Origin of the sequence: Vibrio sp. M60_M70 (assembly GCF_037162085.1) — a bacterium.
Lineage (GTDB): Bacteria > Pseudomonadota > Gammaproteobacteria > Enterobacterales > Vibrionaceae > Vibrio > Vibrio diabolicus.
The window spans coordinates 1,441,787-1,557,129 of sequence record NZ_JARLUL010000002.1; the positions used below are offsets into that span (position 1 = coordinate 1,441,787).

Below are 115,343 nucleotides of genomic sequence, written 5' to 3' on the forward strand. Positions count from 1 at the left end.
GTTTGAGCTGATTGGTCACGATGCCTCCTTAGCCTGATGCAATGGCTGTGGCTCACTAAGAGAGGTATCGCGCTGATAAGTTGCGCCTAGATAATGGGTAATGCCGCGCTGTGTGACTTCGCCCACTAAGCGGCCATTCTCGTCAACACACGGCATCCAAACAATGTCGTGCGTGAACATCTTCGACGCGACTTTACGCAGATCATCCGTGGTTCGGGCGATTGTTTTCAGGCCGACATAATGTTCGCCGCAGTACCCCTTCATATTGATTGCGGTAGCTTTTGGCACATAACCGATAGGTTGGTGTTGGTCATTCACTAATATCACGGCGTCGCGATACCCATACGCGTCAATTTTGGTTAGAGCGTCGGCAAGCGTATCGTTAGGTTTCACGTACGCAAAAGTGGTCTGCATGACGGACTCAGCCGTCACTAAGCGTAGACGTTTAAGTGCGCGATCATCTCCGACAAAGTTTTTCACGAAATCATCTTTCGGGTGTGCGAGCAAATCGTCAGGCGTATCGTACTGAACCAGGTGACCATCACGGAAAATCGCAATTCTATCGGCCATTTTGACCGCTTCATCAATGTCATGACTGACAAACATGATGGTCTTGTTGAGCTCTTGCTGCATTTTAAGGAACTCATCCTGAATTACTTCACGGTTGATCGGGTCAATCGCACCAAAAGGTTCATCCATCAGCATGACGGGAGGATCCGCCGCCAGCGCTCGGGCAACACCAATTCGTTGCTGCTGTCCGCCAGACAACTCATTTGGATAACGATTAATGAAGACACTAGGATCAAGAGCCACCATCTCCAATAGCTCTTTTGCACGCGTCATGTACCTTGCCTTATCCCACCCTAATAACTTGGGAACCACCGCGATGTTTTCGCCGATCGTCATGTTGGGAAATAAGCCAATTTGCTGAATAACATAGCCAATGTTGCGGCGCAGAGTGACCGTATCCATCCCAGAAGTATCTTCACCACCAAGATAGATCTTGCCCGATGCCGCGAGCAGCCTCTCGGAGTGACGGTTCTACGTTGTGAATGGCGGTATAAGTGTTGCGAATAATAGGCAGCTGAGAATAAAGCAGTACGGTAATCACGGCGGGCACGTAGCCAATCCCATGACCAATGGTCGATAAGAGAGGAATCATCAAACCAAACAGTGCGATTGAAGGAATGGTGATAATGATGGATGCTACGTAAAGCACCACTTTCGCAACGCGCTCATTTTGTGTGATAAGAATGCCGATAGGTACGCCAGTTAGGATGGCAAGCCCAACAGCCAGAGCGACCAAAGAGATGTGCTCCATGGTAAGCGTACCTAGCAGCGCTAAGTTATCTATGGTGAAATTTAGTAAGTCCAAGTAGGTCTCCCCCAACTGTGATTCGCAACCAAGTTAACAGGAGATTAAATTACGCTACTTTTTATTAACAGTGTTGTAAAATAGCGACACGTTAAGATAGAAATACGAAATATTAAGGAGGGAAATAATTGGCTTTCTCATCACCAAAAAAAGCGCTTTATTGGCGATGAGCAGCAGTAGTAAACAAGTTGATTATATCGGAACTGAAAAAAGCCATTGATAGCATGAAGAACCAACTACAATGAGCGGTTAAATTGCTCCACAGCCTCTACGACACGGCTAGCGCCATCTTGTATTTCGTTCATCACATTCCCCGCTTTTTCTGAAAGTTCTAGCGTATCTAGTGCTTCTTTTTGACATTTGGCGATCAGTTGGACAGCATTATCGGTTCGCTCTAAGTTTTCAGTTACCATTGAGACAATTTCATCCGTGGTCGCATTGGTTCTTGTGGCAAGCTGTCTCACCTCGTCAGCCACCACTGCAAAGCCTCTACCATGCTCACCCGCGCGAGCTGCTTCTATCGCCGCATTTAACGCTAGTAAGTTAGTTTGGTCAGCAATACCACTGATGCTATTAACCAGTTCACTAATGCGTGATGAGTGCGCTTTGAGCTCGTCAATGGCCGTATTCGCTTGCTGCATTTGGTCAGACAGTGTTTGCACCTTTTCTAGCGTCGAACCTATCACTTGCTGACCTTGCAGTGTTTGTGTTCCGGTCTCTTGAGAAACTTCATTAGCCAATTGCGCAGCCTGAGCCATTTGCTGCTCTTGCATCACCTGCTGGGTGATGTCGGTCGCGAACTTGACGACCTTGTAGAGCTCTCCTCTATCGTTATGGATAGGGTTATAGGAGGCTTCTAACCATACTTCTTCACCGTAACGGTTAACTCGCTTAAATCGGTCTGAAGCAAACTGCCCTTTTGCCAAACGTTGCCAGAACTCGCGATAAGCTTCAGAACCAGCCTCTTCCTGATCGCAGAACATACGATGATGCTTCCCTTTAATTTGATCCAGTGTATAACCCATCGTACTAAGGAAATTATCATTGGCCTTTAATACATTACCATCTAACGTGAACTCAATAACCGCCATAGAACGGCTCAGCGCATTCAGCATGTCCTCTTGCTCACGCGATGCTTTGATCGTTCGCGTAAGCTCAGAAGCAAACACAAAAAAGCTTTCGGCTTCTTGATGTTCGTTTAAAACAGGCTGGATAACCGTTCGTAACCACGCTTCTTCGCCGTTGCCTTTAAGTACTTGCATCGCGCCATTCCAAAAGACTTTTTCCTGAACGGCTCTCTTCATTCGATGAAAGTGATCTGTATTGCGCGAATTTGATGGCACCAACTCGGTAATCGGTTTCGCTAAAACATCTGCATCAGTGAAAAAGAGTTGTTGGTGAAGTTTTGTATTTACAGAGGTAATGCAACCTTTCTTATCCAGCGTTAAGCGAAGCATTTCTTCATCTAAACTGTGTTGGATTTGCTGCAAGCGTTGCAGATCCTGCTTTAATCGTTGGTTTTCTTGCTGAAGCGACTTATTAAAAAACATAACTTTCTCTCATTTGACTAATCTTCGAACTAGTCAACGGTTTATTATTTATATGCCCAATAGCCTGCAAAGATCCGATTTCGTTTGATCGTTCTTCAAACGCAATTCCTGTCTCCGAGCTGAGACACCTACATGGCATAAGGCTATTTTTCTTTGGTATGACTTAAGCGCAGTATACTGAAATTTCTTCACTGCCCAAGTTGTTTATATATTTATCAATATTAAGGCAATTGGCAGCTATTAGAGATCCGTATTAATGCGGCTAGTTGTATGGAGAAAGGATGTATTGGGATCAAAAAAAGCCCTTTCCATAAAGGAAAGGGCTTTGACTTAGTTCCCAAAATTTTTGCCGTTTTACAGCAGTTCCACCGACTGTTGAGCGATTACCCACTCTTCATTGGTAGGAATAACTAGTGCTTTCGCACCGAGCAACTCAGATGTTGCGATAACACCTGCGTTGCCAAATCTTGCATCTTCGTTGCCTTTCTCATCTTCAACAAAACCTAGCAGTTTTAGGTTTTTCAAGATTTCACGACGAATTGGTAGTGAGTTTTCACCAATACCACCAGTGAAGATGATGCCGTCTAATGAATCCAGAGCAGCTAGGTAAGAAGTAATGTATTTCGCAACACGGTAAGTGAAGATTTCAAATGCCAACTTCGCACGTGTGTTACCCGCTTCCATGGCTTCTAGTACACCACGTGCGTCACTTGTTACACCGGATACACCTAAGAAGCCTGACTTCTTGTTCATCATCTCGAAAACTTCGTCTTTTTCCCAACCTTTACGGAAAAGGAACTCGATAACACTTGGGTCGAGGTCACCACAACGAGTGCCCATCATTAGGCCAGCTAGCGGCGTCAAACCCATACTTGTATCAACACATTCGCCATTTTTAACCGCACTCACTGATGCACCATTACCTAAGTGCACGGTGATAAAGCTGCTTTCTTCAACCGGTTTATCTAGCATTTTCGCTGCTTCACGGCTTACGTAGTAGTGGCTTGTGCCGTGAGCACCGTAACGACGCACTTTATGCTCTTCGTAAAGCTCGTAAGGAAGCGCGTACATAAACGCTTTTGCAGGCATTGTTTGGTGGAAAGCAGTATCAAACACAGCGAATTGAGGCAGTGAAGGGAATGCTGCCATTGCTGCTCGCATGCCTTCTGCATTCGCTTTGTTATGAAGTGGCGCTAGCTCAGCAAGACGCTCAACTTCTTGAATAACTTTTTCATCGACTTTTACTGTGCCTTTAAAGGTTTCGCCACCAGCAACAATGCGGTGACCTACTGCTACAAATTTTGAGCTCAAACCCAAAGTCTCGAGTAGTTTTACCACTCGCTCAACAGCGTACTGATGATGGTTACCGCCAGCAGGAATTGCTTCAACGGTTTTTTCTCCCTGATATTTCCAACTGATTTCAGCTTCAGGTAGGCCAAAACACTCACCAATACCTGATACCAAAGCTTCACCGGTTTCAGAATCAATAACAGCAAATTTTAATGAAGAGCTACCAGAGTTGATCACCAGTACAAACGAATTAGACATGAAATAGTTATCCTGTTGTAGAGCAGAGGTTGTAATAGCGCTTGTGCGCTGCGTACTTCTTGTTTGCCCCTCTATTATTCAATAATTTTTTAATCTTTCAACAATCTTTTAGTAAAAGCGATTTGATTGAACAAATTTTGTTGATCTGTAGCAAGTTTTGATTTTATTTGAAGACTAAAAAATATGACTTGTTAAACATAATTTATGAATAGGTCAATTTGTACAAATTCAGAGATATGAGCTACGTTGTTTATTGGGTGAACAAAAATAATAAACCAATCAATAAATCGGGGTAATAATGTGCCCACTATTGCATTTCTATTAGTGATCTTAGGTTTGATTTTGCTCTGCTGGGGATGGCAGATGACAAAAAACATCTGCTCGAGAACTGATGTACCCGGGTGGACTTTCCTATTGTTGTTAATCAGCTGTTTCATTTTTGCGTATGCCGCTTTTTTACACGCTATAATGGAAAAACCTATCGCTTCCCTCTTGGAAACCGGAGTTTCTCTCATTTTATTCGGTGGCAGCATTTTTGTGGTGCTGGTTATCAAATGGAGCAACGACTCCATACTAGAACTTCATACCGTTGCTGAAAAAGAGAAGCGTAATGCCGTTCACGACGCACTTACTGGACTCCCTAACCGTAAATACTGCTTTGAGTTAATCGAAGATAGAATACAGTCTGGAGACCCTTTCTCAGTGATCCTTTTCGATGTCGTTAACTTTAAACAAGTCAACGATGCTATGGGACACTTTTGTGGAGACCAACTACTGATTCAAATTGGGCAACGTCTCCAAGAGAAACTTAAAGGCAGTGACAAAATTTTCCGCGTTGGTGGCGATGAATTTGTCATCCTCACCTCGTCAGCATGCGAGGAAACAGGCAAAAGTCTCATCGAAGAGTTAGATTCGGCACTGTCTAATCGCTTCCATTTAGATGAGTTTCAAGTCTCTTCCCGCGTTGTTTTCGGTGTCAGTACCTACCCTTATGACGCTCTGTCCAATGATCTATTGATAAAGCACGCAGACATTGCCATGTATCACGCCAAACGAAATGGCAATCTCTTTGCATTTTATAATGAGGACATGAACGTCGGGGCCAAGTACCAGCTCGAAATCTCTTCTCGTATTCAATGTGCGCTGGAAAAAGAGGAGTTCCAGCTATACTACCAACCGTTGATTGATGCACATACTAACTTAGCTGTCGGCTTTGAAGCCGTGATCCGTTGGCATGATGAAAATGGTAAAACGATTTCGCCTAACGACTTCATCCCCATCGCGGAGCGAAGTAATCAAGTGCACAACATCACCATGTGGGTCCTCAACCAAGTTGAAAAAGATCTCCAGACCTTTATAGAAAAAGACATCAAGCTTCCTGTCCACGTTAACTTATCTGCAAAAGATCTCTCGTCTAATTTATTGTTCAACCGCTTGGAAACACTGCTCAAAGTAAACCCTCAATTTGCTGACCTTATAAGCTTAGAGATTACTGAAACGATGGCGATTGATAGAGTTGTTGAGCTCAACCCCCTAATTCACCAAATCAAAGGATTGGGTATTAAGATCAGCTTGGACGACTTTGGCACCGGGTATTCATCTCTGTCGCTTTTGAGAGATCTCCCAGTTGATCAAATTAAAATCGACCGATCATTTCTTTGTACCGCAAGCCGGACAGAGGGCACCCGCTCTATCGTTGAGAACACAATAGCGTTAGCGCATGGCCTAGGGTATTCAGTCGTCGCAGAAGGCGTTCAAGACATGGATACACTGCATTTTTTACGCAGTCGTGGCTGCGACATCATTCAGGGCTACTTGTTCTGCCCAGCCCTCCCCTTAAACGAAGTCATTAGCTGGGTAAATGAGCACGACGAAAAGCAAAGCCGTATTCGACGCGCATAAAAAAGCCGAGCATTTCGCTCGGCTTTCAATTCTTGCGGCAATTTAATCAATTGCTCTAATCACTGATTCGTGATTATGCTTCTTGAGTGCGACGACCACGGCCGTGACCACGCTCACCACGGTGGTTACCACGGTGATCACCACCACGGTTACGATCGAAGCGACGTTCGCCACCTTCACGGTTACCATCGCGGTTGCCGTCACGGTTACCACGGAAGCCACCTTCGCGACGACCGCCTTCACGACGATCACCACCACGGTTGCCGCCTTCGCGGTTGCCACGGTAACCGCCGCCATCACGACGACCGCCATCGCGACGACCACCGTCACGGCGACCACCACGAGACTCTCGGAAGTCATCGAAGTCACATACTACAGCACCAACATCTTGTTGACGGATGCGTAGTTTGCTTAGCTTGCCCGCAGCTTCAGAAGTCATTGCTTTTGGTAGCTGAACGAATGTGTGGCCTTGTGCTAGCTTGATCGCACCGATAGAGCCTTTACCCAGGCCTAGTTCGTTCGCTAGAGCACCAACGATGTCTTTAACTTGAACACCTTGCTCGCGACCAACTTGAAGCTGGTAAGTATCCCAATCTTGGTTGTTGAAGTTACGACCGCCGTCACGACCACCTTCACGGCGCTCTTTACGGCGTTGCTTATCACGCTCAATCGCTTCAACCATTGGGTCTTCGCCAATGTAGAATAGAGGACGTTTACCTTGCTGACGCTTAAGAAGCATAGCAGCAAGCGTTGCTGGGTCGATTTCTAGAGAAGTTTGTAGTTTCTCTACTAGCTCAGAAAATTTGTCTAGAGCTTTGTGCTCTTTCTCAGCTTCAAGCTCAGCACCTAGCTTAGCTAGACGAGCTTCAGCAACTTGGTCACGTAGAGGAAGTTGAATCTCTTCCATAGATGACTTAGTTACGCGCTCGATAGTGCGAAGCATACGGATTTGGTTAGTGCGAACAAGAAGGATCGCTTTACCTTTACGTCCAGCACGGCCAGTACGACCGATACGGTGGATGTAAGACTCAACATCGAATGGGATGTCGTAGTTGAATACGTGCGTAATACGTGGGACATCAAGACCACGTGCAACAACGTCAGTTGCAACTAGGATGTCGATAACACCTTGTTTGATGTGATCAACAGTACGCTCACGTAGAGACTGAGGAATGTCACCGTGCAGAGCTGCCGCTTTAAAGCCACGTGCAGATAGCCAATCAGCTAGACGCTCAGTGTCTTGACGAGTACGTACGAAGACGATTGACGCGTCAGTTTCTTCCGTTTCAAGAAGACGAGACATCGCTTCATCTTTCTCTACACCTTTCACTACCCAGAACTGCTGTTGAACTTTGTCTACAGTGTGGTTCTTACCAGCAACGTCAACCATTACAGGCTCACGTAGGAAGCGCTCAACGATTTTCTTAAGCATCGGAGGCATTGTTGCAGAGAATAGAACGCGTTGAGCAGACTCTGGTGCATGTTCCATGATCGCAGTAACGTCATCAACGAAACCCATGTTTAGCATTTCGTCAGCTTCGTCTAGTACAAACGTGTTTACTTCATCTAGGTGTAGACGTTCACGGTTGATAAGGTCTTGTACACGACCTGGAGTACCAACAATAACTTGTGCACCGCTCTTAAGAGCGCGCATCTGATCTACGATAGAAGCACCACCGTAAATCTCTAAAACTTTAAGACCCTTGATGTTCTTACCAAGGTTTTTCATTTCAGCCGCAACCTGAATCGCTAACTCACGCGTTGGCGCAAGAACGATAGCTTGTGGTTTACGTTGGTTGAGATCGATCTTATTTAGAAGAGGCAGAGAGAACGCTGCCGTTTTACCTGTACCTGTTTGAGCTTTACCCAGCGCGTCAGCACCTTCCAACAGGTGTGGGATTGCCGCAGCCTGAATTGGAGTTGGTGACACGAAACCCATTCCGTCTAGAGCAGAAAGGATAGAATCATTCAGAGATAAATCGCTGAATTGAATAACAGAATCTTGCATTGGGATCCTACTTAATTAAACAAAAAAACAGTCCCATATGCTCTTCCAATTCGATACTGATTCATCCAGTTACTGATTCCATTCAGACAGGAACACAGCACAGTACACAACCGCGATAAGCCATTAGGGACGACTAAGGGAGGCGGATTATTCCTTAAAAGCATAAAAAAAGCCAGAAAAAATTGAATTACATCACAATTTATTCTCAATAATGGCATTTTTAGCATATTTTTCCACCAGCCCCACCATTCCCCGTAGATTTGCGCAGCTCGCAGATGAGTTTTTCATCAATATTTAAGCCGATTTCCTGCAATTCGATCAGCAAAATTCACGGCGAAATTGCGCTCCACAGGTAGTAATAATAGCTCGCAATGATTATAGTGTGCCCAACTCCATAGGTAATTTAAGAAAAGATGTTTCAAGATAACCCACTACTCGCTCAGCTTAAGCAGCAAATCCAAGAAAACCTGCCGAAAAAAGAAGGCTCAATAAAAGCCACAGATAAAGGCTTTGGCTTTTTGGAAGTGGACAGCAAGACTAGCTTCTTCATCCCACCTGCGTACATGAAAAAGTGCATGCACGGTGACAAAGTCGTCGCCATTATCCGCACAGAAAATGAACGCGAAGTTGCAGAGCCACAAGAGCTGTTAGAACAAGCCGTGACTCGCTTTATTGGTCGAGTCAAAATGTTCAAAGGCAAGCTAAACGTAGCACCTGATCACCCACAGCTTAAAAAGCTTTCTCTTAAAGCGAAACTAAAGAAAGGTCTAAAACCTGACGAGTTCGCTGAGGGAGATTGGGTTGTCGCACATCTTATTCGCCACCCTCTAAAAGGCGATAACTCTTTCTTCGTGGAAATTTCTGAAAAAATCACAGACGCGAACGACAAAATTGCACCTTGGTGGGTAACGCTTGCTCAAAACGATCTACCAAACTCTGAGCCAGCAGGCATCGAGAACTGGGAACTAAAAGACGACGCCGATCTAGAACGCGTAGACATGACACACGTTCCTTTCGTGACTATCGATGGTGAATCAACCAAAGATATGGACGATGCGCTGTACGCGAAGAAAACCGAATCTGGCGATTTCGAACTGACAATCGCTATCGCAGATCCAACTGCCTACATCACACCAGAAGATGAAATGGATAAAGTAGCACGTGAGCGTGGCTATACTATTTATCTTCCGGGCCGCAATATTCCAATGCTGCCTCGCGATCTAGCAGACAACCTATGCTCTCTGATTGAAGGCGAAATCCGCCCTGCTATTTGCTGTACCGTAACCGTAAATAAAGACGGCGTCATTGGCGACGATATCAAGTTCTTTGCAGCAAACATCAAATCACACGCACGCTTAGCATACGATCACGTGTCTGATTGGCTAGAAAACGGCAGCTCAGAAGCATGGCAACCATCTGAAGAGATCGCGACAATCGTTCGTGACCTTTACGACTTTTCCCTTGCTCGCGCAGAATGGCGTGAGAAAAACGCAGTGGTCTTCCCAGACCGTCCTGACTACCGTTTTGAGCTGAGTGAAGACAACGATGTGGTTGCTATCCATGCAGATATGCGCCGCAGTGCAAATCGCTTGGTTGAAGAGTCAATGATTACCGCAAACATCTGTGCTGGTCGTACACTGCGCGATAAATTTGAAACAGGTGTTTTCAATACTCACGCTGGCATTAAGACTGAGAAGATTGAAGAAGTGGTTCAACTTGTCAATCCAGAAGGTGCACTAGAATTCACAGCGGAGTCAATTACCACTCTAGAAGGCTTTGCTGCATTGCGTCGCTGGTTGGCTGCGCAAGAAACCTCTTACCTTGATAATCGTATTCGTAAGTTCCAAGCCTACAGTGAAGTAGGTAATCAGCCTCTTCCTCATTACGCTATGGGGCTGGATATCTATGCGACTTGGACATCACCAATTCGTAAGTACGGCGATATGATCAACCACCGCATGTTGAAGGCCGTCATCCTAGGCAAAGAGCCAGTGCAAAAACCTGATGATCAAGTCGGTGAAGAACTAGCTCTGCACCGTAAACATCATAAAATTGCTGAGCGAAATGTCTCAGATTGGTTATATGCACGTACGCTTGCTGATGAGCCGAACAAGAAAACTTGTTTCACAGGTGAGATTTTCGATATTAATCGTGCTGGTGCACGTGTCCGACTTCTCGAAAATGGCGCAGCAGCCTTTATTCCTGGTGCACTAATTCTTGATAATAAAGAAAGAATTGAGTGCAATGGCGACAACGGTACCATCTCTATCGATAAAGAGGTCGTATACAAACTTGGTGATACATTGGAAATTGTCCTTGCGGACGTAAACCAAGAGAACCGCAGTTTAGTTGCAAAGCCAACCCAGGTATTTGCTGAACAACCAGCAGCACAAGCAGAACAGACTGTAAGTGAATAATACCGAATGAAGTTAAAAGGCGCTCTATTGAGCGCCTTTTTTATTTGTTATGTAAAAATGATAAGAACGAATATGCCGAACATTGAGATCATTCGCTTTAATCACTTCACTGCGCGCAAAAGTGAGCGTTACACCGCAACACATAATGGCTTATATGTTGTTGAAGAAGGTGCCCTATTAGTTCATCAACCAAATGGTGAACAGTTTGAACTTAAAGCAGGAGATTTTACTCTCTACAACTCTGCTGATTTGAGCAGCGCAGAAGCCATCCCTAGTGAAAATGGCTTTAAAGCACTGGCTCTAGTCTTCAACCCAAATCTATTCTGTGACTTTAAAAAAGCACACCCAATGCTACGCTCCAAGACGGAAGAAAGGCGCTTCTATCCTTTTTCAGCGCAAGCCAGCAGCGAAGTAGCACAACTAAAAGACACATTGGTCAACTTAGCGAGTCGCAATGCTCCAGACTACACACAAGGTCATATCGCAATGGCACTGCTGTCGTTAATGGTGGAGGTAGAGCCAAACATCCTATCAATCATAGATGACGCAAGCAGCCTAAGCGACTCTCAAAAGGCCATCAAGTATATTGAGAACAATATCGAGAAAGATATCACTCTGGAAGGCTTAGCGGCTCATATGAGCATGTCTATCGCGACCTTAAAACGCCGCCTCGCCGCAGAGGATCTTTCATTTTCACAGATATTAAAAGTGAAGCGGATCAACTTCGCCGCAACCCAGCTGCGCATGTCAGAAAAATCTATAACAGAAATAGCGTTTGAATCCGGGTTTAAAAGTGCAGCGCATTTCAGTACCGCATTTAAATCGGTTTACAACATGACACCGAAAGACTTTAGAAACCAAGTCGTTAAATCCAAAGCATAAATTATGGCGACATTGGCAGCTGTTAGAATTGGAGCGTTCCCTATTCCCAAAAACACGCTTGAGGATCGCTTTCCAATTCGGTGAGTAGTTCTTCAAGCGTTTGGCTGTATGGAAGTGGCTTATAAGGTATCCACCTTAATAATTCGTTGCGGTACGTTGGGACGTAGAAATACCAAAGCTGATTGCCCTCATCAAACACGATCTTCGCGACGAGAGAGGTATATTCGCTGTGCTGTGAATCAAGAAGAAAATGCGCTCTATGAAGCTCGACACCATTCTCCACTGGCTCATATAGGCACTTACCCTGCTCGACAGGCAGGTTAGCATTACGCGCAGAGCAGAGCGATTGAACTGATTTGTATAAACGACTTGTCGCCATTTGGGACACTGACATCAACGTTCTCCCGATGGATGATAGTTAGAGCTGTCGATCCTAGTATATAACCTTTACACCACCATCGATGGTGATTATCTGCCTACCTCAAACAAAGGGTGGCTATATTCTCATTTATTCAGATTATCATCTCACTTTGCTTGGAAACGCTACCTACATCACCTCTTGGTTAGAAAGAATTCCCTTGTTTAGACCCGACAATTCACAAAAGTGTAACCTGAACGCAATATCATAAACGCTGCTTTATACCGTATATGGAGTTTAATATGTTACGTTTTACTGTGGCGACGTTATTGGCCATAGCAGTCTCCCTCCCCGCCATTGCAAAAGAAATTAATATCTCTGGGTCAACCTCGGTTGCTCGCGTAATGGATGTACTTGCAGAGGAATACAACAAAACACACCCGGACGATTACATTGCAGTTCAAGGTATTGGTTCTAGTGCGGGTATTACAATGGTTAATAAAGGCGTAGCCGAGATTGGGATGAGCTCTCGCTATCTGACAGAAAGCGAAAAAGGTGAAGATCTCAACGTATATCCTATCGCTTATGATGGCCTAGCTGTTGTTGTAAACCGTACAAACTCTGTAAAAAACCTTTCTCAACAACAACTGTTTGATATCTACAAAGGTAAAATCAAGAATTGGAAAGAGGTTGGTGGTGCAGATCAACCTATCGCTGTTGTCACTAGAGAGGCGTCTTCAGGCTCACGCTACAGTTTTGAAAGTCTGCTAGGACTAACCAAAATCGTAAATGATCGCCTCGTCTCAGATATCAGCCCGAACAACTTGGTTGTAAATAGCAACAGCATGGTAAAAACCATCGTGAACCATAATACTCGTGCAATTGGGTTTATTTCTGTGGGATCAGTAGATCGCTCAATAAAAGCGATTCAATTAGATGGTATTGACCCAACTTCGGCAAACATTAGCAATCACAAGTATAAATTGGCGCGGCCATTCCTAGTACTCTACAAAGTCAATAAGATTAGCGAACCAGGTAAAGGGTTCGTCACCTTCCTTCGCTCAGAACAAGGACAAAAAGCGATTGCTGATTACGGTTACACTCCAGTAAAAAGCTTTAATCAATAAAACCAAAAAGAGAGCATATTAATGCTCTCTTTTTATATGTTTTCTATCTGGCTCTGGAATTAGAAATGCAGTTGAATAACAGAAACGACAACAGCACCAGGTCGACGAATACCTTCGATTTCCACTTTAATTTCACGCTCAATCTCCAAACCTTTTTTGATCGGCGTTACTTTTGTTAACTTGCTGACAGCACGAACGTTGTTTCCTGCTTTAACAGGGTAAGGGAAACGAACTTGGTTTAAGCCTAAGTTAACGACCATTTTGGCTGTTGGGAACATTGGCTTATCAGGGTCCACTGAGTCAGTCAATTTAGGCAACAATGCTAATGTTAAAAAGCCATGAGCGATGGTTGTCTTAAATGGAGATTCAACTGACGCACGTTCTGGATCTGTGTGAATCCACTGCATGTCTTCCGTTACCGCACCAAATTGATTGATACGTTCTTGAGATACATGCACCCAGTCACCAGTGTGAATCACTTCACCAATTTTTTCACTTAACTCGTCATACAGCTTTTGAGCCTCAGGTGCCATTACGATTGGTGCAGGTTGAGGCGCAACCTCTTCGTTAACAGCTGGCTGTTGGTGATCACGAACTTTTGAGAAAAGAAAGCTATTCTGAGCTTTTCCCAAAAAGTCACTCCAATAATCGCGTAACGTTGGAGACATCCAATTCATAAACTCGGATTGATGAGCAGAAATCGCATCAACTTTGTCTTTAAATAGATTTGTGACCTTCATAAACACCCTTAAAAAATTTAAGCACAACTGGCTATACCAGTTAATTTTGAATTAGTTCACAAAGTCTTGCAAATACTTTCGGGCGAACACCTGTACCCTAAAAGCAAGTTATTTCTTAAATATCATAAAGATAACAATAAAACACCATTTTATTGACTTGCGCCAAGATAAAGTAAAAACTCTATAAATTGCTACTATTTGTCTCTTTTTTACCCCATTTTCAAACTGTTTAACATCACATCAGCGACTATAAAACGAGCAAACAGTACTTCTATTATAATTCAGCACTTTACAAGTCGGACTATGCTCCCTATTATACGTTCCGCAACGGAGAGATGGCTGAGTGGTTGAAAGCACCGGTCTTGAAAACCGGCATACGTTAATAGCGTATCTAGGGTTCAAATCCCTATCTCTCCGCCACTTATTTAGAAAGCTCGCATTTATTGCGAGCTTTCGTCGTTTTAGTGCTTGTAAAATGACGGAGGTTCGAACCCCTAGTCGTATACGGCCCCAGAACTTCACCACATTCCAATAAAGAGCCCGCTAATTTTTAGCGGGCTCTTTATTTCTATTTTCTAGTGTTTAAGCAAACTTCTTAATCATTTCGGATAGTTCATTGGTACAACTTTGCACTTTAGAGTTCATCTGATTCGTTTCTGTCATCAGATCATACGATTCACTGTACTTTAAGTTAAGCGACTGGATGTTTTCGTTAATCTCATCCGTTACGTAAACCTGTTCTTCTATCGCTACCGCAATTTGTTGATTTCGCTCGACTACATCCTGAACGAGAGATTGCAGCTGTTGGATGCTCTCTAAAGCCGTGCCTAATAATGTTACCGTTCCGGTCGACATTTCATTGCCTTTCTCTAGCGCAGAAACCGCTGATTTACTGCCCTTTTGAATTCCCTCAATGGCCGCTTTAATTTCTGTTGTCGATTCCTGTGTTCTTTTAGCAAGGGTTCTCACTTCATCCGCAACGACTGCAAACCCTCTCCCTTGTTCGCCTGCCCTCGCCGCTTCAATTGCTGCATTCAACGCTAATAAGTTGGTTTGTTCAGCAATATCATTGATCACTTCAACAACAGTTCCTATTTGCTCGGTTTGTTGGTTCAAACGCATGACCACTTTAGAGATTTCGCCGAGCTCATCCACCAGCTCTAGTACCGAGTGGTTAACATTATCGATAACGCTACGGCTATCTGTCATCGTGTTCTGCGCTTCCAGCGTAGCATCGGCCGTCGCTTGAGCATTATTTGATATCTCAGATGATGAGGCTTGCATCTCGTTGACCGCTGTAGCGACCGAGTCGATCTCTACTTTCTGTGCACTCAAGTTTTCCGTCACTTGCTGACTATTAGTCGCAGCACTGTTGGCACTTGCACGCGTTTCTTCGCAAGAGTCTTTTACAGACACCCCGACTCGCCCTAATAGCGCATCTGCAAATTGCTTACGCATCTTCATACCCAGCTCAATTTCAGCCAGATCGTTAATTTTTCCGCAATAAATATACTCCATTAGTGGATTGTTGAAGTCTTGCCTAGCCTGTCTAGCAAGCTTCTCAACTGGCCTGGTTAATACATAAATTGAGAACACGGAAAGTAATGCAGCAATGCCAAAGGCCACCGCTGGTGATTGGTTCATTTGTAGAGTTAGCAAGCCAAGAAGGTTGGAAATGAAAAGAAAGAAGGCTGATCTCATCCACAAACGCGTACGAGGAAGATACATTTGCAATGGTTTACCGTTATTCCGAAGCTTTGAATACGCTTTTTCCGCTCGTTGAACGTGTATACGCTCAGGTTTAAATCGAACCGATTGGTACTCAACAACTTCACCATTGGATTTGATAGGAGAAGCAAACGCATCAACCCAATAATACCCTCCGTTTTTACGTCGGTTTTTCACCATTCCCATCCAGTGCTTTCCAGTTTTCAGGTGAGTCCATAAATCTTTAAAAGCCTGTTTCGGCATGTCGGGGTGGCGTACAACATTGTGAGGCTTACCGATAAGTTCACCATCATCAAACCCCGCGACTTCATTAAAGTTTTCACTGGCATATTTGATATAGCTGGACGTATCGGTGATAGAAACTAGGCTGTAACTCGAAGGGTAATCATATTCCGTTTCACTCATAAACATGTGTCCTTACATTGATTAATTAAATAAACGGCAAGTATGAGTGTAGCAGCATAACATTTATGCGCATAATGATAAGCTCATTGTAAAATTCAATGAAATTACTGATAGGTCAATTTATTACCTGCAAACATAGTGGCGGTTTCACTCTCAAATAGCACTACCCTTGAGTGCTCACAAGATGCTGCATTGATTAAAATTAATACACAAAAGCGCTTCCTTACTGAGTTCGTAAATTGTTATAAATAAACGATTACAACGAAAACAAGGAAGACAAACATATGACTATTCGTTTTAGTCAGCTTGCCGCTCAAGGAAACACGGCTCACCTATTTATTGACGATTGGAAAATAGACACTCAGCACTCTTGGGGAATATTCAGCGCGGATGGGGATATTGGTTCTCTACTTGGAGACCTTATTTGTGGTGAACTTTTACCAATAAGCGGGAAACTTGAGCTTGATGGGCTGTCCGTTGCTCAAGTGTCGTTATCAGAGCAACAGCGATTACTGGAAAGAGAATTAGAAAAGGACGATACAGACTTTCTTGATCGTATCGATCAAGGCAGTACCGTTTACTCACTCATTCAGGAGCGCAGCCAAGACGCTAATTTAATAGATCAACTGATTACCGACCTCGACCTAACTCACCTTAAACACAGTGGCTTTCGTGTTCTCTCTACAGGGGAAACAAGACGAGTGATGCTAGCTCGCGCTTTAGCAACACAGCCTGATTTGTTACTGCTAGATAACCCATTTACTGGTTTAGATATTGCCCATCGAGCAGCTCTCGCTCACTATTTACACTCGCTTTCTCAAACCGTACAGCTACTGGTCACGTTTTCTCGCGAGTCTGATATACCTGAGTGGATTGATCGAGTTGCGCTTTTCAGTGCAGGAAAGCTGGACAGTACGATGGATAAATCCAGTTGGGATAATCATCCAATCATTGAACAAATTAAATCTCAGTCCGAGCAACAGAGTGAAGAAATGATGAACTTGATACGTCAGCATCAGCACTCGACACACTTCGACAACCCAATATTTAAACTAACAAATGGGTCTGTTGAATACACTGATAAGAAGATCTTTACTGACTTAAACTGGCGAATAGACAAAGGTCAGCATTGGCAGGTCAAAGGCCCAAATGGCTGTGGGAAGAGCACCTTGCTTGGGTTAATCTTTGGTGATCATCCTCAGTGCTACAGCAATGACATTGATATCTTTGGTAAAAAGCGAGGGTCTGGCGAGACAATCTGGGAAATTAAGCAGCACATAGGCATGGTATCTTCAGCGTTACACCTTCAATACCGCGTTAACTGCAGTGCGCTAGACGTGATTTTGTCCGGTTTTTACGACTCCATAGGGTTGTATAACCAACCTACTCGTAAAGAAGTGGACATCGCAAACGAATGGCTCGACATCCTACATATGAGCCAATACCGAAAAACCTCATTCAAGCAATTAGAGTACGGTCAGCAGCGCCTGTTGTTGATTGCAAGAGCCATCGTTAAACAACCAACATTACTGATTTTGGACGAGCCATATCAAGGGTTAGATTTTCTTGGTAGGCGTTTAGTTAAGAATACACTTGAGCTCATCGCCCGAGAGAATTTAAGCCAGCTATTGTATGTATCTCATTACCAAGAAGACCGCTTGGATAGCATCAAGAATGAGCTAGAGTTTGTTTTTGAGGACAATGACCAATGTTACCGGGCTAACGTTTACCAATCATAATGACTTCGCTGAGCAAGTTGATCATAAGGTAAAGGCTTGGAGTAAAAATATCCTTGATGATATCGCACTCCCATCTTTTTCAAATGGTCGGCTTGCGCCGTTGTTTCTACACCTTCAGCGATGAGTTGTACTTTCAGCTCTTCCGCAAAGTGAACAATAGCTTTTAAAACAGAAGCACTAAGGCTAGGTATACCAATAGTTTCGACAAAACATTTATCGATTTTTAGGTAATCAATACGCATGTGCTGCAGAAACGCCAGCGAGGTTTGACCGGTACCAAAATCGTCGATCAACACATCAATGCCATGTACTCGCAGCGCTGCGATACACTTTCTGGCTTCAGCATCAATGAGTTGACGTTCTGTTATCTCTATGCCTAATGAGACGTTATTTCGACTTAACTTCCTGTCAATGAGTTGAATCTTTCTAATCGCGTTTGGCCCAACTAAGTAACCGGGCGGCACATTAATACCAAGGTGAACAGACTGATTAAAATCTAATTTACTAAAGTCTTCTGCCGCTTTATCCAGAACGTAATCCGTAAGCAAAAAGACCAATCCACTTTGCTCCGCCGCTGGCACAAACTCATCAGGAGAAATGAACCCTTTATTCTGATGTTCCCATCGCACTAGGGCTTCAAAACCAAATAGTTGACCAGTATCGACGTTAATCTGGGGCTGGTAATACAGAGTCAACTCGCCTTTCTTTATGGCTTTCTTTAAATCCAGGACCAAGCTTCGATGAGGATCGATAAATTTATTTAACGCATATAAGCAAAGATAGATAACAAAAATGATTGGAATTGAATACAAAAAATAGGAAAGTGTTCTTTGTTTGACGAAAAGGTCGCTGGCTTCACTCAAAGCTTCATATTCAAACATTTGCGACGATTTGATGCCAATAGGATTACTTCCCGTTCTCAACGCTTCTTCAGGTGCAACTTGGTCATGAATAAATAAGGCAGAGCGTTTTAAGCGTAAATCGTTATTAAATCCTATCTTCGCATTAAAGTAGTCATGATCAATAATCGTCACCGCTTGATAACCGTGCTCTCCTTCGGTCACGACGAGCAAAAATTGGTCATATACGCTATCCACGTTTCCAAGTGCTAACGCTTGTCCCTCGGGAAATATAATGTGCTCGGCTAACGGCTTAGAAATTACACCCAGTTTAGAAGAACACGTAATGACCCCATTTTTTACAATCAGCATTTCTTCGATATCTCGTTCAAACATCAAGTTTTGCTGAAGCTCTTCACATCGTCTAGGATGCAACAAAGCCGTGCGGTTTTCGGTCTCTATTTGGAATAAAATTTCGTCTGCGATTTGAACGTTTTTTTCTAATAGATGATTGAGGTTGTTTTGCACGCTTTCACGAGCTAAATACAAGACCTCGCCAACAATCAAAGGAATGGGCAACAAAAAAATGATGGCTTTTTTAAAAAGCGCCTTATTCAGCATATAAAAGTAACCTTTTATAAAACCGATTTACTGAGATGGTATCTGGATTCTGATACCCACTAGCAACTCTCGTTTATAATATTATTTATTTAGATTAACTCAGTATGCGAAACACTTAGTAATACCGCAAACTAAACAATGTCTTAATCCCTCTTGTTCCAATTTAGCATCAAACGACTCAAACCTGAGACGTCAATACGACATCATTTTTGAGCCTATCGGTACCGAGGTAAGCCCTCAGTCGTCAAATTCTCACTCTACGAGAATTACCCATTAAAATTATTTTTCTTTTCTCAGTGATTAAGAATTATATTTGTCGTAATTCATATAACACGTTACAACACTCTCATGACGACAAACAAAGCTAATGCGAACCAGGTAAACGAAAAAGCACTGCAGTTGTTAATGCAAGTTGCAGTTAGTCCATTCCCAGTCTCTGCGAAAACGCTAAGCGAGCAATTGAACGTTCCTTTGAGCAGTCTCTACCGACACTTGAAGCTACTCAAAGAGTGGAACTTGATTGAAGAAAGCGTACACGACAAGACATTTGTCGTTGGCCCGGCAGCATTGCTGCTCATGCATAGCTATGAGACCGCACAGCATGGGTTAGATATGGTCGAAACCATACTGGCTCGGTTGGTACAACAAACAGGGGAAATGGCCGCTTATATGGTACCTGCAGGGTATCGCGCGCTTTGTGTCAGACAAAAAGAAAGTATGCAGGCGCTACGTTGCAGCTTCGTCCAGGGTCAAAGTCAACCTCTGCTACGTGGTGCCTCATCTAAAGTGATGCTCGCTTTTATGCCTCAAAGTCGATGCGAGAAAATCTTGAGATACTTTAATCAAGATCACCGACGAGACGAATGGGAACAAGAGCTCACAACCATCCGTAAACACGGATATGCCGTCAGTACTTCTGAAATTGACCCGGGTGTTTCTGGCATCAGTGCGCCAGTGATGAAAGGAAGCAAACTGATCGGCGCGGTCTCGGTGATGGCTCCGGCCCACCGAGTCGAAAAGGATAAGCAGCGCATTATTTTGCATGTGTTGCAAGCGGCAAGGGCACTACCACCAGAAAGGTAATTCATCATGTTAAGCTTTTTCAAACGCTATAAACTCCACCACACCGTGAAACAGCCGCAGCATTACCCTTTTTCTTTTATGACAGTGTGTGAGTATTTGCCTCCCATGTCTAAGGGTGCGTTTGAATTAGCTGATCAAAGTTTAGAAAATGCTAGCGACTGGCTGTACCAACAGCATGATCATGAAACCGCTGAAAACTTTGGTCACTTCAACCACGACAAGCTGGAAAATGGCGAGTTTCAGGAAGCGTTAAGCCTTTCGCTTTCTCGTCATTCTATTCCCGTTTTAGTGACCAACTGTACCGAGGCAATCTTGTCCATGTTACCTGTGGTTGTGTCCTATCGAGACGAAGTGGGTGTGGTAAATATTGGACATGACATGAACTTGAAGCCAACACTTGAACCACGTTTAGGCTCGGCATTCCATTTTGCTCTTTCTCGCTATCAAAACGTGCGATTATTTTTTGCTGGTGTTAGCGAACAAGATACAAAGCAAGAAACGTGGGAATACGCGGAGGATCAAGGTTGTGACTGGGTAACCGATAAAGAGTTTTCTTTTCGTCATCGCAATAATGTAAAGCAGTTGATCGGCAATTACCTCGACCATTGCGACCAAATAATCCTCAGTATCGACCTTGGCTCCCTAAAAACCAAAAACAGCCTTGATGGTACCTCAGAGATTGATATCCAAATGGTTCTACGCACCATTAGGCAATGTCTGGTTGCAGGTAAAGTCAGAGCCATTCAACTCGTAGGCGATCGCGATCGTCTGGTCTATTCGAGACAAACGAAAGCCATACTAGAAGAGTTATATCAAATGGCCCCACTCATTGTTCACGCAGCCTAGGATTAAGTTCGGTTCAGAATCAGGACGCTCAAGCTACTGATTCTGAATCAACATGGTTAATTATTATCTTTTACCAACAAATAGTTACATGAATAAAGTGACTCATGTCACACTCAGCTATTGAACTAATCTCATACTTACGTTCTAATAACGCCACTATGCTTTGGTATGACATACGAAATAAAAATAGCCAAAGTTCAATAAGTAAGCGGATTAAAAACCAAAAACACCGCCGAAATTTCAACTTCTGTGAGCACTTGCTCACGCTCGCTTGATGCCATCTTGTTCCACTTTTTTAGGACATTTGATGATGCGTCTTTGCAGTATTTTCGCTGCGGTTCTTGTTTTACCGCTAGCCTCACACGCCACCACTTATGACGTCAAAGATCTATCTGAGTTAGGTCAACTTTGCTCACACAAGAGTTTTAGTATCGGAAGTGATGGTACGACTTATCACTGTACAGGGAAACTAGTCCTACCCGCAGGTGACAAAATTGTCTCCTCATTACCGGAAAAAGAGATAACGCTAGAAGCAGCTCATGGCATTGTGTTAGAGGGGAACAATACGATTGGTGAACCCAATAAGCGTATCTCTCTCCACGCACTCGCTACCGGATTAACGGTTAACAATGAGAAAGCATCAAGCATTGACGATTACCAAAACAAGCACACGGTTATCTATGGTGATCTTCTATCGGCTTACCCAACAAAGCTGCATAACGTTCTCATAGATGGGGATATAGAGCTAACAGGTGAGGCCCTTCATATTGATGGTGAGTACAACACCATTATTGGTGACATTTTGACTCACAGTACGACCGATATATTCAACGCTAACGTTTGTGGCACCATTGAATCAAAAGGCCATCAATTGCATCTCAAGACAAAGAACCCTTTCCAACGACATTTCGTCGTCGGTGACATTGTGGCGCACAGTTCTCTGCTTATTGATGACATGGAGATCTACGGCACTACTGAGACTAAAGGAGCATCTGCCGCATTGAACGGTTCGTTCTATGGCTCTACTACAGCAATTAAATACTTCCAAACATTGAACTTCAACAACGCTCCAAATCAGCTAAGTCAAGTTTGTGGTGAAATCCAACAAACGCCAGGAAGTGCACAAACGAAAGTACAAGACAACAAATACACGCAATACTGTGGATTGGGCGACACTGATTGTCACTACTCTTCTCAGCTCTGTCCGATCACCCCTCAAGATGTTCCGAATTGCAGCATGCAACCTCCATCGGAGAACGACTTCGACCTAAGCGTCACACCATCGGACGATATGGCACTGATGTGCGGCGACGATCTTCCGCAATTTACAGCAACAACAACCAATAATGGAGAAGTTGTAAGCGCAGAAGTCAGTGCTGTCCTATCACACCCTGACTTGTTCACTTTAGAGGTGGTCAAAGGTCAGCAGATATTAAAAGCAAACCAATTTATGTCTGACGACAATGGTGAGCTCGTTGTTCGAGTGGTCCCGAACGATATTGATGCCATCGCGTTAGATACTAACTACACGCTGACTTTCACTATGGCAGAAGACACCAGCAAGCATCAAACGGTTAGCTTTATGTTTACGCCATTTATGTTTGAGGCCTACTCAAAGACGAAAAGCGCCACTTTAAATGAAATACGCGTTATTGCAGGTAAACCAGAAAACGTGCATACGCGATTGCTTGCTTGTGCTTCCACCGGCGAACCTGTAGTCGCAAGCAACTACAATGGTACTCCTAAGGTTTTTCATCCATTGGTTCAACCATTAGGAGGAAGTGAAGGAAACTTTAGCTATTCAGCGGAATTTAAAGACGGCTTGTCTGAACATGGTCTTATCACGAACGAGTCCGGCATATTTGAAGTGACATTGTCCGATCATTTTGAATGTGAGGGATTTGAAGAGTGCCCTGAAGAAGGCAAAGTGGAAGTGAAAGGAACATTTAATGTGTACTCGCGACCATGGACACTGGCTATCTGTGACAACCAACGTGCTTTGCCTTCTGGCACCTCTGAACAAGGAGATGGGTTTATTGCCGCCGGAGAACTTTTCTCTCTAACAGTGAAGCCGATCATTTGGCAAACTGACGGCTCTGTAAGTGGTTCTGTTGAATCAGCACGTTATTGTGATGCCTCTATCACCCGTAATTTTATGCTTGATGACGCTCCAGCAGCATCCGTTGTCTTGTCGAGTGAGCAACATACGCCATCAGAGACAGCGAACCAAACCTCGAAATTGCTAAAAAGTAGTGACTCACTGGCTCAGGCGCATAATTCAGCCAAGAATGATCAATTCGTCTTTAATGGATTATATTGGGAAGAAGTCGGGAGCTTGAGAGTAAAAACAAACCTAGAAAGTAAATATCTAGGTATGACTGTTAACGAAGGCTATCGTTACATCGGTCGTTTTTACCCAAAATATTTTCAAGTGCAAGACCAAGAATGGCACTACCCACATGGCCAAACTTTTGCTTACATGAATCAACCTTTTGAAAAAGTCACTTACGATGTTGTCGCACTCAATGCGAATAAAGAAAACGTGAAGAACTACGTCCACTTTTCATCTAACCTTCAACAACATTTCGATTTAGGCGAGCTAAGCTCATACTCCGAACGGTTTTTGCCGCCTAAGCCTAAGAAGGTAGACTGGAAACTACTGGGTAGCGCGAGTGTTGGAACGTTTGTTATCGAGAAGCCCTCAACCAACGCGACTTGTAACAATAGCCCATGTTGGAAAAAGAACACAACCGATAAAAAATACCCTGATGGTCCATTTAATAATGGGACTAACAGTGACAGCAGCAAAATAGGTATAGTCACGACTAAAGCCGTTGATGAGGTAAATTTCTTTGATAACAGCGAAGTGCTCACTCAACAACCGGACATTCGATTCGGTCGTTTGAACTTTCAAGATGTAGGTGGCAACCAAGGCATGGTGATCAAAGTGCCACTTGATGTGGAAATTTGGCAAAACGGTCGATTTACGACTAACTTCGATGACAGCTCAACAACGGCGAATGGTGAATATTACTTCAGCACGCCAATTTGGTCGCATGCGCCAACAAACAACGCCCTGCTTTCTGGCGTTGGAACGATGAGTATTGGCAGGATGACCGATATCGTTGCAAGCCAAATTGACTCAGCGCGCGAGCAAATACAATTCCACCTAGATTTAGACAGCTCAGGCAATCGCATCCCTTGGCTGAAATACGACTGGGATAGCTCTACAAGTGAAGAGGAAAACCCACCCGTCATTGTTACGTTTGGTATTCACCGAGGAAACGATCGCATTATTTATCGTGGTGAACCCAATATGCTTGGCCTAAATTAACACGAAACGGCAAACAAAAAGAGCCCCTCAATTGAGGGGCTCTTTTAACACAAACTGTGTAATTTACTTTGCGCCACGACGCGCTTTCAGGCGCTTCACCATAGCAAGACGACGCTCTGCCGACCCTTGGTCTGTTGCCGACTGGTTCGGATTATTACGACGACCTTGACGATTCTTGAATGCTGGTTTTGAGTGCAGCTTTTCAATGTAAGACTCACGCTGCTTTGGTTCATAGCCTGCAAGCTCAATACGGCGAATGCGTTGCTGGATTAGATTTTCAACCTGAACCACCGTGAGCTCTTCATCTCGGTTTACAAATGAAACAGCATGACCTTGTTTACCTGCACGGCCCGTACGACCAATTCGGTGAACGTAATCTTCCGCTAGGAAAGGCATGTCATAGTTCACAACGTGAGGTAAGTCTTCAATATCTAGACCTCGAGCAGCGACATCGGTAGCCACCATGACACGTGCTTTACCAGACTTGAACTCTTCTAGCGCACGACGACGAGCGCTTTGAGCACGGTCACCATGACAAACCACCGCTTTGATACCATCAAGTTTCAGCTCTTTTACCACTTCGTTTGCGGTCTCTTTATAGTTCACAAATACCAACACTTGTTTCCAGTTTTTGCGACCAATTAGCTCTGAAAGCAGTTCCGTTTTTCGCTCTTGATCAACTGGATATAGCACGTGAGCAACTGTTTGTGCCGTAGTATTTGCACGCTCTACTTCGATACGTTTTGGTTTACGCAGAATGTCTTTCGCTAACAGATTTAGCTGGCTTGAAGTCGTTGCCGAAAACATCATGATTTGTGGGTCTGTATCCACATCCAGCATGATCTTACGAACTGCATGAATAAAGCCCATATCCAAGATACGGTCTGCTTCATCAAACACCAAAAACTCTAAGTGTGCCACCGAGACATTACCTTGTTCGATGTGTTCTTCCAATCGACCAGGTGTAGCCACAAGGATATCAACACCATTTTCCAGTGCCGCAACCTGAGAAGACATTTTACGACCACCGAAAATCGCCGCCACCGACAGATTGGTGTACTTCGTGTAAGCTTTGATGTTGTCAGCAATTTGTTCAGCAAGCTCGCGAGTTGGAGCCAAGATAAGTGCACGAGCAGTCTTACGAGAAGCGCTACGGTTACTGTCTAACAACTGCTGAATCATAGGCAGAGAAAACGCAGCCGTTTTACCAGTACCTGTTTGTGCTGTAGCGAAAATATCATGGCCTTTGCGAGCCATTGGAATCGCCTTCTGTTGAATTGGCGTTAACTTTTCATAACCGCATTCTGCCAGTGCTTTAACCACTTCTGGCGCAAAACCTTGAGATGAAAATGACATTGAGCGTATTCCTTAAACAAACCACTAAAAATAGCTTTAAAAATTTAGCCGTGCACTATACCCGAATTTGAGTGATTTATCTCACTTTTCTCATTGAAACACTACAAAAGCAAAAACGGCGAACGCAGACAGATTGCTGGTTCACCGTTTCCGTTTAACATTTGTTCGATTTAACGCTTGATGCCAGACAACTGAAGGAGAATTTGCTCAAGTTCATCCCATGGCAACAGCTGAGAATCTATCACTTCTAATCGTGATTCAAACCCTTCTAAGCTGATTTCATTCACCGACACGACTCGGTTGGCAACATTAAACGCGTAACACCCCTGATCCGTGTTGACCACCGCTTTAACACGTTCCGCCGTTAAGTCCGAAAGCATTGAGAAGAGTTTATCAAAATCAAACGTGTACTCTGCCCCAAACAACCACCCGCAACTAAAATACCCTTGCCCTTTGTTCTCTTTACGCACAAAGGCTTCACCTGGCGGCAACTGGAATTGAGGCTCTTGGTGAGCATGGTCATGATGATGTGACTCGATATGGGAAGAAGCGCTGCCGTAAACCCGTTCGATATCCAAGACTTCTATCGGTAACTCACCATCATGAATAAGCTTACTGAATACTTTTGAGGGAGATTGGTCCGTCACCCAGTCATTAAACACATCAATGTCGTGACTGGTACAAAGGTCAACCTTACTGCCTATAACCACGTCTGCGCTGTCTAACTGGTCCACGAAATTTTGGTTAGAAAGGTACTTTTCATCACTTAAGTTACGCGGATCAACCAGAGCGATCGTCGCTTTTAGATCAACGTAAGGTTCATACTGTTCTGAGGTAAGCGTCGCGATAACCTGTTTTGGATGACCAAGGCCTGTCGGCTCAATCAATAAACGGTCCGGTTTTTGGCGCAGTAACGCGGTAATACCGACCGACATTGGCACGCCCGCCGTGCAACACATACAGCCACCCGGCACTTCTTTAATCAGCGCACCTTGGTCTGTCATCAATGCACCATCGATGCCAATCTCACCAAATTCATTGACCAAAACCGCCCAGTTTTCGTTTTCCGGTTTGTTCTTCAGTAGATTTAAAATCGTGGTCGTTTTACCGACACCCAAAAATCCGGTCAGTATGTTGGTTGGTACTCGATTTGACATGCTTATCTCCGACACGTTAGTGCATTAATGCTCCAGCAAAGTATACGGAGAATGTGACTCGCTTCAACGCTTTTTATCGCGCTCATCAAGCTCATTGCGTGATGCGTGGGTACACATTTTTTGAGAGTGATCAGAGTGACTTATCAACTCTGAACGCTTCATATCAGAAAGATACATACTGGTGTAAATGACGCAGGTAAAAAACGCGATAATAGCGACTACGATGGGAAGAACTCCGAGTGTGTTTTCGAATTTAAGCGCAGCGATAGCCAATGCGAAAACAACGACAGAGATAAGTGCGATAGACTTACTTTTGTTGCTTTTCATGATAACTCGCCTTTCGTAAGGGTAGCCCCTAATACCTCCTGTATTAGGGGAGTGCCAGTTTGAACAACATCCAACCTGACGATTCAATGCTACTCCTTTCGCTACTTGTGAAATTTGACAAAGCTAACATTTATTACAACATCAAACGATGAACTTATTACTAGCTTTCAGACACTTAATGGACTGTAAAGCACTTACTAGCAAATCGACCCGCCGCTGACCAATATGTCGTTTTCATTGGCAATACAAACTTGAGCCACCAGCCTTAGCCCTTCGACTATCATCTCCAGAGACATAGAAGGCTGACTGCCACCTGCTGCTTGTTCTGGCAATAATGGGATATGAACAAACCCATGACGAATTGGTTTGTCTTTTAGATAATGTTGGATGCCATAAAAAAGGTGGTTACATACAAATGTTCCGGCACTGTTGGAAATCTGGCTAGGTATCCCCTGCTTTTGCAGCGTTTGAACAACACGCTTTATCGGCAGCGTCGAGAAGTAAGCATCTGGGCCATCAGCCACTACGGGTTCATCAATCGGTTGATGACCAGCGTTATCTGGAATACGAAAATCATCCACATTAATTGCGACACGCTCTGGGGTGATCGCGCCACGTCCGGCCGCTTGCCCAACGGTAATCACACAATCTGGCTGGTGCGCTTCTATTGCATCAATAACGGTATTCACTGACTCATGCCGAATCACAGGAACTGGGCAAGTAACGATCATGGCATCTTCTATTGCCGCAGCCTCTAATCGCTTGACCGCTTCTAAGGCGGGGTTAATGGCGTCACCACCAAAAGGTTCAAAACCGGTAATCAGGACTTTCTTCATAATAGCCTTTAGGAAAAGAGTTTCACAAATTATTGCACTCCCCTTCACCCCATCCAATAGCAAAAGTATTGTTGACATAAACCAGGCAACATTATGTGACTCATGTCTAACCAGCGAGGGTTTTCACCTTTATTGAATCTAGACAAGTTCCGGACTATCGAGACTAACCATTGATAATTAATGGCAGGACAAGGCTCTCTCATTACATGACTCACGCAGAAACTTGGTTTCCACGCTTAACTTAGGTAGAGTACGCGACCGCAATGCAATTCGAAGAGATTGAATACAATGAATATTGATAACCATGTAATCGAAACGATTGAAGAGTTAGAGGCATTTCTGCATTTAGTAGAAAGCGGCGCTCTGGGTCTTGAAGGTGTCACTGGCGTTGCGCTAGCCACCTCTAATACCGATGGCCGTCCATTTGTTGCCGTATTAGGAGAAAAGCACCAATTGCTCCTTGGCCGCTGGGTTTCGCAGCACGTATATGACAATGGTAAAGACATCGTTCGTAACGGCCCAACCAGAAAACACTAAGCGCTCAGCACCATCTATAACACCATGCCATCTTATACACCAAGCGTATGCTTTGAAAGCAATGCGCTTGGTGTACTAAAAAATAAAAAAAGAAAAGGCTAGCCTTTATTAATTTTGTCGGTATACTGCACATCAGCTCTTACGGAAAGAGCTATTAATGTAATTAAAGATCAAAGTTTCTCTCAGTTCCACATCGAATTCCTCGTTTACGTTCCTGCGACAAAATAGTTATCTCTAAAATCATATAGTAGCACTTGATATTAGCTAAAAATTCAATATTTAAAACAATCAAATATAGAGGTATCTATGTCTAATAAATTAACTGGTTCAGTAAAATGGTTCAACGAAACTAAAGGTTTTGGTTTTATTTCTCAAGACAATGGCGGTGATGACGTATTCGTTCACTTCCGTTCTATTGTTTCTGAAGGCTTCAAAACTCTTACTGAAGGCCAAAAAGTATCGTTCGTTGTTGAACAAGGTAACAAAGGTTTACAAGCTGCTGAAGTAACTGCACTGTAATTCTTTGTGTGGCATCAACGTTGTTGGTGCCACCATCCCCTTCCACTTATTGCCGCCCTTAATATTCTCTATCTAAGTTTATATACCCAAATCACTTACCTCTCCCACTCCGTCATTAATCACTTTCAATAAAGTCACTTTGGTATACATCTTTAGGTAATCACACTACCTACCTTGCAATTCCAGTTTGGAATTAAATTAATCTGATTCATATCTGAATCACTTCGCCTCATGCTTTGCTCATATAAATAAAGTTTATAAAATAAAAGCGATTGGCGAATATAAGAGAAAAAATGAAATTAAATATATCCGCACAATCAATAAATTCTAATAATTACGAGCACATTATCCCTAGCCGAGACGTTATCCTTAGCCTATTCGATAAAGTTAAAAATCACTTAAGTCACGAGCAAATTTCTCGCTCTACTGGCTTAGATGAGAAACCACAAAAAGACGCTTTAAAAAAACGTTTACGCGCTATGGAGCGCGATGGCCAGTTGATTTTCACGCATCGCCGTGGTTATAAGAAAGTCGATCAAACCGCTTTGGTTTCTGGAAAGGTCAGCATTCACGCAGACGGCTTTGGTTTTGTCACTTACGACAGTAATGAAAAAGACCTTTTCTTACCTAAACACCAACTTACTCATGTGTTTGATGGCGATATCGTACTGGTTCTGAAAGGCAATGCTCAGCATCAAGGACGCTCAAATCATCGTTTCATCAAAATAGTGGAACGAAAAACAACCCACATCGTGGGCTTGTTAAAGAGAAAAGGTTCGAACTTCTATCTAGTGCCAGAAAGCACGAAACTGACTCAAACCATTCATGTCACACCAAATGATCTTATCGCCAAAAATGCCGGTAAACTCGTTCATTGTAAAGTCACGGCCTATCCAGATCACAGACAATCAACAACGGTTGAAGTGGCAGAAGTATTAGGGCGTCCGGGAGAAGCAGGGATCGAAGTTAAATTGGCGTTACGTCGACATGGCATCAATGATCATTGGGATGATGAAGTTCTTCACGCCGCCTCCGCATTTGGCAATCACGTAGAAGAAAAAGACAAAACGTCCCGAGTGGATTATCGAGATTTACCGTTCGTCACTATCGATGGGGACGACGCGAAAGACTTTGATGATGCCGTTTACGCATACCAAATGGACAATGGGCATTGGAAGTTATTCGTTGCGATTGCAGACGTATCTCACTACGTTCAGCCAAACGACCATTTAGATCTTGAGGCGCAATCTCGTGCAACGTCCGTTTACTTCCCCGGATACGTTGTACCAATGCTACCAGAAACATTATCTAACGGTTTGTGCTCGCTTAACCCGAATGAAGACCGATTGGTTATGGTATGTGAGATGACCTTTGACGACGAAGGTAACATGCTAGATTCAGAGTTTTCTGAAGGGATCATTCACTCGCATGCTCGTTTAACTTATAACGAAGCTTACCGCATTGTTTCCCAATCAACGGAAGCAAAAAAATACCAAGGTACGAACCCAAAGCAAAACATTAAACAGCATCTGGTGAATCTCCATCGCTTGTATTTGAACCTATCTGGTCAACGTCAAGTCCGTGGTGCCATTAATTTTGACACGCAAGAGCTTTCATTCACGTTAAACAATAAAAAGAAAATCGCGTCCATCGTTCCTGTAGTTCGAAATGATGCCCACCGAATGATCGAAGAATTCATGCTATGTGCCAACGTTGCCACCGCTCAATTTTTGCAGCAACAAAAAATACCGAGCTTATACCGCGTGCACTCTGGTCCTCAGATGAAAAAACTGTCTTCATTAAGAATGATGCTTGCAGACAAAGGGCTAACGCTTGCGGGCGGTGATAAACCAACTTCTCATGACTACAACGCATTACTGGAACAAGTACGAGATTTAGATGAGTGTGATGTGATTCGTACCCTACTGCTACGTTCTCAGAGTCAAGCCGAGTATTCGCCGAAGAATATGGGTCACTTCGGTTTAGCCTATGACGCATACGCACACTTTACTTCGCCAATTCGTCGTTACCCAGACTTACTCGTTCACCGCGCCATTCGCGCTAAACTTCGAGAGCAAAAAACAGGCAAGCTACGCAGTCTGCTCATGAAACTAAAACCTATTCGTCAATTGACAGGTGCTGCGGACAACTACCCTTACGATGCAAAAGTAATCGAGCAACTGAGTGTGCACTGTTCGCATCAATCTCGTCAGGCAGATGAAGTGAGCCGAGAGGTTGAGTCAGCACTGAAATGTCATTACATGAAGCCATTTATTGGGCAACACTTCACGGGGACAGTGTCTGGGGTCACACACTTCGGAGTATTTGTTGAGTTAGAGGAAAACCGAATCGAAGGTCTCATTCCTTTATCAAGTTTCCAAAATGGTGAGTTCGAATTTGATGCAGTCAAACAAAAAATTTCCAGCCAGAGCACCACGTTTACTTTAGGGACTAAAGTGCACGTGTTGGTTAAAGACGTCGATTCGAAACAAAGAAAGATCATGTTCAATTTAAAAGATGCAGAACACACGGTAGGTTAGTCTGTTGTAGTCTATTTTCTAACCCATTGTTCAAAAATAAAAAATAAGCTTTAGATACCACGATTAACTTGTGACATTTCGCTGACATCAGCTCATTCTAAAACCCTAATATCTGGCAAAGGAAACGAATCTAACTTTTGTTTCCAGACACCATCGCAGAGTGTATTTCCAGCACTCTGTTTGCCTCGAGAGGTTCTTATGACAGCCTAGGATCTCTCGGGGCTTTTTTGCGCCTCTTAAACCCCACCTTATGTTGTATCCAACCCGTTAACAACTACACAAACTGTACTTTTTAACTAGTTCACTAGATCGCGAATTCTGATTTAAGCAACTGATCACACAACCTCTTCCAAATTTTGGGTATAAAAGTATCAATACTTTCGTTAACTAGGATGTAAATAATGAAAAACTCGTTTGATCTCACCATGCCCAATGAAGAAGGATACTTTGGTGAATACGGTGGTAGCTTCGTGCCGCCGGAGCTTGAACAAATCATGCGTGACATCAACGCAGCTTATGAGGAATGCAGCAAAGATCCTGAATTTAAAACGGAGCTTGCTCGCCTGTATAAGCACTTTGTTGGACGACCTAGCCCAATCTTCCATGCAGAAAACTTGTCTAAGAAATACGGAGCAGACATCTACCTAAAGCGCGAAGACTTAAACCATACAGGCGCACATAAAATTAACCACTGCTTAGGAGAAGCCATTCTCGCTAAAAAGATGGGTAAGAAGAAACTGATTGCTGAAACTGGCGCAGGGCAACATGGGGTCGCGCTTGCGACAGCCGCCGCACTGGTCGGCTTAAAGTGCGATATTTACATGGGTGAAGTTGATATTGCCAAAGAGCACCCGAATGTCGTCCGTATGAGAATCCTTGGTGCCAATGTCATCCCTGCCACTCACGGGCGTAAGACTCTCAAAGAAGCGGTTGATTCTGCCTTCGAAGCCTACCTAAAAGATCCTGACACACAACTTTATGCGATAGGCTCTGTCGTTGGCCCTCACCCATTCCCTAAAATGGTACGAGATTTCCAATCAATTATCGGTAACGAAGCACGAGTTCAATTCAAAGAAATGACAGGCAAGTTACCCAATAATCTCGTCGCATGCGTTGGAGGTGGTTCTAACGCGATGGGGCTATTTACTGCTTTCTTAGACGATGAACAAGTCGCCATTCACGGCGTCGAGCCAGCGGGCCGCTCTTTGCAAAAGGTTGGCGAGCATGCTGCAACACTCACACTCGGTGAGCCAGGTATTATGCACGGATTTAAGTCTTACATGCTTAAAGATGAGCAAGGCGAACCACAGGAAGTCTATTCTGTAGCAAGTGGCTTAGATTACCCATCGGTTGGGCCTCAGCATAGTTACTTAAAAGACATTGGCCGTGTCAATTACGGCTCAATCACCGATGACGAAGCGATTGATGTATTCTTTGAACTGTCTCGCGAAGAGGGGATTATTCCAGCGATTGAATCCTCACACGCTGTCGCTTACGCGATTAAACTCGCGAAGCAAGGAGAAACTGGCTCAATTCTGATCAACTTATCCGGTCGCGGTGACAAAGACATTGATTTTGTCGTTGAACACTACGGCGAAAAGTATGGCATTGAATCAATTATTTAGTCACGACTTCGTAGGCTAACTGTCTATACAAAAAGCTATCTATTACTAGGTAGCTTTTTGTTTGCGCCTTACTTTCCCTACATGCGCTTTGAAGGCTTAACTACACAGTCCAAACCTTTTACTTTTGAGAAATAGGCATAGCTTGAGAAAACCCTCTTACTTACCACTCCAACTAGTCCTTTAGAACATAATTCGATTAACCGATCAGAGCAGGAATGCCCGGAAGTTGACCAACGACAGCAAGCGAGCCTGCACAGACGATAAATGCAGTACCAGGAATCAGGTATTTATCTTTTCTCGAGAGTTCGTTGGCACGCTCATGGTCGCCGATAAGTCCAAGGTTATCCAGCAGCATAGTGATTGCCCAGCCAAAGACTGGATTAACGAATGCACAGGCAAAAATACAGATACCTGCACTGAGTGAATCTTTATGCTTGTGGATCATCTGCATACCCGCTTCTAAAAGTGGTAAGAATACACCGACAATCAAAGCAACACGCAGAACAGGCTCCCACATCGCTAGATCCATAGGGTAACCAATTACCGCCGCGGCAATACACATGAACCCCGTTAACAGTGCGCCACCTGGAATAGGACGTTTGGCAATTGCGGCTGGAATCATGTACGTTCCCCAAGAAGAAGCTAGGTTTCCGCCACCTAATAGTGAGCCAACTCCCTGACGAACAGACGCTCCGACCATCGTGTCGTCGACATCCATGAGTACGCCTTTTGCTTCTTTTGGGTAGTTAAGTTCTTGAAACACACGATGGCCGAGATAATCAGGGGACCACATAGCGACTGCCAGTAGCGCAAATGGAGTCACGGCAATAAAGTGCTCTAGGGTTGGCCAGCCTAGCTGCCAGCCTGTATCTTCACCCCACCAGTAGAATGGACTGAAATTAGGCAGGCCCGGCTCTGTGGTAAAAGCAAACTCAGCGCCCATCAAATAAGCAACAATCCCCGCGAGTGCAGAACACAGTGGGATTGCCAACCAACGCTTGTTGATCTTAGCTAGGTAGGCATAAACCATAACGGTTAGGCCTATGACCACAAACGAGATGTAACCTTGATCCGTACTAGCAGCCCACGCTTCCGTCTTATTAATCTGTCCGAGCAACCCAACAGCGCCTAGGTAGATCAATAACCCTCCTCGAACCCCAATGCCAGTCAAGGTCATGAGTTTAGAACCGCCTTTAGTCAAAGCGAGAATTAAGCCAAAAGCACATACCATCAAGCCAAGCGCCAGAGGATGCCCTCCTGCGGCAGCAATCATGGGAATCAGCGGTATCATTGGGCCGTGGGTACCGGCTAAGTTTGCATTCGGGTTTAGGATGGCAGAAAACAGAATAACGAACAGAGCACCCGCGATAAGCAATTCGTAACGCACGTTTTCTGCAACGAACTCCGGAGATAAACCGAACTGAGCAGCAAAGGCAGCAACCATAGCGGTGACCATCACCACTTTACCAATGGTTGCGGCTAATGCAGGCACCCAGTCTTCGATTTCAATACTGTAATCACGTGATGGCAAATGAATACCCCAGCGACGAAAGCTCATGATGGTTAAATCATGGTTTAGAAAGTCTTCACGACTTTCAAATTCATGCGGTTTTTTGCGCACATCCCTGTAAAAGGTCTTACTTGAGTCAGACATTGAGCTATCCTTTGTTATATTTCAACGTTGAACTATGCCAACTAGAGTTTCGCTTGGTATACAGACCAATACGAGACAACACCCACATCAAACATCGAGGCCACACCAAGAAAGTGGTATGGCTAATTTTTGATTTGAACCTATTAAGCATGTGTTTCTATCGGTAGGAATATTAGACATTAGTAAAAGAGCAACAAAAATCTCACTTATTACACAAGGATTTAACATCACATTAGAGTACGCGGATCTTTAGTGAGAGTTTTTGAAAAGCAATTCAACAAGATGAACAGCCGCAACTCCACCTGTGCTTTTCAAGGTAGAAAAACATGTCTGAATTCACACAGGTAATTAGTTAATTTTGCTCATGCAAGTACGCACTAACAACATCAAATCGAGTTGCAATCCAAACCATCGCTGCCTAACTATAGATATCTCTGTAATGCATACTTTGCTAAACTCCACCCTTTGATGAGTAAGGCCCCTAAAATGATGACTGACGAAGAAAGAATCGAACTGCAACGGAACAACCCACTGCACGGGTTAAAGCTAGAAACTATGTTGCAAGAGTTGGTGGATTTTTATGGCTGGGACATTCTAGATACAGCAATGCGCTTTAATTGCTTTAACACTAAGCCTTCGATTGCAAGTAGTGTGAAGTATTTAAAGAAGACCGAATGGGCGAGAGAAAAATTAGAAAACTTTTACCTTTATCGCTTTAAGCGCATGCCACGCGCAAGTGAAGAAGAATATGATTTACCACCGAGAGCTCGTACGTTCCCTCATGGTCTTGAACCTAAAGAGCCAATGCCGCTAACCGTTGACTCTATCCTTAAGTCACAAGCTAAAGCTGCATCCGCATTTAAAAAACGTTCACCTCGTGGACGTCCGACGCGTCGATAGCACATTACCTTGAAAAGCAATAGAGCCCTACTGGGTAGCTCCAGCAAGGCTCTATTGTTCTTTAAAGAAATGGCTAGAAGAGAATACTCAAGCTAGTGCGCCCCCTTCTCCAGCGCCTCCCATAAGTAAACTCACATGTAGTTTACGTTTTCTATTGATTACGCTTTTTCTTCTTTTTCCCTGTACCTGCTGGCTTTGCACGCGGCTTCATCGGTAAAAAGTAGGCTTCACTTTGGTCGTCTTCCACTTCAAAGCCCTCTACCTGCTCACGTTCAAGTTGGAACTTATTTTTCTTTTCTATCACTTTGAAATGGTGATAGTCATCGTAATCGATAAGAGATAACCCTAGACCCACTTCACCAGCACGACCACTACGACCGATTCGATGCATATAGTCAGCAGGACTACGTGGAAGATCGAAGTTAATCACCACTGGCAGCTTTTCAATATCAAGGCCACGCGCTGCGATATCGGTAGCAATAAGAACTTGAATCTCGCCAGACTTAAAACCGTCAAGTACACGAGTACGAGCGCCCTGCCCTTTATCACCATGGAAAACTTCAGCAGTAATACCGCGTTTTGACAGCTTTTGAGCTAAATGGTTGCAGGCATTCTTAGCATTCACAAAAATCAAAGTCTGTCGCCACTGATGCTGTTTGATTAAGTGCGCGAGTACCGCCGTTTTCTCACCTTTATTTACACTAAACACGCGTTGCACCAAAGTGCTGGCTTCTGCGCTCTGCAACTGAACTTCAACAGGGTCGCGGAGCAAGTGCTGAGACAGCGTCGTGACTTTATCAGGGAAAGTAGCAGAAAATAGCAGCGTCTGTTTCTTCTCTGGCAGTAACGCAAGAATCTTATTGAGTTCTTCGGTAAATCCGAGGCTCAACATACGGTCAGCTTCATCGAGCACGAGCGTTTTTACTTGGTCCAACTTAATCGCGTTACTGGATACCAGATCAAGTAATCGACCTGGCGTAGCTACGATAATGTCACAGCCACCGCGAAGCGCCAGCATTTGTGGGTTCACCGACACACCACCAAATACGGCAACCGTTTTGATCTTATCTCTAAGATGGTATGAGTAAGATTTGACGTTATATGCCACCTGTGATGCCAGCTCACGAGTTGGAACTAAAATCAGGTGAGAAACGAAGTTACCACGGCGATGATTTGTTTCGTCTTGCTGAACAATTTTTTGCAGAATTGGCAGCGAAAAAGCAGCGGTTTTACCAGAGCCCGTATTGGCACCGCCAACAATGTCTTTCCCTTCAAGGATATAAGGAATGGTATGAGATTGAATGGGCGTCGGTTGGCTGTATTCTAACGCTTCTAGTCGCTCGACTAAGGTTGGAATCAGGCCAAGATCGGCAAATGTCGCTTGCTGTGTTTTATCTGTCATTACGATGAGTGGCTCAGTGCTAGTAAAGGCCGTGTATCTTATGCTATTTCGCGTCTGGATGTTAGCGATAATGGCCCAAACAGAATATTGGTGAGAGAAGCACTGTAGAGAGCAGGAATCTCCTTTCACTAACATGAGTTAATGGTTTCGATAACCAAGGCTCTGCGACTCACGGTGGTAGCGTTCGCGACGAACAAAGGGAAAAAGAGTCAGGCCTTCTGATTCCTGTAAAGCAAAATACATTGTATTTTGGGGAAAGAGATTGCAAAGGCAGGCCACATCCGAATCAAAGGCTTAACCACACTATTTAGCCCTGCGGTGTTGAGAGCTTAATACAGCTTGAGAAAACTCCAGGTCACTAATGTCCATCGTTGTCTATTTAACTAATGTAGTGGACTCGGTTGTATAGATTACTTTCGCACGATACCACGGTTCTTCTTAGGGCAAGTTTAACTGCTATAGCCACAATCGTTGCTGATGTCGTATATGGAAATACCTGTTGTCAGAAAGGTAACGCGCCAAGATGAGTAATGTTGCATATCATCCTCGTAAGCCCAATTCCTTCACGAGGTAGTAATGGAACAAATTAATTTGCCCCGATATCTGATATGTAGCTTCGCCTTTGTGTTGCTTTATCCTACGGCAATAGATCTCTACTTGGTTGCTTTACCACAAATCGCCACTGACCTGTCTGCGAGCGAATCACAGCTTCATATTGCTTTTTCTATTTACCTTGCTGGTCTAGCATCGACGATGGTTTTTGTTGGGCGAGCTGCTGATTGTTTTGGACGCAAACCTGTTGCCATTTGCGGTGCAGTGATTTTTACCCTTGCATCAATGTTCGCGGGCTCTGCTGAGACCAGTAATAGCTTCCTAATAATGCGCTTCTTTCAAGGTGTAGGTGCCGCATGTTGCTATGTAGTGGCCTTCGCCATTTTGCGCGACACTTTAGGTGACCCAAAGCGAGCTAAGGTTCTATCGATGCTCAATGGAATTATCTGTTCTATCCCAGTACTTGCCCCCGTGATCGGCAATCTGATTATGATCAAGTTTCCGTGGCCCGTGTTATTCACTGCCATGGCGATGATGGGTATTGCGATAGGCTTAATTGCTTGCTTTGTCTTAAAAGAAACCTTGCCTAAAACCAAGCGCACACTTTTAGATATGAATGAAGATTCGAACGAATCACTATATAACCGTTTTTTTATATCGCGCGTTATTTATACATCTTTAGGCGTCACAGCGATTCTCTCTTATGTAAATACGTCACCAATGATAATAATGGATTCGATTGGCTTTACTCGAGGCGATTACTCAACCACGATGGCACTACTAGCAATGGTAGGTATGGCAACATCGTTTTCAGTACTATTTGCTTTGTCTTACTTCAAACAAACCACATTGATGTTCGCTGCACAAATGACCAATTTCCTGTCGGCTATCGTTATTCTCGCGGCTCACTTGAATAGCGATAGTCCGACACTTTATATGGTAGGATTCACTCTGCTCAGCATGAGTTTCCCTATGGGGTTTGGTGTGGCGATGAGTCAAGCGTTAAGCCAATTCTCACACAAAGCTGGACTTGCAAGCTCTATGCTTGGCATAGGTCAGGTTTCTTGGTCTGCACTTTACATTTGGTTGATGGCGACGTTAGGTGTGTCGGCTGTGATGATGTTAATGATAGCGTTGGTTGCTAGTAGCGTTATTGGACTCTCCATAATATTATTATTTCCAAATCAGAACGTTAGTGAGCCTCATGAAGAAATCTCTTGCCCGACTTGATCTTAATTTACTGCTCACTCTGCAATTGCTACTGCAAGAGCAGAGTGTTACTAAAACGGCGAAAAAACTTAATGTAACTCCCTCAACCGTGAGTAAGTCTTTAGGCAAATTGCGCGCTTGGTTTGATGACCCACTTTTTGTGAATACGCCGCAAGGCCTAAAACCAACAAATCTCGCGACAAACGTGCAAGTGCTTTTGTCAGACTGGATGCAGATCGGTAACCAGATTGTTTCACACCGAGGTGATGATGCGCCAAGCGGGGTTAAATTTCATCTTGGAGTAGAGTCGCCATTGTCACTCATCATGGCGGATGAACTGACCAAACGAATCCATGATTTTTACCCAGACTCAACGGTAAAGTTCCATAACTGGGATTACGACTCGTTAGACGCCATTACCAGCGGTGAAGTGGATATTGGTTTTACTGGCCGTGAAAGCCATCCTCGCTCCAAAGAGTCGTTAGAACTGCTCCCGTATTTTATTAATTTCGAAGTGCTGTTCTCGGATTTACCTATGGTGTATGTCCGCAAGGATCATCCTGCACTCAAGCAAGAGTGGAATTTAGATACTTTCTTAAGCTATGCCCACATCAATGTAGCATGGGAGAAAAATGACAGTTGGGCATTGGATGAGATCTTGGCTGAGCAGGGACACACTCGAAACGTTAGCCTAACGATGGCGAGTTTCGAACAAGCTTTATTTGTTGCAGAAAAGCCCTATCATCAAATGTTAACCACAGCACCAAAATATTGTCAGCGATACTGCGAACAGCTTCACCCCAACTTAATAGCGTTGCCTATCCCCATTGCGGAAGAGTATCAGCACAAGCTACTGATTCCATTTACTATGATTTGGCACAAACGCAATAACAAGAACCCTAAAATCGTGTGGTTGAGGGAGACGATAAAGAGCCTGTATGGCACAAGTTGAACGGGTAATTTTGAAGTACATTTAAAGCAAAGGAATGAACATTCTCCCCCTTTATGTTGTCAATAACCGTAGGAGTGTGGTCTTGCCTTCCATTAGATTAAATATTTTAAAATCTTGAAATCTATTATCCACTTCGAAATTGATTTCAGCTCATTTGGAGCAGAAAGAAGCTAGAAGCACTTGCTTATGTTGGGTGAGTAAATGTATGCAAAACCTCAGTCCATAAAAACGAACCTAATTTAGGTAAGCTCTTGGCAACTATATGCCACGACTCGAAAAGTAACGCGTGGGTGAATCACCATAGACCCGACGAAACATAGCGATAAAGTTACTGGGCGTCGAATAACCCAAAGCATGTGCAACCGCTCCTACGGATTCTCCGCGAGCCATCATTTCTAACGAATGTATTAGCAGTGCTTGTTGCCGCCATTCACTAAAACTCATGTTTAACTCACTTCGAATCAATCGTCTTAACGTCCGAGATGAGACTGCCCCAATATTGGCCCAATGCTCTACAGAATGCTTGCTGTTTGGGTCTATTAAAATTGCTTGAGTAACTTTTTGCAGTCTCGGATCTCTGGGCAGTGGGATGTGGAGTGACTCATGAGGGCTATTGACGATTTCATCGGCTATTACGGCAAGAATACGTAAAGACTGTATGGATAGCTCGTCTGTTTTGCTCCATATCGATGCCCTAACCGATAGGGCTTTCAAGACATCGCTCATTTGGAGCACACAAGGTCTCATTGGAAACCGCTCACAACTCTCTGGAGTAAACAGTAATGAACGACCTTTCAGAGAACCACAAAAATAAACACTGTGCATCGCACCCGGGGGATCCAACCAGCTCGGTGAGGTGGTAGTATCCACGTTCCTTCATCGGTTTTGACCTGAATTAGCCCTTCATCTATACACAGTAACTGGCCTCGATGATGGCTGTGCCAATTATGTGGCCGTTGATCCAAATGGTTGAAGTCGCTCCTTTCATGCTGCCACTCCTTAGCGATCAGTGCGGCGCCATTTTTCCATTCGCTGTAATCAGAGTTTGTCATTTTATTTACTCAATTCCATTTTGGCCATTATTCATTATTTTCTGTCCTCTTAACGTTACCATAGCAAGTTAGCGTTCGATTAACATTTTAACAACGACCATGTTTATCGAAGGCAGAACCATCATGAACGAACCTATCTTTATTATCTATTACATTACAGCAGGCTTGGGCATTGGCTTTCTCGCTGGACTCGTTGGTGTGGGTGGTGGTGGAATGGCCGTCCCTATTTTTGCGTTTTTGTTTTCACTACAGAGAATAGCTGATACAGAAGTGGTCCATCTTGCGTTAGGGACATCAATGGCTTCGATGATTATTACAACATTGGGCAGCATGCGCGCTCACTACAAAAAAGAGAATGTAGACTCGACAATGGTAGTAAAAATGTTGAGCGGAGTTCTAGTCGGAACATTTTGCGCCACATTCGTAGCATCGTATCTACAAGGAGTCTATCTGGCAGGCTTTTTCAGCGTATTCATGTTGTATGTTGCTTATAAGATGTTTCTCAACACTGAAAATGAGTACAACCCTAACCCACATGGGGCTATCGGTAACATCACTGTAGGCTCGGTGATTGGCTCTGTATCAGCACTTGTCTCAATAAGCGGTGCGGGGTTGATCATCCCCTATCTTGTCCAGCAAAATTTTGAGGTAAAACGAGCTATTGGCACCTCTGCTGCGATAGGTTTCCCTATCGCGCTATCAGGAAGCCTCGGTTACATGTTAAACGGATGGGAAAATACAGATTGGAACAACTTAGTATTAGGATACATATACCTTCCTGCAATGATCAGCTTCTCCATTAGTAGCTACTTAACTACTAGCCTCGGCGTGCGTTGCGCAGAGTATTTCCCAAATAAAGTTCTTAAGAAAATCGTTGGTATTTTGTGTGTTCTTCTAAGTTTTAAAATGCTGGTACAAGTACTTAATTAGGGCAAGTAATACAGTCATCAGTATGTCTTGCAATATGTTGTGGGGACAAGCCTGAAAAACTTACTTCTCGCTTTGCAGGTCCAGGCACACAATGTGTAAGTAAGCTCCGCATTGTTGCTATTCTTATGACTTTGTTAAGCTAGCCAGAATTATATCCAAAATTTGCTGGTGATTGTCCTTTCTGGAAACCTCGTCACGCTCCTGGCAAAGTGCTTCCTCCCATTCTGATGCGAGAATTTTAATGCCACGCTCAGTACATTCTGCGAACGCACTAAACTGACTCGCACTGGGAATCTCTTGAAATGTCACATTGGGAAGAGCAACGAGTGATTCGGCAGGTGTCAGTGCGGGATGTAGCCGTTCAGAAAGCGTCACCACGGTGATGGTATTTTTCATCAAGGCCAGAGCTTCAGGGACAAAAGTTTTCGTTAGCTCAGGGTTGATAACGACGACCGATTTCAGTTTGTTTTCAGACTGAAATCGGGGGAATTTTTGATCCGGGATGTTGGTAATATCAACGTCATTTTCACGTAACCAATGACAGTCTACATTGGTTACGTTGTGACACGATGTTCGATATTTTTCCGGGCTTATTTGCGCTCCGGAGAGCATCAGCATAGATGTCCCGCCCAGAAAAAAGCCGACACCCTGCACTGCATCTGTATCTACGCCTCCGGACAGTATCCCGACCGAACTTAATTCGTTCAGCCCAAGCACCAAATCACTGGTTCTGAATGTGATTTCATCAACAGCCATTTCTGCATTGATTTCGTTTGGTGCAGGAGGCTTTGGTACAACAACGATATAACCTTGTTTCGCTAGGCCCGAAGCTATCCAACCACTGTGGGAAAATGCTGACCGTGTTCCGCCCTGCGACAAAAGCACAACGGGAAATTTTCCACTTGCTAAAGGGGCATCTAACTGCGTTTCGACTGATTTAAAAATGTTACCCCTACCAAACGTGAAGTTGGTTTTTCCGTTCGTTGTGGGATACCAATAATAGACTTCCACAGGCTTGTCTCTGTCTTCACTGAATGCCGTTTTGACTGTTAGCGCAGAATGGTATTTCGGCTCATTCGTACTGGCGCTGACACTGACACACAATGTAGCGAGTAGAAACGACATTATTATTTTGGTTTTCATTTTTCCCTCAGCCGATCAATACATTACTCTGCACGGCATCTAGAAAAATAACGCGCAGGAGATTCTCCATATATTTTGCGAAACATAGCAATAAAGTTACTCGGAGTCGAGTAACCCAAAGCAAGTGTCTGCTTTGAACTACGCCAGCAAGCTTTTGGACATTTATGAGTTATTCATTTTGCTAAATTAGCAATCCATGAATAAACTCAGCTAATGAAAAGTCGTTTAATTAACTGTCTAGTTTCGGTGGTGCAACCCCTTACTATGAAGGACCAAAATCCCAATCATATGGATTTAGAAGTATTGCTTTATCTTCTTCCGTTAAATTATCATAATTTTGCGATACATATCTTATTAAGTAAGGGAAAAAATAGTCCATGATTACTTCTTCACCTAACCCAAGAATTGAACCATTGCCGCTCCACCTTGAATGATTAAAAACCTCCTCGCTATACAGTTCATTTGGAATGGGAAACTTAATCACAAATTTGCCTTTGTTAGGTAGTTCCACCCATGCATCGATTCCTTTCGCATCAGAATTGTAAAAGTTTTCTCCATCTAGCGCCAATTGACAATAACGGGTGAGAACACGATTAAGGTTTTTCAAAACATATGGAAATGAAATGTCTAATAGCTCTATAGTTTGATCAGCAAGAATGAATTTAAGTGCATTTTTTAAGTTACTTTCACGCCGTTTTTTTATAGATAAAGGTATACTTGATTCACAATCCAAATTCTTCATGTTATCTCCTGTATACAAGCGTATTTCTTAATCTTTTCGTGTGCAGTCATTAAATTGAAATCCTAAAGTATCGAAAGTAGAAATGAGCCTACACTAGCGATACTGCCCGCATGAGGCAGCGCACTTAGCAAAGTTTTGACAACTGCTTTACTCGGTTTGTCTGACTGAATCTGTAGTTCAATTGCATCAACAACTTCCAATGCTTCTTTCTTTTCAGCAGTATCTTGAACAAGCCTATCAATTTCGCTTCGAAGGAGCAGTATATGCTCTACGATTTCAGAGTTCTGATTGACGATATTAGTTGAGTTGTCTACCGAGTTATTGTTAACTCGAGCATTGTCACCATGGAAGTTGTAAGTAATATTTTGAACTGCTTCCTTAGCTTCTGGAATACCTAACTTTTTAGCTTTGATTTGATAATGTGCTGGTATTGAATGAAATTTTTCGTGAAAGCCTGGATCTATTACTTTGTAAGTTTCTTCACCGCCGCTAGACATAAACCTCTGTATTAGATCATTTGTTTCAATCAAAACATTTGATTGCATAAGGTAAATACCTTTATCTTGCACACTAGCCTTTAAATCCGAATACTCATCACCATTAGTTTTAATAACTTTGATTCGATCTGTCATCATTCTTTGAAATGCCATACTTTCTCCTAGGAATTAACAGGTTCAAAAACACAATGTTACTTGTAAGTAGGTCTATCATTGTAAAGTATAAAAATTTACTCATAGATTGAATAGCAACCTACTCACTAGACAGATGCAGAACCACATTATTCAATCAGAGCCATATTGAATCATTAGGAGAAATAGGTCAATTAGTAGCAAGAAAAGTGTGTCCCAAATATTAGGCGAACAACTTCGGGGCAGAGTCGTGTTTGCCGAGATTGGCTTCAGAACGTCCTTGGACAACAACACTGGTTAAGCTTTAGGTCACCACTCCATTCAGAATCTTAAAGGCAAAATGAACTTTACCGATTCGCGGTGCTCAAAAGGTGAAAATTTTAACTTTTATATTAATTTTAAGGGATTGAAATGGGCCTGATTCGGATAATTCTAGTAATACCGCTACTTATTGTTGGCGTCGCCAAAGCGTCTTCTACTATCCATAGTATCGAGCGGCAAGATGGCTCATCGTTAATTTATTACCTCACCAAAGCGGCGGAAAATCCGAGTAATACCTTGTTGGTTATCATGCAAGGCTCTGATTGCAATAGCGTCTCCCACAGCACGACGATTAATGACCTATTTTCTCAAACGGCGCCAGAGGCTGATTTACTCACGGTAGAGAAATACGGGCTAAACCAAGCGATCAGGTGGAATCCCGATGGCGATAGCCCTGATTGCCCGACAGCGTACATTCAAAAGGATTCACCGACACAGCGCACGGCAGACTACCGACAAGTGATCGAAAGACTCGAGAGTAATTATGAGCACATTATTGTACTTGGCGGGAGTGAAGGGGCCGTAGTTGCCGCCATGGTCGCGTCACAAGTTCCATCGGTTGATAGCTTAGTGTCTTTGAACGCTGGTGGGCGCTTCTTCGTTGATGATGTTCTCTATAATATGGAGCAAACTATGCCATCGGAAGCCTTGATAGAAGCAAAAAATGGTTTCTTGGGTTTTCAGCAAGCCGTGGTAAGCGCTGAAACAATGGACATCAATATGAGCTCCCATGGTTTTGCTTGGTGGAAAGAGATGCTGACGTTAGACCAAAGGACGATACTTGAACGGGTCAGTGCCGACATTCTCATTTTGCAGTCGGAGCGAGACATTAACGTTTCACCTGATCAGGCGAAACGACAAGCAGAGCAACTGATGCAGTCGCGTTCGAACGTGTCGTTTGTGTTACTCGCTGGTTTGGATCACGCTTTTCAAAACCAGCGAGGAGAAAGTGAGATACCAGCCGTTATCAAACAGATTCGAGCATGGTTAGAACGAACTTAGTTAGCACAGGAAGAAAAAGAAATGGAAAAGAAATGGGGTAAGGTCTTGCGTTTTGCCACACATTACTTTTGCATATCAAAACTAGCTGACTATCGGAAACGTAATCGAAGTGCAACAAGCTTTGGTGCGAGTTGAACTAGCCAGAGGTAGCTAGCTCGAAGCTGGACCTTAATGAGCTACGCTAACCTCCCTAATAATCGGAATTGACATGAGGAAATGTATGGCAAACCTTAGTTGGAACGCTGAATATTTGTCTAAGGCTGTTGGTGGAACGTTTTCCTCCATCGGTTAGGGGTTACCTCATAACGCTCTTTAAATTTATCTCTGAAAATGAGAACTGAGCTAAACCCTGTTTTTGCAACAATCTGTTCAATAGACAAATCTGTAGATTCAAGTAGATCCTGAGCCAAGTTTAGTCGCTCAGCCGTCAGCCATTCTCCAAATGACATACCTGTAGCTCTATTAAATTTTCTCGTAAAAGTTCGGCGGGACATCATCACTGAATCTGCTAGCTCATCCAGTGAATATTTTTGATTGATATCACGCCTGATATTGTCCATTAATGCATTGATACGTGAATCAGATGTCGTCACAGGTATAGGTTGATCGATAAACTGAGCTTGCCCACCATCTCTGTATGGAGGCACAACCATTCTTCTTGCTACTCGGTTCGCAATCGTACTGCTGTAGTATTTTCGGAAAACATACAGACAGCAATCGATACCTGCGGCAGTACCTGCTGAGGTTATCACCCCGCTATCTTCAACATATAAGGCATTCGTATCGAGCGAAACTTCTGGAAAGCGTTGACTAAAATCCTGTTCTAATTCCCAATGTGTCGCAGCTCGTTTCCCCGCTAATAAGCCAGCATAAGCGAGAACATAACCACCAAGACATAAACCGACAACCAATGCGCCTCGGGCATGAGCACGACAGAGAGCATTGAGCAACTTTTCATTAGGGCGCTCGTCAATTGTTCTCCAATAAGGTACAACGATGATGTCGCAATACTCTAGGAAATCAAGCTGCGCCTCGGTATGAATTTCCATACCGATATCAGATAAAATCGGTCCTTCCTCTCCAGCGACAAATTTAAGCTCGAAAAAAGCTTCATTAAGGGTATCTCTTCCAAACACAATGCTAGGGACAGAAATATGAAACGGGCTAAAGCGATTGAAAACAACAACAGCAACGGAAGGGATTTTATGGTTTTCATTGAGATACATAGTTCGTTTCCAAAGTAAAATGCACAGAGCAATGTCAATGAATCACTCTGTGCCGTTATCAACTCTAACTCTGTAGTTGCTTCATAATATCAACCTCATTGAAGTGCGCTCGTTTTTCGATGATTTTGCCGTCTTTAATCTTTAGCTGCATCATCAATGAAAATCGAACCTTCTTCCCTGTTGGCTTCAAATTATGCATAGGTGCCGAATGAACGCCTTCAAATATCATATAACAAGCTACTTTATCATCATGAGCGAAGATGTCATGTATACGGAAAACAAAGCCAGGAAAACCGTCCATATTTCCCTTTTCCTGAGTAAGGAAACCGTTGATATCTAATGGTGTATCTACTTGTGAGTAGAAAGTGAATTGCTCATGGCACATTGAAGCTACTGCATCATAATCATTGCCCTCTATAGCCCTGTAGAAAGACTTCACTAGCTCAATATTTGTCTCAGATGTCATTACCAGCATACTCCTAACATCAAACTAAAGTGTTACTGTTTCACCATCTTCTGGAACAAACACAAAATCGCTAATCATATTTGCAACTGCGTATTCGCGCATTTCTTGAGTCGTTACCAATACATGGTTAACTGCGCCCATATGAGTCGCAACGATTTTTGCTTTAGGAAGTACTTGGTGTGTTTTTAGTACATCTTCTTTACCCATGATAATAGGTCCAAAGCCCAGTACATGCGCCCAGCCAGTATTGAGAATAACGACACCAGGTTGTTCTTTTTTCATGGTTTCTTCTACACTTGGGATCCAAATCGTATCACCAACCACGTACAATTTTTCTTCATCGGCATGAGAGAAGATAACGCCCGTCACTTCACCCAAAATTTCTGCCATTTGTTCATGCTGGAAAGCAGCTTCTGGGCCATGCTGGCAGACTGTACGTGTAAATGAAATACCGTGATATTCAGTCTCTTCAGAGAAAATTTTAACGTTGGTAAAACCTTGTGATAGAAGAATAGCTTCATCACCTTCGTGTTGTACAAAAATCAATTTATCTTTAGGTATCACATTTACTGCTGTTTCATCCCAGTGGTCTGGGTGAGTATGAGTTAGCAAAACTGCGTCCACATTGATGATGCTTTCAATAGGCAAAGGCAATTCAACTGTTGGATTGCGTAAGTGTGAATTTGCTGTTCCTTCAAATCCAGGGTAAGTGCCTTTTGGCGCTAACATTGGGTCAATAAGAAATGTTTTACCTGCATAATCGATGATTTGTGTTGCATTGCGAATTTGTGTGATTTTCATAATTGTGCTCCAGTATTGCTGTGCTTTGCTGTAATGGAGTCATTTTATGCAATAGGATAGACGCTCAAAAGTGGCTTAAAGGACACATAAGGATACTATTGGGACAAAACTTGTCCTTGGTATTGGTTGTTATTAGATAAATTGAGGGAAACTAATAGAAACCGCTTTAATGATCATTAACTGACTTAACACTGTTTGGGGCAAAGGTGTTGCGATTAAAGTAAGCGCAATACTCCAATATTAATGCCCCAGAGTTCAGCTTAGCTATTCAGTTAAGCTAGGCTTTTTACAACAGCTACTGCTGCTAACAGCAAAAAAACTGTACCACAACATTGATTGAAAACTCGCCCATTGGCTAAAAGCACTGTTTTAACCTTATCAGCCAATCTGGCCACGATATACTCTACGGCGAATTCAATACAAAGAAAGCTGAATGTTATCACCAAAAATTGGGGGATGAACGCCTCGTCGGGGTTGATAAACTGAGCTAAAAAAGCAGTGAAAAATAGTAAGACTTTCGGGTTAGACAAAGCAGCGAAATAACCTTGTTTAAATAGCTCTTTCGGCAGAACAGACACTACAGTTGTTGTTTGCTCAATGCTGATTGAAGATGCGAAAAACAATTTGAAACCTAACCATGCAAGATATAAAGCTCCCAGCCATTGAAGACCAATCATCAATTCAGGTTTTGCTTCTAGTAATGTACCTAAACCTAGCATAGCTACCGTAATCAAGATGAGAAAGCCACTCACGCCACCACATATTGTCCAAATTGTCTTCTTATAGCCATATCGTGCACCGTGGCTGAGTGCTAAAAGCGAGTTAGGACCTGGGACACAAGCAAGACCCAGCGCAGACAAAGCAAAGACACACCAAATTTCAAACGTCATAACCAACCAGCAAATTGAGAACTTAAGGGAGATTAGTATCTCTCAGTTCTCAATTTATCTATGGTATATTCTGGACGTAAAACATGAATATTTAGACTTAAGGTTCAATACAAATGAATGAAAATAATGGTGTCCGATTTTTATTGATACCTCTAAATAACTTTAACATGCTTCCGTTTGGTGGCTTCTTAGATAAACTCCGATTCTCCGCAGATGAAGCGGATCACAGTCAACAACGATATTGCTCATGGAAAGTTGTGTCTCACAGCAAAGGGTTAATCATTTCTAGTAGCGGAATCCCTATCAGAGTTGACCTCGATTTTAGTGACGTTAAGCCTGCGAATTTTGACTATGTGGTTTTCTTTGGTAGCCGCACTGCAACTGAATCTCAGCAGCAAGCCGCTTATTATCGCTCTTTTGTTCGAAATATTGTCGCCAATGGAATACCAATTGTCAGCATTGATAACGCTTGCTTTACTCTAGCTGAGTTAGGGCTACTTAACCGTCATCAAATTGTGGTTCATTGGCGGCACCATAGCGAGTTCAAAGCAACCTACCCTAAAGTAATTGTAAGAGATGAGCAGCTTTATCACTTTGATAAGGAGCTAATCAGTTGCACTGGCGGAAGTGCCACTATCGACCTTGCGGTGGCAATTTTGCAAAAGCATGTCGGTCAAACAAAGGCAGAAAAAGGGTTAGCGGATATGCTGGTTGATGAAAATCGTAGCATGCAACACCGTCTAAAGTCGTCAGAGCAAGGAGTACACAGGAATCGTCATATGGATAGAGCGATTTCTTTGATGCAAGAAAACTTGGAACAGACAATGACCGTAGAACAGGTTGCTACGCTCATCGGGATTAGTCGACGACAGTTAGACCGCTTATTTCAGCAAAAGCTCAGCATTTCAGCGAGTCATTATTGGCAAGAATTACGTTTACAACATGTGTACTGGCGATTGAAACATTCTAGTCATGACCTTGCCCAACTTGCAGATGAAGTGGGTGTTCGGGATATCAGCTATCTATGCAAGATTTTCAAGAAAAGATTTGGCTTAACACCAGGTCGATGCAGACGCGACTCGATAGCGTGATGGCTATGTGTGTCTAGCGAGCGACCTTTCAACATTCAATGGTCTTCAATTTCTGGCTCATTATAGAAATTTGGGGTATGCAAAGTTTTCTGAAAGTGTCATGAGCATTAGCTCTAAATGATTTTGGGGCACAGGCTTTTCAGGAGAAAAGCCTGTATCATGTGATCACCAAGCGATTCTGTCGTACCTTAACTACCAACCGATTTTGTCGGTTGATTAATTACCAAGGGAAAATGACGGATCCGTTTCTATACCTAACCCTTTGAATAGGTCAAATCACCATTCAGGGGTTAGTAAGGATGATCATCATGGACTCTCGCTCCCAGCTTACTGTTGATGTGATCGCTAAAGTCACTCAAGGTAAGATCAGCATTAACAGTGCTTCCAAACTCCTCAATAAATCCCGTCGTACCATAGAGCGTTATCTCCACCGCTATCGCCGTGAAGGCATACGCTTTGTTGTCCATGGCAATAAAGGTCGTGAGCCTGTCAATAAAACCCCTGATTCACTAAAAAGACAGGTTCAGCAACTGATCCAAACTAAGTACTTCGATTTCAATTTGCAGCATCTGGCCGAGTTGCTCACGGTCAACGAAGGCTTGACCATCAAGCGGGAAACTTTGCGAAAGTGGGCGCACGCTATCCACCATGTGAAGCGAGCCAAGCGTCGTCGTAGCCGAGTAAGAAAGTACAGGGAACGAATGGAGCAGCCTGGACTGATGCTGCAAATGGACGGCAGTCCGCATCAATGGTTTGGTGAGCATCGCTCATGCTTGATTGCCATCATCGACGATGCGACCAGTGATATCCATGCCGAGTTCTTCCCTTCCGAAACCACGGAAGGCTGTATGAAAGTCATGAAGGCGTATATCGAAAAGCGAGGTCTGTTTAAGACGCTCTACGTCGATAGAGCGGGTATATTCGGTGGTCCAAAACGCAGTAACTTCTCTCAGATGCAACGCGCTTGTGAAGAGCTAGGGATCGAAATCATCTTTGCGAATTCGCCCCAAGGCAAAGGACGTGTCGAACGGGCATTCGATACGTTCCAAGACAGGCTGGTTCCAGAGCTTCGGCTGCATCATATTACCGATATTCAAAGCGCCAACGAGTATCTTCAAAACCAATTCATTCCACTATACTGGCAACAGAAAATCGCGGTGCAGGCGAAGAACCCGAGGTCGGCGTTCAAGGTTGTACCTGAACACATCAACCTTGATACGGTCTGTGTTCACAAGGAATATCGCAAGGTTCGCCGAGATCATACCTTCAGTTATAACAATAAAATGTATCTCATCGACTCGCCCATAAGGCACTCCATCGTCAATCAGAAACTGGAAATACGCTGTCAGTTCGATGGTGCATTCTCAGCCTATTTTGGCCACCGAAAACTGCATATTACCGAGTTAGAAGAGCCACCAAAAGCGAGTGAGTATGGGATGGAAGTCCAGCGCAAGTTGGATGTCATCGAGCTTGCCGACCTCCTGGGTAATGCGACGGAAGCCGCTCGGCTCACTGGTTGCTCGCGCCGAAGTATCTACAACTATCAAAAGGTATTAGCCGAGGAAGGCATCCTTGGCCTTAAGCGCATTAACAAACCGCTGCACCGCAGCAAAAACAGCATACCTGAAGAAACCGAACATAAAATTATCGAGCTGACCTTAAACAATCCGTATCAAACCTCAGTACAGTTGAGAACCATGCTAAAGAAGGAGTACAACATCACCGTCAGCAGTTGCACGATACGAAATATCTGGAAGCGCGAGGCACTGAATACCAGAGCGCTGAGAATACAACGCTCAGCGGCATTAAATAAAGAAGTCTAGCCTGTGGGCTAGACTTAAAGGTGAACGACAAAGTCGCTTGGGATTTATCCCGTCAGGCTCCCTTGGTAATCACAGTTCTTAAATGGGGAAGTGTTTTTCCTCATACTCCTCAACCAATGCAGCTAGCCTTTCAAGTTTACAAATTAGTCTGATATTTGCTCTATCGAAAGGTATTGAGGTTACTTACCTTGGCGAGATTTTTTAAAGTGCTCAATACCGTGTTGTATGCGACATTCAACACTTGTGCTGTTTCCCTAACTCCAGAGCTATTCATTGACATATCGACAATTTTTTCTTTTACATCTGGCTTGCGGGCTTCGTAAACTTAATCGAGTTGAAAGCCCTTTCGACATTCGATACACCTGAAACGAGGAAAGCCAGAATGCCCTTTTCCATGTTCACGGACGGGCTCTGTTTTATTACAGAAACGACATTGAACTTAGATAGTAGCCATGAGTTAAAAAACATCAGAAACCAGGTGGCTATATTAACATCTATCAACCAAATTGAGTCATGACCAATGAAAGGATAGTTAGGTTTTTATTGCGTAAATTATCGGTAAGAATAGTGCATATAACAGGCAATAAGCCAGGTGTGTAGAATTATTCTATTTTAGGGATTTTGCTCTAAATCTAAATGAATCTTTGCATTTCAATTTCAATAAAGCTTAGTTATTGATCATGTTTCTGAGTATGCGAATTATTATCAATTATGCATATGGTTACTCATTGTCTAGTTTGATTTGTGTAACGTCACTGCAGCACGTATTGAGCGTACTACGCTGATTGTCTGTGTTTTCGTGTTGACAGTTTGGTACTAGGTAAAATCAACAAGACTATGATTTCAAGGAACATTTTATGTTAAAGAAACTACTAAGTTGTTGTATCACCTCCGCGCTCTGTTTTCATTCTTCTCTCGCTTTTTCGCAACCCAATGAGATTGCGGACAGTGCAGAGTTACAACAAGCTCCCGACACATTGCCTGCCACTTTGATGCTTGCACCGGACGACATCGCCATTGCAGATCGCTACATAGTGGTATTTCAACAACCGCAAATGATGGCGAGCAACTCAACAGAATTCGAGCAATTCACGCAACAGTCTGTAGACCGCATGTCTGGTTTGTATTCGATACAAGTGGAGTCGGTTTTTGACCACTCGATAAGTGGATTTGTCGCTAACTTGAGTCCTGAGCAACTGAAAGATCTGCGTTCTGATCCTCGTGTGGACTACATTGAGCAAGACAGAATCCTATCGCTTGACCCAATAGTCTCGGCAGACGCAAATCAGACCAATGCCATTTGGGGACTAGACCGAATCGACCAACGTAACTTGCCACTCGATAACAACTACAGTGCCAACTTTGATGGAACTGGTGTAACGGCTTATGTTATCGATACTGGTGTGAACAATGCACACGTTGAGTTTGGTGGGCGCTCGGTTTCTGGGTATGACTTTGTCGATAATGATGCAGATGCAAGTGACTGTAATGGACACGGTACACACGTTGCGGGCACCATTGGCGGCAGCTTGTATGGTGTTGCAAAAAACGTCAACCTTGTCGGTGTGAGAGTATTGAGCTGTAGCGGTTCGGGTTCTACATCTGGTGTTATCGCCGGTGTGGATTGGGTGACTGCGAATGCTTCCGGACCTTCAGTTGCCAATATGAGTTTAGGTGGCGGTCAATCTGTCGCTCTCGATAGCGCGGTGCAAAGTGCGGTTCAGTCAGGTGTCAGCTTTATGCTAGCAGCAGGTAACTCCAATGCCGATGCGTGTAACTACTCTCCAGCGCGCGTTGCTACTGGTGTAACTGTCGGCTCGACCACCAGCACGGATGCACGTTCGAGTTTTTCAAACTGGGGCAGTTGTGTGGATGTGTTTGCGCCAGGATCACAAATCAAATCTGCGTGGTATGACGGTGGTTACAAAACCATTAGTGGCACTTCGATGGCTACGCCGCATGTGGCGGGTGTAGCAGCATTATATCTTCAAGAAAACAGTTCGCTGTCGCCAAGCCAAGTAGAGGCCTTGATCGTGAGCCGCGCAAGTACCGGAAAGGTGACGGACACAAGAGGCAGCGTGAACAAGCTACTTTATAGCTTAACGGATGCTGATTGTGGCCAAGACTGTGGTGGCCCAGATCCAACACCAGACCCAGAGGGCAAGTTAACCTCGGGTGTGCCAGTGAGCGGTTTAAGTGGCTCAAGCGGTCAAGTAGCGTATTACTATGTTGATGTAGAAGCTGGGCAGCGCTTAACCGTACAAATGTATGGTGGCAGCGGTGATGCGGATTTGTATCTCCGTTTTGGTGCAAAACCGACACTGAATGCATGGGACTGCCGACCTTTCAAATACGGTAACAATGAAACATGTACGGTCAGCGCGACACAAAGTGGACGTTATCACGTCATGATTCAAGGTTACTCAAACTATAGCGGTGTCAGCATTCAAGCTAACTACTAGTTGTTATTCTCGTTACTAAAAGAGAACAAAGCCCGCTTTTCGGTGGGCTTTTCTTTCGGGAATACTAAGTTTAATAGGTGGCGTTCGATGCTATTCAAACGCACCGGCCTTTTTCTTCAAGAACTCAACTCGAAGCGGCATCGAAGCTTTCTATTAGTACACCGCATAAGTCGGGTTCTCCAAGTCGTGTACATCAAATAGGATGCGAACTTAATCTCCTCGAGCTAACTCTTTCTCCATCATAAATCTTGGCATGATGGCAAACCCAAGATGATACAAAACAAATTCTTTACTGTGACCGCGGTTCTCACTTGCACTTTTGGGCTGTGAGACAAACGCGTGACCTGACCTTGGCTGTTGGTCATCGTGAACGATATGGTGGCTAATCCGAGAAGATTGTATCCACTCAAAACTCAGACCCTATACTGCACATGTTGATGGGCTGGCAACGGTAACATTGGGTGAAATTGGCCTTGAACCAAGCAAGATCATTATAAATGGGAACTATTAGGCAAAGAGACGATCAAACGAGCTAAATTGGAATGGGGCAAAGACGTTACAAACCATACAGACACGCCTCTGAATATAGATGTTCTAGTCCTTTTCTATTAAATTATTAATAACTAAGTATATTGTAAAGAGAGTTGTGGACAGTTAGCACGAGCAGTAGGCTTGTGCCAGTCAGAGCACCTGACTTTGGGAGCGCACTAAACATGAGCCTTGGATTCTGCTACCGTAAAGCCCATATTTAATTTGAGAGAGATGAATAATGAACGACAGTTGGGCTAACTTCTTTCCGTACTTTGCTGGCGCTTTTAAGCTTATTGTATTAGGTATTGGAGCTTACTTAGCTATTAAATGGCATTTTGATGAAGAGCGAAGAGTAAGGGAGGCCGAAGGCGTGGTATTCGATAAACCAAGCTTCAAAAAAAGTTCGCAATGATGCTAACTTTCCCATTCCTTCTAGGTCTTCTAGTCCTTCTCGTTATTTATGCAACTAACTGGTTTCTCTACTGACGGACTTTATTGATACGATAAATGTTTAAGCTCTCAACGGGTCTGGAGCAAAAAAGAGTCAGCCTAACGGTCTGGCTCTTTTGATGAAAACACATGGTATCGTGGAATAACTAGGGAAGCTGTGGCAGGTTACACTCACTTACTCCTTAGGCAGGTGACCAGTTTCCTTCGCAAGCTTTTGCATCGCCTCGGCAAACGTTGTTGTCCCGCCTTTAGCTTTAACCTGTATTACCTTATATCCCAACTTTTCCAAGGCTTGGCGCTCTGCCAAAACAGCTTTGTCATCTTGCTGGCTACCTTGGGCTGGCTGATGAATGTAACATCCCTCTAATTTACCATCTTCGACTAATTGGTGGTGTTTCAGTGCATCGATATCAAAATTCATAATAAGTCTTTTCATTAAAAGTGGGAGTTTCTGTGGCTAGTTACATACGCTTCAAAGGCTTCACGACACTATCTAAGCCTTCAATTTTGAGCGCTAAACACAGCTTGAGCAAATCCCCTAGCTCGCCACTTGGCCAGCCCTTTTTATCGAACCACAATAGGTATTCTTCAGGTAGGTCGATTAACACTCGCCCTGCATATTTGCCAAATGGCATTTGCACTCTAGCGAGTTTAATGAGGTTTTCTTTTTCTAACATAAGTGACAAAGATTTGAGGTAACTCGTCCAAGAATATCACTGCCGTCCTCTCCTCACCAGCAAATCGCACTCACGTTTATTTTGGCGGCTTTGACTCGCTTTGTGCTAGAGTACGCGGCATAAAAAATGAGAACGAGAAAGCAATGAAGTCACCTTGTCGAGCTGCATGTAAAAATAACGCCGGAATATGCTCTGGTTGTCACCGAACGATGGATGAAATCATCCAATGGAAAGACAAAACCGATCTCCAACGAGATACGATTATCGAACAAATCGCAGGGAAAGATTCAACGCACAATTGTCCTGAGTGCGGGACTCAAGCCCATTGTGATATCGCCGCAGGCAAAGAAACCTGTTGGTGCTTTACTATTGAAACCCGTGATTTACCCAAGCCAAGCGCCAACCAGTTGTGTTTGTGCCGAAAATGTCTAGAAAAAAAGCCAGTCGCATAATACGACTGGCTTACTGTTCTGCGTTTTCTGACTGGTGTTTATTTAGCGGTTAAAGCGGGTGCTTCAAACTTAATACCATCCCACCCTGTTACCATAAAATTACGAATATTCTGGTGATCGCTATTCTCTGGATGCTGCAATACATCTTCACGATAAAAACGGCCAAAGCAGGCTAGCGTCGCTTCTTTGTCTAGGTTATTTAGCAAGCCGAAAGCGAAGATCTTACACGAACCGTTGTTCTCACCCGCGTTGTTTTGCGTCTCACCATTAACAAAAGCGGTTGGCTCAAACGTATAGTTTTCTTCGATCACCGCCATCGTTGCTTCAAATTCGACCTGCTCTGGTGAAGCTGCCAACAAATCTAAAAACGATTTTAATTCCATTATTCCTCTATCCCTACTTCATCATTTTGATGACACATTAGTTTCATAAAAAGCCAATATAAGAGTCATCAATCATACATATATTCAGAGCCTTACCAAATCACACGTCATTCAGCGTTCCATCATTCCAATTGCGGAAATGGACAGAAGCATAAACCCCATGCTGATTGACAACGTATCGGATTGATAAGGAGATATCATGATCACCCCTTTAAAGGCAATCGGTGCACTCGCATTGTCATCACTTGCCATCGCGTGTTCATCACAACCCGAAGATACCGTGGCTTCATTCGCTACACAATGCAAACCTACCACTGCGCCCGTTGCTGGGGAAACTTCAATTCAAGGGTTAACGTTTATCGGGACATCCGTTGCTGATGCCCCATTCGACACATCGGCAGCTGAAATCGTCAGTTATGACGCCTGTACGGATAAGCTCTATGTGATCAATGCTGAAGCAAAACGTGTCGATGTACTTTCTATGGATGACAACGGCGTACCAACGCAAACCGCATTCATTGATCTCAACAGCGCTGGCGAAGCAGCTGGCGTTGAAATTGGCGCTGCAAACAGTGTCGCTGTATTCAATGGTTTGGTCGCGGTTGCGATTGAAAACAGTAATAAACAAGCGAATGGTATTGTTGGTTTGTACCGCTCCGACGATTTGTCATTAGTCACGACGTTCCCAACAGGCGCATTGCCAGACATGGTGGGCTTCTCGAAAGATGGCCGATACATCGCAACCGCTAATGAAGGCGAACCAAACAGCGATTACAGCGTCGATCCTGAAGGTAGCGCCACTTTGATCGATCTGAACCTTGGCGTTACTCAAGCAGAAGTGACACAAATTGGCTTTAATGAGTTTGATGGTTCACGAAAAGCAGAGCTCCCAATGAATGTGCGTATTTCGGGGCCAAACGCCACTATCGCTCAAGATCTAGAGCCTGAATACCTCACTTTTGCAGATAACGGTAAAATCTATGTCGCGCTACAAGAAAATAACGCCATGGCAATCGTCAATCCAGTGAGCAAATCGGTAGAAAAAATTGTTGGCTTAGGTGAGAAGTCTTGGTCGGACGCTAAACTCGATGCATCTAACAAAGACAAAATTATTGGAAACTTGAAAAGCTACCCACAACTGGTTGGCTTATTTATGCCTGACACCATCGACAGCTACTCAGTGAATGGGAGTACTTACATCGTATCCGCAAATGAAGGCGACGGCCGTGAGTACGGATTCAAAACCACTCAAGAACTGTGCGACAAAGCAGGCTTTATGTGGGATGAAGACGATTTCCTTGGAACAGATGAATATACTTCTGAGCAAGGAACCTGTTTAAGTCATGTTGACGAAGTGCGCGGTAAGAAGCTGAAAGTAGCAGCAGAGCACCCACTGGCAGAAGCACTAAAAGACAACAAACAACTCGCGCGTTTAAAAGTGATTAAGCCGGAAAAAACGCTTTCTGCACAAGGTAATGTTCAAGCATTTGGCACGCGTTCATTCTCGATTTGGGATGAAAACGGCAAGTTGGTCTTCGATAGTGGTGACGATTTCGCGACTATCGCGCTGCTGAATGAAGGTAAAAACTTCAACAGTACCAACGATAACAATCACAGTGGCGATGACCGAAGTGATGATAAAGGCATTGAGCCAGAGGCGATTGAAGTAGCACAAATTAACGGTCGCCATTACGTGTTCATCGGCTTAGAGCGCCAAGGCGGTATTATGATTTATGACATTACCAACCCGAAACAAGCGCAGTTCCTACATTACGTAAACCGTCGTGATTACAATCAGCCAGTGTGTACAGAAGTCGAAGATGGTGAATGCGCGAACGGCACATACAATCCAAAAGCAGGCGATTTAGGCCCAGAATCCATCAATTACTTTACCCGTAGTGGTGGTCATTTTATCGCTGTTGGCAATGAGGTATCGGGCACGACATCCGTCTTCCGAATCAATCTATAAAGTAATGTAAAAGTCATTTAGAACCAAAACGCCCGACGTAAGCCGGGCGTTTTTTGTATGAGGTAATGTCCTACTCTGCCGATGCTAGCGCGTCACATTTTGATGCGCAGATAAAATCGTTCTTATGCAGACCTTTGATCGAGTGACTCCACCAAGTTACGGTGACCTTACCCCACTCCAACAAAATAGAAGGATGGTGGAACTCATCTTCTGCCAGTTCCGCGATTTTGTTACTGAAAGCCCATGCTTGTTTGAAGTTCTTAAATTTATACACCTTTTCTAGTTGAGGTATGTCTTCTCTTTCAATGATCTGCCAATCAGACAATTGCAGCAGCAGAGATTGTTGTTCTTCTTTGCTTAGTGCAATGGCATCGATACTACAAGCTTCGCATTTTTGTTCATTCAACATGAGCAGGTTCCTTTGGTTCAAAAAGTGGAGGAAGCAGTCCAGCTTCAATCGCTAGATCGGCTTGTTTCAATAAATTTAACTGACTGATTTTAAAGAGCTGAGAAAAGTCATCAATCACGTAGTACATCGGTTGCATGATGTCGATACGATAAGGCGTTCTCAGCACAGTTTGTAATTCAAATGGGTCGCGAATTGCTACATCACTCTCTAATGCGTAGAGGGTTTCGCCAGGAGATGAGAGAATACCACCACCGTAAATTTTGGTTTTGTCCCCTTCTTTCACCAAGCCAAATTCTACGGTAAACCAGTAGAGACGAGCGAGATACGCTCTTTGTTTTGGTGTAGCGGCTTGCCCTAGTTGACCATAATGTTCGGTAAATGCAGCAAAATCTGGGTTGGTTAACATCGCACAATGACCAAATATTTCATGGAAGAAATCCGGCTCTTGCAAGTAATCGAACTCTTCTCTGGTACGCAAGAATGTGGCGACGGGAAAGCGCTTATTACCGAGCAGATTAAAAAAACGGTCGAAGTCAATAAGCGCAGGAACGGGCTCCACTTGCCAACCTGTTGTCTCCATCAGGACACGATTAATTTCTGGCAATTGAGGAACGCGGTCTTGAGGTAAATCAAGCAGCGTTAAACCGTGTAAATAAGCCTTACAAGCTCTGTTTTGGATCACACCCATTTGTCGTGTTACCAAATCTCGCCAAATGGCGTCTTCTTCACGGCTCCATTCAACCCTGCCTTCCTGGTTTACGGGTTTAGAACGATACTGAGTCATGGTACATCTCCATTAACAAATCCTTTACATTAAGCCTATCTTCAGTCTTAAGAGCTTCCAATCCCTACACGATTTTCTCAGTATCGACTCGATGTAACATATTGTTTACAACGCATCGTAACTGCATGATTTTTATGACACGATATAATATCTAGCTTGTTTGACTTTATCGTGTATTCCTCTCAAACTAAAATCTGTTACCACTTTGTTATAGAGGGACCTATGCGCGAGAGCAGCAAAGTATGGCAACCGAGCGAAAGTCGTATCGAAGAAGCCAACATCACACAGTTTATTGAACACATTAATCGACAAGGAAATACCATTGAAAACTTCGCCGATCTGCATCAATGGTCGCTCGATCATGTGGAAAAATTTTGGCAAGAAGTCTGGTTATTCTGCGACGTCATTGGTACTCAAGGAGAGACCGTAAAGGAGCAAGCAGAAAGTCGCTGGCAGCAACCCGTCGAAAATAGAGACATAAAATGGTTCCCAAACGCACAAATTAACTACGCAGAAAACTTGCTAACCTACGCGTGTCACCAACCCGATGATCTCGCGATTTGGTTTGAAAATGAACGTGAAGAAAAGCAAACCTACACATGGAAACAATTGTGTGAAGAAGTTTCGAGTGTCCAGCAATGGTTGAAAGAATGTGGAATCAAGCAAGGTGATGTCGTCGCTGGCTATTTGCCTCACTTACCTCAAACGGTGATAGCCATGTTAGCAACCACCAGTTTAGGGGCAACCTGGACTTCTACCTCACCTGATTTTGGCGTTGAAAGCGTTTTGGAGCGCTTTGGTCAAGTGAAACCTAAAATCCTGTTTACTTGTGATGGCTATACATTCAATGGCAAAACTTTCGATATGTCTGAGAAAAACCAGCATATTGCGGATCATCTTGATGGTCTTAAACAGGTTTGCCAAATTAGCTACCTGAAACCACACATTTTTGAATGCGACGTCTGCACTCAAGATTGGCAAAACGTCCTGAATCAATACACACCCGAAGCGCTGACTTTTACTCGTGTTAATTTTAACGATCCGCTATTTGTGCTCTATTCTTCAGGCACGACAGGCAAACCGAAATGCATCGTTCATTCCGTCGGTGGAACAGTGCTTAACCATTTAAAAGAGCACCAACTGCATTGCGACATTCAACCTAACGACAGAGTGTTTTATTACACGACCTGCGGTTGGATGATGTGGAACTGGCACGTTTCTTCACTCGCGAGCGGCGCATGTTTAGTAATTTTTGATGGTAGCCCTGTTTATCCCGCTCATAACGTGCTTTGGGACCTCGCTGAACAAGCCGAAGTGACGCTGTTTGGAACTTCGGCGAAATACCTAGAGGCATTGGAAAAAGTTTCTTTTTCTCCGCCGAAAAGTGATGCATTTCCAAGTCTGAAAACCATTTGTTCAACGGGCTCGGTTCTGTATCCAGAACAGTTTGATTATGTCTATCAGCACATTAAAGAAGATGTACACCTCGCCTCTATTTCAGGCGGGACAGACATTTGTGGCTGCTTTGTGTTAGGCAACCCTATTTCTCCCGTTTATCGAGGAGAGTGCCAATCAGCAGGGTTAGGGGTCGATGTCAGAGTCTTTAACCCGCAAGGTAATAGCGTAATCGGAGAGCGCGGTGAGTTGGTTTGTGCCAATTCATTGCCCAACTTTCCTGCTGGCTTTTGGAACGACACCGGGGAAAGATATCATCGTGCTTATTGGGATAAGTTCGACAATATTTGGCACCACGGCGACGATGTTGAACAGACCAGCGTTGGTGGATACGTGTTTTATGGTCGAAGTGATACCACGTTGAATCCCGGTGGCGTAAGAATCGGCACGGCCGAAATCTATCAGCAAGTGAACAGTATAGACGGTATTCTAGATTCCATCGCAGTAGGAAAAGAAGTCGATCGCAACGAACAAATATGGCTGTTTGTCCAATTAATGAAAGGGATAGAGCTCAACGACGAGATGATCGCCTCCATCAAAGCACAGCTAAAGTCTGCATGTTCTCCAAGGCATGTACCTAGTGCGATTTACGCAATAAGCGATATTCCTAAGACCCGTTCGGGAAAACTGGTTGAGTTAGCCGTTAAGCAAGTCGTTAACAACCGGAGCGTAGAAAATTTAGGTGCAATAGCCAATCCTGAAGTGTTGGAGGAGATACGCAGGATAGTCGCCCCAAAATAACTTCAGAACACTTGGTTGTTAGGGGACCACTTTGCTTACACACGCAGCGACAGGTTGAAGAACAAGTGAGATTAACTTGGGTACATACCCTCAACCGATAAGAAAAAAGCGAGCTAGGTAGCTCGCTTTTATCATGTGGTGTTCTTTATTCAGTCTTAACGGCGACCAAGCCCCATTAATACCGACATCGTTTTACCGTCAGATGTAATGTCAAAAACGTGTTGTGATTCCACTTCAGTAAAACCTGCATCTTTCAAAGCACGTTTAGACTTCGCAAGGGTAAAACCGTCTTGTTCAGATTCTGCAATCCAATCAAAATGAACAAAGTAACCGCCGTGGTTAAGTAAAGAATGCGAGATTTTTAATGACGCGTCTAAGTCTTCCACAAACGCTAAAACTGACGATGCAACTACTAGGTCAAACTGTCCACGAAACGCTGGATGCTGAGCGACCAAGCCGCGAGACAATGCATCTACGACAGGTTCTACATTGGCAAGCTCTTTTTTATCGAGTTCTTCAATCATGGCTTCCGATGCGTCTAATGCTACGATGTCTTTAACCATCGGTGACAATCGTTGACTTAACTGCCCTGTTCCGCATCCAAAATCTAGTACTTTAATGCCATCAAGCTGAGTTAGCTGTTGTAACTGCTCAAACACCGACTGCGCAAATTGCTCTGTTGCTGGATTTGATTCCCAGTTTTTTGCTAAGCCGTCCCAATCTTGTGCCATCGTGGCCTCCATGTTCACTTTTTGTAACCCACATAGATTACCGCAAAACCGTTAAAAGACCATAGACTTATCTGGCGGATTCGCGTTTTTTTCGATAATCTTTCACGGCTTTGGGAGCATATCTGCATAATACCCAAATTATTTGAATTCATTTATTGGTTGTGTCAAATCATGAACTTAACTCAAGTAGAAGCCTTCTGCACCATCGCTGAGTGTGGTTCTGTTTCTGAAGCAGCAAGGCAACTCGATTGTAATCGCACCAAACTCAGTATGTCGATTAAGGCTTTGGAGAAAGATCTCAACGTTGAGTTGTTTACCCGAACTGGCAACCAGCTCACCCTCTCTGAAGCTGGGAAAGCCATTTACAAAGATTGCGAACACCTACTTATCATCGCACAGCGGATAAGAAAAACCTGTGCTCAAATCTCTGAAGGTTTTAACGCGGAAGTTTGGGTAGCACGTGACGACTCCTTACCTGATGATCTCTGGCAAGAGCTTTCTCATACATTGAATAACCGCTTCCCTTCCACAACCTTCAACTTAATCCTGGCATCCAGTGGCGACTTGGCCAACTTAGTCAGTACCCACCAAGTGGATTTTGCCTTTGGTGTTGATTATGAGCGCGTCGACGATCCTCGTATCGTGTATAACCCGCTAGGCAAGATACGTATGATGTCAGTATGCAGTGCAGAACATCGCCTAAGTAAGATGCGCCGAGTCTCAGACGAAGATCTACGCAGTCAGATGCAAGCGTTGATGGTGTACCTAAATGAGAAAGACAACCCTGAACTGCAGCCTTTCTCGACTCGATATATTGGCTTTTCAAGTTTTGACTACATGCTTAACACCATCTTAGAAGAAGATGCTTGGGGTGTACTGCCAGAACCATTAATCCGCCATTACCTTCGCCAGCAAAAGCTCGCCGTTATCAAGCATACATACGGATTGACACAAGAAGACTACTGTATGTTTTCACCTAACGGTCAAACTGAGCACCCAGCAATGACATGGTTAGCGGATAAATTGAGCGAGTATTTATTTGACTTCTAAACATTTTATCAGTGAGCGCCAATTTTATTGGCACCAAGATCATACAGCAAGTCATTGTTTTATAAGAGTAAAAACAAAAACGCAACTTTTTAGATTAGAACCTGCTCACTTAGTGGTTGCCTAAATTACCTTATGCGAGAAGAATAGTAAGGTATTAAAATTTAAAGGCATCTTTTATGTGTGACAGGACAAGCAAAAACGAAAACCGTATTCTAACCATTTCAGCCCTTTTAGCATCTGGGTTCGCTGCTGGTGGTATGGTACTTGGCTTGCTTGTAGGATCAATTGTCATCGTTTTTGACGGTGTTTACTCTTTGGTCAGCTTACTGTTAACTTTATTGTCACTGGCCGCTTCCTACTATATTAACAAGCCCTCAAAATCTGTATTCCCATTTGGAAAAGCGGTCTTAGAGCCAATCGTTATTGCGATAAAAGCGGCTGTTATTTTAGTGGTTGTAAGCTTTTCTCTTTACTCTGCAATTTCAGCATTGATGTCCGGAGGCCGTGAGGTCGATGCTTCTATTGCCACTCTATTCGGCATCGTAAACGTCATCGGTTGTGGTTACGCTTGGTGGTTTATGGCTAAACGCAGCCGTCGCTTCTCATCAGGCTTGATTGAAGCAGAGAAAAAACAGTGGCAGATGGATACGCTATTAAGTGTGGCAGTGACGGTAGGATTTGTTGCAGCTTGGGCTGTATCACTAACGCCATTCGCTGAATATGCGGTTTATGCCGATCCTATGATGATGGTGCTAATGGGCTTCTACTTTCTGAAAGTTCCTTTTGATATGTTGGTTGGTGCACTACGTGAGCTACTAATGATGACACCAAGCAAAGAGCTATGTCAGGTCGTTGGCAATGATGTACTAGAGATAGAAAAAACATCTGACCACCAGCTAAAGTTAGCAGGTATCACTAAAGTGGGCCAAGAGCTTCGCATTAACATCGATTTGCACGTCGATGACGACACCATTGCATTGGATAAGTTGGAACAAACTCGCACTCAGTTAACGAAACGTCTGTCGAAGCACAGATTCAAACTGCAACTCCATTTAAACGTCGCAAACTGTTAGAACACGAAAGAAAAAACCCAAAAGCACCTAAATTGAATGTTTAGTCTTTACTAAAATGAAAAAACCGCCAATTACGACGGTTTTTTCATATCTGGATTAAACTATACCTTTGAAGTCTACTCGGCCAATTACGCGATTTACGTATTGGAAAATTTGGATTGGAGCCGAAACTTGTTCTAGGTGGATTGGAATGTTGGCAGCTCGATAACTTACATCATTCTTAAACCCATACTTTTCAACCAACTCGTTATCGATAAGCCGATGAATGAGAGCCGTTGCTGAGTGAGTATTTAACCCTATTTTCTTGGAAATATCATCTGCATTGAGCCCAAAGTGCTTACCCTCGTATATCCGGCCACGAACCAATTCGTGATATAGAGCGATCGTCGCGTTCTTCAAAGTCTTTGTGTCTAATAAGCCAAGCATATATAACCTTATCTAGTATTCGTATTAAGTTAGACCTTTGAAGTCTACTCGGGCAATTGCGCGCTTAACGTATTGGAAAATGCTGTTTGGAGAAGATGTTTCGTCTAAATAAATCGGGACATTAACAGCTCGATAGCAAACCACATCCAAAAAATCGTATTCTTCGACCAATCCGCTTGCGACAAGCCGATGAATGAGGCTGCGCGATGAGAACGTGTTGAGTCCTGTCTTTTCTGATATATCATCTGCGCTGAGTCCGTAATGCGTTCCCTCATGTATGCGTCCACGTACCAATTCTTGATATAGATTCGTCGCTATGTTCTTTAAAGCTTTTCTTTTGAAGAAGCCAAACATATCCACCTCTTGCGTTGTTGCATCAAAACTTTAAGGACTGCGATTGTCCACACAATTGCATATCCAATCCTTGCAGTTCGTCACTATTTGCAATTGGTTGCAATAGAAAATAATGACCTTCGGGAATAGCAATTTTAGTTGCGTTTTAAGGGGAGTAAGTCGGTATTATTTTTTGATAATCGGGATTCAATGAGGTGAAAAAACCTTGAACTGAATCACTGTTTTAAAAGCTGAAATTGTGAAAAATCCCGCTCCGTCAGTTGGCCGTTGTAGGAATGCCACCCGTCCGAAACAACGCTAACAATAATAAAAACTGACTCCCGCTTCTCGTAGGCAATACTGGCTGTATGAAACATTTTCAAAAAGTTTCACGGCATGAGCAAAAAAGATAGCGGGAGTTAGCACTCCACCAGCAAAACCCACTGATTTCATTAAAGTTGTAGAGCTAATCGAAAAGTTAGATCCAATTAAGTATGGGTTTGATAACCGTGGTAATAGTTAGCAATATTAAACCACCAGAGCGGTGGATTTTTTGTGCCTAATTTTTTGCTAACCTAACATCATAAATCAGTTACACCTCAGAACGGCCGGCGCGTTTTCAGTTGCAGATGCGACTGACCCTAAGACACCTATCTCACCTTGGTAACTGATGCTTACTTTAGGAAAATGGCTGGATGCCCGTCCGATAACAACATGAAGGTTCAATCAGTCCAGCCGGGAGGCATCTATCAAAGCCTTCAAGAGCAGTAAGAGCATTAATCACTCAGATAATTTTGGTTTAACCTGCAGCTTCACGCTTCTCCTTGGTGACAACCCAGCAAAGCAAAGAGCCCACCGTAACCATCACAACCCCCTGCCAAAAGCTCGGGCTCAACGTCACACCAAGAATAATGGAAGAAAATAGCGCAGAGAAAATGGGCGTAAAGTAAGAAAGTGTCGCGAGAAAGACCATGTTTCCGCCAACAATCGCGATGTTCCACAAACCATAACCACCAGCCATCAACGCCGCAGAAGCCAAAAGGTAGCCCATTGCTTCCCATGAAAAAGTCATCTCTGGCTCATCAGCAAACGCATATTTCACCCATAACGAAACAGCAGTAGCAATGAAAAACAACGTAATCGCGTTATGTTTGGATTGCTGCCTCTGGGTTAAATTACAATAAAAAGCCCATATAACTGCTCCTGCGAAAGCCATAAAGTAAACCAAAGGGTTACTACTGACATTGGACATAATCTGAGTAACGGATAAGCCATTTTCACCACTCACCGTCCACGCGACTCCGATAAACGCCAGCGCAACCGCTGGATAAAGCAGCCAGTTTGTTTTTTTGTTACTGCCTAAAACCGCAAACAAAACGGTGAGTGCTGGCCAAAGGTAATTGACAATCGACACCTCAATAGCCTGCGCACGCGAGTTGGAATATCCCAGAGATAAAGCGAGAAATATTTCATAACAAACGAACATCGCGCCACCAAGCACGAGATACTTTGGAGAAAAGTACGATAACTTCGGAATGCCAACTACGATAAGAAGGAAAATAGAACTGAGAGAGTACAACATGGCCGCCCCGCCCACGGGACCTAGGCTCTCGGTTACCAACCTGGCAATGCCAAGTAAACAACTCCAAGAGAGGATGGCAATACAACCATAAAGTGTGAAACGAAATTGCACTGATTTCATGTGACCTACCACTCACGAATGCCAAAGGAAACATCAGCTTAACTCAAAAATGATCAGGTTCAACGTACTGTTTTATAAAAATCAGTATAAAAATCACTCCATTACGCAGTTGGAGTCGATATGAAACATTTTCTGCCCTCGAGTGTTATGCTTACACCTTTTGTTGTGCGCTACTATGATGAAGAAGACGACGATAGCGAAATCGCCGAAACTGATTCGAGCACTCAACATCTAAAAGAAACAGAGCAACAAACGGAAACCTCAGACTAAAGGAATTCTCAAATGAAAAAAGTCGCAGTTATCTTCAGTGGTTCAGGTGTTTACGATGGCACAGAACTACATGAAGCCGTATTAGCACTCCATGCCATTGAAAAAGAAGGTGCATCATGGCATTGCTTTGCTCCTAACATCGATCAATTACACGTGATTAATCATCTAACTGGCGAAGAGATGGACGAAACACGAAATGTGTTGGTGGAATCTGCACGCCTTGCACGTGGCAATATTGATGATGTTGCAAGATTGAATCCAGATGAGTTTGATGCCCTACTCTTACCTGGCGGTTTTGGTGCCGCTAAAAATCTCACTGACTTCGCAGTATCAGGGGCTGAGTGCTCGATTAATACACACGTAGCTCAAGCATGTCGCGCATTCGCTCATGCGAAAAAGCCAGCAGGTTATCTGTGTATTTCACCTGTCATTATTCCGATGATTTATGATCAAGGCGTGAAAGGCACCGTAGGCAACGATGAAGCGATCTCGATAGCATTTAATCAAATGGGCGGTGAGCACATCACTTGCTCTGTCGAGGATATCGTTTTTGATGAAACACACCTCGTTCTATCAACCCCAGCTTATATGTTGGCAGAGAATATCTCTCAAGCGGCATCAGGTATCGAAAAGTTAGTATCAAAGCTGATTGATATTGCCTAATTATTGATAGATAACTTATAAACCTACCTCCCATCCCCATTGATAGTTAAGTTATTAATGGGGATTTTTTATACTTTAGTCTAATTTAGAGATATATCCGTATTAGATATCAATTTTCGCCAATCGATTGCGTCACTGGTTTCATATTTGTTCTACTTTATATCTGTGTTGCACCTATACGCTGTGCAACAAGATCACTGTCACAGTTTTTCTCTTTCAAATACCTCTAAATAGGTAAACTTGCTTCAGATCAACTTCAATCTGGAAACGAGTGTGCGACAGTAAATGGCAAATTAAGAAAGATTATTAAAAATAACGACGGAGCTATCCAATATGACAAGTGCATTTTTTATCCCTACGGTAAACCTAATGGGCGCTGGTTGTTTAAAAGACGCAGCAGACAGCATCCAATCTCAAGGCTTTAAAAAAGGTTTGATCGTTACGGATAAGATCCTTAACCAAATCGGTGTAGTCAAACAAGTTCAAGACCTTCTCACTGAACGCGACGTAGCAACCGTTGTGTACGATGGCACTCAACCAAACCCTACTATCACCAACGTTAATGATGGCTTAGCTTTACTAAAAGAAAACGAATGTGACTTCGTTATCTCACTCGGAGGCGGCTCACCGCACGATTGTGCAAAAGGTATCGCTTTAGTGGCGTCAAACGGCGGCAAGATCGGCGATTACGAAGGCGTTGACCAATCCGCAAAACCAATGCTGCCTCTCGTATCAATCAACACAACGGCTGGTACTGCTTCTGAAATGACGCGTTTCTGCATCATCACAGATGAAGAGCGCCACATTAAGATGGCGATTGTGGACAAACACACAACACCATTGATGTCAGTGAATGATCCTGAATTGATGCTTGCTAAACCTGCGTCTCTTACTGCCGCAACAGGTATGGATGCGCTAACACACGCGATTGAAGCTTACGTATCTATCGCTGCGACACCAATCACTGACGCGGTAGCAATCAAAGCAATTGAACTGATTCAAGCTCACCTTCGCACAGCAGTGAAAAACGGTGAAAACCTTGAAGCTCGCGAGCAAATGGCATACGCACAGTTCATGGCAGGTATGGCATTCAACAACGCATCTCTTGGTTACGTTCACGCAATGGCGCACCAACTAGGCGGCTTCTACGACCTGCCACACGGTGTATGTAACGCGATTCTTCTACCTCACGTACAACGTTACAATGCGCAAGTATGTCCAGAGCGTTTACGTGACGTTGCTAAAGCAATGGGTGTTGATGTTGAAGGTATGTCAGCAGAGCAAGGTGCTGCGGCGGCCATTGATGCTATCGTTGAGCTTGCTAAAGATGTCGGCATCCCATCAGGCATTAAAGAGCTTGGTGCGAAGCTAGAAGATATCCCAACCTTAGCGGACAACGCGCTAAAAGACGCTTGTGGTTTCACTAACCCGAAACAAGCAACGCACGAAGAGATCTCTAAGATCTTCGAAGAAGCGATGTAGGCTCGCTAAGTAAACAATTCTCTAGTCTTAATTCAATCCCCGATCTCGTATTGGGGATTTTTTATATTCGCATACCCTGCCAAACGTCCTCTTTTAGTGTTAGCTTTTAAGTATCTTGGATTCATATTGGAAGGAACCATGAGAACTATCACTGCGACCCTACTCGCTTGCCTAGCTTTTTCTATCGATGCTGCGGACTATCGTGCCAATGAGGTTGCCAATGGGTTTCAAATCCCATGGGGAATTGAATTTCTCGATAAGCACCAAATGATCGTGAATGAAAAAAACGGCACCGTTTCATTACTTAATATTGCGTCGGGAAAACAGCAAACCCTCTTCAAAGTACCGAATGTGAACACCAGTGGGCAAGCTGGTTTATTAGATGTAGCTCTAGTGCCGAATACCGCTCCACAAAATCCACAACTTTTCTTTACTTACAGCAAACGTACCGATAAAGGAAATACTGTGGCCTTAGCGACCGCACAATTGAAAAACAATCAACTTGTGGATTGGAAAGACGTCTTTGTCGCCGACGCCATCACGGACACCAGTCGTCATTACGGCAGCCGTATTGCGTTTGTCGATGACAAGGTTTACTTCTCAATTGGGGACCGTGGCGCACGTGATAATGGGCAAGACACTCAAACCCATGCAGGCACTATTCTTCGCCTCAACCTTGATGGCTCGGTACCACAAGATAATCCATTCAAGACTTCTGAGGCTCGCCCTGAAATATGGAGTTACGGGCACCGTAACCCACAAGGCATGTTTTACGACGAAGCAACGAAACAGCTGTGGTCGATTGAGCATGGCCCTCGTGGTGGTGATGAAATCAACCTGATTAGGAAAGGTGCAAACTACGGCTGGGCAAAGGTCTCTCAGGGTAAAGAGTATTGGGGACCGTTAGACGTTGGAGAAGCGAAAAGCTTACCGAATATGGAAGACCCAAAGTTGGTTTATATTCCGTCTATCGCGCCAAGCAATATGGTGGTGTATCGTGGTGATAAGTACCCAGAGTTGGATGGAAAAATCCTCGCCGGTGCCTTGAAGCTGGCGCACATCAACGTGGTTTCTATTGAGAATGGCAAGCTCACCGAATCAAAAAGATTGATGGAGAATCTTGGCGAGCGAGTAAGAGATATCACCGTCAGTCCGGATGGCTATGTCTATTTTTCAACAGATACAGGCAAAATTTTCCGTCTTGAAGAGAAGTAATCAAACACCAACATTATTGAGACTATTTAATTTGTGACGTATCAGTGATTTATTTTCGTACAAGGAAAACGTTTGAATCTAAAATTAACAATAACCTTTTGTTTTTAGAAAGATAGCTTGGTTTAAGTCGTACGAGGTCATCATGGTTCCTTTTCCATTAAAACTTGAAAGAGTCAAAGCCGTTATTTTCGACTTAGACAATACACTCGTCAGCTCCGATATGAACTTTAAAGATCTTCGTCAGCAACTAGGCTGTCCACAAAACGAAGATTTATTGGATTTTGTTGATAAGCTTGACCATCCACATCAGAGAGAGCATGCCCATAATGTTATCTTTGATCATGAAATTTCTGATGCTGAGCAATCATCTCCGATGCTGGGTTGCCACGAGCTTTTGGCATACTTACATCAGCATAAAGTTAAAACCGCGATAGTAACGCGCAACTGTTTGATCGGCACGCAGCGTAAGTTGGAACATAACCGAATTGATGTTGAACATGTCCTCACTCGTGAATGCTACCCAGCAAAACCTGATCCTTTATCGCTCCAAGTCCTAGCCAAAGAGTGGCGATTAATGCCAGATGAAGTACTTTATGTGGGCGATTTCCTTTATGACCTACAAGCCGCATACAACGCCCAAATGCCATCCTGTCTTGTTCACCACAATACGACTGCACAATTCCACGACTCCGCCTCTCTTGCTGTAACAGAACTGACCGATTTACTCGAACATTTTCAGTCTTTTAAGCACATTCACGACTAACTAGGCACTTTCATAAACAAAAGGAGCACTCGCGTGCTCCTTTGACTTATTCCCGATTTATTTATGCGCCCCCAAGTGAGTGCTCGGGTGATGCGTCGCTTAGCCTTGTAGGTAAGCGTTAAGCATCCACATTAATTTTTCTTGCTCACGGATGTAGTCACCCATCAATGCCGCGGTACCTTCGTCGCCTGCTTCACCCGCGTTTTGTAGAATCTCACGCTGTTTTAGAAGTAGAACGCTAAAGCCTTGAACCAGACCTTGTACACACTCCTTACCAGAAGTCGCGTTTTGATGTTCTTTAATTTCACTTGCTTCCAAGTAGTGGCTGAATGCGTGCGCTGGTGTATGACCCAAGGTAAGAATACGCTCTGCAAGCTCATCGATTTTGGTTTGTAGATCCGTATAGATCTCTTCAAATTTTACGTGCAGTTCGAAGAATTGCTGACCTTTGATGTTCCAGTGGTAACCGCGTGAGTTCATGTACAACACTTGGTAATGCGCTAGTAGTTGATTTAGCTGTTGAGCTAGTTGTGCTGATTGTTCGCTGTCTAGACCAATTAGGCTTACTTGTTTGTTCATAATCTTACTCCTAGAAGGATGATACCAATCATAGTAACGAACGATTCTCTTACCGGGATTGGTATAAAATTTAAAAATTCTTTTGCAGTATTTGCTGCCGATGGAGTCATATTACGACTCCACCTCGGTGAAGAGAATTTGGTTTTAGCTATGATCTAAATAGCTAAATCCAATGAGCAAGTAGACGAATATCGGCGTATCATCCAACAAAAAGCCCCAACCCTTTTTGTGTAAAAAGGATTGGGGCTTTTTTTACTATTTGGTTAACGTTCAAAAGTCGATGAACAAATGTAAACCTTATCTACGCCGTTTTGAAAGTTGCCATCTGTTGATTCAGCTCGGTAACTTGCTCTTTTACTTGCAATGATGTCTCTGATGCACGTTGGCTGTTATTCGAAACCTCATCCACTGATTGAGTAATATCGGACATTAATCCAGTGATCGAATTGGTCGCATGAGATTGCTGCTCTGCCGCTGCCGCAAGCTCTGCCATTTGTTCATTCAATGAACCAATTTGCTCAGTAGTAACAAGCAAACGAGTTACCGCTTTTTCAATGTGCTCCGCGCCTTGCTCCGCAAGTGATTGGCTGTGTTCAATTTCCTCAACTACCGAATTAGTCGAGCGTTGAATCGCATTGATGATGCCGTTGATTTCTGTCGTCGACTGAGTAGTGCGCGTCGCCAACATACGCACTTCGTCCGCCACAACCGCAAAGCCTCGTCCTTGGTCGCCCGCACGCGCCGCTTCTATCGCGGCATTCAATGCCAGTAAGTTAGTTTGCTCTGCCAAGCCTTCAATCACTTCAGTCACTCGACCAATGGCTTCGCTCTCTTTGCTTAACTGCGTCACTTGCGTACTCGCGGTTTCAATGCTGCCATGTAAGCTTTCCATAGTGACTTTGTTTTGCTCTAGCGCATCGCGACCTTGTTCAATCTCGCCTTTTGAATCAGCAAGCTTCTGCACCGATTGGTTGGCTTGATCTAGGGTGTTACGTGCCGCTAAAGCGATTTCATCCAATTGGCTTCCCATTTCAACAATGCTGGTCTGTTGCTGTTCAACATTCGATGAGGTGACTTGCGCCGATTCCAACAAAGCACCCATGCTGGTATCCACTTGGTGCGCTTTCTCACTTACCCCTGCCACGATGCTCGCTAACGATTGGTTCATGCGGTTAATCGAATCGGTAAGGTCTGCCAATTCATCTTTCCCAACAACGGTGAGCGGAGGCTGAGAAACGTCCCCTGAAGCGATCGTCTTGGCTCGCTCCGATAAGTTTTTCACTCGGCGACCAATGATATTGCCCATGTATTTTGAAATCGCTACCGCGGCAAACAAAACCAACGCTGCCGCAATCAGCATGGTGGTGAGTACGTTTTTGATCGACTGATTAATACCCTGTCCACTTTGATCTGCACGACTTTGTTGAGCCAATACGATCGTTTCTAAGCTTTGGTCTAGGGCATCCGCTGCTGGCAACAGTTCGTTCGCCATCAGCAAGTTTGATTCGTTCCACTCTGGCGACTGACGCAATGCAATTACCTGCTCTGCTAAAGGAAAGTACAGTTGCTGCATTTCTTTAAACAGTGACCACAGTGATTGGTCGTTATCAGTCAGTCTGTCGAGTTTGCTGTCGATTTCCGCCACAGACTGATTGTGGTACTTAATCAAGTCGTGGTATTTGTCCAGATGATCTTGCTGCCCGTACAACAGGAAATCTCGCAGAGCAGACAGAGCATTGGCGAGCGAGGTATAACTGTCGGCGTAGACTTTAAACAGACGTTTTCTGTCTCCACCAAATGGGTTTCCTGACTCTTCATTGATTAAGCTTTGAAGCTGATCAAGTGCCACTTCTGCAATGGGTGCCGCTTCGTTAATAAAGAGGTTGTGCGCGGGTAAGTTCTCATCACTGTGGCTGAGCTCAATCAACTTGTTTAAAGAGACTTTTACCGCGTCCCACTGGCTTTGAATCGCTTGAAAATCCTGTTCAGAGATCAAAGCCTGCAACGTTGGAAGCGACTCGTCTGTAGATGTCATGATATTGCGTACGTCCTCACTCAGACGTGCGCTCGCTTCTTCATCGCCACCTAGCAACATGTAGGCTCGAATAGAAGACAGCGACGCTTGAACGGACTGTTGGATACCGCGACTGGTGTCGACAGTCGGTAAATCGGATTTAAGTAACGAAGAGGCGTATTGCTCTACAGTAGTGACGTTGCGATACGTGAATACCGCTGATGCCATAAAAAGTACGGCTAGCAGCACAAAACTGAGCTGCAACTTCCCTGATATCGTAAGGTTCATCCATAAACTCCTGACAACGATGAGCCTTAAATATAACGATGTTTATAAAAATGTTAAATGCTTGTATCAAAAACAACTTCAGAACAAGGCATTATTTGTGATTGATTGCATTATTTAGGGATAGCAGCTAAATGAAAGGCGTCTCTAGTAACTATACCGGATATTAGCAAACACCAAAGTTGCAGGTGTTTCTCCAAATAAGCTGCCGTCCGTACCGTTAAAATGTTGAACTACAGTTAGCAGTTGCCAATTATCACTGAGTGAATAGCTGCTGGATAATCCAGCAAAGTAAGAGCCATCATCATAGTAACTAGCCGATAAGGTGACGCGGTTGAGCGCCGTTAAGTCGAAGCTAGCATCGGCATAAACAGTATGCTCCGTGAAGCTCAAGGTTTTCGCAGAGAGAGGGAGGTTTAGGTAAGTTAATGCGCTGCTCGCTGGCTTTGGTTCAGAAATAAACAACCAAGCACCTCTCACCATCCAGTTACGCACACCACCAAAACTGTAGTCTGACTCCAAACTAGCGACTGTCGTATCCTCAGTAGGCTGACCTTGATGCTCTGTATCAATAGGATCAAACCAGCTTAACTCGCCTCGAAACCCGGCTTGATAGATATCAGTCGCGAACCCTGCTCCAAGAACATAGTCTTGCCGAGATCGACCCGCAATGATTTGATAGTCCCAACAAGAAACGTTGGAGAAATATCGTAGTGACGTGCTGTTTTCTTTAGACTGCTTTGACGGAGAGAAAACGAGATCTAACCCGTCGGCAAACCCAAGTTTTTTACTCACCATGACAGCGTCGGTGCCCGCCCGCTCTTCGTAATCAAAGTCGTAAATAGAATAGGCGTTGTAGATGTCGTTTGGGTTCCAAATGGTGTTCATTGACCAGTTGACCCGGAACCGCCCTAACCTTGCACCCCAATCTTGGTCACTCCAAGAGACGTAGAGTCGATCCAGTTGGGTATTGAGGATTACATTATCTTCTCGCCAGTTTTTGCTTAGATCAAAATACCCATTATCAAGCGCCACGAGTTCCGCATATTGAGGAATCTCAAGCGCATCGCCCCACAATGCTCTATTCCTGATACCAAGATTTATTCGCCATTCAGGAGAAAAGCGATATTCAACGTTAATCCGGTTATGGAGTAGATGGTCAAGGGTATTACCCTGCTCGTCAGGCATACTATAGGTCGCCATGTATTTCACATAGCCATTGATATCCCATGCTTTTTCAGGCTCCAAACCCGGTATGCTGGCATTAGTTTTAATGCAAATTACCGCAGGACTTAACGCAAAAAAAAGCCGCAATAACTTGGATAGTAAGCTTACGCCTTCTACTCTACCACGCATGGCTCTTCTCTATGGTGTTATCAATGTTGGCAAAATCTCGTGCCAAACGCCCGTCCTCAAATACTATGATTCGATGTGCGCGCTTAATAACTCTAGGATCATGGGTAGAAAAGATAAATGTCGTGCCTTCTTTTTCACTGAGTTGTTCCATGATATCAAGCAGCTCGGCTGTACTTTTTGCATCTAAGTTGGCGGTAGGCTCATCTGCCATTACAAACCTTGGTTTTGGTGCCAACGCTCTTGCAACCGCTACTCTCTGTTGTTGGCCTCCAGACATTTTACTCGGACGTTTATGCATCTGCTGTGATAATCCAACCTGTTGCAGTAGCGCGCTGGCGCGTTCACGACATTCCCTTTCTGTTTTCCCTTGCAATTGCATAACAAACTCGACGTTTTCAAGAGCTGTCAGTACGGGGAGCAGACTATAATCTTGGAAGATAAAGCCAATGTTATCGCGTCGATAAGCGATCAACTCTTTTTCTGACATATCAGAGATTAAGCATCCATCAATTTCCACGCGTCCTGATGTAGGAGAATCGATCCCGCCCAACATGTTTAGTAGGGTCGTTTTCCCTGAACCAGAAGGTCCCATAATCGCGACAAACTCACCTTGCTTGATCTCCAAATCTACGCTCTGAACCGCATGTACCGGGAAGTCACTCTTTGGGTTGTACGTCTTGGATAAGCCTTCCAATTTAATCGTCATTACGTTTTCTCCGCCATGGCATCCGCAGGTCGATGCTTGAGAATTTGCCTTGCTGGATACAAAGCCGCAAATACGCTCGCGACAAAAATAGCCACAATAATCAATTGATATTCATAAAACGACACTCTTGGATAAAGCAAGGTATCGACGCCATAAGCACCTAACCCATCAGCAAGTGCGCCAAGCGATAAGCCAGTAATACTCAGTATTTTCAACATGACTGCGCTTCCTAATAACCCTAGCGCGCAACCACTCAAACCAAGGAATAGCGTTTCCAAAATAATCAGTGTGCGAATTTTATGCTGCTGCATGCCAACCGCCATTAACACCCCAAACTCTCTCGTTCTTTCAAAAACTGACATCAGCATGATGTTGATGATTCCGAGAGTCATGGCAAGTACGAAAACGACCAACATAATTTGGTTAGAGATATCCATTGAGCTCATCATTGTTGCGAGTAAAGGCTGTATTTCTTGCCATTTTCTCACGATCAATTGTTCACGGTTGGCTTGTGGCAATATTGATAACGTAAATGCCTCTGCACTTTCTAGCTGTTCAGTCTCGTTGGAGTTCAACAAAACGCCAATTTCATGCGCACCCGACAAGCCTGCGATTGTTTCGAGATCGACTTTACGGACGTAGACATTACCGTCATCAAACGTGGTGGATGGCGTTTTAAAAATACCTCGAACGCGAAAAGCTGCGCCAGATACATCACCCTTGATGTCAGATAATGTTAAAACCACTTTCGATCCAACACGCAGCTTCAACCGATTTGCGGTTTTTTGCGAAACAAGAATGGGGTTTCTTCCCACTTCGTTTAACCATTCTCCGTCTATCACATGGCTTTTAAGCGGTGTGATACTTTGCTCTTGCTCAATATTGATGCCATTGATCCGAACGCCTCTCGTACTACGCGCAGAAGCAATCATGCCATCAGCAAGAAATCGCGCCGATACCGCTTTAACATCTTGATGTGCAGCCAAAGCGGCCGTTATCGTTTGATAATTCGTTATTGTGTCACTAAGGTCAGGATTATTAAGGTAGGATTTCTGATGCACTTGTAGATGACTGGTTTGCCACGCAATCGCGTTTTTGATCATGCTGTCGACCAAACCGTTCATGAATCCAATCATGGCAACAACGCCCATTAAGCCGAACACCATCGCTCCCAGCATAATGGAAGTTCTGAGCTTGTTCCGCCATAAATTACGCCACGCCAATTTAATCAACATGCGCGCCTCCTTTTAGCCCACTAGCAATGGGCAAGCGAAGAAGTCTAGCCATCGGATACATCAGACATAACGATAAAATAACGAGAACGACAAGAATTTGATCCATTAACAAATAAGGGTCTAGCGAAACAGGTACGATTGGTTCAAAGCCACTCTCCAGCATCACTTGTGCAGCATCGCCAGTAATCTCAATCGGATTGATATAGAAATACGCAAGCACAGGCGCGCTGATCAAGACACCGAGCACAAGACCAATAACGGAGATAAACATCGATTCAATGGCGACGAGCCCCATAAGCTTGCTGCGCAACATACCCGTCGCGAGCATCACCGCAAATTCACGCTGGCGCTCTAACGTCATCATCAAAATCGTGGCAAACAGGCCAAAACCAACAATGCCGTACAAGATATAGATCAAAAAGATCCCACCCGCTTTGTCCAAGGCTATCTGTTGAGAAAGTTCTGGCGACAGCTCCTGCCAGCTTTTTACTGCGACGCCATTCCCGTAGTGGCGCTTTAGTTGTTTAACAATGTCAGGCAACACGCGTAAACTTTGAGTGTTAAGGACCCATGCGGTGACTTGGTTATCAAGCGAATACAACGCTTGTGCGGTATCAAGAGGCATGTAGACCAACTGAGAATCTAACTGCTGCAAAGGAAAGTGCAAAATACCGGACACCTGATACAGTCCAGCCGCCGTTTGACCACGATAACCCGAACCATACAACACCAGTTCATCACCAACGTTCAAATGGAGGTATTTTGCCAAGCCCTCTCCAACAAGCACCGAGTTTTGTCCAGATGCAATAAAGCGCCCTTGTACGATTTTGTCACTAATGCTGGAGTAGCTATCTTCAGCGTCAGGCTCAACGCCGAGCACCATCACGCCTTTGGATCGTTCGTCTTTGGCGGCAAGCGCAAATGACTCAATTCTCGGCAGAACGATGTCGATATCAGGATTATTTTTGGCAGATGCAATGAACGCAGGCGTTTGAGGAAGGACATCATCAATGCTAGAGGAGTCCCCAAAATCGGGATGTTGTAGCTGAATTAATCCCGTATAGAACTTCGCAGCGTTTTTAATATTTGAGGAGTAACTTCCTTCTTGGAACGCTCGAGTCAGTAAGGAGAGAAACAGAACAAGAGCTAACGCAGAAGCGGTTAACAATGTCCGCCGTTTTTGCCGCCATAGATTTCGCCATGCGAGCTTGATGAGCATCCGATTCTCACCTCTTATCTAAACCAAAATCCACCCTAATCTCGCAGAGCCTTCATTTGCTGCTGGGAGAAAAAGTCATCATCGATATCAAAATCAAATTGCGCTTCGTGCGTAATCAAAACCGTTTTATTTCCTGGTTTATCTATCGGCTGCATCTCCATGCGAGTCGCAACGTCTCGCCCACCCAACGTTTTCACATCGTAAGTCGTCAAAACATTTACCAGTTCATCAAATTCATCGTAAAACTCGACTTTGCGCTGTAACAAGCTCGTTTGAGAAATCCACAGTCTGACTTTGCTCCAAACCACTGGGGCGTCAGGCTTGGCAAGTGCATCAACTACCCAAACTTTGTCGCCATCAAAGGTTTCACTTTGAAGCAGTTGATGTTGATAATCGACAACAATAGAAGATTGGTTAATTAAATCATCATTCGTGAAGTCTGATCCCATCCAAGACTGACTGAGCATGGATGGCGCAATTTTAATCACTCGCTCTATACTCGGCACCCAATTCCACATTTCTCTATGACGTTTTAACGAGGCGCTACCTTTATCTTTCGCCGGAGCAGTCACCAAGACCAAAGATAATTCCGTACCTTTCGTCCAACTCTTCATGGTCATTGAACGTGACCAGTCAGGGCGAACAATTTTCATGGTGGCTTCGCTATAACTAGATTTCCCGCGCATCGCTTGATCAGACTTTTGGACTATATCGAAAGCGCTCTCAGCGTAAGAAAAAGAAGAGAGAAGTACACAAGCGAGAACACAAAACGTTTTATACATACCTTCCCTTTGTACCGACACGACCTAGAATTTGAAACGAAACGGGTATAATAATTTTAAATTCAATTGAGTATAGCAAGTGAGGATTTAGAAATAGCGATTGGTGACTCAAAAACGCTAAGGGACTTGACGAAGCTCAGGTTGAACCTGGCTGTCTGTTATGACTTGAAACACAGCGCGATTTTTACCTTCAGACTTACCTTGATACATCAGTTGATCAGCGTCTTGTAAATTCACGATGTGAGTAAATTCAGGGTAGTATGCGCAGCCTAAGCTAATGCTCAAATGAATCGCTTGCCCACCAAGGATAATAGGTTGTTCGTACACGGCTTTGCAGAGCATTTGAGCAAAGTTGCGCGCTTCTCGCTCAGAGAGCGATGCCGTCACGAGTGCGAACTCTTCTCCGCCAATTCTCGCCAATGTCATACGTTCATCAGTCATTGATTTTGCTGTTTCAGCCACGGCCACTATCGCTCTATCTCCGACAAGATGACCGTATTGGTCATTAATTGATTTAAAATCATCAATATCAAATACCATTACCGTCAAGCTTCGCTGCAAGTGATTCAAGAGCGCCAATTGTTCAATCAAGTGTCTACGGTTGTAGAGTTTTGTTAGGGAATCCGTTAACGTCATCTCCAGCAATTTCTGGTTGGCAATCGTCAATTGTCTTGTGCGCAGCGCAACCATGCGTTTGAGTGCGAAGATATGATACAGCGTCGCAACCGCCATAACGAAAATCGCAATAGGTAGGAGATAAAGAGGATAGACCGTTTTCACCACACTCCACCGATTGAGGATCCTTTCTCGATCTGTATCGATAACTTTTTCAAACGCTCGAGAGACATCCAAAATGGAAGCAGAACTATGCAACCCTGCTGCAATCCGAAGGTCTTTACTATATAAATTTATTACAGGAACAAACATGCCTGCTCCCTGCATAGTTGCCATATAAAAGTTAGCAACTTGAAGGTCCGCGACAAAATACAGCACCTTCTTATCGACAGCAGCCTGTATCATCGTGTCGTTATTGATGTATTCCGCGATAGGCGCATTAGGATAATTCGTCTTAATAAACTCAGACTCGTAACTTCCTTTAACGACACCAATTGGCAACGTCATTTCACCAGCTAAAACACTTTTGACATCAATCGAAAGCACGTCTTGATTGACATATAATTTAGTTTGAATGGGCATGATAACTGCGCCAAAATCCAAGTAATCGGCTCTTTCCGATGAGTAAACCAATCCCGCGTGAAAGTCAGCACGCCCCTCTTTTACGGCCTGTAAAGAAGCCTCCCAATCAAGAAGCAGAAACTGAACATCAATTTGGTTGTCCGCCGCATACGCTTTCCAGAAGTCGATCAAAATACCTTTGGGTTCACCGTCTGGGCTAAGGTAAGAGAATGGCTTCCAAGCTTTGGAGTTAGCAACAATTAAAGAATGAGACTCTGACTTGTGCGCATACGTCATCGGGCAAATAGACAGCCATAGTAGTAACAAAGAAGCACACGCTTTTGTACACTTGCAACCATAAGTACCATAACTCGTCGATGACATACCTACTTCTCACCAGTCTTTTTAAACCATAATCTCGGCTGTTTTGTCTGATCTAAAGATATAGCAGAGCGGTGTCGGACAGGAAGCGGCTCCTATTGATATGAATCTAACTTAGTAGGTTTTAGTACTTATTTGGTACTTTTCAGCGTCTAGTTTTAAGAAGAAAGCTAGCCAGTATAAGGTGAGATAAGAGTGATTTAACTAACACTAAACCATTGAATTTGAATAGTTTGATAAAAACCAGCATCAATAAAAAAGCCCTATTCAAAATCCACATCGGGGAGAACTTTGAATAGGGCTCTTTGCCTCTATGCTTCATTTTCCGACTGAAGCTGCCTTTACCTTTTTTCGCTTTTACTACTCGTGTTCTGAACAATTGACTGGTGACAACCGCTTTTAACGCATTGTCCTTGATTTCACCTCTGCCGAAATCGGTCTCGTGTTGTAACTCATTCGGCTGAGGATTGGTTTTAGGTTTTGCCATAAATCCTCCTTAATGGTCGAACCAGATTGGACAATAATTATATAAATAAGTCAAATTTATAGATTTAGTTGAATTTTATGCTGAAAAACTTCACATCACCGTCATTTATTTGAAATTTAATCAAAAACATGCTGGTTAAATAGTGACTAAATACAAATATTTGTCCATAAAGCACTAATATATGTTGACTCTTCGTGGAATTAACCTAGACTCAAACACGGCTAGAAAGAAAGTTCTTTGTTTTCACATTTCGTTGGATTACTTGTAACCCGTCGTCCTGTGGTACGCAATAGCAATTTATTTTTCCACGCTATAAGCGCCGTTGAGGCGAAAGATTACATTATTTAGATATTTAGGAAATAGACATGTCTAACACAGCTACTGGCACAGTTAAGTGGTTCAACGAAACTAAAGGCTTCGGTTTCATTCAACAAGAAAACGGTCCTGACGTATTTGCTCACTTCTCTGCAATCACTGGTGACGGCTTCCGTACTCTAGTTGAAGGCCAGAAAGTAGAATTTGTTATCTCTCAAGGTCAAAAAGGCCCTCAAGCAGAGCAAATCAAAGTACTTTAATTCTTAAAGAATTTGATACGATAGCCAGCTTCTAAAGCTGGCTATTTTTTTGTCTATAACTTATTTTTGCCAACAAAAACGATATAAATCCATGGCTCTTAAACCGACTATTTATAAATTTCGTATCGCCATTTCCGATATGAATAACGACTATTACGATTCTAAAAATCTAACTATCGCCCTTCACCCTTCAGAAAAACCTCAACGAATGCTGGCTCGTGTTTTAGCATACTGCTTAAACGCTCAAAGTAATTTAGAGTTTACGAAAGGGCTTTCTACAATTGAAGAGCCTGATTTATGGCATGTTGGCGATGATCAAAGCATTACTCACTGGATTGAAATTGGCGAACCAGAACCAGAAAGAATCAAGAAAGCCTCTCGCCTAGCAAAGCATGTGAAAGTTTACACTTATAACACTAAAGCGACGGTATGGTGGGATAAAATGTCAGGAAAGTTCTCAATGCTTCCCGTCAATGTAGAAAGCTTTGACTACGACGCTATCGACTTGATTTGTCAGCACCTTGACCGAGGCACTAGCCTTTCTGTTATGATTACCGGCAGCTCTATTTTTGTTGATATCAACGATCAACACGTCGAAGTAACGGTGAAGGAACTAAAAAGCCATGACGTCTCTTAGTGAACTGAGTCAAGAGATGGGATTCAAAGAAATTCCCTTCGTTAAAGAACATAAAGCGGCAAAGCGACGTTGGTTAAAAGAACAGTCACAACTGTTTACAAAAGTTTGTGAGAACAAACCCGCCACGGCGCCTACTCTTCACCTGCTTGGTCTTTTGACTAAGTCGCATATTGAAGCCAGCGCTAACTATGAGCAACATGCGCATTCTGCCCAGCAAATGCAGCAAGTGCTGACTGACTCCTTGGGTGATGAGCACGCGGATAAGTTCACTAACCAGTCCGCAGAAGACCTTATCTTGATAACCCACCTTTGGCTTTATACTCAAGGCTATTTGAATATGGACTTTAGCTTGGCGCACGATCATGCCGAGCAAACTCAGAATACATTGCAACACGAGCTTGTTGTAAAACGCATGGATGTTGATGCATTCAGAACCGAACTGATGCAAAGCTTTTATCTAGGTAGAGAAGCCAGTCCAGCTTCGACTAGCGGTTTTTGGGGCAGGTTAAAACGCTTATTTTCCGCATAAAATACATGGTTTTATCCATTTCAAACAACTGATAGACTTCACGCTCAATGCAACAAGCATCATTATTGCATTTTTAAAGGACAATTACCCAATGAACATCAAGGGATCATTATGAAGTTTATCCGTTGGATTTTAGGCAAGGTTATCTTATTGCTGAACGCCGTGTTCTCACCTCGTGGTATTAAACGCAGTGCAGAAGAACAACAACGTATTGATGAAAAAGCAAAGCAATACGCACTTTACCAATTTGAAGCTTGCCCTTTTTGCGTAAAAGTCCGCCGTGCAATGAAGCGTCAATCAGTGAATATTGAGCTACGTGATGCAAAAAATAACCCGACTCATCGAGCTGAACTAGAGCAAGGTGGTGGACGAATTAAAGTCCCTTGCCTGCGTATCGAAAAAGATGGCGAAACACAGTGGCTATACGAGTCATCTGACATCGTCGCTTACGTTGAAAAAGAATTTGCCTAAGTTCCCCCTATGAACATTGGCGGATGTAAAAGAGGCACCATACAGGTGCCTCTTTTCTATTCAGTCTAGCTGCTCGTTGCTATGCCTAGCCTTTGGGTTCACTCTTCTTGCTCATTCCCAGGCGGAAACGCCAGTAAACACATAAGGGCTTAGTGAAAACAAACGAGGTAGTTTATCGACCAACCATCGCCTTACTCATCAACGATCAGCGTTAGCTCTACGCGTCGATTACAAGCTTTGCCACTGGCTGTCGAATTACTGCACTGCGGCACATACTCGCCAAAACCTCTAGAAAACACGCGTTGACGAGGAATACTCGTCGCCAGCAGTTGCTTTTCCACTTCACGAGCTCGCTTTTCTGACAACGTGTCATTAAAGCTGGCAGCTCCCGTGCTATCGGCATGGCCATCGATCACGACATCCACATCCGTTCTTCCTGCTAGATAGTGACCAATGTTTCGAATCCAGTCTTGAGATTGCGCTGATAACTGAGCAGAGCCAGTTTGAAAGTGCACTTGCTCTTTCAAACGTATCATTAAGTGACCGCCACTGAGTGTCTCATGAGGAATATTGTGCCTGTTCAGAAACATTTCCAGAGAGGTCACATTTTGCGACTTTTTTACTGATGCGCTCTCAGTCTGATACGTGCGAGGTGAAGAAACCACACTTGAGGCGCTCGGATAGCCCCACTCAGGATGTCTCAGCTCGGTGTTTGTTTTAGGAGCTGTATCTAAAATGTTCCCGCCAGGAACCATGTCTTGATCAAGGCTACTGCACCCAGTCAGAATGCCGCAAACAATTAAAAACCACTGCTTCATACCACTACCAACTTAGAAAAACTCTTGTCCATTGTGTCGACAAAACACGCCGAATCTTTAGCGCTTTTATCCACCGATTGGTTTGTATATGCAGCGTTCATGCCACTGGAATCAATATCAAGTATCTCTCAAATAAAAAGCGATGCCAAAATACCTCCCTGCAGCCTGCACATCAGGAAAAGTCTGTTACCAATCGTCTCACTTTATTGTTATTTAATGGTTTTAGTCACTATCGTTAACCGATAAACTAACGCAAATTTCTTACTTAGAGCATTATTATGTTAAAAACCATATCGAAAGGCTTTGCTGTGATTGCCGCCATGATGGCTTTGTCGGCATGCGATAGCGGCAACACTCAGCCTCAGCAAGGCAAACAATACGAAGTTTTGCCTGTATCCCTTGAAGAATATGATTTGGCGCCATTGACAGAAGCTTTTGCCCTAACTTGCGGCCACTGCCGTTCAATGGAAGAGTTTGTCCCTCAAATCGAATCGCTAACTGAGCAAAGCGTTGAAAAAATGCATGTAACTTTCAATGAAAGTGCACAAGTAAGCGCCATCATCTTCTACACTGCAGTCATGCAACTAGAGTCGACACCTGACAAAGCATTTATGGCGGATCTTTTTGCTGCCGTACAAATGGATCCTGATGCGACTGCTGAGGAACGTCAAATCGCCGTAGAGAAAGCCTTTGAGTCTCGCAACCTTATCAGCCCTTACCATTTAGATGAAGCACAGCAAAAAACGCTGTTTGAGTACATCACTAAGGCAGAAGCGGTCACGACTCGCGGCCAAATTAACTCCGTTCCAGCCTTTATCGTTAACGGAAAATACCAAGTCATTACTGGTGGTCATGACAGCGTCGAAGCCATGGCAGAAACCATTAACTATTTGCTAAAACAACCTAAATAGACAAGGAGCTTACGTGTCTAAATTTTTGTTTCCTCTCATTATTTTCATTCTGGCGGGCTTTTTCATTTACCGTACTTGGACAAACCATAAAGTAGCGGATGAAAACTTTGCGAAAGGCCAAGCATTCTTGCTCGAGAATGCGAAGAAAGAAGGCGTCATTACAACAGAAAGTGGTCTTCAATATATTGTTCTTGAAAAAGGCGAAGGTGAGGTTCACCCAACCGCGACAAGTAAAGTCAAAGTGCACTACCACGGCACGTTGATTGATGGCACTGTGTTTGATAGCTCCGTTAATCGCGGTGAGCCAATTTCGTTTGGTCTTAACCAAGTCATTAAAGGCTGGCAAGAAGGCCTGCAATACATGGTCGAAGGTGAAAAAATCCGCCTTTTCGTACCAAGCACGCTCGGTTATGGCAAAAGTGGCTCAGGCCCAATTCCACCAGCAAGTGTTTTGATCTTTGATGTTGAATTGTTAGAGATTCAATAATTCTAGAAACTTTGCATAAAAGCCAAACTATCAAAACCAAAAACGCCGCGAGCCACGCGGCGTTTTCTGTTTAAAGAGAGGCTACAAGCCAATATAGTGATCCGAAAGCAATGCAATGAACAACGCAAAAAGGTGATAGATAGAAAATTTAAACGTCTCCATCGCGGTATTGGGCTCTGGCGCGTATTTTAGCTTCCATGCATGGTACATAAAGCCAGCGTTAAGTAGTAACGAGGCAAAAAGATAAACTACGCCGACCATTCCAACCAACACCGGCAGCACACAAACCAACGTCAACAACACCGTATACAACAGAATAGAAGTTTTGGTGTACTCGATACCATGTGTTACTGGCAACATTGGAATATCCACCTTACGATAGTCCTCTACGCGATGAATTGCGAGTGCCCAAAAGTGTGGTGGCGTCCAGATAAAAATGATCATCACAAGCAGCCAAGCATTCGCATGCAACTGTCCTGTTACGGCAGTCCAACCGAGAAGAGGCGGCATCGCACCCGCAATACCTGCAATTACGATATTTTGCGGAGTAGCGCGTTTGAGGTACATGGTGTACACCATTGCATAGCCGAGTAAACTCATCAAAGTCAGCCATGCCGTCAGTGGGTTGACCAGAGCATATAAAAGAAAAAACCTATGACGCCTAAAGCCGTCGCAAAGGTTATCACCGATAACGGCTTAGCTTCACCCGATGGCAACGGACGTTTGTGTGTGCGAGCCATTCTCGCATCAATGCGGCGGTCAATCAGATGATTAAACGCTGCCGCGGAGCCTGCCATCAAACCAATGCCTGTTAGGCCAACCGCCGCCTGCAACCAAGGAAACTCAGTAACAGGCGCTAAACTCATCCCGACAACGGCCGTCACCAGCATTAATGCGACTACTTTAGGCTTCGTTAACTTCAAATAAACGGAACTTAGTCGCTTTCGCTCATTTAACGACAGTGCGATTTCTTTACTCATAGCGAACTCCTTTCGCGGTGTAACTCCAAGCTTTTTTGCCCTGCCACAAATAAAACTGACTCACACAAACAAGACTCAACATAATGGCGGCACCCAAGTTATGTGCCACGGCGACATAAATAGGAAGTTGGAATACAACGTTGCTCACACCCAACATAATTTGACACGCTAAAGAGAGTAGTAACCATCCTCCAATGCGCTGTGAATGATGGGAATCTTGCCTCATGAGCATAATGCTATAAGCCAATACGACGGTAGCGGTGACAATCGCACCGAGGCGATGCGTAACATGTATGGTCATTCTTGCCGGATACTCCAATACACCAAACTCGTAATTCTCGAATCCGGTTTGCCAGAAAGAAAACGCCTCTTTCCATGAGAGATGACTCATCCAATCTCCCTCACAAATAGGCAGTGAGGTGCACATGAGCGCGGCATAGTTTGACGAAGTCCACCCTCCGAGCAGCACCTGCATAAAAACAATCAGAAAAACCAATAATGAGAAGCCTCGTAGCGAGCTGGAAGATGGAGAAAAATAGAGATTATTTTGCGCTTTTAACTGGCAGTAAAAAATCGCCTGCAGAACCAGTAAAGTAAATCCACCAAGCAGATGAAGCATTACGATGACTGGCATTAATTTGAGCGTCACGGTCCACATCCCCAAAAGTGCTTGCCCGACCACCAGTACACTGAGCAGCATCGGAATAGTAGGATTCACGCGCTCTGACCTCATTGATATCATTGTCATGGCAAAAATGACCAGACCCAGCGTTCCCGCAAAATAGCGATGAATCATTTCAAGCCATGCCTTCTCATGCTCGACAGCCCGTTCAGGGAAATTAAGATTGGCACGTATTACGTCTTCTTCTTGATGAGGCACACCAAGGTGCCCATAGCAGCCGGGCCAATCAGGGCAACCTAACCCTGCATCAGAAAGGCGAGTATACGCGCCTAACATGATCACCACGAAAGTTAGGAGCAAACTGAATTTAACCAACTGAATTAACTTCATATACGCCCCTTTCTAACCAACTCGTGACAATTTTAAGAGCTTGCGTAAATCCGCCAACATACCTTTGTTGAACGAGACTAAATCTTCATTCGGTTTTAGCGAGTAAGACATCACCAATTGCCCCAGAGGATCAACGATTAACATTTGTCCGGGTTTCACTTTGGCGGTAACCGATTGATTCATTTGCATTGTCGTCATCGATATATCTACGGTACCGGACAACTCTGTCTGCCAAAGCACCGGCACCACACGCCCTTGATATTTTCCTAAAGCGACATGGCTTTGCTGAAGCAGGTAAAGCTGCTGCCTGCATTGTTCTGTGCACTCATTAGGTAAAACATAAGCGAGTTGCCACCCGTGCTCCTTGAGTGGTGACTCTTGACCAAGTAGCTCTAACGTGGTGTATGGTTCAACTAACACACCTCTATTGGTCACACCGCTTTGATACCACCCTTGGGTGAGAATGACCTTAGCGATGACGGCAGGAAGCGCAAACGTACACACCAACGCAATCAACATTAGCCGCCCTTTGGTTACTTTAGATGTCATGCTTCACCTCCATGTGACGCAACTTTCTTTGCCAACGAACAAAAACAATTAAGGTCAATAATAAGAAAACGCCCGCCATCGAAAACCACTGAATCGAATAACCGAAATGCTTGGCGCTGTTGAGCGGCAATGGGTTCCAAGGAAAGTCGTAAGGCCAATTTTTTAGATTGTCTGGCTGCAAGACTGCGGGCATAAGTTCAATATTAAGTAGCTGATTCAGATGCACGATATTCAGGTTCTGCACACGAATGGCATCGCCAACTTCTGGCATTAATTCAGAGCTCAACGGGTTAGCAGATTTTCGGTACAGACGTCCCGAGATAAAGGTCGACACTTCGAGTGTTGTGACGGTTGGTAATATTGAACGATCTGCTATTCCCTCCACAAAACCAAGCTCTAATAATGCATAGGTTCCTGATTCATCACTCATAGAGACAATCTGAAATGCTAAATAGCCCACATTGCCCTGATGCGTTTGGTTATCCAGTAAAATCACGGGAAACGCCTGAGGAACAACATTAGCTTCCACTTTCTTCCCGAGAATGCTGCCTTCTCTCCAATCGTTTTCTTCAAGAACTTCGCCTAATGCTTGGTACGCACTATCCGCTCGCGCAAGAATGGCTTGTTCCAAAGCCTGTTTTTCTTGCCCTCTCTCAAGCTGCCAAAAACCCAGTTTGACCAAAAGAGAAAACACAACCACAGTTAAACCAACTGCAACCCAAAACCGTTTCGATAGCCATAATTGTCTCGATGACAACAACGATGAAACCGGAGGTGCTATGTCCACCGTATTTCTATTCAAACTGACGCTTGTCCTTTTGCTGCTTTTCATTATCTTCAACCTCGCAAAAGCGCTTATCGAAATGGTTCGTGAAGACCCAGATAATCCCGAAAAAAGAGACAAACCTATGAGTCATTACTTAGGCCGTCGAGTCATGTTCTCCGCTTTAGTAGTTATCCTTCTACTTATTGCGCTCAGTTCAGGCTGGCTGGCTCCGAATCCCCGTCCTTACTAATCGCCCAATGCACCTACAGCACGTACACAAACACAAATAGACATAACCAAACCACATCCACAAAGTGCCAATACCAACTACCTGCTTGGAAGGCAAAATGGTTATTAGACGAAAAATGATCTTTAGCGATTCGGAGCAATAATACGATTAAGAAAATCGTCCCAAGACAGACGTGCAAACCGTGAAAACCAGTCAGCATAAAGAAGGTGTTTCCGTAGATACCAGATTGCAACGTGAGCCCCATTTCTTGATAAGCATGAGCATACTCGACCGCTTGGTAATATAGGAAAAAGCCCGCAAGCACGATGGTGATTTCCAACCAAACAATCAGTGCCGTTCTTTTGTCTTTTTCAAGGCTTATGTGCGCCATATGTAGCGTAATCGACGACAATAGCAGCAAAATAGTATTAGTAAGGGGAATACCCTGCCACGGCATAGCTTGTGTTGTTTCTCCACCCGGAGTCAGTGTTAGTGGCCACATTGCTTCGAAGGTTGGCCACAAAACCTCGTTGGTCATGAAGTTGTTATCTGCCCCACCTAACCAAGGCACAGAAATCATCCTGGCGTAAAATAACGCACCAAAAAAGGCACCAAAAAACATCACTTCAGAGAAGATGAACCAGCTCATCCCTTGGCGAAAAGAACGAGTAATTTGCGAGCTGTACTTTCCACTCAGAGACTCAGTAATCACATTACTAAACCAGCCCGCCAACATGTAAAGCAAGAACAGAAAACCTACCGCTAGCACAATGCTACCAATGGTTCCCACAGCCCCTTCACTTTGTGTCCCCTGAACGGTCATTCCTGCACCAACGGCAACTAAAAATAGAGCAAACGCACCGATGATCGGCCAGCTACTTTGAGCGGGAACATAATATGTTCCTGGCTTGTTACTCATAATTTCTCTCCTTACTGACCAGCCTTGGTCTGTATCTCTCTCCTTGAGTGGCTAAGAACCTGTAGGAGGGGGAAGTTTATAGAGTGTGTAAGACAGCGTTAACGTGTGTATCGACTCCGGTAAGTCCGGTTCGATATAAAAAATCAACGGCATTTGAGCATGTTGTTTGCCATCCAAAGGCTGTTGGTTAAAACAAAAGCACTCAATCTTATTGAAATAAGCGGCACCATTCCCGGGAGAAACAGAGGGAACGGCTTGCCCTACCAACTTCTGCCCGCTTTCATTAAATGCAAGGTATTCGGTTTGCACGACTTCACCGGGATGAACGTCCATCGAAATCACTTTGGGTTTAAACTCCCAAGGCATATCGGGGCTTACATGCGCCATAAACTCCACGCGAATGGTTCGGCTCATATCTGGCTGCATACCAGTTGGTTGAATGGCGGCCACTTCACTTGTTTTTCCATTGATACCCAGTGCGTCGCACATTACGTCATACAATGGGACAAGTGCGTAGCCAAACCCGAACATCAAAAGGGTCGCTAAAAGCAACTTCACTGTGAGCTTTTTGTTTGATGGATTCGGTTTCATCTCACTCACCCCTTCGTTTTTAATCGACTTTAGGCGGCGTAGTAAACGTATGATGGGGCGCCGGGCTTGGCACCGTCCATTCTAAGCCCTCCGCCCGTTCCCACGGTTTTGCAGCGGCCTTTTCACCGCCACGAATACACTTAATCACCACCCATAAAAAGATCAATTGTGACAACCCAAACGCAAATCCACCAATGGAGACGATTTGATTGACATCAGCAAACTGAATAGCGTAGTCCGGGATACGTCTTGGCATACCCGCTAAACCTAGAAAGTGCATCGGGAAAAACAAAACATTAACTGAAATAATCGAGCACCAGAAATGCCACAAACTCAGCTTGTGGTCGTACATATTGCCTGTCCACTTAGGTAGCCAATAGTACGCAGCCGCCATAATCGAGAATACAGCACCAGATACCAACACATAGTGGAAATGCGCAACCACGAAGTAAGTGTCATGATATTGGAAATCCGCCGGCACAATCGCCAGCATCAACCCTGAGAAACCGCCAATCGTAAAGAGCACAATAAAGGCAATGGCAAACAACATTGGCGTTTCAAATGTCAGAGCCCCACGCCACATGGTGGCGACCCAGTTAAAGACTTTCACCCCGGTTGGTACCGCAATCAGCATGGTGCAATACATAAAGAAAAGCTCAGCAAAAACTGGCATCCCCGTTGTAAACATGTGATGCGCCCACACAAGGAAAGACAACAACGCAATGCTGCACGTCGCGTAAACCATCGAATGATAACCAAACAGCTTCTTGCCACTGAAAGCAGGAAGGATGGCAGAAATGATGCCAAACGACGGTAAAATCATGATGTACACTTCTGGGTGACCAAAGAACCAAAAGATGTGTTGAAACATCACCGGGTCGCCGCCACCAGCTGCATCAAAGAAGCTAGTCCCGAAATATTTGTCAGTAAGAACCATCGTCACCGCACCCGCTAATACCGGCATAACCGCGATCAATAAGAAAGCGGTGATTAACCAAGTCCAAACAAACATTGGTAACTTGAACCAAGTCATTCCCGGAGCTCGCATATTTACTATCGTCACGATAACGTTTATCGCGCCCATGATGGAGCTGATACCCATGATGTGAACAGAGAATACAAACAGCGCGGTGCTATCTGGGCCATAAGTCGTGGACAACGGAGCATAGAACGTCCAGCCAAAATCGGGGCCGCCGCCAGGTAAAAACAACGAGCTCAATAAAATAAGAAATGCAAAAGGTAGAATCCAAAAGCTCAAGTTGTTCATGCGAGGTAGCGCCATATCTGGAGCACCGATCATCATTGGAATCATCCAGTTAGCAAGGCCCGTAAATGCTGGCATCACAGCACCAAACACCATCACCAAACCGTGTACCGTAGTCATTTGATTAAAAAACTGTGGATCAACCAGCTGAAGTCCAGGCTGGAATAGTTCGGCACGAATGACCATTGCCATCGCACCACCAGTCAGAAACATCGCAAAACTAAACCAAAGGTACAGGGTGCCAATATCTTTATGGTTTGTGGAATACAGCCAACGAGCAATACCTTGGGGAGCATGATGATCATGGCCATCATCAATCGCAATGGTACTGTTTGCACTGGCTTCCGCTGGAGCAGACTTCACTGCCTTATCTATTGGCTTACTCATATTTCCTCCTTAGCACTGCCTTGTGCCTTAAAGGCATTCACATCGGATGCTTGCACCCTATCACCAGTGTCGTTGCCCCATGCATTTCGCTGGTATGTGATGACCGCAGCAATTTCTTTGTCACTTAACTGGTTCGAAAAAGACTGCATTGCAGTGCCCGGACGGCCATTCACAATCACATCAATGTGCTCTGAAATTGGGCCTGTTGCGATAGGGCTGCCCTTAATCGCGGGAAATGCCCCCGGAATCCCCTCACCATTAGCCTGATGGCACACAGCACAACGCGCCGTGTATATAGATTCGCCCTGCGACATCAACTCATCCATGGATAAGTCTTGAGAGAGCGCCTCTTGTGCCGCCGTTTTTTGAAGTGCGATTTCTTCCTTCTTACTCGCTAACCATTCATCAAACTTTTCTTCTTCCATCGCATGCACCACCACCGGCATGAACCCGTGTGCACGACCACATAGCTCCGCACATTGACCGCGATATACGCCTGGCTCATCAATTCTTGTCCATGCTTCATTAATAAAACCAGGGATGGTGTCTTTCTTGACAGCAAAATCCGGCACCCACCATGAGTGAATAACATCATCAGAAGTCATCAAAAAACGCACTTTGCGATTCACAGGCAACACCAAAGGGTTGTCTACTTCCAATAGATAATGCGCGCCTTTTGTCTCGATACCATCAATTTGCTTTTGGCTGGTGGCAAGCAAACTGAAGAACTCAACATCTTCACCAAAATAGCTGTAATGCCATTTCCATTGCGAGCCTGTGATCTTGACCGTGATATCTGATTGGCTTGTGTCTTCCATTGCGACTAAAGTTTTCGTTGCGGGAATCGCCATGGCGACAAGAATGATGATAGGTATGACTGTCCAGATAATTTCCACTTTTGTACTTTCGTGGAAATGTGCGGCAACTGCTCCTTTTGACTTGCGATGACGAAAGATGGAATAGAACATGACACCAAATACAATCAAAGCAATTACGCAGCAGATATAGAAAATCAGCATATGTAATTCATACACTTGCCCACTTATCGCTGTGACCCCTTTGGTCATGTTGTAGTCACTTTCCTTTGACCAACTGAAAGAGGAGAATGTGATTAAAATCACATTCAGTGATAAGGCTAGAGTAGTCGTTAATCTTTTCAAAAGATCTCTCCTCTGCTCAGCCGCTACGCTTGCGCGAGCTTCCTTGCGTCCCGATGCAAATATCGAACAACTTTACGAAAAATCACAAAAACTACGATTTCGACACGGTTTGTTATATTTATGTTAAAAGGCTAGTTATAGTTCCAAGGTTCTTCAAGAAATTAAATATGATTAAATTTTGTTCGGATAAAAAAATTAATTCGGTTTATCGATTGCCCTCTTTGAAATGTAATTGAGAACCATTTACATTAATTTAAAAGAAAACATTGAGATACTTACAAAACGAAGTGTCCAAGAAAGTAGGCGCCCCCTACTAAGGAATGATTGATATGACAGCACTAATTACTCAATGGCTAGAACGAGACCCTGATCCTAAGACTCGCGAAGAGCTACAACACCTCGTCGATACAAATAATGAACAAGAGCTTACTGATCGCTTTGGATCGCGCCTTGCCTTTGGTACAGCAGGGTTACGCGGCAAAGTGGGCGCAGGTCCAAACCGAATGAACCGTTTGGTGATCCAAGAGACAGCCACTGGCCTAGGAAACTATTTGCTAGAGCAAGTCAAAGATGCCACAAGTCGTGGTGTCGTTATTGGCTACGACGGTCGTCCTGATTCGAAACAATTCGCGCATGATACCGCTTCCGTACTGACTGCCCTTGGCATCAAGGTGTACTTGACGTACGACGTCGCAGCGACCCCAATTGTTGCATTTGGTGTCCGTACATTGAATGCTGCGGCCGCTGTTGTTGTTACCGCTAGCCACAATCCACCAGAGTACAATGGCTTTAAAGTATATTGGGAGAATGGCGCACAAATCATTCCTCCACACGACTCTGGAATCGCAGCGAAAATTGATGACGCAACAACGAAGCCATTACCTTTAATGTCTCTCGATGATGCAAAACAGCACGGTTTGTTAGTTTGGTTGGAAGACGACTACTACCAAACTTACCGTAAAACGATGAACGAAAACGCGCTGCTTACTCCTGACAACAACACCGATATTTCTATCGCTTACACTGCGATGCATGGCGTTGGGGCGAATATGGCGGAAACGCTCCTCGCAGACGCAGGCTTCCAAAAAGTGGCAAGTGTTAAGGAACAGCGCGAACCTGATGGCAGCTTCCCAACCGTCAACTTCCCAAACCCTGAAGAAGCGGGAGCAATGGATATGGTGATGGCGTTGGGTAAATCTGTAGATGCTGATATCGCTTGTGCCAACGATCCAGATGCCGACCGTTTTGCAGTGGCGGTAAAACGCCCAGATGGCGAATACCAAATGTTAACCGGTGACCAAGTGGGGTCACTGTTTGGCGATTACTTGCTAGAACAGCAACCTAACGCTCTGGTTGGCAACACCATCGTATCATCAAGAATGCTGAGTAGCATTGCCAAAGCGCATGGCGCCCAATACTACCAAACGTTAACAGGCTTCAAATGGCTTACTAACGTTGCCATGGAGCAAGAGACAGAAGCCAATCCATTCTTGTTTGCTTATGAAGAAGCGCTCGGTTATACGGTAGGTAACAAGGTGTGGGATAAAGATGGTTTATCTGCAATCGTCGCATTTGCCCAGCTAACAGGTAAACTTAAAGTTCAAGGCAAAACACTATGGGATAAACTGGAAGAGCTTTACCGCGAGCACGGTTTCTACTTCAACGCGCAACGCAGCATCGCTCTCGACCCGAACTCTCCACCAATCGGCGACAAACTCCGAGCAAATCCACCAACAGAGATTGCTGGTAAAAAAGTTGCAGTAACCGAAGATCTAAAAACATCAGTTCGCATGTTTGATGACGGCTCAGAAGAATCCATTGACTTACCAGCAAGTGACGTATTGATTTATCACCTAGAAGATCAATCTCGCGTGATTGTTCGCCCTTCGGGTACTGAGCCAAAACTAAAATGTTACTACGAAGTCATCAACCTCTTCCCTGCGGATATGAGCTATGCACAAGCACAGCAAGCGGCAGAGGCGAAGATGAACGAACTTATCGACGCGCATCAGACAAGTTTGTAAGTCAAAGAGAAGCAGAGACATCTGATACGATAAGAGGCGCAAATTCGCGCCTCTTTTTTTGATTTTGACTAGAACAAGTCAAGCTAACCAGTGCTTTTCCCTAGCTTACAATTTCCTTTTGTAGAAAGTACTTGTGGATGCCCTCTGCAGGATAGCCTGAGTACTGCCCTACTTTTTCAAAACCCAATTTGAGATAGAATTCGAGAGCTTGGAAGCTGTAGGTATCCAAATAAACATGGGTAACCCCGTGAGGCTTTACTTTTTCTTCTAACATTGACATTAACTGGCTACCGATACCAGATGTCCGACTTTCAGCATCTACCCACAAAAACTCAACAAACACCGTGTTTTTAAACATTTCGCCAGTCAGACCACCCATGGTCTTGCCATTCTCATCTTTAGCAAAACATCCCACAGCATGCACTTCCCCTTCAGGCAAATGCAGTCGGTTATAAGATCGAATACCTTCACGAACAGAATCAAGGTCTGTTTGATCTGGATTTAAACAAAATTCAAGCTTCATACATCCTCTCCTTAGGAAACACCAATATCCTAAAACAAAAAGCCAGCAATTGCTGGCTTTCTGGTGGAATATGATAACTTTACAAGGCGAAACTGCTCAGCATCCACAACGCGAGAATAACGAACACTAAACCCATTAGTTTATGTTGATACGTGCGGAATTTTTCGTTCTCGAGCAGCCCCTTACCCAATGTGCCTGCCAGCCCAACAAGTAATAAATTGAATGACAAGCCAAGGACGTTTAACAATAACCCTAGTGCTAGCATCTGCTCACCAGAAGACGCTGTAATATTGCTTGAGACAAACTGCGGCAAAAACATCACAAAAAATACCAACGCTTTAGGGTTAAGCAAATTACTCATCAAAGCACGTTGATAATAAGTTGACGCCATTTTGTTTTGACCATCAAGCTCTGGAGCCGAAGATGCCTCAGCTCGTAAGCAGTCCCAACCCATTTTTAACAAGTAAGCGCCACCTAAGAGATGAAGGACTTTAAGGGCGATTGGGCTCATTGCAATCAGGGTAGATACTCCCATTGCAGCAAGCAAAGTAAGAATAACACCAGACGTCGCATTGCCTAAGCTAGCAAACAGACCGACCTTCTTACCGTAACTCATACTAGAGCTCGCGATAAGCAACATATCGGGCCCTGGTAACAGCAACAAAGCCACTACTGCGGTGAGATAAACAGGAAGTACAGATAAATCAATCATGATGGAACCGCTTTTTCTACAACAAAGCGGCGAATGTTATACCAACAAAATGACAACAGCCAGCCCAAAATCACCAAGATAATTCAGAAAATAAAAATCATAGTTTGCCAGGACGAAAAATAACAATCAATTCGCCTATTTATAAAAATCGAATAGCAATTTTGTACAAAAATAAGCACGATGGATCCGTTACACTTCTAAGATGATTTTCTTGAGCAGACCGGATAAAGATGAAAGAAAAGAATAAGGAAATCGCTACCTTCAAGATAGCTCAAGAGCTCGGTGGTTTAGAACTGCTCGATGCAAAGTACGAGAAGCAGAATTTCTCACGCCATAGTCACGAGGGTTACACTATTGGCGTCATCGAGAAGGGAGCACAGCAGTTCTTTCGAACAGGCGGAAATCATATCGCGCCACAGGACAGCATCATCCTTGTTAATGCCGATGAAGTACACAACGGGCATTCGGCCTCAGAAGGCGGTTGGGAATACAAAGCAATGTACCCCGTACCACAGCAGTTTCAGACCTTGGGGCAAGAGCTTGGTTCACAAAATGTAGCGCTGCCCTATTTCCCTCAACCTGTGGTTTATGATCCTGAACTAGCAAATCAGTTGCGATTGGTTTTTGAAACGCTAGAAAAATCAGACAACCGACTACTACGAGAAACTTTGATTTACGGCACGTTGATCAAACTAGCCAGCAAACACAGCACCCACCGGGCACCGCTCAAAGAATCAACCAGAGCTCAGCGACAAATACAGTTGGTCAAAGAGTTTTTGGAAGACTTCCCGCAAACGGACGTATCGCTAGAAGAGCTCGCAAAACTGGCTGGGTTAAGCCCTTTTCATTTGCTAAGAGAGTTTCAAAAACAGTTTGGCTTCCCTCCCCATGCTTATCAAATTCAACAACGTTTACGAATGGCGAAGAAGTTGCTCAAACTTGGACAAAAAATTTCAGATGTAGCGCAAGAATGTGGCTTCCATGATCAAAGCCACCTGCATCGACACTTTAAAAAAGCCATGGGCGTCACGCCCGGTCAATACATTCGTCACAGCTAAAGAGCAATATTGTACAAGGCGTTATGCCGCTACCACGTTACCTTGATAGCCTGATTTTGGAACAACTAAGAATAAACTATGGACCACACTTTGCTGCTAAAAGAAGAATCAAAAGCTGCGCTATTTTGGCAAGGCACACTTGCGATGATGCCACTGAGTATCGCGGTGTTACCTTGGGGTTTACTCGCAGGCTCATTCGCGATTGATACTGGGCTTCACCCTTTGGAAGGACAAGCACTATCCGCCATTCTGTTCGCAGGTTCCGCGCAGCTCGTCGCGATGGGGATGATTAAATCGGGAGCAGGTCTAGTGACCATGTTACTGACAACGTTTTTTATCACCTCTCGACACTTCCTCTACAGTGTATCGATGCGCAGTAAAATTGCACCGCTTCCTCTAAAATGGCGATTATCACTCGGCTTCTTACTTACTGACGAGCTGTTTGCAATTGTAGGCCACCATTCCGATAAACAATTTAATCGCTGGTATGCACTTGGGGCTGGTCTGAGTTTTTACCTGTTTTGGAATATCGCGACATTGACGGGCATTATTGCGGGAAGCCTGATCCCTGAACTGAACGAAATGGGATTGGAATTTGCTGTGGCCGCGACTTTTATCGCAATTGTAGTTCCGACTATTAAAAATATGGCGGTGCTCGCGAGTGCTGTCGTGGCATTAGTGAGCTCGGTCGCCCTAACCTATTACCAAGTGGAAGGAAGTTTGATGATTTCGAGCATTTTAGCCATGCTTACAGGCTACTTTGTGGAACAAGTACAGGAGAAACACTAATGATCATGTTGTCTATTTTACTGATGACGGGACTTGTTTTCACCAGCCGCTACTTGTTTTTAGAACCCAAGCTACCACTGCGATTAGGGACACGTACACAAAAAGTGCTCAACTACGCCAGCCCTGCGGTACTCACTGCGATCTGGGCGCCTATCGTTTTTATTCCCGATGGAGCACTCAGCGTGAATGTGCACAACCCATTTTTATTGGCTGCCTTGCTGGCTGCGTTAATCGCGTACTTTACTAAAAATGTTCTTTTAACGACGGTGATCAGCATGGTGGTATTTCTCGTTCTGCGAATTTGGCTTTAATCCGCCACCCACTCAATCTCCAAAAAGGTGACATCACCACACTTTAATCGTCCAAGGAAGATGTCACCTTGATGCACCTCACCAACTCCTTTTGGTGTGCCGGTCATTACCACATCGCCATCTTGAAGTGTTGTGTAACTCGTTAATTCATCCAAAATGGTTAGCGGCGGATAGAGCATCTGGTTAACGTGACCTTTTTGTACACGAACGCAGTTAATCAAGAGCTCTAGGTTAAGATCATTAATATCAATGTTATCCAAAGAGACAAATCGACTAAACACTGCGGAGCCATCAAACGCTTTAGCACGCTCCCAGGGCAACCCTTGTTGTTTAAGTGAAGACTGCAAACCGCGCTTGGTCAGATCCAATCCCAAACCGACCGCTGAATAACGTCCATCTTTGATCAGAAAACAGATTTCAGCCTCGTAATGAAGAGGCTCTTGATGAAATGAACGCAGAGTCGTCGATACGGAAGTCGCGGGTTTATTAAATACCACCATTTGCTCAGGGATCGCATTATCAAGCTCATGAATATGTTCAACGTAATTTCGCCCAACACAAAGCACTTTACCCACTTCTACTTTCTTTTCTTCAACTTGAATAACGCTCATCGCTCTTCCCTGCAAAACAAAAACCTCATCATAATCTAACCTATTGACTTAACGACACTAAATCCCATCCTCTAATGTGAAAAATAAGACATTCACCCCGTTTTGAGTTTTGTATCATCTAATTGAAACATCACGGTATTTACAAAACAAATAGACAAAAAAGCCAGCACGAGGCTGGCTTTAAATCAATAAGGGTGAATGATTGTTCTCGCTAAATCCTATTATAGGTAGTAACGAGCACCTATCGCCCATTTGTCATCAGTTTCACGACCATGGTCATCATTTAGGTCAAACTGGTAACCCGCGTAACCAACAAATTTAGGCGTGAAGTTGTACTCTGCCTGCAGTGCCATTTCCTCACGAGCGGTTTCTGTTTTAGAATTTTTGAACTCTTTACCTTCAACCATCTCGTAGTTAACGCTCAAGTTTAAGCTGTTCGCTAGAGCGTATGCGATGATCGCTTCGTACGCATCACTTTCCGCCAAACGGTCGCCATTTACACTGAAGTTCATATTTTCATTTGAACCATATACCGCGGCAAGGAACAGACCTTGGCCGTAAGCGCCGTAAGATGCAGACACAACATGTGATTCTGCGGTGTGTTTACCTGTGTAAGCAGGGTGTTGGAAGTCACCACCGTTGTATGAGTAGCCAATTTTCGCGCCCATGATTGCGTAAGAAAGCGCAACTTGCATGCGGTCATCGTATTTAAGACCACCAGTGATAGTACCTGCGTCGTTACGCGTGTATTCATCATTTGCGCCTTGCCACCCAAGACCAACGTTAATCGCACCTGCTTCGCCTAAATCAAAGCCATTTCGATAAGACAGCATTTTATCCGCACGACCTGTGCCTAGGTTTCCGTGATCGTCGTAAATGAAGTCATTCGCAAACGCAATTGGCATATCCGCGATGCCTGCTACATCATAGTAAGGTGACCATTGCGTACCACCTACTGCACGACCGTAAACCTCATGTGTTAAACCTAAGTAACCTAGACGAGTTTTAAACGACTCTTCACCGCCATCTAAGTAGTTTAGAGCCCATTCACCACGTGCGTCTGCGGTGAAGCCATTGCCTAAATCTTGTGTCGCAGAGATATTGATACGAGGAGAGTTAGTACCAACATCCGTGTCACCTTGCTCTGAACCATTTAAGTTAACAGAAACGTGGCCGCCCATCGAAAATGTTGTGCCATCGTTATTATAAAGTTCCACTGCCACTGCTTGAGTGCCGAAAGTTGCTGCTGCGATTGCCGCTGCTAATAATTTTTTATTCATTTCTAAATCCATTACTTATTAGTTGGTTAGTCAGTTTTAGACCCAGCTCTGATTCACTTTCGTAAAACGAAATGATGAACACAGAAAGGAATACAAAGGCCCTCTGGGGCATCTTTTCCGCCAGAATGGATTTACCTTTGTGTAACAACTGCCGACACTTTATTTGATTAGTTCCTGATAACCGAGTGAAAAATTCTCAGCAAAAAACTAAAAAGCAAACGTTTACTTATCCGAAAAAAATCCAGGCGTAAAAACCTTACAAAAAGAAATGCTTTAACGAGAGAGAGCTCACAAATACTTGATGAACCCAACTTTTGAAAATAACTTTCCCGTCAAAATGAAATATTTACTTACATTTTGGAACAAAAATAGGTTCAGGAACTTTTTGAAAAAAGCACGGTCTCCAATAGAAGGCAGAAAAACCTCAAAAAAGATAAAACCTTTCTTTTTATAAGAGATATAAGAAGGGGCACTTATTCTCGCCAGCAATAAAAGTGCAACCAAATCATAACTTAACAGAAATCTATCTTTCATTTTCAGCGTTTACCTTAGCGTCATCAACACATCGGGCAAGAAAGCCCATCGATTACAACTAGGGTAATAAGAAAATGAAAAAGGCAGCACTAACTACTGCAATTCTTACAGCATTGGTATCAGCACCATCATTCGCAGCAACAGTATACAAAAACGACGGTACTGAATTAAAAGTTGGCGGCCGCGTTGAGTTCCGTGGTGACTTCATCGGTTCAGGTGGTGCTGAAGTTGAAGGCTCAATGGAAGATAAAAGCCGCGCTCGTCTTAATCTAAAAGGTAAAACGGACATCGGCAATGGCCTTTCTGCATTCGGTGTTTACGAAGCCGAGCAAAAAACGGGCAAGAGTGAATTCAAAAACCGCTACATGTATGCAGGTGTCGACTCTGATATCGGTGCTTTCTCTGTAGGTCGTCAAGACATGGCTGCAGTCATCATCTCTGACATGACGGATATCACTGAGTTCTCTGGTGTTCAGCAAGTTATCGATTCGTCTTCTGATAAGCAAGACAGCGTTTTCGCATACCGTGGTGCGTTTGATGCACTACAACTGCAAGCAACCTACCAAGCAAACTCTAGTGATAACGAAGATAAATACGGCATCTCTGGAATGTACTCACTGCCAATGGGCCTAGACCTCGGTCTTGCATATTCTGGTGGCGACGTAGATAAAGACAACTCTGAAGATCAAATTCTAGGTGGTATCGCCTACTCGATGGATAACCTATACCTAGCAGGTACTTACTCTCAAGGTTCCTTGACTGACGCTGAAGACTTTACGGCTTACGAGTTAGTAGCAAGCTACAAAGTAGCGAGCAAAGTGACACTTGCTGCGCTATACACAGCTCAAGAAAATGATCCAGACAACGGTTCAAAATACGACACCGTTGAAGGTATCGAGCTTGTTGGTTACTACAAACTAAACAGCAACTTCCGTACTTACCTGTCTTACTACATCAACCAACTTGACGAAGCAAAAGATGCAACAACAGGTCTAGTAACAGAAGGCGAAGATACACTGCGCCTAGGCGTACGTTACGATTTCTAATTCACTCTTGTCCTAAGAGCGAGTCCACTTGGCCAGCACCTTTGCTGGCCATTTTTTGTGTAACCCAAGATAACTCAATAAGTTTTCACACTATCCAAGCATCGCTCAGCAATGAAAAAGGAGCGTAGCGACTCATACTTCTGCCCTCTTTTAATGCGATTTGTCACTAAGTTAGTGCATTTCTCCTAATAGCCAACCGAACTAAAACAAAAATCCCATTAAAATCAAATAAATAAAAATTGGCACGCGTTCTGCAATACTAATTATGCAAATGCATGGCAGCGTTTGTGCTTCTCGTTCTTTGTACCTGTTATAACAGGCACGTCCTTTGAATTGGTAATGTCGCCTCCCTCTGGGAGGCATTTTTTTATTGGCGCGAAAAACAATAGGACGTATGATCCCGCCACCTCTATCAAACTGGAATTTTTCAATTGAATCATCATCCTGTTCAAGGTGCGTCCTGGATGCTAACAGCTGGCTTGGCATTCGCCATAGTGAACAGCTTCGCCCAAATTGCTAGCATCAACTTTGGTGTCTCTTCCACCACATTCGCGTTATTCCAATACGCTATTGCCTTATTTGTCATTCTGCCCTATCTGCGTACACTTGGAATTAGACGCTCACTAAGAACCCAACACTTTGGTTGGCATGCCTTCCGTATTTTTCTCTCTGTTATCGGGATTCAGCTTTGGCTTTGGGCACTCGCTTATCCAGTTCCGATTTGGCAAGGCATTGCGCTGCTGATGACCTCTCCATTATTTGCAACGGTTGGATCTGGCTTGTTACTCAAAGAGAAGGTAGGTACTGCACGCTGGTTAGCAACATTAACAGGGTTTGTTGGTGCTATGATCATTCTTGAGCCGTGGGCAGATTCATTTACATGGGCGACCCTGCTTCCTGTTGGCGCCGCATTTTTCTGGGCAGCGTATTCTCTGATGGTAAAGAAAATGTCGGTCAACGATCCGCCCTCAACCATGGTTGTCTATTTATTACTGCTGATAACGCCGTTTAATATCTTATTGGCAATACCGACATTTACGATGCCAAATACCTGGACGATATGGGGCGTACTTTTAGCCGCAGGCGCGCTTACTGCACTCGCTCAATGGGCTATCGTTAAAGCATATGCAGTAGCAGACGCCTCGTTTGTGCAACCATTTGATCACGCAAAACTGCCTTTGAATGTCGTTGCTGGCTGGTTGGTGTTTGGCTGGGTACCACCTGGTCGTTTATGGCTAGGCGCCGCGATTATTATTGCCTCCATTGCGTTTATTACGCACTGGGAAGCGAAAAAGACAAAGCTAGTTGAAAGAAAAGTCTAATTTCAAGGTTCTATATTTTCAGGAAAGGAAATGAGGAACACCATATGAGTCAACCAATCAAAATTACACTGTACCGCTGGGCTGGTAGTTGGGGTCCATTCAAAGTCAATATTCCTTGTGGTGAATGTACGTTAACTAAAGATATTTTGACGGATACTTTTAAAAACGAACTCGCTGATGTCCCCGTTGAACTGGAAGTAAAAGATTGGTTATCACATTGGTGGGAACCATTAAAAGCAGGGGCCTGGCATGCACCGATTCTTCTTGTCGAAGGAAAAGTGGTCAGCCAAGGGGAAGCGCTAAACCGGGGCGTGCTTGTGCAATCAGTTATCGCTGAATGGGTCAAACGCGATGAGCTAAAAGGCAACATTGTTTATGGTAAAGCCACCTGCCCTTACTGTGTCAAAGCGAAACAACTACTTGACGATGCTGGTGTTCAATACGAGTATCATGACGTGGTTAAAGACAGCGCTGCTTTGTATCGCATGATCCCCGAAGTAAAGGCCATCATTGGAGAAAAAACGCCGGTAACAGTGCCGCAGATCTGGTTGGATGGAAAGTATGTTGGAGGCGCTGACGATTTAGAAAAGTGGTTAGCAGCAAAGGGGCTAGATAAAGTGCCTAACAATGTCGTGGAGATACCAAGCCAATCCGCTTAGCGTTTGATTCAAATGCCATCCGTCTTTGAGTAGTGGTTTACCAATGTTGTTCAATATGTAGGCTGCAACTAAAAACAAGACAGATAAAAGCAAAAAGCCCTGATTCTTCAATCAGGGCTTTTTAAATTATTTCGCCAGTTTTTTCATAACACGAGCAAAAACAGAAGCTTTTTTCTTCTTCGCTTTACCGTAAAGCGCTTTGTGCATCGCGTCTTTTGCAATCATCTGGCCAATATAAGCACCACCAAGTTCGTTACCCATGACCTTCTCCTGAATGTATTGACTTAAATATGTTGTAATTTTACACCACAATTAGATAAAAACAAGACTAATGTCACATTTATTTTGTAATTAACTTTCAGGTTGGTTCTGATTACTTTTTCGAAACGGGCGCCTATCGCTTAGGTTGCTGGTATGTTTTACCCGCTGCGACGTACGTATCTTTTTGTTTGATTTCAAAGAATGTTTCAAAGAACCACGCAGCAAATTTGATCAAGTGATCGCCTTCATTCATGACGTGCTCGACGTATTCTTGCTCTTCTCCGGACTCGTCTTCTTGAGTGGTAATATGGTAAATACGTTTCTCGCCATCAACTTCTGCAAGACCAAACTGACCCGTTAGGGATTGTGCCGCTTGTGCAACTTCTTCTTCCTCACACGCCTTCAAGACTTCGAGTGCCTTTGGCATGCTTTCTTGCTGAGTAATTTCTTTTACCAGTGTTTCAAATTCGTTTTGTTGCATTCTTTCACCTAACGATTAGAGATCGGATAGTCATTTGGGCAGAAATGTATCCCCAAGCTTGAGAGGAGCATCAGGTATTGCCCTCTTCCTCTCAAACTGAGTCATTCAATATACACAATGATCCTGACTTAATTTAGCAGCGCATTTTAGAAAGCTGCCTCTTTCGTTGCAAGTATATTCAGGTGGAAGTTTCTGCTTGAATCGTCCCTTTGGGTACTTTACGAAATTGACTCAATGCAAGCACACAGCAAGAAAGTAACGCAATAAACAAATAAAACACCCCAAGCTGGTTTTGATTCGTGACCCAAGAATCTACCAAGTATCCGCCAAACAACCCGGCTAAACACATTTGAATTGATCCAGATAGCGCAGAAACCGCTCCAGCCTGTTGCTTATGTGGCGACAGCAACAAACTAATTGATACCGGAAACGACATGCCTTGGGCAAAACTTAAACACGTAAATGCCACTAGTAATGAAAATACACTGAAGGGTGTAACCAACAACATGAAGCCAGCAATAGCAACAATCGCGAAACTCATCAGCAAGATTTGCTGAGCTTTGTAACGAGCGTTGATCAAATTAATCACCAAGCTACCCGTCAGCAAACCAACTGACGGTATGATCATCAAAGAACCGTAATCCGCCGCCGTTAATCCTAACTCTTGTTGCATTAAAAATGGATACAAGGAGAGCGTAACCAGAGCCGATAAATAACTAAGCCAGTTGTAGCTCGCACTACCAATCACTTGTGTATTCGTTAACAGACGCAAATAGTTCGCGCTTACTTGGCCTACTTTAAATTTTCGCTTCGGGTAAGGCAGCGTTTCTGGCAACACCAATAAACCAAGTGTAAAAATTGCCATTAAGTAAATCAGCACAAACACAAAGACAGCATGCCAGCTCAGGTGAAAAGCAATCCAACCACCAAACAGCGGAGCAATAATTGGCATCACAGAAGCAGTTACTGAAATATAAGATAGCGCTTTGGTTAATTGCATACCGTCATAACTGTCACGCAATACGGAGCGACCAAGCACCGAGGCACTGCCCGCTCCCAAACCTTGAAGTAACCGCCCCGCTTCAAGAGCAATAATGTTGTCCGAAAACGCGATACAAATAACCGTACCAACTAGGTACACACTTTGGCCCAGAATAAATACTGGTCGACGACCAATCGCATCAGACAATGGGCCATAAAAAAGCTGAGAGATACCGAAGCCAACGAGAAATAGTGTGACGAGATTCTGAATCGAATGTTGCGGCAAATTCAAGTCATGACCAATCAATGGCAAAGAAGGAAGATAAATACTAACGCCAACTTGGCCTGTGGCAATGATCATCATCGCTAATAACAATGGTGTTTTACGCAAACGTTCCTCCTACTTTGTGACAGATTGATGGCAAACAGTGTATATTTGATACTCAAAGATGATAATCAGCTAAGTTGGAAAGGAATTAATTCCCAAGGAGACACAATGGACTGGATTCAAAGCGTGAAGAGTTATATTCGTGTGGTCGAAGAAGGTAGCTTTAATGCCGCAGCGCGGAAACTCAATACCACCAGCTCAGCTATCAGTAAACGAGTTCAATGGCTAGAAGATAAAATTGGCGTTCAACTACTTAAACGCACGACCCGCTCTATTAGCCAAACTGAAGCTGGTGCGCTGTTTTATCAACGAGCAAAAAATCAGTTGGATTCATGGCAATCGGTATTAGATGAAACTCGCTCAGTCAATCAATCACCAGCGGGGTTATTGAAAATTGGCGCGACACTGGCGGTTGGTTCTAAGTTTTTGGTGCATTACCTAGATGATTTTCTTGAGAAATATCCAGACATCACGCTTCAATTAACGACAACGCTACCAGGCCAATTGCCAGAGCTAAGCTTAGACCTGTTTATTAGCCGGGAATTAGAGCAACTGAACTCTCTGAGTTTCAAAGCCACTGCGCTTTTCGAACATAAAGCCCAGTTTTACGCTGCGCCTAGTTACCTAAAAAAATACGGCACCCCACAATGCGTTGAGGATCTGACAGAGCATAATGTCCTGATTTGGGGTGAAAAGCCCTCACGAGAAATCAAAACCAATCGAGGTAAACGTATCAGCTTGTCCGGTAACTTTGCCACGACTAACCCAGAAGCGCTGTTTCATGGTGCCAAAAGAGGCATGGGTATTCTGATGACGAATAACGTCATGATCAAAGATGATCTCAAATCCGGCGCGTTAGTCCCTATCCTGCCCGATATCACAGCGGATAAAGCCACTGTATATGCCTACTATCCAAAGCTGGATTATCAGCATACCCGAACTAAGCTGTTCCTCGATTATCTCAAATCGCGATTAGAAGAGGAGAAGCGCGCCTAGCTTAGCGTTTTTATACTTGAACCTTTTAAAGGTTCAAGTATAAAAACATGAAAATAATGATTTGTTCGTTCACAAAATTTGAAAAATTCGCCTTAGTAACCGATAGTTTATTTGATGCATATCAAATAATAATTCTTCGTGTCTCACACGATATGGTAATCACAACGCTAGGTGAAATGCTCAATGGGTCAGGTACAAGTCAGTTTCCACAAAATTGATGAAATATTGAAGCTAAACGGCACGGCTCAGCTAAACCGAGTCACGTTAGATATTCATCAACAATTGCAGAGCCATTGCACTTGCGTTGTAGAAGTTGCGCATCTTCAGCATTCGGCTCATACCATCTCCTTCGCTAGCAATGGAAAAATTACAGACAATCTAAGCTACCATCTTTCAGGCACCCCCTGTGAAAAAGTGGCAAAAGACATTGGCGAACATATTTTCTATCAGGACCAAGTTTACAAACGCTTTCCTGAAGATCAGATGTTTCAAGAGGATGGTATTCAAGCTTACATTGGTCTGCCATTAAAGACACAAAATGGCGAGGTTCTGGGAATTTTATTGTCCACCTTTACCCGAAGCATCCACGCTAAGGAAGCGCAAGATATCCTCGACTTCCACCGCTTTTATGCCAATGTCATTATTCACAGCTTACGTGAAAAGTGGGTCAGTGAACGTTCAGATAAGCTTCTTAATCAGCTTAGCTATGAAGTATCGCATGATAATCTAACTGGACTGCTCAACCGTAGCTGTTTAGCTGATACCTTGGAGACATTGACGCAACAGGCCACTCGTCCATTCAGTTTGGCTTACCTAGACATCGATAACTTTAAATCGATCAATGATATCAACGGAAACTACATCGGCGACCAAATCATTAAGTTTACGGCGAACGCCATTCAACAAAGCTTGTCATCGCCAAACAACGCTTTTCGTGTCGCAGGAGATGAATTCGCCTTCATTACTTACGACGAAGATCCTGTCGCCGTGTGTCAGGAAGTTCTCGACAAAATTGAAAGCGGCTACAGCGACAAATCTAACCGAATTTCTTTCACTGTTAGTATTGGTATCGCGCGCGCACCAGTACATATGTTGAACAGTGATGAGCTAATTTTGAATGCTAGCCTCGCTCTCAAAGACTGTAAAAAACATCGCGATACACGAATTCAGCATTACGACACACATCTTAGTGCCCTTTATCACCGTAGAACTCAGCTTATTGAAGCTATGCGCATTCAACTAAGCGCTGACATACATGATAGCGAAGAGTTGTATGTCGTTGTTCAGCCAATCGTAGATATCACAAGCGATCGCTGGAATTACTTTGAAATCCTAGCCCGCTGGAACAGCAATGTTTACGGAAACATCTCCCCTGCGGAATTCATTGAAGCTGCCGAACAATCAGGCCTGATTATCGAGTTGGGTGAACGTATTATTGAACTCGCATGTATCGCAAAACAAGAGCTAGAAGCTAACTTAGGATACAAAGTCAAACTCTCTATCAATTGCTCTGCGTATGAGCTGGTCGACTCTAACCGCTATATTAACCACCTAACTAACATGGTTGAAAAGTATCAGCATGAAGCAAAAGACTTTGTTATAGAGCTCACCGAGACCGTTTTACTCTCGCAAAGTGGTCGTGAACAGATGGTACTTAACTCATTGCGGTACTTAGGTTTTAAAGTCGCGTTGGATGATTTTGGTACGGGATACTCAAGCTTGAACTATATACACAATTATCCGATTGATAGCATTAAAATCGATGCAACCTTCGTTCAAAACATGCTCTCAAATACAACCTCTGAACAAGTGGTGTTTTTGATAGCGCAACTGGCAGAACTGCTTGATGTGGATTTGATTGCCGAAGGCGTAGAAGACGATAGAGCACTACAAAAGTTAATTGAAATGGGCTGCCACTACATTCAAGGCTATTTCTACTCTCGCCCACACAGTGTTGATGAAATCGTACACCTGATAAATGAACGTGAAGTGCGGAGCGCCTAAGAGCTCTAAACAAGCGACGGTCATGGAATGTAAATCTAGTTAATGCACAAAGTAAAAGAGACCAAGCTAAGCTTAGTCTCTTTTTATTTTTTGAGCAAAGTACTTTGTTACAGCACTGCTTTCTCTTTATCGCGTAATAGCTTATCCATTTCATCTCTGTTCGCGACAAAGGTTGCCATCTCTTTCTTAGGAACAGAGCTCGCCATTGGGATGTTTGCTCGCATGGCGTTAACTGGACGGCCGTATTCAATCAATTCATAGTGAAGGTGTGGCCCTGTCACTCGACCTGTTTTACCTGAAAGACCGATACGCTGGCCTCGAGAAACCTTTTGCCCTTTCTTCACCAGAATCTTACTTAGGTGTAAGTAACGGGTTTTGTATTTGCTGCCATGCTCAACAACCACGTAGTTACCCGCATAAGGGTGTTTACGAGTCATGATCACTGTACCGTCACCAGTAGAAACGACTGGAGTACCGGTTGGTACGGCAAAGTCAGTACCGTTGTGTGGCGCGACACGCCCCGTTACTGGATGTAAGCGATTAGGATTGAAGCCAGAACTGATACGCCAACGGCTACTTACAGGATAACGCTGGAATGCGCGCTGCAAGCTCTCGCCTTTGGCATTGTAGAATTGACCATCGGTATGAAGGTAAGCTGTGATTTCACGTCCGCGATTGTAAATCTTAATCGCCTCAATTTCGTTCTTGCCCGTTGGTATACCATTGATGCTTTGCGAACGACGAACGACTTCAAATCGATCACCTGCACGAAGATCACGCCCAAAGTTGAGCTGCTCTTTGAGTAAGCTCACAACTTGACTCACTTCTGCCGACGTTAGACCTAATCGACTTGCAGAAGAAGAGAAACTGCCTTGAATAACACCAACCAATGGTTCTTGGCGCCACACGCCAGGAATCGAGATATCGGTAAAGTCATAGCTACCATCACTATTTAGTTGGTAGACCACTTTATCTGCAATAGAAAATTGCAGTTCCATTTTCTCTAACTCGCCTGTCGCATCATCACGCCAAAAGCGGAGCGTGTTGCCCGGCTTTAGTGTATCAAGTGCAAGGTAGTTCAAATCCGTTTCCATTACTTTCATTAACGAGCTGTAACCGAAACCGAGCTGGCTAAAAATAGTGCTTAGGTTGTCACCTGCTTGGATTTGATATTCGAAGTTCGGGGGAGTGACAACTTCGGCAGTTGTCGCATCAAGAATTTTTTCAACGACCTGAGATTCAGGCAGGTTCAATGCGATGGTTTTGGTTAAAGATGACTCTTTGAGAGAGTGAGAAACACCAATCGCAACTAAAACTGGCAAGGAGTATAACAGCAGCGCTCTACGACTTGTCAGATTCGGCAACCGTCTTGTAATTTCATTTGTAGACACGGGAATTACTATCTCCTTTCAAACAAGGCTCATAGCTTATGCATTCCCGTATAAGAAATCACTATGAAATTTCGAGATCTAGCGCAGAAAACACTGAATTTTTACAGAACTCAAAAAAATTCATCACTGTTGCATATGTAAGTTATTCCCTACACGCTTTAATGTGGATGAATTTAATTGATTTGGCGTATCTGCCATTGCTTGATCGTCACCATGCGCTAAATATGAAAGCGCGATAATGGCATCACTTTCCCATGTAATTTGGGTAAATTTAACGCGGTCACCGACAAAAATACTGTCTAAAAGGACAACTCGGCTCGGCACGGGGTCAAACTTAAACAAGCCAACATAGTTAAACGAACCGCTACCTTGTGTCGTTACAATCATCGGTGCAGCAATCCATGAAACACTCTCAATCTCACGCTGACTAATAAACGCAGTTGGAACAAGTACCTGACCTTTTGTCGCACCTGCATCATAATCGCCTATCAAATAGCCGTTTTCTTTATCCCACTCATCAAGAAAAGTGACCGCTCCCTGCTCTGGTACTTGAATCGTCCATGGGTTGCGTGAAGTAATTCCCAGCGTCTCTTGCACAATAACATTGGTTTCTGCTTCCGTTTGAGGGAACTTAGCCATGATCTCTTCATCAGACAAACTAAAGCGATAAACACCCGCGATCAAAACCACGACCAATAATACGATCGGAATAAGAAGAATAAGTGGTATCGGCAGGATTCTTTTGTGAGCCATGAAGACTTCCTTGTTTAAAGGTATAAATGAAAAGCGAGTATAGCATTGTATACCCAAATGATTTCATCCCTTCAAGTGTTTCAAAATTAAACTAAACTGACTGTATCCAAATGATTTTCAAGCCCAGAGTTCATAACTGGCCACTGACACTGCTCTCAGTGTTCCAAATTCATTGGTGTATTGGGAAGAATAGGTAATCACGATGACAACAACCATTCATACATGCGAATGCGCCTGCGGTTTAGTTGAGATCCGTTGTAAGGGAGAACCCATCCGTACATCTGTCTGCCATTGTTTTGAATGCCAAAAGCGGACAGGCAGTGTGTTTGGGGTACAGGCTCGCTTTGATAAAGAGCACGTAACCTTAAACGGTGAAGTCACCTGCTATACCCGAATGGGGGATGATGGCAGCGAGGTTCAGTATGAGTTTTGCCCTTCTTGCGGCACGACAATGCGCTTATTGGTCTCTACATTTCCTGAAATCATGATCATTCCCGTCGGTCTTTTTACTGATAAAGAGTTCCACCAACCAACGGTTTCAATCTATGAACAGAGGAAACATGGATGGGTGAGTTTCGAATGTACAATGGAACACATCAGGTAGGGGAAATCCCCCTCTATGTCGTTATCATGGTCAAAGCAAAAGCTCGATAAGTGAGATTTTTTTGAGAATGATCAACCGAGTTTTACTGTAAGGGGTTTCGTAACGCGGTGTGAGCGTTATAATCGGCTCCTAACATTTGGTGGGGTTTTATTGTGATTTCCAGACTTCCTCGTTGGGTGGAATATGGCGCGTTTCTACTTGCCCTTCTCGCGGGCTGCGTCAATGCCGTTGGTCTTCTCGGCTTTCAACATCAAGCGATAACACATCTTTCGGGAACCGTAACTCAGCTAGGGAACAGCTTGCTAACAGGTGTGGATAGCTCCATTCACCTGCTCTTCATCGTATTTAGCTTTTTGATCGGTGCTGCCTTTAGCGGTTTTTTTATTGAGAGCAGTGCGTTAAAACTAGGGCGAAGATATGGTGTTGCACTGTGCATAGAAGGGAGCTTGCTCCTACTCAGTTTGGGCTTTTTGGTGCAAGGGGATTTGTACGGCCAATATCTAGCGTCAGCAGCATGTGGATTACAAAACGCAATGATCACTACATTCAGCGGCGCAGTAGTCAGAACCACACATATGACTGGGATCATCACCGATCTGGGGATTATGATTGGAGAAAGCTTAAGAGGTCGTCAATTTGATCGACGTAAAGCAAAGCTATTCCTATTCATTTTCTTCGGATTCTTGCTTGGCGGTGTCGCAGGAGCCGCACTATTCGTGGTGTACGGATTATATACGCTCGTTTTCCCTGCAATATTGGCTTTCGCTACGGCTCTGATCTACTGGAGTTACCTTTACGTGCTTAGTCGCCAACAAAAAGCATAAAATTTCGAACCGATTGAGGCCGAATGCTTCAATCGGTTGTAGCTCAACTCTCTCACCGCTGCACTTCATAATAAACGTTTTATCGTGTTGTAACGCAGCTAAAAAACCTTATAACAGCTAGGGCTAACAGGGCTTCCGGCAAAAAGTTAGTTAGATCAAAGTCACATTTGTTTACCGTTTTATTATTCCAGTCACAATGCGCCCCATAATTCTCTGCGCTGCCCGCGCTCCGTGCTACAATTTTCTAACACAAGCAACATATTCGTATACACTTATACGTTATTTGACCAATTACCCGACAAATCGGCTGAATAACTAGATGTATTTAATGAATAGTATTGCAATGGATGCAGTTTGCGGGTACCCTCCGCAAAACTGTGATTAAATACGGATGTTTAGTGAATATTTATGTCATGGAAATGGCAAGTATTGACTAGTAGTAACACGAGACAACTATGCATAACACCACTAATGCTACTGAAGCTCCTAAGGGCAACTTTTGGATGTTTTTCATCCCTTCCCTTATCGGTCTTCTACTCTTTATGGCTCCGATCTCATACGATGGCGGCCTAACTATCCCTGTTGCGGTTATGGCAAAAGTCATCCCGGCAGTATTAGGCGATACCTTGATCGCTATCGTCACCAGTATCATCGCTTTCATGGCAGTCGCTTCTGTTCTTTGCAAAATTTTCAAGCCTGCAGCGATTTTACGTAATGGATTTTTAAACGGTCTTTTCAATCCATCGCCACTTTGGCTTGTTGTTCGCTTAATCGGCGGTGCAGCCGTATTAATGACATTCTTCCAAGTGGGTCCAAAAGCGATTTGGGAAGAAAACACAGGTGGCCTTGTTCTTACCGGTCTTCTACCAACTTTGTTTGCGGTGTTCATTTTTGCGGGCCTACTCCTTCCGCTTCTTCTGAACTTTGGTCTTCTTGAGCTGTTTGGCGCATTACTGAGTAAAATAATGCGCCCGGTATTCAACCTGCCTGGACGTAGCGCAATTGACTGTATGGCGTCTTGGTTAGGCGACGGCAGTGTTGGTATCTTGCTAACCAGCAAACAGTACGAAAATAAGTTCTA

107 protein-coding genes, 1 tRNA gene and 5 pseudogenes (2 of these 113 running past the window's edge) are annotated in these 115,343 nt (G+C 44.0%); 51 read left to right on the forward strand and 62 right to left on the reverse strand.

Annotated elements, in window-relative coordinates; translation table 11 throughout:
- The 6 genes and pseudogenes from P4S59_RS22065 to P4S59_RS22085 all read right to left on the reverse strand — a co-directional run.
- On the reverse strand, nucleotides 1-19 hold the 5' end (the start) of the coding sequence (locus tag P4S59_RS22065) for an ABC transporter permease (protein WP_006742426.1). 716 nt of this gene lie to the left of the window's left edge; the window shows 19 of its 735 coding nt (coding positions 1-19); it begins with the start codon at nucleotides 17-19; its stop codon lies beyond the left edge, outside the window.
- Nucleotides 16-972 carry an ABC transporter ATP-binding protein gene (locus tag P4S59_RS22070; protein WP_337169065.1) on the reverse strand — a complete coding sequence of 319 codons (957 nt, stop codon included), beginning with the start codon at nucleotides 970-972 and terminating at the stop codon, nucleotides 16-18. The genes P4S59_RS22065 and P4S59_RS22070 overlap by 4 nt, the downstream gene beginning before the upstream one ends.
- A 34-nt stretch (nucleotides 973-1,006) precedes the next feature.
- A pseudogene (locus tag P4S59_RS22075) lies at nucleotides 1,007-1,321 on the reverse strand (ABC transporter permease); the annotation flags it as partial.
- 290 nt (nucleotides 1,322-1,611) lie between these two features.
- Entirely contained in the window at nucleotides 1,612-2,148 is a 537-nt protein-coding gene (locus P4S59_RS24435) for a methyl-accepting chemotaxis protein (protein ID WP_374043502.1), read from the reverse strand.
- Nucleotides 2,146-2,925: pseudogene (locus P4S59_RS24440) on the reverse strand (PAS domain-containing protein); the annotation flags it as partial. The gene P4S59_RS24435 and the pseudogene P4S59_RS24440, both read right to left, overlap by 3 nt.
- A gap of 354 nt (nucleotides 2,926-3,279) precedes the next feature.
- Entirely contained in the window at nucleotides 3,280-4,473 is a 1,194-nt protein-coding gene (locus P4S59_RS22085) for an acetate/propionate family kinase (RefSeq protein WP_104970111.1), read from the reverse strand.
- A gap of 363 nt (nucleotides 4,474-4,836) precedes the next feature.
- Between P4S59_RS22085 and P4S59_RS22090 the strand changes: the two genes are divergently transcribed.
- Nucleotides 4,837-6,375, forward strand: coding sequence for a putative bifunctional diguanylate cyclase/phosphodiesterase (locus tag P4S59_RS22090; protein ID WP_337169067.1), 1,539 nt, complete (start codon nucleotides 4,837-4,839; stop codon nucleotides 6,373-6,375).
- Nucleotides 6,376-6,448: 73 nt separating this feature from the next.
- Here P4S59_RS22090 and P4S59_RS22095 read toward each other — a convergent pair whose 3' ends face one another.
- On the reverse strand, nucleotides 6,449-8,383 hold the full coding sequence (locus P4S59_RS22095; RefSeq protein ID WP_337169068.1) for a DEAD/DEAH box helicase: 1,935 nt from the start codon (nucleotides 8,381-8,383) through the stop codon (nucleotides 6,449-6,451).
- A 413-nt stretch (nucleotides 8,384-8,796) separates the two neighbouring features.
- Between P4S59_RS22095 and rnb the strand changes: the two genes are divergently transcribed.
- Nucleotides 8,797-10,800, forward strand: a complete 2,004-nt coding sequence (gene rnb / locus P4S59_RS22100) for an exoribonuclease II (protein WP_012842481.1) — start codon at nucleotides 8,797-8,799, stop codon at nucleotides 10,798-10,800.
- 72 nt (nucleotides 10,801-10,872) lie between these two features.
- Nucleotides 10,873-11,682, forward strand: a complete 810-nt coding sequence (locus tag P4S59_RS22105) for an AraC family transcriptional regulator (RefSeq protein ID WP_084742270.1) — start codon at nucleotides 10,873-10,875, stop codon at nucleotides 11,680-11,682.
- 40 nt (nucleotides 11,683-11,722) lie between these two features.
- On the opposite strand, the gene P4S59_RS22110 is transcribed toward P4S59_RS22105, so the two are convergent.
- Nucleotides 11,723-12,076 (reverse strand): DUF3024 domain-containing protein, encoded by a 354-nt coding sequence (locus P4S59_RS22110; protein ID WP_337169069.1) that lies wholly within the window; start codon nucleotides 12,074-12,076, stop codon nucleotides 11,723-11,725.
- Between the two features lie 266 nt (nucleotides 12,077-12,342).
- Here P4S59_RS22110 and P4S59_RS22115 point away from each other — a divergent pair, with 266 nt between their 5' ends.
- Nucleotides 12,343-13,167, forward strand: coding sequence for a phosphate ABC transporter substrate-binding protein (locus tag P4S59_RS22115; protein ID WP_005391035.1), 825 nt, complete (start codon nucleotides 12,343-12,345; stop codon nucleotides 13,165-13,167).
- 59 nt (nucleotides 13,168-13,226) lie between these two features.
- Here the strand turns inward: P4S59_RS22115 and P4S59_RS22120 are convergent, their stop codons facing one another.
- On the reverse strand, nucleotides 13,227-13,907 hold the full coding sequence (locus tag P4S59_RS22120) for a MaoC family dehydratase (protein ID WP_054868278.1): 681 nt from the start codon (nucleotides 13,905-13,907) through the stop codon (nucleotides 13,227-13,229).
- A 329-nt stretch (nucleotides 13,908-14,236) separates the two neighbouring features.
- Between P4S59_RS22120 and P4S59_RS22125 the strand changes: the two genes are divergently transcribed.
- Nucleotides 14,237-14,327 (forward strand) — tRNA-Ser (locus P4S59_RS22125).
- A 162-nt stretch (nucleotides 14,328-14,489) separates the two neighbouring features.
- Here the strand turns inward: P4S59_RS22125 and P4S59_RS22130 are convergent.
- On the reverse strand, nucleotides 14,490-16,040 hold the full coding sequence (locus P4S59_RS22130; RefSeq protein WP_337169070.1) for a methyl-accepting chemotaxis protein: 1,551 nt from the start codon (nucleotides 16,038-16,040) through the stop codon (nucleotides 14,490-14,492).
- A 284-nt stretch (nucleotides 16,041-16,324) separates the two neighbouring features.
- Here P4S59_RS22130 and modF point away from each other — a divergent pair, with 284 nt between their 5' ends.
- A complete protein-coding gene (modF, locus tag P4S59_RS22135; protein WP_301616630.1) occupies nucleotides 16,325-17,779 on the forward strand; it encodes a molybdate ABC transporter ATP-binding protein ModF in 1,455 nt (484 codons plus the stop codon).
- Here modF and P4S59_RS22140 read toward each other — a convergent pair.
- Entirely contained in the window at nucleotides 17,767-19,239 is a 1,473-nt protein-coding gene (locus tag P4S59_RS22140; RefSeq protein WP_253644287.1) for an EAL domain-containing protein, read from the reverse strand. The two genes, modF and P4S59_RS22140, sit on opposite strands and share 13 nt — an antisense overlap.
- A gap of 348 nt (nucleotides 19,240-19,587) precedes the next feature.
- Here P4S59_RS22140 and P4S59_RS22145 point away from each other — a divergent pair, with 348 nt between their 5' ends.
- The 3 genes from P4S59_RS22145 to P4S59_RS22155 all read left to right on the forward strand — a co-directional run bounded on the left by P4S59_RS22145 (nucleotide 19,588) and on the right by P4S59_RS22155 (nucleotide 24,502).
- The gene (locus tag P4S59_RS22145) at nucleotides 19,588-20,322 is read left to right on the forward strand and encodes an IclR family transcriptional regulator (protein WP_005391048.1); all 735 of its coding nucleotides are present in this window, start codon (nucleotides 19,588-19,590) and stop codon (nucleotides 20,320-20,322) included.
- Nucleotides 20,323-20,328: 6 nt separating this feature from the next.
- The gene (locus P4S59_RS22150) at nucleotides 20,329-21,168 is read left to right on the forward strand and encodes an arginase family protein (protein ID WP_005391051.1); all 840 of its coding nucleotides are present in this window, start codon (nucleotides 20,329-20,331) and stop codon (nucleotides 21,166-21,168) included.
- Between the two features lie 307 nt (nucleotides 21,169-21,475).
- A complete protein-coding gene (locus P4S59_RS22155; RefSeq protein ID WP_337169071.1) occupies nucleotides 21,476-24,502 on the forward strand; it encodes a DUF6701 domain-containing protein in 3,027 nt (1,008 codons plus the stop codon).
- Between the two features lie 63 nt (nucleotides 24,503-24,565).
- Here P4S59_RS22155 and P4S59_RS22160 read toward each other — a convergent pair whose 3' ends face one another.
- The 4 genes from P4S59_RS22160 to pcp form a co-directional block, all read right to left on the reverse strand.
- Nucleotides 24,566-25,858 (reverse strand): DEAD/DEAH box helicase, encoded by a 1,293-nt coding sequence (locus P4S59_RS22160; RefSeq protein ID WP_005386186.1) that lies wholly within the window; start codon nucleotides 25,856-25,858, stop codon nucleotides 24,566-24,568.
- A 170-nt stretch (nucleotides 25,859-26,028) separates the two neighbouring features.
- The gene (locus tag P4S59_RS22165; RefSeq protein WP_017635758.1) at nucleotides 26,029-27,015 is read right to left on the reverse strand and encodes a CobW family GTP-binding protein; all 987 of its coding nucleotides are present in this window, start codon (nucleotides 27,013-27,015) and stop codon (nucleotides 26,029-26,031) included.
- A 63-nt stretch (nucleotides 27,016-27,078) separates the two neighbouring features.
- Nucleotides 27,079-27,342: a hypothetical protein gene (locus tag P4S59_RS22170; protein ID WP_005391057.1), complete on the reverse strand. Its 264-nt coding sequence runs from the start codon at nucleotides 27,340-27,342 to the stop codon at nucleotides 27,079-27,081.
- A 197-nt stretch (nucleotides 27,343-27,539) separates the two neighbouring features.
- Entirely contained in the window at nucleotides 27,540-28,178 is a 639-nt protein-coding gene (pcp, locus tag P4S59_RS22175; RefSeq protein WP_109169085.1) for a pyroglutamyl-peptidase I, read from the reverse strand.
- A gap of 288 nt (nucleotides 28,179-28,466) precedes the next feature.
- Between pcp and P4S59_RS22180 the strand changes: the two genes are divergently transcribed.
- From P4S59_RS22180 to trpB, 4 genes are all read left to right on the forward strand, one after another.
- Entirely contained in the window at nucleotides 28,467-28,715 is a 249-nt protein-coding gene (locus P4S59_RS22180; RefSeq protein ID WP_005375646.1) for a hypothetical protein, read from the forward strand.
- 306 nt (nucleotides 28,716-29,021) lie between these two features.
- Nucleotides 29,022-29,234 (forward strand): cold-shock protein, encoded by a 213-nt coding sequence (locus tag P4S59_RS22185; RefSeq protein ID WP_005375644.1) that lies wholly within the window; start codon nucleotides 29,022-29,024, stop codon nucleotides 29,232-29,234.
- A gap of 293 nt (nucleotides 29,235-29,527) precedes the next feature.
- A complete protein-coding gene (rnr, locus tag P4S59_RS22190) occupies nucleotides 29,528-31,774 on the forward strand; it encodes a ribonuclease R (protein WP_337169072.1) in 2,247 nt (748 codons plus the stop codon).
- A gap of 401 nt (nucleotides 31,775-32,175) precedes the next feature.
- A complete protein-coding gene (gene trpB / locus P4S59_RS22195; RefSeq protein WP_337169073.1) occupies nucleotides 32,176-33,399 on the forward strand; it encodes a tryptophan synthase subunit beta in 1,224 nt (407 codons plus the stop codon).
- A gap of 196 nt (nucleotides 33,400-33,595) precedes the next feature.
- Here the strand turns inward: trpB and P4S59_RS22200 are convergent, their stop codons facing one another.
- Complete coding sequence (locus P4S59_RS22200) at nucleotides 33,596-35,053, reverse strand: DUF3360 domain-containing protein (protein WP_005391067.1); 1,458 nt, start codon at nucleotides 35,051-35,053, stop codon at nucleotides 33,596-33,598.
- Between the two features lie 486 nt (nucleotides 35,054-35,539).
- Between P4S59_RS22200 and P4S59_RS22205 the strand changes: the two genes are divergently transcribed.
- Nucleotides 35,540-35,953 (forward strand): VF530 family DNA-binding protein, encoded by a 414-nt coding sequence (locus P4S59_RS22205; protein WP_005391068.1) that lies wholly within the window; start codon nucleotides 35,540-35,542, stop codon nucleotides 35,951-35,953.
- Nucleotides 35,954-36,104: 151 nt separating this feature from the next.
- Here the strand turns inward: P4S59_RS22205 and P4S59_RS22210 are convergent, their stop codons facing one another.
- Nucleotides 36,105-37,355 carry a DEAD/DEAH box helicase gene (locus P4S59_RS22210; RefSeq protein WP_006742021.1) on the reverse strand — a complete coding sequence of 417 codons (1,251 nt, stop codon included), beginning with the start codon at nucleotides 37,353-37,355 and terminating at the stop codon, nucleotides 36,105-36,107.
- A 576-nt stretch (nucleotides 37,356-37,931) separates the two neighbouring features.
- On the opposite strand from P4S59_RS22210, the gene P4S59_RS22215 reads away from it, so the two are divergent.
- Nucleotides 37,932-39,137, forward strand: a complete 1,206-nt coding sequence (locus P4S59_RS22215) for an MFS transporter (protein WP_337169074.1) — start codon at nucleotides 37,932-37,934, stop codon at nucleotides 39,135-39,137.
- Entirely contained in the window at nucleotides 39,112-40,068 is a 957-nt protein-coding gene (gene yidZ / locus P4S59_RS22220) for an HTH-type transcriptional regulator YidZ (protein WP_337169075.1), read from the forward strand. The genes P4S59_RS22215 and yidZ overlap by 26 nt, the downstream gene beginning before the upstream one ends.
- Before the next feature lie 258 nt (nucleotides 40,069-40,326).
- Here the strand turns inward: yidZ and P4S59_RS22225 are convergent, their stop codons facing one another.
- Nucleotides 40,327-40,893 carry an AraC family transcriptional regulator gene (locus tag P4S59_RS22225; protein WP_337169214.1) on the reverse strand — a complete coding sequence of 189 codons (567 nt, stop codon included), beginning with the start codon at nucleotides 40,891-40,893 and terminating at the stop codon, nucleotides 40,327-40,329.
- A 350-nt stretch (nucleotides 40,894-41,243) separates the two neighbouring features.
- Here P4S59_RS22225 and P4S59_RS22230 point away from each other — a divergent pair, with 350 nt between their 5' ends.
- A complete protein-coding gene (locus P4S59_RS22230) occupies nucleotides 41,244-42,050 on the forward strand; it encodes a sulfite exporter TauE/SafE family protein (protein ID WP_182035731.1) in 807 nt (268 codons plus the stop codon).
- 123 nt (nucleotides 42,051-42,173) lie between these two features.
- On the opposite strand, the gene P4S59_RS22235 is transcribed toward P4S59_RS22230, so the two are convergent.
- The 3 genes from P4S59_RS22235 to P4S59_RS22245 form a co-directional block, all read right to left on the reverse strand.
- Complete coding sequence (locus P4S59_RS22235; protein ID WP_182035732.1) at nucleotides 42,174-43,193, reverse strand: alpha/beta hydrolase family protein; 1,020 nt, start codon at nucleotides 43,191-43,193, stop codon at nucleotides 42,174-42,176.
- 262 nt (nucleotides 43,194-43,455) lie between these two features.
- Nucleotides 43,456-43,935, reverse strand: coding sequence for a hypothetical protein (locus P4S59_RS22240; protein WP_031412873.1), 480 nt, complete (start codon nucleotides 43,933-43,935; stop codon nucleotides 43,456-43,458).
- Between the two features lie 62 nt (nucleotides 43,936-43,997).
- Nucleotides 43,998-44,585 carry a hypothetical protein gene (locus P4S59_RS22245; RefSeq protein ID WP_079324473.1) on the reverse strand — a complete coding sequence of 196 codons (588 nt, stop codon included), beginning with the start codon at nucleotides 44,583-44,585 and terminating at the stop codon, nucleotides 43,998-44,000.
- Nucleotides 44,586-44,975: 390 nt separating this feature from the next.
- Here P4S59_RS22245 and P4S59_RS22250 point away from each other — a divergent pair, with 390 nt between their 5' ends.
- Nucleotides 44,976-45,887, forward strand: a complete 912-nt coding sequence (locus P4S59_RS22250; RefSeq protein ID WP_337169076.1) for an alpha/beta hydrolase — start codon at nucleotides 44,976-44,978, stop codon at nucleotides 45,885-45,887.
- Nucleotides 45,888-46,141: 254 nt separating this feature from the next.
- Here the strand turns inward: P4S59_RS22250 and P4S59_RS22255 are convergent, their stop codons facing one another.
- From P4S59_RS22255 to P4S59_RS22270, 4 genes are all read right to left on the reverse strand, one after another.
- A complete protein-coding gene (locus P4S59_RS22255) occupies nucleotides 46,142-47,113 on the reverse strand; it encodes a GlxA family transcriptional regulator (protein ID WP_047009328.1) in 972 nt (323 codons plus the stop codon).
- A gap of 64 nt (nucleotides 47,114-47,177) precedes the next feature.
- Nucleotides 47,178-47,579: an ester cyclase gene (locus tag P4S59_RS22260; protein WP_054867876.1), complete on the reverse strand. Its 402-nt coding sequence runs from the start codon at nucleotides 47,577-47,579 to the stop codon at nucleotides 47,178-47,180.
- A gap of 24 nt (nucleotides 47,580-47,603) precedes the next feature.
- On the reverse strand, nucleotides 47,604-48,380 hold the full coding sequence (locus P4S59_RS22265; protein ID WP_029843842.1) for an MBL fold metallo-hydrolase: 777 nt from the start codon (nucleotides 48,378-48,380) through the stop codon (nucleotides 47,604-47,606).
- A gap of 272 nt (nucleotides 48,381-48,652) precedes the next feature.
- On the reverse strand, nucleotides 48,653-49,270 hold the full coding sequence (locus tag P4S59_RS22270; RefSeq protein WP_047009892.1) for a LysE family translocator: 618 nt from the start codon (nucleotides 49,268-49,270) through the stop codon (nucleotides 48,653-48,655).
- Between the two features lie 113 nt (nucleotides 49,271-49,383).
- Here P4S59_RS22270 and P4S59_RS22275 point away from each other — a divergent pair, with 113 nt between their 5' ends.
- Nucleotides 49,384-50,361 carry a GlxA family transcriptional regulator gene (locus P4S59_RS22275; protein ID WP_047009893.1) on the forward strand — a complete coding sequence of 326 codons (978 nt, stop codon included), beginning with the start codon at nucleotides 49,384-49,386 and terminating at the stop codon, nucleotides 50,359-50,361.
- 299 nt (nucleotides 50,362-50,660) lie between these two features.
- Nucleotides 50,661-52,184: an ISNCY family transposase gene (locus P4S59_RS22280; RefSeq protein WP_337169077.1), complete on the forward strand. Its 1,524-nt coding sequence runs from the start codon at nucleotides 50,661-50,663 to the stop codon at nucleotides 52,182-52,184.
- A gap of 129 nt (nucleotides 52,185-52,313) precedes the next feature.
- Here P4S59_RS22280 and P4S59_RS22285 read toward each other — a convergent pair.
- Nucleotides 52,314-52,623: pseudogene (locus P4S59_RS22285) on the reverse strand (IS1-like element transposase); the annotation flags it as partial.
- A gap of 418 nt (nucleotides 52,624-53,041) precedes the next feature.
- Between P4S59_RS22285 and P4S59_RS22290 the strand changes: the two are divergent.
- Together P4S59_RS22290 and P4S59_RS22295 are read left to right on the forward strand one after the other, a co-directional pair.
- On the forward strand, nucleotides 53,042-54,646 hold the full coding sequence (locus P4S59_RS22290; protein ID WP_337169078.1) for a S8 family peptidase: 1,605 nt from the start codon (nucleotides 53,042-53,044) through the stop codon (nucleotides 54,644-54,646).
- A 769-nt stretch (nucleotides 54,647-55,415) separates the two neighbouring features.
- Nucleotides 55,416-55,663: pseudogene (locus P4S59_RS22295) on the forward strand (hypothetical protein).
- A 139-nt stretch (nucleotides 55,664-55,802) separates the two neighbouring features.
- On the opposite strand, the gene P4S59_RS22300 reads toward P4S59_RS22295, so the two are convergent.
- Entirely contained in the window at nucleotides 55,803-56,048 is a 246-nt protein-coding gene (locus P4S59_RS22300; protein ID WP_017821096.1) for a hypothetical protein, read from the reverse strand.
- Between the two features lie 40 nt (nucleotides 56,049-56,088).
- Nucleotides 56,089-56,304 (reverse strand): DUF3820 family protein, encoded by a 216-nt coding sequence (locus P4S59_RS22305; protein WP_005391112.1) that lies wholly within the window; start codon nucleotides 56,302-56,304, stop codon nucleotides 56,089-56,091.
- Between the two features lie 143 nt (nucleotides 56,305-56,447).
- Between P4S59_RS22305 and P4S59_RS22310 the strand changes: the two genes are divergently transcribed.
- Nucleotides 56,448-56,756 (forward strand): cysteine-rich CWC family protein, encoded by a 309-nt coding sequence (locus tag P4S59_RS22310; RefSeq protein ID WP_080955956.1) that lies wholly within the window; start codon nucleotides 56,448-56,450, stop codon nucleotides 56,754-56,756.
- A gap of 38 nt (nucleotides 56,757-56,794) precedes the next feature.
- Here P4S59_RS22310 and P4S59_RS22315 read toward each other — a convergent pair whose 3' ends face one another.
- Nucleotides 56,795-57,139, reverse strand: a complete 345-nt coding sequence (locus tag P4S59_RS22315; protein ID WP_046873686.1) for a HopJ type III effector protein — start codon at nucleotides 57,137-57,139, stop codon at nucleotides 56,795-56,797.
- 199 nt (nucleotides 57,140-57,338) lie between these two features.
- Here P4S59_RS22315 and P4S59_RS22320 point away from each other — a divergent pair, with 199 nt between their 5' ends.
- Nucleotides 57,339-59,108: a choice-of-anchor I family protein gene (locus P4S59_RS22320; protein WP_337169080.1), complete on the forward strand. Its 1,770-nt coding sequence runs from the start codon at nucleotides 57,339-57,341 to the stop codon at nucleotides 59,106-59,108.
- 70 nt (nucleotides 59,109-59,178) lie between these two features.
- Here P4S59_RS22320 and P4S59_RS22325 read toward each other — a convergent pair whose 3' ends face one another.
- Together P4S59_RS22325 and phhA are read right to left on the reverse strand one after the other, a co-directional pair.
- Complete coding sequence (locus P4S59_RS22325) at nucleotides 59,179-59,517, reverse strand: 4a-hydroxytetrahydrobiopterin dehydratase (RefSeq protein WP_005375563.1); 339 nt, start codon at nucleotides 59,515-59,517, stop codon at nucleotides 59,179-59,181.
- Complete coding sequence (gene phhA / locus P4S59_RS22330) at nucleotides 59,507-60,301, reverse strand: phenylalanine 4-monooxygenase (protein ID WP_337169081.1); 795 nt, start codon at nucleotides 60,299-60,301, stop codon at nucleotides 59,507-59,509. Before phhA ends, P4S59_RS22325 begins: the two co-directional genes overlap by 11 nt.
- A 222-nt stretch (nucleotides 60,302-60,523) precedes the next feature.
- On the opposite strand from phhA, the gene P4S59_RS22335 reads away from it, so the two are divergent.
- Nucleotides 60,524-62,497 carry an acetoacetate--CoA ligase gene (locus P4S59_RS22335; RefSeq protein WP_104972771.1) on the forward strand — a complete coding sequence of 658 codons (1,974 nt, stop codon included), beginning with the start codon at nucleotides 60,524-60,526 and terminating at the stop codon, nucleotides 62,495-62,497.
- Nucleotides 62,498-62,652: 155 nt separating this feature from the next.
- Here P4S59_RS22335 and P4S59_RS22340 read toward each other — a convergent pair whose 3' ends face one another.
- Nucleotides 62,653-63,228, reverse strand: coding sequence for a class I SAM-dependent DNA methyltransferase (locus tag P4S59_RS22340; protein WP_006742039.1), 576 nt, complete (start codon nucleotides 63,226-63,228; stop codon nucleotides 62,653-62,655).
- A gap of 171 nt (nucleotides 63,229-63,399) precedes the next feature.
- Between P4S59_RS22340 and P4S59_RS22345 the strand changes: the two genes are divergently transcribed.
- On the forward strand, nucleotides 63,400-64,278 hold the full coding sequence (locus P4S59_RS22345; RefSeq protein ID WP_006742040.1) for a LysR family transcriptional regulator: 879 nt from the start codon (nucleotides 63,400-63,402) through the stop codon (nucleotides 64,276-64,278).
- A 176-nt stretch (nucleotides 64,279-64,454) separates the two neighbouring features.
- Complete coding sequence (locus P4S59_RS22350) at nucleotides 64,455-65,351, forward strand: cation diffusion facilitator family transporter (protein ID WP_046873689.1); 897 nt, start codon at nucleotides 64,455-64,457, stop codon at nucleotides 65,349-65,351.
- A 96-nt stretch (nucleotides 65,352-65,447) separates the two neighbouring features.
- Here P4S59_RS22350 and P4S59_RS22355 read toward each other — a convergent pair whose 3' ends face one another.
- From P4S59_RS22355 to yddG, 3 genes are all read right to left on the reverse strand, one after another.
- The gene (locus P4S59_RS22355) at nucleotides 65,448-65,777 is read right to left on the reverse strand and encodes a hypothetical protein (RefSeq protein WP_152813942.1); all 330 of its coding nucleotides are present in this window, start codon (nucleotides 65,775-65,777) and stop codon (nucleotides 65,448-65,450) included.
- A 24-nt stretch (nucleotides 65,778-65,801) separates the two neighbouring features.
- Nucleotides 65,802-66,131: a hypothetical protein gene (locus P4S59_RS22360; RefSeq protein ID WP_152813944.1), complete on the reverse strand. Its 330-nt coding sequence runs from the start codon at nucleotides 66,129-66,131 to the stop codon at nucleotides 65,802-65,804.
- 778 nt (nucleotides 66,132-66,909) lie between these two features.
- Nucleotides 66,910-67,812 carry an aromatic amino acid DMT transporter YddG gene (gene yddG, locus P4S59_RS22365; RefSeq protein ID WP_065646932.1) on the reverse strand — a complete coding sequence of 301 codons (903 nt, stop codon included), beginning with the start codon at nucleotides 67,810-67,812 and terminating at the stop codon, nucleotides 66,910-66,912.
- A gap of 120 nt (nucleotides 67,813-67,932) precedes the next feature.
- On the opposite strand from yddG, the gene P4S59_RS22370 reads away from it, so the two are divergent.
- The 5 genes from P4S59_RS22370 (at nucleotide 67,933) to P4S59_RS22390 (ending at nucleotide 72,205) form a co-directional block, all read left to right on the forward strand.
- Nucleotides 67,933-68,082: a hypothetical protein gene (locus P4S59_RS22370; RefSeq protein WP_006742043.1), complete on the forward strand. Its 150-nt coding sequence runs from the start codon at nucleotides 67,933-67,935 to the stop codon at nucleotides 68,080-68,082.
- Nucleotides 68,083-68,094: 12 nt separating this feature from the next.
- Nucleotides 68,095-68,745: an isoprenoid biosynthesis glyoxalase ElbB gene (gene elbB / locus P4S59_RS22375; RefSeq protein ID WP_046873691.1), complete on the forward strand. Its 651-nt coding sequence runs from the start codon at nucleotides 68,095-68,097 to the stop codon at nucleotides 68,743-68,745.
- Nucleotides 68,746-69,078: 333 nt separating this feature from the next.
- Complete coding sequence (gene yiaY, locus P4S59_RS22380; RefSeq protein WP_005391135.1) at nucleotides 69,079-70,227, forward strand: L-threonine dehydrogenase; 1,149 nt, start codon at nucleotides 69,079-69,081, stop codon at nucleotides 70,225-70,227.
- 138 nt (nucleotides 70,228-70,365) lie between these two features.
- Entirely contained in the window at nucleotides 70,366-71,442 is a 1,077-nt protein-coding gene (locus P4S59_RS22385; RefSeq protein ID WP_337169082.1) for a PQQ-dependent sugar dehydrogenase, read from the forward strand.
- Between the two features lie 142 nt (nucleotides 71,443-71,584).
- A complete protein-coding gene (locus P4S59_RS22390) occupies nucleotides 71,585-72,205 on the forward strand; it encodes an HAD family hydrolase (protein ID WP_337169083.1) in 621 nt (206 codons plus the stop codon).
- Between the two features lie 99 nt (nucleotides 72,206-72,304).
- Here the strand turns inward: P4S59_RS22390 and P4S59_RS22395 are convergent, their stop codons facing one another.
- From P4S59_RS22395 to P4S59_RS22435, 9 genes are all read right to left on the reverse strand, one after another.
- Complete coding sequence (locus P4S59_RS22395; RefSeq protein ID WP_048625240.1) at nucleotides 72,305-72,784, reverse strand: Dps family protein; 480 nt, start codon at nucleotides 72,782-72,784, stop codon at nucleotides 72,305-72,307.
- 301 nt (nucleotides 72,785-73,085) lie between these two features.
- Nucleotides 73,086-75,086: a HAMP domain-containing methyl-accepting chemotaxis protein gene (locus tag P4S59_RS22400; RefSeq protein WP_337169084.1), complete on the reverse strand. Its 2,001-nt coding sequence runs from the start codon at nucleotides 75,084-75,086 to the stop codon at nucleotides 73,086-73,088.
- Nucleotides 75,087-75,230: 144 nt separating this feature from the next.
- Nucleotides 75,231-76,439 (reverse strand): hypothetical protein, encoded by a 1,209-nt coding sequence (locus tag P4S59_RS22405; RefSeq protein WP_337169085.1) that lies wholly within the window; start codon nucleotides 76,437-76,439, stop codon nucleotides 75,231-75,233.
- Complete coding sequence (locus P4S59_RS22410; RefSeq protein WP_005391145.1) at nucleotides 76,429-77,145, reverse strand: ABC transporter ATP-binding protein; 717 nt, start codon at nucleotides 77,143-77,145, stop codon at nucleotides 76,429-76,431. Before P4S59_RS22410 ends, P4S59_RS22405 begins: the two co-directional genes overlap by 11 nt.
- Nucleotides 77,145-78,380: an ABC transporter permease gene (locus P4S59_RS22415; RefSeq protein ID WP_337169086.1), complete on the reverse strand. Its 1,236-nt coding sequence runs from the start codon at nucleotides 78,378-78,380 to the stop codon at nucleotides 77,145-77,147. Before P4S59_RS22415 ends, P4S59_RS22410 begins: the two co-directional genes overlap by 1 nt.
- Nucleotides 78,370-79,599 (reverse strand): ABC transporter permease, encoded by a 1,230-nt coding sequence (locus tag P4S59_RS22420; RefSeq protein WP_337169087.1) that lies wholly within the window; start codon nucleotides 79,597-79,599, stop codon nucleotides 78,370-78,372. The genes P4S59_RS22415 and P4S59_RS22420 overlap by 11 nt, the downstream gene beginning before the upstream one ends.
- Before the next feature lie 35 nt (nucleotides 79,600-79,634).
- Nucleotides 79,635-80,381, reverse strand: a complete 747-nt coding sequence (locus P4S59_RS22425; RefSeq protein WP_046873698.1) for an outer membrane lipoprotein-sorting protein — start codon at nucleotides 80,379-80,381, stop codon at nucleotides 79,635-79,637.
- Nucleotides 80,382-80,498: 117 nt separating this feature from the next.
- A complete protein-coding gene (locus P4S59_RS22430) occupies nucleotides 80,499-81,941 on the reverse strand; it encodes a transporter substrate-binding domain-containing diguanylate cyclase (RefSeq protein ID WP_337169088.1) in 1,443 nt (480 codons plus the stop codon).
- A 142-nt stretch (nucleotides 81,942-82,083) separates the two neighbouring features.
- The gene (locus tag P4S59_RS22435; protein ID WP_145472084.1) at nucleotides 82,084-82,425 is read right to left on the reverse strand and encodes an alternative ribosome-rescue factor A; all 342 of its coding nucleotides are present in this window, start codon (nucleotides 82,423-82,425) and stop codon (nucleotides 82,084-82,086) included.
- A 365-nt stretch (nucleotides 82,426-82,790) separates the two neighbouring features.
- Here P4S59_RS22435 and P4S59_RS22440 point away from each other — a divergent pair, with 365 nt between their 5' ends.
- The 4 genes from P4S59_RS22440 to P4S59_RS22455 all read left to right on the forward strand — a co-directional run bounded on the left by P4S59_RS22440 (nucleotide 82,791) and on the right by P4S59_RS22455 (nucleotide 84,637).
- Complete coding sequence (locus tag P4S59_RS22440) at nucleotides 82,791-83,000, forward strand: cold-shock protein (protein ID WP_005375625.1); 210 nt, start codon at nucleotides 82,791-82,793, stop codon at nucleotides 82,998-83,000.
- A 91-nt stretch (nucleotides 83,001-83,091) separates the two neighbouring features.
- On the forward strand, nucleotides 83,092-83,637 hold the full coding sequence (locus P4S59_RS22445; protein WP_005391156.1) for a YaeQ family protein: 546 nt from the start codon (nucleotides 83,092-83,094) through the stop codon (nucleotides 83,635-83,637).
- Complete coding sequence (locus tag P4S59_RS22450; protein ID WP_124007598.1) at nucleotides 83,624-84,166, forward strand: hypothetical protein; 543 nt, start codon at nucleotides 83,624-83,626, stop codon at nucleotides 84,164-84,166. Before P4S59_RS22445 ends, P4S59_RS22450 begins: the two co-directional genes overlap by 14 nt.
- Before the next feature lie 111 nt (nucleotides 84,167-84,277).
- Nucleotides 84,278-84,637, forward strand: a complete 360-nt coding sequence (locus tag P4S59_RS22455; RefSeq protein ID WP_053809555.1) for a glutaredoxin family protein — start codon at nucleotides 84,278-84,280, stop codon at nucleotides 84,635-84,637.
- Between the two features lie 191 nt (nucleotides 84,638-84,828).
- Here the strand turns inward: P4S59_RS22455 and P4S59_RS22460 are convergent, their stop codons facing one another.
- Complete coding sequence (locus tag P4S59_RS22460; RefSeq protein ID WP_282149815.1) at nucleotides 84,829-85,455, reverse strand: OmpA family protein; 627 nt, start codon at nucleotides 85,453-85,455, stop codon at nucleotides 84,829-84,831.
- 278 nt (nucleotides 85,456-85,733) lie between these two features.
- Here P4S59_RS22460 and P4S59_RS22465 point away from each other — a divergent pair, with 278 nt between their 5' ends.
- On the forward strand, nucleotides 85,734-86,366 hold the full coding sequence (locus P4S59_RS22465; RefSeq protein WP_337169089.1) for a thiol:disulfide interchange protein DsbA/DsbL: 633 nt from the start codon (nucleotides 85,734-85,736) through the stop codon (nucleotides 86,364-86,366).
- Nucleotides 86,367-86,379: 13 nt separating this feature from the next.
- Entirely contained in the window at nucleotides 86,380-86,853 is a 474-nt protein-coding gene (locus P4S59_RS22470) for an FKBP-type peptidyl-prolyl cis-trans isomerase (protein WP_005391162.1), read from the forward strand.
- An 81-nt stretch (nucleotides 86,854-86,934) separates the two neighbouring features.
- On the opposite strand, the pseudogene cyoE reads toward P4S59_RS22470, so the two are convergent.
- The 4 genes and pseudogenes from cyoE to P4S59_RS22490 all read right to left on the reverse strand — a co-directional run bounded on the left by cyoE (nucleotide 86,935) and on the right by P4S59_RS22490 (nucleotide 90,181).
- Nucleotides 86,935-87,833, reverse strand: a pseudogene (cyoE, locus tag P4S59_RS22475) (heme o synthase).
- Nucleotides 87,826-88,845: a COX15/CtaA family protein gene (locus P4S59_RS22480; protein WP_337169090.1), complete on the reverse strand. Its 1,020-nt coding sequence runs from the start codon at nucleotides 88,843-88,845 to the stop codon at nucleotides 87,826-87,828. The pseudogene cyoE and the gene P4S59_RS22480 overlap by 8 nt, the downstream one beginning before the upstream one ends.
- Nucleotides 88,846-88,857: 12 nt before the next feature.
- Nucleotides 88,858-89,394, reverse strand: coding sequence for a cytochrome oxidase biogenesis cluster protein (locus P4S59_RS22485; RefSeq protein ID WP_337169091.1), 537 nt, complete (start codon nucleotides 89,392-89,394; stop codon nucleotides 88,858-88,860).
- On the reverse strand, nucleotides 89,384-90,181 hold the full coding sequence (locus P4S59_RS22490) for an SURF1 family protein (RefSeq protein ID WP_374042341.1): 798 nt from the start codon (nucleotides 90,179-90,181) through the stop codon (nucleotides 89,384-89,386). The genes P4S59_RS22485 and P4S59_RS22490 overlap by 11 nt, the downstream gene beginning before the upstream one ends.
- Between P4S59_RS22490 and P4S59_RS22495 the strand changes: the two genes are divergently transcribed.
- On the forward strand, nucleotides 90,174-90,410 hold the full coding sequence (locus tag P4S59_RS22495; RefSeq protein ID WP_005391169.1) for a DUF2909 family protein: 237 nt from the start codon (nucleotides 90,174-90,176) through the stop codon (nucleotides 90,408-90,410). The two genes, P4S59_RS22490 and P4S59_RS22495, sit on opposite strands and share 8 nt — an antisense overlap.
- A 13-nt stretch (nucleotides 90,411-90,423) precedes the next feature.
- Here P4S59_RS22495 and P4S59_RS22500 read toward each other — a convergent pair whose 3' ends face one another.
- From P4S59_RS22500 to coxB, 4 genes are read right to left on the reverse strand one after another with little or no spacing between them, the layout of a single operon-like run.
- Entirely contained in the window at nucleotides 90,424-91,308 is an 885-nt protein-coding gene (locus tag P4S59_RS22500; protein WP_114322885.1) for a cytochrome c oxidase subunit 3, read from the reverse strand.
- Nucleotides 91,309-91,359: 51 nt separating this feature from the next.
- Entirely contained in the window at nucleotides 91,360-91,899 is a 540-nt protein-coding gene (locus P4S59_RS22505; protein WP_065645779.1) for a cytochrome c oxidase assembly protein, read from the reverse strand.
- Between the two features lie 19 nt (nucleotides 91,900-91,918).
- Nucleotides 91,919-93,550, reverse strand: coding sequence for a cytochrome c oxidase subunit I (ctaD, locus tag P4S59_RS22510; RefSeq protein WP_048625255.1), 1,632 nt, complete (start codon nucleotides 93,548-93,550; stop codon nucleotides 91,919-91,921).
- Nucleotides 93,547-94,710, reverse strand: a complete 1,164-nt coding sequence (gene coxB, locus P4S59_RS22515; protein WP_337169092.1) for a cytochrome c oxidase subunit II — start codon at nucleotides 94,708-94,710, stop codon at nucleotides 93,547-93,549. Before coxB ends, ctaD begins: the two co-directional genes overlap by 4 nt.
- Nucleotides 94,711-95,039: 329 nt before the next feature.
- Between coxB and P4S59_RS22520 the strand changes: the two genes are divergently transcribed.
- A complete protein-coding gene (locus P4S59_RS22520) occupies nucleotides 95,040-96,734 on the forward strand; it encodes a phospho-sugar mutase (RefSeq protein ID WP_337169093.1) in 1,695 nt (564 codons plus the stop codon).
- Between the two features lie 100 nt (nucleotides 96,735-96,834).
- Here the strand turns inward: P4S59_RS22520 and P4S59_RS22525 are convergent, their stop codons facing one another.
- Nucleotides 96,835-97,257, reverse strand: coding sequence for a GNAT family N-acetyltransferase (locus P4S59_RS22525; protein WP_046873711.1), 423 nt, complete (start codon nucleotides 97,255-97,257; stop codon nucleotides 96,835-96,837).
- 79 nt (nucleotides 97,258-97,336) lie between these two features.
- Entirely contained in the window at nucleotides 97,337-97,969 is a 633-nt protein-coding gene (locus P4S59_RS22530; protein ID WP_005375522.1) for a LysE family translocator, read from the reverse strand.
- Between the two features lie 230 nt (nucleotides 97,970-98,199).
- Here P4S59_RS22530 and P4S59_RS22535 point away from each other — a divergent pair, with 230 nt between their 5' ends.
- From P4S59_RS22535 to P4S59_RS22545, 3 genes are all read left to right on the forward strand, one after another.
- Nucleotides 98,200-99,027, forward strand: coding sequence for an AraC family transcriptional regulator (locus P4S59_RS22535; protein ID WP_005391184.1), 828 nt, complete (start codon nucleotides 98,200-98,202; stop codon nucleotides 99,025-99,027).
- Between the two features lie 78 nt (nucleotides 99,028-99,105).
- The gene (locus P4S59_RS22540; protein WP_337169094.1) at nucleotides 99,106-99,816 is read left to right on the forward strand and encodes an AzlC family ABC transporter permease; all 711 of its coding nucleotides are present in this window, start codon (nucleotides 99,106-99,108) and stop codon (nucleotides 99,814-99,816) included.
- The gene (locus P4S59_RS22545) at nucleotides 99,816-100,127 is read left to right on the forward strand and encodes an AzlD domain-containing protein (protein WP_006742072.1); all 312 of its coding nucleotides are present in this window, start codon (nucleotides 99,816-99,818) and stop codon (nucleotides 100,125-100,127) included. Before P4S59_RS22540 ends, P4S59_RS22545 begins: the two co-directional genes overlap by 1 nt.
- Here the strand turns inward: P4S59_RS22545 and P4S59_RS22550 are convergent.
- Both P4S59_RS22550 and P4S59_RS22555 read right to left on the reverse strand, forming a co-directional pair.
- Nucleotides 100,124-100,738: a fumarylacetoacetate hydrolase family protein gene (locus P4S59_RS22550; RefSeq protein WP_337169095.1), complete on the reverse strand. Its 615-nt coding sequence runs from the start codon at nucleotides 100,736-100,738 to the stop codon at nucleotides 100,124-100,126. The genes P4S59_RS22545 and P4S59_RS22550 overlap by 4 nt on opposite strands.
- A gap of 221 nt (nucleotides 100,739-100,959) precedes the next feature.
- Nucleotides 100,960-102,018 carry a porin gene (locus tag P4S59_RS22555; protein ID WP_046873713.1) on the reverse strand — a complete coding sequence of 353 codons (1,059 nt, stop codon included), beginning with the start codon at nucleotides 102,016-102,018 and terminating at the stop codon, nucleotides 100,960-100,962.
- A 608-nt stretch (nucleotides 102,019-102,626) separates the two neighbouring features.
- Between P4S59_RS22555 and P4S59_RS22560 the strand changes: the two genes are divergently transcribed.
- The 3 genes from P4S59_RS22560 (at nucleotide 102,627) to P4S59_RS22570 (ending at nucleotide 105,579) form a co-directional block, all read left to right on the forward strand.
- Nucleotides 102,627-103,598, forward strand: coding sequence for a porin (locus tag P4S59_RS22560; RefSeq protein WP_048625262.1), 972 nt, complete (start codon nucleotides 102,627-102,629; stop codon nucleotides 103,596-103,598).
- 464 nt (nucleotides 103,599-104,062) lie between these two features.
- Nucleotides 104,063-104,920: a DMT family transporter gene (locus P4S59_RS22565; RefSeq protein WP_005391192.1), complete on the forward strand. Its 858-nt coding sequence runs from the start codon at nucleotides 104,063-104,065 to the stop codon at nucleotides 104,918-104,920.
- Between the two features lie 44 nt (nucleotides 104,921-104,964).
- A complete protein-coding gene (locus P4S59_RS22570) occupies nucleotides 104,965-105,579 on the forward strand; it encodes a glutaredoxin domain-containing protein (protein ID WP_005391194.1) in 615 nt (204 codons plus the stop codon).
- 126 nt (nucleotides 105,580-105,705) lie between these two features.
- On the opposite strand, the gene P4S59_RS22575 is transcribed toward P4S59_RS22570, so the two are convergent.
- The 3 genes from P4S59_RS22575 to P4S59_RS22585 form a co-directional block, all read right to left on the reverse strand.
- Nucleotides 105,706-105,840, reverse strand: coding sequence for a hypothetical protein (locus P4S59_RS22575; protein WP_005391196.1), 135 nt, complete (start codon nucleotides 105,838-105,840; stop codon nucleotides 105,706-105,708).
- A 133-nt stretch (nucleotides 105,841-105,973) separates the two neighbouring features.
- Nucleotides 105,974-106,321 carry a hypothetical protein gene (locus tag P4S59_RS22580; protein WP_005391198.1) on the reverse strand — a complete coding sequence of 116 codons (348 nt, stop codon included), beginning with the start codon at nucleotides 106,319-106,321 and terminating at the stop codon, nucleotides 105,974-105,976.
- A gap of 178 nt (nucleotides 106,322-106,499) precedes the next feature.
- On the reverse strand, nucleotides 106,500-107,693 hold the full coding sequence (locus P4S59_RS22585; protein WP_337169096.1) for a multidrug effflux MFS transporter: 1,194 nt from the start codon (nucleotides 107,691-107,693) through the stop codon (nucleotides 106,500-106,502).
- Nucleotides 107,694-107,798: 105 nt separating this feature from the next.
- Between P4S59_RS22585 and P4S59_RS22590 the strand changes: the two genes are divergently transcribed.
- Both P4S59_RS22590 and P4S59_RS22595 read left to right on the forward strand, forming a co-directional pair.
- The gene (locus P4S59_RS22590) at nucleotides 107,799-108,686 is read left to right on the forward strand and encodes a LysR family transcriptional regulator (RefSeq protein WP_005391202.1); all 888 of its coding nucleotides are present in this window, start codon (nucleotides 107,799-107,801) and stop codon (nucleotides 108,684-108,686) included.
- Between the two features lie 183 nt (nucleotides 108,687-108,869).
- A complete protein-coding gene (locus tag P4S59_RS22595) occupies nucleotides 108,870-110,690 on the forward strand; it encodes a putative bifunctional diguanylate cyclase/phosphodiesterase (RefSeq protein WP_253644325.1) in 1,821 nt (606 codons plus the stop codon).
- 107 nt (nucleotides 110,691-110,797) lie between these two features.
- On the opposite strand, the gene P4S59_RS22600 is transcribed toward P4S59_RS22595, so the two are convergent.
- Nucleotides 110,798-112,081: a peptidoglycan DD-metalloendopeptidase family protein gene (locus P4S59_RS22600; protein ID WP_145472100.1), complete on the reverse strand. Its 1,284-nt coding sequence runs from the start codon at nucleotides 112,079-112,081 to the stop codon at nucleotides 110,798-110,800.
- 123 nt (nucleotides 112,082-112,204) lie between these two features.
- Nucleotides 112,205-112,834: a hypothetical protein gene (locus tag P4S59_RS22605; protein WP_258622958.1), complete on the reverse strand. Its 630-nt coding sequence runs from the start codon at nucleotides 112,832-112,834 to the stop codon at nucleotides 112,205-112,207.
- Between the two features lie 202 nt (nucleotides 112,835-113,036).
- Here P4S59_RS22605 and P4S59_RS22610 point away from each other — a divergent pair, with 202 nt between their 5' ends.
- The 3 genes from P4S59_RS22610 to P4S59_RS22620 all read left to right on the forward strand — a co-directional run.
- A complete protein-coding gene (locus P4S59_RS22610; protein WP_080955925.1) occupies nucleotides 113,037-113,438 on the forward strand; it encodes a GFA family protein in 402 nt (133 codons plus the stop codon).
- Between the two features lie 152 nt (nucleotides 113,439-113,590).
- Nucleotides 113,591-114,262, forward strand: a complete 672-nt coding sequence (locus P4S59_RS22615) for a YoaK family protein (RefSeq protein WP_005391213.1) — start codon at nucleotides 113,591-113,593, stop codon at nucleotides 114,260-114,262.
- A gap of 455 nt (nucleotides 114,263-114,717) precedes the next feature.
- On the forward strand, nucleotides 114,718-115,343 hold the start of the coding sequence (locus P4S59_RS22620) for a YjiH family protein (protein WP_041853121.1). 739 nt of this gene lie beyond the right edge of the window; 626 of the gene's 1,365 nt are visible here — the first part of the coding sequence; it begins with the start codon at nucleotides 114,718-114,720; its stop codon lies off the right edge, out of view.

Bases quoted from the DNA above. Each gene is read 5' to 3' on its own strand.
- yiaY (WP_005391135.1), top strand. From the start codon at position 69,079: ATGACAAGTGCATTTTTTATCCCTACGGTAAACCTAATGGGCGCTGGT.
- P4S59_RS22400 (WP_337169084.1), bottom strand. From the start codon at position 75,086: ATGAACCTTACGATATCAGGGAAGTTGCAGCTCAGTTTTGTGCTGCTA.
- P4S59_RS22205 (WP_005391068.1), top strand. From the start codon at position 35,540: ATGATGACTGACGAAGAAAGAATCGAACTGCAACGGAACAACCCACTG.
- P4S59_RS22495 (WP_005391169.1), top strand. From the start codon at position 90,174: ATGTCCACCGTATTTCTATTCAAACTGACGCTTGTCCTTTTGCTGCTT.
- P4S59_RS22270 (WP_047009892.1), bottom strand. From the start codon at position 49,270: ATGACGTTTGAAATTTGGTGTGTCTTTGCTTTGTCTGCGCTGGGTCTT.
- P4S59_RS22580 (WP_005391198.1), bottom strand. From the start codon at position 106,321: ATGCAACAAAACGAATTTGAAACACTGGTAAAAGAAATTACTCAGCAA.
- P4S59_RS22425 (WP_046873698.1), bottom strand. From the start codon at position 80,381: ATGTATAAAACGTTTTGTGTTCTCGCTTGTGTACTTCTCTCTTCTTTT.
- P4S59_RS22405 (WP_337169085.1), bottom strand. From the start codon at position 76,439: ATGCGTGGTAGAGTAGAAGGCGTAAGCTTACTATCCAAGTTATTGCGG.
- P4S59_RS22385 (WP_337169082.1), top strand. From the start codon at position 70,366: ATGAGAACTATCACTGCGACCCTACTCGCTTGCCTAGCTTTTTCTATC.
- P4S59_RS22590 (WP_005391202.1), top strand. From the start codon at position 107,799: ATGGACTGGATTCAAAGCGTGAAGAGTTATATTCGTGTGGTCGAAGAA.
- P4S59_RS22085 (WP_104970111.1), bottom strand. From the start codon at position 4,473: ATGTCTAATTCGTTTGTACTGGTGATCAACTCTGGTAGCTCTTCATTA.
- ctaD (WP_048625255.1), bottom strand. From the start codon at position 93,550: ATGAGTAAGCCAATAGATAAGGCAGTGAAGTCTGCTCCAGCGGAAGCC.
- rnr (WP_337169072.1), top strand. From the start codon at position 29,528: ATGAAATTAAATATATCCGCACAATCAATAAATTCTAATAATTACGAG.
- P4S59_RS22455 (WP_053809555.1), top strand. From the start codon at position 84,278: ATGAAGTTTATCCGTTGGATTTTAGGCAAGGTTATCTTATTGCTGAAC.
- P4S59_RS22255 (WP_047009328.1), bottom strand. From the start codon at position 47,113: ATGTATCTCAATGAAAACCATAAAATCCCTTCCGTTGCTGTTGTTGTT.
- P4S59_RS22355 (WP_152813942.1), bottom strand. From the start codon at position 65,777: ATGCTTGGCTTATTAGACACAAAGACTTTGAAGAACGCGACGATCGCT.
- P4S59_RS22240 (WP_031412873.1), bottom strand. From the start codon at position 43,935: ATGAAGAATTTGGATTGTGAATCAAGTATACCTTTATCTATAAAAAAA.
- P4S59_RS22110 (WP_337169069.1), bottom strand. From the start codon at position 12,076: ATGTCAGTGTCCCAAATGGCGACAAGTCGTTTATACAAATCAGTTCAA.
- P4S59_RS22410 (WP_005391145.1), bottom strand. From the start codon at position 77,145: ATGACGATTAAATTGGAAGGCTTATCCAAGACGTACAACCCAAAGAGT.
- P4S59_RS22300 (WP_017821096.1), bottom strand. From the start codon at position 56,048: ATGAATTTTGATATCGATGCACTGAAACACCACCAATTAGTCGAAGAT.
- P4S59_RS22320 (WP_337169080.1), top strand. From the start codon at position 57,339: ATGATCACCCCTTTAAAGGCAATCGGTGCACTCGCATTGTCATCACTT.
- P4S59_RS22395 (WP_048625240.1), bottom strand. From the start codon at position 72,784: ATGAACAAACAAGTAAGCCTAATTGGTCTAGACAGCGAACAATCAGCA.
- P4S59_RS22315 (WP_046873686.1), bottom strand. From the start codon at position 57,139: ATGGAATTAAAATCGTTTTTAGATTTGTTGGCAGCTTCACCAGAGCAG.
- P4S59_RS22370 (WP_006742043.1), top strand. From the start codon at position 67,933: ATGAAACATTTTCTGCCCTCGAGTGTTATGCTTACACCTTTTGTTGTG.
- P4S59_RS22430 (WP_337169088.1), bottom strand. From the start codon at position 81,941: ATGTCATCGACGAGTTATGGTACTTATGGTTGCAAGTGTACAAAAGCG.
- P4S59_RS22545 (WP_006742072.1), top strand. From the start codon at position 99,816: ATGATCATGTTGTCTATTTTACTGATGACGGGACTTGTTTTCACCAGC.
- P4S59_RS22565 (WP_005391192.1), top strand. From the start codon at position 104,063: ATGCTAACAGCTGGCTTGGCATTCGCCATAGTGAACAGCTTCGCCCAA.
- P4S59_RS22570 (WP_005391194.1), top strand. From the start codon at position 104,965: ATGAGTCAACCAATCAAAATTACACTGTACCGCTGGGCTGGTAGTTGG.
- P4S59_RS22145 (WP_005391048.1), top strand. From the start codon at position 19,588: ATGACGACAAACAAAGCTAATGCGAACCAGGTAAACGAAAAAGCACTG.
- P4S59_RS22070 (WP_337169065.1), bottom strand. From the start codon at position 972: ATGGATACGGTCACTCTGCGCCGCAACATTGGCTATGTTATTCAGCAA.
- P4S59_RS22345 (WP_006742040.1), top strand. From the start codon at position 63,400: ATGAACTTAACTCAAGTAGAAGCCTTCTGCACCATCGCTGAGTGTGGT.
- phhA (WP_337169081.1), bottom strand. From the start codon at position 60,301: ATGACTCAGTATCGTTCTAAACCCGTAAACCAGGAAGGCAGGGTTGAA.
- P4S59_RS22465 (WP_337169089.1), top strand. From the start codon at position 85,734: ATGTTAAAAACCATATCGAAAGGCTTTGCTGTGATTGCCGCCATGATG.
- P4S59_RS22440 (WP_005375625.1), top strand. From the start codon at position 82,791: ATGTCTAACACAGCTACTGGCACAGTTAAGTGGTTCAACGAAACTAAA.
- modF (WP_301616630.1), top strand. From the start codon at position 16,325: ATGACTATTCGTTTTAGTCAGCTTGCCGCTCAAGGAAACACGGCTCAC.
- P4S59_RS22505 (WP_065645779.1), bottom strand. From the start codon at position 91,899: ATGAAACCGAATCCATCAAACAAAAAGCTCACAGTGAAGTTGCTTTTA.
- rnb (WP_012842481.1), top strand. From the start codon at position 8,797: ATGTTTCAAGATAACCCACTACTCGCTCAGCTTAAGCAGCAAATCCAA.
- P4S59_RS22450 (WP_124007598.1), top strand. From the start codon at position 83,624: ATGACGTCTCTTAGTGAACTGAGTCAAGAGATGGGATTCAAAGAAATT.
- P4S59_RS22310 (WP_080955956.1), top strand. From the start codon at position 56,448: ATGAAGTCACCTTGTCGAGCTGCATGTAAAAATAACGCCGGAATATGC.
- P4S59_RS22275 (WP_047009893.1), top strand. From the start codon at position 49,384: ATGAATGAAAATAATGGTGTCCGATTTTTATTGATACCTCTAAATAAC.
- P4S59_RS22530 (WP_005375522.1), bottom strand. From the start codon at position 97,969: ATGATTGATTTATCTGTACTTCCTGTTTATCTCACCGCAGTAGTGGCT.
- P4S59_RS22460 (WP_282149815.1), bottom strand. From the start codon at position 85,455: ATGAAGCAGTGGTTTTTAATTGTTTGCGGCATTCTGACTGGGTGCAGT.
- P4S59_RS22290 (WP_337169078.1), top strand. From the start codon at position 53,042: ATGTTAAAGAAACTACTAAGTTGTTGTATCACCTCCGCGCTCTGTTTT.
- trpB (WP_337169073.1), top strand. From the start codon at position 32,176: ATGAAAAACTCGTTTGATCTCACCATGCCCAATGAAGAAGGATACTTT.
- P4S59_RS22610 (WP_080955925.1), top strand. From the start codon at position 113,037: ATGACAACAACCATTCATACATGCGAATGCGCCTGCGGTTTAGTTGAG.
- P4S59_RS22130 (WP_337169070.1), bottom strand. From the start codon at position 16,040: ATGAGTGAAACGGAATATGATTACCCTTCGAGTTACAGCCTAGTTTCT.
- P4S59_RS22165 (WP_017635758.1), bottom strand. From the start codon at position 27,015: ATGTCAAATCGAGTACCAACCAACATACTGACCGGATTTTTGGGTGTC.
- P4S59_RS22500 (WP_114322885.1), bottom strand. From the start codon at position 91,308: ATGAGTAACAAGCCAGGAACATATTATGTTCCCGCTCAAAGTAGCTGG.
- P4S59_RS22260 (WP_054867876.1), bottom strand. From the start codon at position 47,579: ATGACATCTGAGACAAATATTGAGCTAGTGAAGTCTTTCTACAGGGCT.
- P4S59_RS22180 (WP_005375646.1), top strand. From the start codon at position 28,467: ATGAATATTGATAACCATGTAATCGAAACGATTGAAGAGTTAGAGGCA.
- P4S59_RS22185 (WP_005375644.1), top strand. From the start codon at position 29,022: ATGTCTAATAAATTAACTGGTTCAGTAAAATGGTTCAACGAAACTAAA.
- P4S59_RS22230 (WP_182035731.1), top strand. From the start codon at position 41,244: ATGAACGAACCTATCTTTATTATCTATTACATTACAGCAGGCTTGGGC.
- yddG (WP_065646932.1), bottom strand. From the start codon at position 67,812: ATGAAATCAGTGCAATTTCGTTTCACACTTTATGGTTGTATTGCCATC.
- P4S59_RS22480 (WP_337169090.1), bottom strand. From the start codon at position 88,845: ATGAAGTTAATTCAGTTGGTTAAATTCAGTTTGCTCCTAACTTTCGTG.
- P4S59_RS22140 (WP_253644287.1), bottom strand. From the start codon at position 19,239: ATGCTGAATAAGGCGCTTTTTAAAAAAGCCATCATTTTTTTGTTGCCC.
- P4S59_RS22525 (WP_046873711.1), bottom strand. From the start codon at position 97,257: ATGAAGCTTGAATTTTGTTTAAATCCAGATCAAACAGACCTTGATTCT.
- P4S59_RS22250 (WP_337169076.1), top strand. From the start codon at position 44,976: ATGGGCCTGATTCGGATAATTCTAGTAATACCGCTACTTATTGTTGGC.
- P4S59_RS22090 (WP_337169067.1), top strand. From the start codon at position 4,837: ATGACAAAAAACATCTGCTCGAGAACTGATGTACCCGGGTGGACTTTC.
- P4S59_RS22360 (WP_152813944.1), bottom strand. From the start codon at position 66,131: ATGTTTGGCTTCTTCAAAAGAAAAGCTTTAAAGAACATAGCGACGAAT.
- P4S59_RS22210 (WP_006742021.1), bottom strand. From the start codon at position 37,355: ATGACAGATAAAACACAGCAAGCGACATTTGCCGATCTTGGCCTGATT.
- P4S59_RS22225 (WP_337169214.1), bottom strand. From the start codon at position 40,893: ATGCACAGTGTTTATTTTTGTGGTTCTCTGAAAGGTCGTTCATTACTG.
- P4S59_RS22420 (WP_337169087.1), bottom strand. From the start codon at position 79,599: ATGCTCATCAAGCTCGCATGGCGAAATCTATGGCGGCAAAAACGGCGG.
- P4S59_RS22540 (WP_337169094.1), top strand. From the start codon at position 99,106: ATGGACCACACTTTGCTGCTAAAAGAAGAATCAAAAGCTGCGCTATTT.
- P4S59_RS22170 (WP_005391057.1), bottom strand. From the start codon at position 27,342: ATGAAAAGCAACAAAAGTAAGTCTATCGCACTTATCTCTGTCGTTGTT.
- yidZ (WP_337169075.1), top strand. From the start codon at position 39,112: ATGAAGAAATCTCTTGCCCGACTTGATCTTAATTTACTGCTCACTCTG.
- P4S59_RS22595 (WP_253644325.1), top strand. From the start codon at position 108,870: ATGGGTCAGGTACAAGTCAGTTTCCACAAAATTGATGAAATATTGAAG.
- P4S59_RS22160 (WP_005386186.1), bottom strand. From the start codon at position 25,858: ATGTCATTTTCATCTCAAGGTTTTGCGCCAGAAGTGGTTAAAGCACTG.
- P4S59_RS22340 (WP_006742039.1), bottom strand. From the start codon at position 63,228: ATGGCACAAGATTGGGACGGCTTAGCAAAAAACTGGGAATCAAATCCA.
- P4S59_RS22200 (WP_005391067.1), bottom strand. From the start codon at position 35,053: ATGTCTGACTCAAGTAAGACCTTTTACAGGGATGTGCGCAAAAAACCG.
- P4S59_RS22485 (WP_337169091.1), bottom strand. From the start codon at position 89,394: ATGACATCTAAAGTAACCAAAGGGCGGCTAATGTTGATTGCGTTGGTG.
- P4S59_RS22350 (WP_046873689.1), top strand. From the start codon at position 64,455: ATGTGTGACAGGACAAGCAAAAACGAAAACCGTATTCTAACCATTTCA.
- P4S59_RS22245 (WP_079324473.1), bottom strand. From the start codon at position 44,585: ATGGCATTTCAAAGAATGATGACAGATCGAATCAAAGTTATTAAAACT.
- P4S59_RS22575 (WP_005391196.1), bottom strand. From the start codon at position 105,840: ATGGGTAACGAACTTGGTGGTGCTTATATTGGCCAGATGATTGCAAAA.
- P4S59_RS22115 (WP_005391035.1), top strand. From the start codon at position 12,343: ATGTTACGTTTTACTGTGGCGACGTTATTGGCCATAGCAGTCTCCCTC.
- P4S59_RS22535 (WP_005391184.1), top strand. From the start codon at position 98,200: ATGAAAGAAAAGAATAAGGAAATCGCTACCTTCAAGATAGCTCAAGAG.
- P4S59_RS22550 (WP_337169095.1), bottom strand. From the start codon at position 100,738: ATGAGCGTTATTCAAGTTGAAGAAAAGAAAGTAGAAGTGGGTAAAGTG.
- P4S59_RS22325 (WP_005375563.1), bottom strand. From the start codon at position 59,517: ATGTTGAATGAACAAAAATGCGAAGCTTGTAGTATCGATGCCATTGCA.
- pcp (WP_109169085.1), bottom strand. From the start codon at position 28,178: ATGAAGAAAGTCCTGATTACCGGTTTTGAACCTTTTGGTGGTGACGCC.
- P4S59_RS22265 (WP_029843842.1), bottom strand. From the start codon at position 48,380: ATGAAAATCACACAAATTCGCAATGCAACACAAATCATCGATTATGCA.
- P4S59_RS22335 (WP_104972771.1), top strand. From the start codon at position 60,524: ATGCGCGAGAGCAGCAAAGTATGGCAACCGAGCGAAAGTCGTATCGAA.
- P4S59_RS22605 (WP_258622958.1), bottom strand. From the start codon at position 112,834: ATGGCTCACAAAAGAATCCTGCCGATACCACTTATTCTTCTTATTCCG.
- P4S59_RS22305 (WP_005391112.1), bottom strand. From the start codon at position 56,304: ATGTTAGAAAAAGAAAACCTCATTAAACTCGCTAGAGTGCAAATGCCA.
- P4S59_RS22560 (WP_048625262.1), top strand. From the start codon at position 102,627: ATGAAAAAGGCAGCACTAACTACTGCAATTCTTACAGCATTGGTATCA.
- P4S59_RS22215 (WP_337169074.1), top strand. From the start codon at position 37,932: ATGGAACAAATTAATTTGCCCCGATATCTGATATGTAGCTTCGCCTTT.
- P4S59_RS22105 (WP_084742270.1), top strand. From the start codon at position 10,873: ATGCCGAACATTGAGATCATTCGCTTTAATCACTTCACTGCGCGCAAA.
- P4S59_RS22280 (WP_337169077.1), top strand. From the start codon at position 50,661: ATGATCATCATGGACTCTCGCTCCCAGCTTACTGTTGATGTGATCGCT.
- P4S59_RS22445 (WP_005391156.1), top strand. From the start codon at position 83,092: ATGGCTCTTAAACCGACTATTTATAAATTTCGTATCGCCATTTCCGAT.
- P4S59_RS22120 (WP_054868278.1), bottom strand. From the start codon at position 13,907: ATGAAGGTCACAAATCTATTTAAAGACAAAGTTGATGCGATTTCTGCT.
- P4S59_RS22235 (WP_182035732.1), bottom strand. From the start codon at position 43,193: ATGAAAACCAAAATAATAATGTCGTTTCTACTCGCTACATTGTGTGTC.
- P4S59_RS22435 (WP_145472084.1), bottom strand. From the start codon at position 82,425: ATGGCAAAACCTAAAACCAATCCTCAGCCGAATGAGTTACAACACGAG.
- P4S59_RS22095 (WP_337169068.1), bottom strand. From the start codon at position 8,383: ATGCAAGATTCTGTTATTCAATTCAGCGATTTATCTCTGAATGATTCT.
- P4S59_RS22150 (WP_005391051.1), top strand. From the start codon at position 20,329: ATGTTAAGCTTTTTCAAACGCTATAAACTCCACCACACCGTGAAACAG.
- P4S59_RS22155 (WP_337169071.1), top strand. From the start codon at position 21,476: ATGATGCGTCTTTGCAGTATTTTCGCTGCGGTTCTTGTTTTACCGCTA.
- elbB (WP_046873691.1), top strand. From the start codon at position 68,095: ATGAAAAAAGTCGCAGTTATCTTCAGTGGTTCAGGTGTTTACGATGGC.
- P4S59_RS22415 (WP_337169086.1), bottom strand. From the start codon at position 78,380: ATGTTGATTAAATTGGCGTGGCGTAATTTATGGCGGAACAAGCTCAGA.
- P4S59_RS24435 (WP_374043502.1), bottom strand. From the start codon at position 2,148: ATGCAAGAGCAGCAAATGGCTCAGGCTGCGCAATTGGCTAATGAAGTT.
- P4S59_RS22520 (WP_337169093.1), top strand. From the start codon at position 95,040: ATGACAGCACTAATTACTCAATGGCTAGAACGAGACCCTGATCCTAAG.
- P4S59_RS22390 (WP_337169083.1), top strand. From the start codon at position 71,585: ATGGTTCCTTTTCCATTAAAACTTGAAAGAGTCAAAGCCGTTATTTTC.
- P4S59_RS22555 (WP_046873713.1), bottom strand. From the start codon at position 102,018: ATGAATAAAAAATTATTAGCAGCGGCAATCGCAGCAGCAACTTTCGGC.